General features: G+C 70.3%; 69 protein-coding genes, 2 tRNA genes and 3 pseudogenes. 21 read left to right on the top strand and 53 right to left on the bottom strand.

What is annotated here, in order from left to right; translation table 11 throughout:
- Nucleotides 1-122 precede the first annotated feature (122 nt).
- The 6 genes from ACWCP0_RS11495 to ACWCP0_RS11470 form a co-directional block, all read right to left on the bottom strand.
- Entirely contained in the window at nucleotides 123-458 is a 336-nt protein-coding gene (locus ACWCP0_RS11495) for a hypothetical protein (protein ID WP_451078614.1), read from the bottom strand.
- Between the two features lie 119 nt (nucleotides 459-577).
- Entirely contained in the window at nucleotides 578-7,909 is a 7,332-nt protein-coding gene (locus tag ACWCP0_RS11490) for a polymorphic toxin type 27 domain-containing protein (RefSeq protein WP_451078613.1), read from the bottom strand.
- 1,010 nt (nucleotides 7,910-8,919) lie between these two features.
- Entirely contained in the window at nucleotides 8,920-10,227 is a 1,308-nt protein-coding gene (locus ACWCP0_RS11485; RefSeq protein ID WP_451078612.1) for a hypothetical protein, read from the bottom strand.
- Nucleotides 10,217-10,774 carry a DUF6114 domain-containing protein gene (locus ACWCP0_RS11480; protein WP_451078611.1) on the bottom strand — a complete coding sequence of 186 codons (558 nt, stop codon included), beginning with the start codon at nucleotides 10,772-10,774 and terminating at the stop codon, nucleotides 10,217-10,219. Before ACWCP0_RS11480 ends, ACWCP0_RS11485 begins: the two co-directional genes overlap by 11 nt.
- A gap of 97 nt (nucleotides 10,775-10,871) precedes the next feature.
- Nucleotides 10,872-11,501 carry a DUF6230 family protein gene (locus tag ACWCP0_RS11475; protein ID WP_451078610.1) on the bottom strand — a complete coding sequence of 210 codons (630 nt, stop codon included), beginning with the start codon at nucleotides 11,499-11,501 and terminating at the stop codon, nucleotides 10,872-10,874.
- Between the two features lie 591 nt (nucleotides 11,502-12,092).
- Nucleotides 12,093-13,064 (bottom strand): tetratricopeptide repeat protein, encoded by a 972-nt coding sequence (locus ACWCP0_RS11470; RefSeq protein ID WP_451078609.1) that lies wholly within the window; start codon nucleotides 13,062-13,064, stop codon nucleotides 12,093-12,095.
- A 241-nt stretch (nucleotides 13,065-13,305) separates the two neighbouring features.
- Between ACWCP0_RS11470 and ACWCP0_RS11465 the strand changes: the two genes are divergently transcribed.
- On the top strand, nucleotides 13,306-13,935 hold the full coding sequence (locus tag ACWCP0_RS11465; protein WP_451078608.1) for a TetR/AcrR family transcriptional regulator: 630 nt from the start codon (nucleotides 13,306-13,308) through the stop codon (nucleotides 13,933-13,935).
- 230 nt (nucleotides 13,936-14,165) lie between these two features.
- On the opposite strand, the gene ACWCP0_RS11460 is transcribed toward ACWCP0_RS11465, so the two are convergent.
- The 7 genes and pseudogenes from ACWCP0_RS11460 to ACWCP0_RS11430 all read right to left on the bottom strand — a co-directional run bounded on the left by ACWCP0_RS11460 (nucleotide 14,166) and on the right by ACWCP0_RS11430 (nucleotide 18,723).
- Nucleotides 14,166-14,570 (bottom strand): hypothetical protein, encoded by a 405-nt coding sequence (locus ACWCP0_RS11460; RefSeq protein WP_451078607.1) that lies wholly within the window; start codon nucleotides 14,568-14,570, stop codon nucleotides 14,166-14,168.
- Nucleotides 14,571-14,629: 59 nt separating this feature from the next.
- Complete coding sequence (locus ACWCP0_RS11455) at nucleotides 14,630-16,330, bottom strand: acyl-CoA mutase large subunit family protein (protein WP_451078606.1); 1,701 nt, start codon at nucleotides 16,328-16,330, stop codon at nucleotides 14,630-14,632.
- A 73-nt stretch (nucleotides 16,331-16,403) separates the two neighbouring features.
- Nucleotides 16,404-16,736: a DUF3817 domain-containing protein gene (locus ACWCP0_RS11450; protein WP_451078605.1), complete on the bottom strand. Its 333-nt coding sequence runs from the start codon at nucleotides 16,734-16,736 to the stop codon at nucleotides 16,404-16,406.
- Nucleotides 16,737-16,822: 86 nt separating this feature from the next.
- The gene (locus ACWCP0_RS11445) at nucleotides 16,823-17,332 is read right to left on the bottom strand and encodes a MarR family winged helix-turn-helix transcriptional regulator (protein ID WP_451078604.1); all 510 of its coding nucleotides are present in this window, start codon (nucleotides 17,330-17,332) and stop codon (nucleotides 16,823-16,825) included.
- A gap of 83 nt (nucleotides 17,333-17,415) precedes the next feature.
- Nucleotides 17,416-18,013: pseudogene (locus ACWCP0_RS11440) on the bottom strand (TetR/AcrR family transcriptional regulator).
- Nucleotides 18,014-18,088: 75 nt separating this feature from the next.
- On the bottom strand, nucleotides 18,089-18,382 hold the full coding sequence (locus ACWCP0_RS11435; RefSeq protein ID WP_351223179.1) for an MTH1187 family thiamine-binding protein: 294 nt from the start codon (nucleotides 18,380-18,382) through the stop codon (nucleotides 18,089-18,091).
- Nucleotides 18,379-18,723, bottom strand: coding sequence for a DUF3817 domain-containing protein (locus ACWCP0_RS11430; protein WP_451078603.1), 345 nt, complete (start codon nucleotides 18,721-18,723; stop codon nucleotides 18,379-18,381). Before ACWCP0_RS11430 ends, ACWCP0_RS11435 begins: the two co-directional genes overlap by 4 nt.
- 180 nt (nucleotides 18,724-18,903) lie before the next feature.
- Between ACWCP0_RS11430 and ACWCP0_RS11425 the strand changes: the two genes are divergently transcribed.
- From ACWCP0_RS11425 to ACWCP0_RS11410, 4 genes are all read left to right on the top strand, one after another.
- A complete protein-coding gene (locus tag ACWCP0_RS11425; protein ID WP_451078760.1) occupies nucleotides 18,904-19,536 on the top strand; it encodes an AIM24 family protein in 633 nt (210 codons plus the stop codon).
- Between the two features lies 1 nt (nucleotide 19,537).
- Complete coding sequence (locus ACWCP0_RS11420) at nucleotides 19,538-20,188, top strand: AIM24 family protein (RefSeq protein ID WP_451078602.1); 651 nt, start codon at nucleotides 19,538-19,540, stop codon at nucleotides 20,186-20,188.
- Nucleotides 20,185-20,970 (top strand): AIM24 family protein, encoded by a 786-nt coding sequence (locus ACWCP0_RS11415; protein WP_451078601.1) that lies wholly within the window; start codon nucleotides 20,185-20,187, stop codon nucleotides 20,968-20,970. Before ACWCP0_RS11420 ends, ACWCP0_RS11415 begins: the two co-directional genes overlap by 4 nt.
- Nucleotides 20,971-21,106: 136 nt before the next feature.
- A complete protein-coding gene (locus ACWCP0_RS11410; protein ID WP_451078600.1) occupies nucleotides 21,107-21,583 on the top strand; it encodes a MarR family winged helix-turn-helix transcriptional regulator in 477 nt (158 codons plus the stop codon).
- 616 nt (nucleotides 21,584-22,199) lie between these two features.
- Here ACWCP0_RS11410 and meaB read toward each other — a convergent pair.
- Both meaB and ACWCP0_RS11400 read right to left on the bottom strand, forming a co-directional pair.
- A complete protein-coding gene (meaB, locus tag ACWCP0_RS11405) occupies nucleotides 22,200-23,156 on the bottom strand; it encodes a methylmalonyl Co-A mutase-associated GTPase MeaB (protein ID WP_451078599.1) in 957 nt (318 codons plus the stop codon).
- A gap of 26 nt (nucleotides 23,157-23,182) precedes the next feature.
- Entirely contained in the window at nucleotides 23,183-24,385 is a 1,203-nt protein-coding gene (locus ACWCP0_RS11400; RefSeq protein ID WP_451078598.1) for an acetyl-CoA C-acetyltransferase, read from the bottom strand.
- Between the two features lie 147 nt (nucleotides 24,386-24,532).
- Here ACWCP0_RS11400 and mce point away from each other — a divergent pair, with 147 nt between their 5' ends.
- From mce to ACWCP0_RS11365, 7 genes are all read left to right on the top strand, one after another.
- On the top strand, nucleotides 24,533-24,973 hold the full coding sequence (gene mce, locus ACWCP0_RS11395) for a methylmalonyl-CoA epimerase (RefSeq protein WP_351223165.1): 441 nt from the start codon (nucleotides 24,533-24,535) through the stop codon (nucleotides 24,971-24,973).
- Between the two features lie 165 nt (nucleotides 24,974-25,138).
- Entirely contained in the window at nucleotides 25,139-29,080 is a 3,942-nt protein-coding gene (gene scy / locus ACWCP0_RS11390) for a polarized growth protein Scy (RefSeq protein ID WP_451078597.1), read from the top strand.
- A gap of 114 nt (nucleotides 29,081-29,194) precedes the next feature.
- Nucleotides 29,195-30,133: a cellulose-binding protein gene (locus ACWCP0_RS11385; RefSeq protein ID WP_451078596.1), complete on the top strand. Its 939-nt coding sequence runs from the start codon at nucleotides 29,195-29,197 to the stop codon at nucleotides 30,131-30,133.
- A gap of 212 nt (nucleotides 30,134-30,345) precedes the next feature.
- Nucleotides 30,346-31,302, top strand: coding sequence for an ABC transporter ATP-binding protein (locus ACWCP0_RS11380; RefSeq protein ID WP_451078595.1), 957 nt, complete (start codon nucleotides 30,346-30,348; stop codon nucleotides 31,300-31,302).
- A 3-nt stretch (nucleotides 31,303-31,305) separates the two neighbouring features.
- Nucleotides 31,306-32,085, top strand: coding sequence for an ABC transporter permease (locus ACWCP0_RS11375; protein ID WP_451078594.1), 780 nt, complete (start codon nucleotides 31,306-31,308; stop codon nucleotides 32,083-32,085).
- A gap of 119 nt (nucleotides 32,086-32,204) precedes the next feature.
- The gene (locus ACWCP0_RS11370) at nucleotides 32,205-33,341 is read left to right on the top strand and encodes an ABC transporter ATP-binding protein (protein WP_451078593.1); all 1,137 of its coding nucleotides are present in this window, start codon (nucleotides 32,205-32,207) and stop codon (nucleotides 33,339-33,341) included.
- Complete coding sequence (locus tag ACWCP0_RS11365) at nucleotides 33,338-34,165, top strand: ABC transporter permease subunit (protein ID WP_451078592.1); 828 nt, start codon at nucleotides 33,338-33,340, stop codon at nucleotides 34,163-34,165. Before ACWCP0_RS11370 ends, ACWCP0_RS11365 begins: the two co-directional genes overlap by 4 nt.
- Nucleotides 34,166-34,211: 46 nt before the next feature.
- On the opposite strand, the gene ACWCP0_RS11360 is transcribed toward ACWCP0_RS11365, so the two are convergent.
- Complete coding sequence (locus ACWCP0_RS11360) at nucleotides 34,212-34,568, bottom strand: ATP/GTP-binding protein (RefSeq protein WP_451078591.1); 357 nt, start codon at nucleotides 34,566-34,568, stop codon at nucleotides 34,212-34,214.
- A gap of 217 nt (nucleotides 34,569-34,785) precedes the next feature.
- Here ACWCP0_RS11360 and ACWCP0_RS11355 point away from each other — a divergent pair, with 217 nt between their 5' ends.
- Nucleotides 34,786-35,817 (top strand): LLM class flavin-dependent oxidoreductase, encoded by a 1,032-nt coding sequence (locus ACWCP0_RS11355; RefSeq protein ID WP_451078590.1) that lies wholly within the window; start codon nucleotides 34,786-34,788, stop codon nucleotides 35,815-35,817.
- A 128-nt stretch (nucleotides 35,818-35,945) separates the two neighbouring features.
- Here the strand turns inward: ACWCP0_RS11355 and ACWCP0_RS11350 are convergent, their stop codons facing one another.
- On the bottom strand, nucleotides 35,946-36,338 hold the full coding sequence (locus tag ACWCP0_RS11350; RefSeq protein WP_351223147.1) for an SCO5389 family protein: 393 nt from the start codon (nucleotides 36,336-36,338) through the stop codon (nucleotides 35,946-35,948).
- Nucleotides 36,339-36,623: 285 nt separating this feature from the next.
- Here ACWCP0_RS11350 and nucS point away from each other — a divergent pair, with 285 nt between their 5' ends.
- A complete protein-coding gene (nucS, locus tag ACWCP0_RS11345) occupies nucleotides 36,624-37,286 on the top strand; it encodes an endonuclease NucS (protein ID WP_451078589.1) in 663 nt (220 codons plus the stop codon).
- A gap of 854 nt (nucleotides 37,287-38,140) precedes the next feature.
- Here nucS and ACWCP0_RS11340 read toward each other — a convergent pair.
- From ACWCP0_RS11340 to ACWCP0_RS11325, 4 genes are all read right to left on the bottom strand, one after another.
- Complete coding sequence (locus ACWCP0_RS11340) at nucleotides 38,141-40,639, bottom strand: ATP-binding protein (RefSeq protein WP_451078588.1); 2,499 nt, start codon at nucleotides 40,637-40,639, stop codon at nucleotides 38,141-38,143.
- A 223-nt stretch (nucleotides 40,640-40,862) separates the two neighbouring features.
- Nucleotides 40,863-41,186: an STAS domain-containing protein gene (locus tag ACWCP0_RS11335; RefSeq protein WP_041984301.1), complete on the bottom strand. Its 324-nt coding sequence runs from the start codon at nucleotides 41,184-41,186 to the stop codon at nucleotides 40,863-40,865.
- Between the two features lie 234 nt (nucleotides 41,187-41,420).
- A complete protein-coding gene (locus ACWCP0_RS11330; protein ID WP_451078587.1) occupies nucleotides 41,421-42,269 on the bottom strand; it encodes a 3-hydroxyacyl-CoA dehydrogenase family protein in 849 nt (282 codons plus the stop codon).
- A gap of 185 nt (nucleotides 42,270-42,454) precedes the next feature.
- Entirely contained in the window at nucleotides 42,455-43,093 is a 639-nt protein-coding gene (locus ACWCP0_RS11325; RefSeq protein ID WP_451078586.1) for a TetR/AcrR family transcriptional regulator, read from the bottom strand.
- A gap of 150 nt (nucleotides 43,094-43,243) precedes the next feature.
- Between ACWCP0_RS11325 and ACWCP0_RS11320 the strand changes: the two are divergent.
- Nucleotides 43,244-43,721, top strand: a pseudogene (locus ACWCP0_RS11320) (ABC transporter permease); the annotation flags it as partial.
- Between the two features lie 29 nt (nucleotides 43,722-43,750).
- Nucleotides 43,751-44,323: a cob(I)yrinic acid a,c-diamide adenosyltransferase gene (locus tag ACWCP0_RS11315; protein WP_451078585.1), complete on the top strand. Its 573-nt coding sequence runs from the start codon at nucleotides 43,751-43,753 to the stop codon at nucleotides 44,321-44,323.
- Nucleotides 44,324-44,413: 90 nt separating this feature from the next.
- On the opposite strand, the pseudogene ACWCP0_RS11310 reads toward ACWCP0_RS11315, so the two are convergent.
- Nucleotides 44,414-44,986, bottom strand: a pseudogene (locus ACWCP0_RS11310) (hypothetical protein); the annotation flags it as partial.
- Between the two features lie 150 nt (nucleotides 44,987-45,136).
- On the opposite strand from ACWCP0_RS11310, the gene ACWCP0_RS11305 reads away from it, so the two are divergent.
- The 3 genes from ACWCP0_RS11305 to ACWCP0_RS11295 all read left to right on the top strand — a co-directional run bounded on the left by ACWCP0_RS11305 (nucleotide 45,137) and on the right by ACWCP0_RS11295 (nucleotide 49,007).
- Nucleotides 45,137-46,351: a sensor histidine kinase gene (locus ACWCP0_RS11305; protein ID WP_451078584.1), complete on the top strand. Its 1,215-nt coding sequence runs from the start codon at nucleotides 45,137-45,139 to the stop codon at nucleotides 46,349-46,351.
- Nucleotides 46,348-47,004, top strand: coding sequence for a response regulator (locus ACWCP0_RS11300; RefSeq protein ID WP_451078583.1), 657 nt, complete (start codon nucleotides 46,348-46,350; stop codon nucleotides 47,002-47,004). Before ACWCP0_RS11305 ends, ACWCP0_RS11300 begins: the two co-directional genes overlap by 4 nt.
- Nucleotides 47,005-47,165: 161 nt before the next feature.
- Nucleotides 47,166-49,007, top strand: coding sequence for a glycosyl hydrolase family 18 protein (locus ACWCP0_RS11295; RefSeq protein ID WP_451078582.1), 1,842 nt, complete (start codon nucleotides 47,166-47,168; stop codon nucleotides 49,005-49,007).
- A gap of 31 nt (nucleotides 49,008-49,038) precedes the next feature.
- On the opposite strand, the gene ACWCP0_RS11290 is transcribed toward ACWCP0_RS11295, so the two are convergent.
- The 28 genes from ACWCP0_RS11290 to ACWCP0_RS11155 all read right to left on the bottom strand — a co-directional run bounded on the left by ACWCP0_RS11290 (nucleotide 49,039) and on the right by ACWCP0_RS11155 (nucleotide 79,069).
- Nucleotides 49,039-49,797, bottom strand: a complete 759-nt coding sequence (locus ACWCP0_RS11290) for a 4'-phosphopantetheinyl transferase family protein (RefSeq protein WP_451078581.1) — start codon at nucleotides 49,795-49,797, stop codon at nucleotides 49,039-49,041.
- A 15-nt stretch (nucleotides 49,798-49,812) separates the two neighbouring features.
- Complete coding sequence (locus ACWCP0_RS11285) at nucleotides 49,813-50,265, bottom strand: DUF2550 domain-containing protein (protein ID WP_451078580.1); 453 nt, start codon at nucleotides 50,263-50,265, stop codon at nucleotides 49,813-49,815.
- A 123-nt stretch (nucleotides 50,266-50,388) separates the two neighbouring features.
- Nucleotides 50,389-50,760 (bottom strand): F0F1 ATP synthase subunit epsilon, encoded by a 372-nt coding sequence (locus ACWCP0_RS11280; RefSeq protein ID WP_451078579.1) that lies wholly within the window; start codon nucleotides 50,758-50,760, stop codon nucleotides 50,389-50,391.
- 280 nt (nucleotides 50,761-51,040) lie between these two features.
- Nucleotides 51,041-52,483 carry a F0F1 ATP synthase subunit beta gene (gene atpD / locus ACWCP0_RS11275; RefSeq protein ID WP_451078578.1) on the bottom strand — a complete coding sequence of 481 codons (1,443 nt, stop codon included), beginning with the start codon at nucleotides 52,481-52,483 and terminating at the stop codon, nucleotides 51,041-51,043.
- Nucleotides 52,483-53,400: a F0F1 ATP synthase subunit gamma gene (locus ACWCP0_RS11270; protein WP_451078577.1), complete on the bottom strand. Its 918-nt coding sequence runs from the start codon at nucleotides 53,398-53,400 to the stop codon at nucleotides 52,483-52,485. The genes atpD and ACWCP0_RS11270 overlap by 1 nt, the downstream gene beginning before the upstream one ends.
- Nucleotides 53,401-53,420: 20 nt before the next feature.
- A complete protein-coding gene (gene atpA / locus ACWCP0_RS11265) occupies nucleotides 53,421-55,019 on the bottom strand; it encodes a F0F1 ATP synthase subunit alpha (RefSeq protein WP_451078576.1) in 1,599 nt (532 codons plus the stop codon).
- Nucleotides 55,020-55,149: 130 nt separating this feature from the next.
- The gene (locus tag ACWCP0_RS11260) at nucleotides 55,150-55,965 is read right to left on the bottom strand and encodes a F0F1 ATP synthase subunit delta (RefSeq protein WP_451078575.1); all 816 of its coding nucleotides are present in this window, start codon (nucleotides 55,963-55,965) and stop codon (nucleotides 55,150-55,152) included.
- On the bottom strand, nucleotides 55,962-56,510 hold the full coding sequence (locus tag ACWCP0_RS11255) for a F0F1 ATP synthase subunit B (protein ID WP_451078574.1): 549 nt from the start codon (nucleotides 56,508-56,510) through the stop codon (nucleotides 55,962-55,964). The genes ACWCP0_RS11260 and ACWCP0_RS11255 overlap by 4 nt, the downstream gene beginning before the upstream one ends.
- A gap of 40 nt (nucleotides 56,511-56,550) precedes the next feature.
- On the bottom strand, nucleotides 56,551-56,796 hold the full coding sequence (gene atpE, locus ACWCP0_RS11250) for an ATP synthase F0 subunit C (RefSeq protein ID WP_267244509.1): 246 nt from the start codon (nucleotides 56,794-56,796) through the stop codon (nucleotides 56,551-56,553).
- A gap of 73 nt (nucleotides 56,797-56,869) precedes the next feature.
- On the bottom strand, nucleotides 56,870-57,640 hold the full coding sequence (atpB, locus tag ACWCP0_RS11245; protein WP_451078759.1) for a F0F1 ATP synthase subunit A: 771 nt from the start codon (nucleotides 57,638-57,640) through the stop codon (nucleotides 56,870-56,872).
- A 274-nt stretch (nucleotides 57,641-57,914) separates the two neighbouring features.
- Nucleotides 57,915-58,352: a hypothetical protein gene (locus tag ACWCP0_RS11240; protein WP_451078573.1), complete on the bottom strand. Its 438-nt coding sequence runs from the start codon at nucleotides 58,350-58,352 to the stop codon at nucleotides 57,915-57,917.
- Between the two features lie 370 nt (nucleotides 58,353-58,722).
- The gene (locus ACWCP0_RS11235) at nucleotides 58,723-59,064 is read right to left on the bottom strand and encodes a hypothetical protein (protein WP_451078572.1); all 342 of its coding nucleotides are present in this window, start codon (nucleotides 59,062-59,064) and stop codon (nucleotides 58,723-58,725) included.
- 293 nt (nucleotides 59,065-59,357) lie between these two features.
- Nucleotides 59,358-60,689 carry an MraY family glycosyltransferase gene (locus tag ACWCP0_RS11230; RefSeq protein ID WP_451078571.1) on the bottom strand — a complete coding sequence of 444 codons (1,332 nt, stop codon included), beginning with the start codon at nucleotides 60,687-60,689 and terminating at the stop codon, nucleotides 59,358-59,360.
- A 112-nt stretch (nucleotides 60,690-60,801) separates the two neighbouring features.
- A complete protein-coding gene (locus tag ACWCP0_RS11225) occupies nucleotides 60,802-62,058 on the bottom strand; it encodes a serine hydroxymethyltransferase (protein ID WP_451078570.1) in 1,257 nt (418 codons plus the stop codon).
- Nucleotides 62,059-62,804: 746 nt separating this feature from the next.
- On the bottom strand, nucleotides 62,805-63,446 hold the full coding sequence (locus ACWCP0_RS11220) for an arsenate reductase/protein-tyrosine-phosphatase family protein (protein ID WP_451078569.1): 642 nt from the start codon (nucleotides 63,444-63,446) through the stop codon (nucleotides 62,805-62,807).
- The gene (locus tag ACWCP0_RS11215) at nucleotides 63,443-64,090 is read right to left on the bottom strand and encodes an L-threonylcarbamoyladenylate synthase (protein WP_451078568.1); all 648 of its coding nucleotides are present in this window, start codon (nucleotides 64,088-64,090) and stop codon (nucleotides 63,443-63,445) included. Before ACWCP0_RS11215 ends, ACWCP0_RS11220 begins: the two co-directional genes overlap by 4 nt.
- A gap of 43 nt (nucleotides 64,091-64,133) precedes the next feature.
- Complete coding sequence (prmC, locus tag ACWCP0_RS11210) at nucleotides 64,134-65,015, bottom strand: peptide chain release factor N(5)-glutamine methyltransferase (RefSeq protein ID WP_451078567.1); 882 nt, start codon at nucleotides 65,013-65,015, stop codon at nucleotides 64,134-64,136.
- Between the two features lie 57 nt (nucleotides 65,016-65,072).
- Nucleotides 65,073-66,149 (bottom strand): peptide chain release factor 1, encoded by a 1,077-nt coding sequence (gene prfA, locus ACWCP0_RS11205; RefSeq protein WP_351223100.1) that lies wholly within the window; start codon nucleotides 66,147-66,149, stop codon nucleotides 65,073-65,075.
- A 104-nt stretch (nucleotides 66,150-66,253) separates the two neighbouring features.
- Nucleotides 66,254-66,478 carry a 50S ribosomal protein L31 gene (gene rpmE, locus ACWCP0_RS11200; RefSeq protein WP_351223098.1) on the bottom strand — a complete coding sequence of 75 codons (225 nt, stop codon included), beginning with the start codon at nucleotides 66,476-66,478 and terminating at the stop codon, nucleotides 66,254-66,256.
- Between the two features lie 180 nt (nucleotides 66,479-66,658).
- The gene (locus tag ACWCP0_RS11195) at nucleotides 66,659-67,750 is read right to left on the bottom strand and encodes an LCP family protein (protein ID WP_451078566.1); all 1,092 of its coding nucleotides are present in this window, start codon (nucleotides 67,748-67,750) and stop codon (nucleotides 66,659-66,661) included.
- A 281-nt stretch (nucleotides 67,751-68,031) separates the two neighbouring features.
- Nucleotides 68,032-69,696: a trypsin-like serine protease gene (locus ACWCP0_RS11190; protein ID WP_451078565.1), complete on the bottom strand. Its 1,665-nt coding sequence runs from the start codon at nucleotides 69,694-69,696 to the stop codon at nucleotides 68,032-68,034.
- Between the two features lie 230 nt (nucleotides 69,697-69,926).
- Nucleotides 69,927-71,930: a transcription termination factor Rho gene (gene rho, locus ACWCP0_RS11185; protein WP_451078564.1), complete on the bottom strand. Its 2,004-nt coding sequence runs from the start codon at nucleotides 71,928-71,930 to the stop codon at nucleotides 69,927-69,929.
- 393 nt (nucleotides 71,931-72,323) lie between these two features.
- Nucleotides 72,324-73,241 carry a homoserine kinase gene (thrB, locus tag ACWCP0_RS11180; protein WP_451078563.1) on the bottom strand — a complete coding sequence of 306 codons (918 nt, stop codon included), beginning with the start codon at nucleotides 73,239-73,241 and terminating at the stop codon, nucleotides 72,324-72,326.
- 282 nt (nucleotides 73,242-73,523) lie between these two features.
- Nucleotides 73,524-74,591: a threonine synthase gene (gene thrC / locus ACWCP0_RS11175; RefSeq protein ID WP_451078562.1), complete on the bottom strand. Its 1,068-nt coding sequence runs from the start codon at nucleotides 74,589-74,591 to the stop codon at nucleotides 73,524-73,526.
- Between the two features lie 6 nt (nucleotides 74,592-74,597).
- Entirely contained in the window at nucleotides 74,598-75,890 is a 1,293-nt protein-coding gene (locus tag ACWCP0_RS11170) for a homoserine dehydrogenase (protein ID WP_451078561.1), read from the bottom strand.
- 112 nt (nucleotides 75,891-76,002) lie between these two features.
- A complete protein-coding gene (lysA, locus tag ACWCP0_RS11165; protein WP_451078560.1) occupies nucleotides 76,003-77,394 on the bottom strand; it encodes a diaminopimelate decarboxylase in 1,392 nt (463 codons plus the stop codon).
- Nucleotides 77,395-77,413: 19 nt separating this feature from the next.
- Nucleotides 77,414-78,403 (bottom strand): ArgS-related anticodon-binding protein NrtL, encoded by a 990-nt coding sequence (gene nrtL, locus ACWCP0_RS11160; RefSeq protein WP_451078559.1) that lies wholly within the window; start codon nucleotides 78,401-78,403, stop codon nucleotides 77,414-77,416.
- A 183-nt stretch (nucleotides 78,404-78,586) separates the two neighbouring features.
- Nucleotides 78,587-79,069 (bottom strand): response regulator, encoded by a 483-nt coding sequence (locus tag ACWCP0_RS11155; protein ID WP_451078558.1) that lies wholly within the window; start codon nucleotides 79,067-79,069, stop codon nucleotides 78,587-78,589.
- A 269-nt stretch (nucleotides 79,070-79,338) separates the two neighbouring features.
- Between ACWCP0_RS11155 and ACWCP0_RS11150 the strand changes: the two genes are divergently transcribed.
- A tRNA-Arg gene (locus ACWCP0_RS11150) sits at nucleotides 79,339-79,410 on the top strand.
- 297 nt (nucleotides 79,411-79,707) lie between these two features.
- On the opposite strand, the gene ACWCP0_RS11145 is transcribed toward ACWCP0_RS11150, so the two are convergent.
- From ACWCP0_RS11145 to ACWCP0_RS11135, 3 genes are all read right to left on the bottom strand, one after another.
- Nucleotides 79,708-79,807: transfer RNA gene (locus ACWCP0_RS11145), tRNA-OTHER, on the bottom strand.
- A gap of 19 nt (nucleotides 79,808-79,826) precedes the next feature.
- Entirely contained in the window at nucleotides 79,827-80,378 is a 552-nt protein-coding gene (locus ACWCP0_RS11140) for a hypothetical protein (protein WP_451078557.1), read from the bottom strand.
- Between the two features lie 760 nt (nucleotides 80,379-81,138).
- The gene (locus tag ACWCP0_RS11135) at nucleotides 81,139-81,519 is read right to left on the bottom strand and encodes a hypothetical protein (RefSeq protein ID WP_351223038.1); all 381 of its coding nucleotides are present in this window, start codon (nucleotides 81,517-81,519) and stop codon (nucleotides 81,139-81,141) included.
- Nucleotides 81,520-81,866: 347 nt separating this feature from the next.
- Between ACWCP0_RS11135 and ACWCP0_RS11130 the strand changes: the two genes are divergently transcribed.
- Entirely contained in the window at nucleotides 81,867-82,091 is a 225-nt protein-coding gene (locus ACWCP0_RS11130; protein WP_351223036.1) for a cold-shock protein, read from the top strand.
- Nucleotides 82,092-83,058: the final 967 nt, after the last annotated feature.

Here is an 83,058-nt window from a genome sequence, read left to right as displayed (position 1 = left end):
CACACTCCGCCGCCCGGGGGGCGGGCCTCGCGCCGTGGGGGGCCGGCCGCCCCCCCGCCCGACGCCCCCTCGGGGGGGCCCGCGGCCCGCGGCCCCGGGCCCCGCCCCCCTTCGTCACGCGCTCACGACGCGCGGATCGCCTGCGTGATCTCCGCTCCGGTCCGCGCGACGACGACGGACCACTCATCTCTCATGAACGGGGCCAGATGCGCCCGGTCCCCGTCCCGTTGGAGGATGACCGTCCCGCCCGGAAGGACGAGAACGGCATCCAGCCGTTGCAGCAGGGCGGAGACGAGGTCCATGACCCCCGCGCCTCCGAAACGGGTGAAGGTGATGTTGGTCGGGCTGCTGAGGTAGACGTCCGCCTCGCCCCCCTCCCCCATACTCAACTGCAGGGATTCCTGCTGGCCTTCATGCCCCACCGCGTACGGATCGAGGACGTCGTGCGCGACGCTCATGTCCAGCGGGACCGTCTCACCATTCTCGAACCGACACACAAAGATGTCGTAACTCACATGCCACTCCAGGCAAAGGAATGAGGTCGGCGCCCCGGCGAACCGGGGCGCCGACATTTCTGCTACGAGGTGGCCGGGGTGTGGATGACCTTGATCCGAGCGAGTTCAGGGATGTTCTTGAACACCTCCTGAGCCACCTGGAACACATCCTCCTCGGCTATGTGCCATTCAAGAGGGGTATTCGGTGCAGCCGCAACCTGATCCTTTGCCTGCTTCACGAAGTCCTCCTCTACGATCTTCGGCCTGAAGGACATGAGGTTCGAGTATCCAGGCCCCTTGGCCTCCAGCAGAGTACCGCCCTTGTAGCCGTCGAACTTCAGCTCTCCCCTGGGGTTCGGCGTGTTCCTGATCAGGTAGCCGAATCCATCGGGAACTCCCGTGATCTGGAACTCGTAGGCGACTGCGGCCGGCTTCTTACCACCTTCCTTGGAAATGTTCCAGACACCGGGCCCGCCCATCTCGACCCAACACTGCGGATTGCTAGTGGAACTGGCGGAGAAGGCTGCAAAGGCGAAGGTGTTGGGGACGACGCCGTCGACCTTCTCGCAGGCTTCCTGAAGCCGCTGGATCACCTTCGTACCGATGCCGGAGATGACGCCCTCGGCCAGGCCGAGGGACCGCAGCGCCAGCCACGCGTCGGTGAAGCCGATGCCCGTCTTGATGGCGGCGTCCATCGCCGTCACTGCGGCCTTCGCTGACTTGAACAGCGCGCCCGCGACGAACCAGCCCGCCGCCCACGCGCAGTCGCCCCAGCTGCCCGACGCCCCGCCCGGCGTGATCTTCTGGGCACACCCGATGAAGTCGCCGAGAAGGACGTCGATCGGGTCGATGCCCGAGTTGAACTCGGCCATCGTCAGGGTGTAGGTGAACCGCTCGGTCTTGGGGTCCGTCACCTCGGGGCCGAGGTAGACCGTGTCCTCCTTCGGGCACCCGCCCGTGGCGGCGAGCTCGGGCGCCAGACACATGTAGAGGTCGACGTGCGACTTGTACGTGATCGTGGCCGAGATCGTGCAGTCACCGAAGTGGATGATCGGGTTGCAGTTGTCCTTAACGACGTTCTGCGGTTCGCCGATGTACTCGATGTGGTCGAGGACGGCCCACACCCCGCCGAGCCCGGTGTTGATCCCCTCCGTGATCTGCTGGTTGTTGCCCTGCGTCTCCGTACGGTCCGCAGCGGCCTGGGCCTCCTCTGCCGCTTCCCTGGCACCGGCGGCGGCTTCCTCCGCCGCCGTCGCGTCGGACTCTGCCTGGGTGGCTGTGGCGCGGGCGCTGGCGGCGTCCTCCTCGGCCTGAGTGGCCGCTGCACGGGCCGAAGCGGCGTCCTTCTCCGCCTCGGTGGCCGCGTTGTCCGCCGCGATGGCGTCCTGTTCGGCGTCGCTCGCCGCCCACAACGCCGTCATAGCGTCCTCGCCGGCCGACTGGGCGTAGCCCGAGGCCCGGTCCGCCGACGCCTGGGCGAGCTTCGCGTCCGCCGCGGCCTGAGTGGCCGAGGCCTGGGCTCGCTGGTACGCCTTGGCGGCACGGGCCGCGTCGGACGCCGCAGCCGCGGCCGCCTGCGCCGCGAGCTTCATGTCCGCGGCGGCCTGTTCGGCCAGGGCCTTCGCCTCGGCGGAGAACCCTTCCGCCTGGTTCGCGGTGGCGGCTGCTGCCGCCGCCTGCTGCTGCGAGATCGTCAGGGACTGCTGACCCGTCAGAACCGCGAACGCGGCGGAGCTGTCGACCTCCTGGAACGGACCGCCGAGGGCGATCGCCTCGTTCGCGGGCTTGACCACCGCGGCAGCGGAGTCACGTGCCGCGAGCGACGCCTGCACGGCCGCATGTGCCTTGCCGGCGGTGGTCGCCGCCCAGGCAGCGGTTTGCTGTGCTTCGCTGCGGGCGGCGGCAGCCTCCGACTTGGCGGTCTTGGCCGCCGCGGACGCCTTCTCCGACTGCTCCTTGGCGCCCTTGGCGTCGGCCGCCGCCGCCTCCGAGGCGTCGATGGCCTCGGCCGCGGCCGCGTGGGCCGCGGCCGCGGAACCGGCCGCGGCCAGGTAGGAGGCCCAGGTGGCGTCGGCCGCCGCCTTGGCCCGGGCCGCGGAGCCCTGTGCCTTGGTGGCCGCCTCACGGGCGTTGGTGGCCGCGGCCGTGGCCGCGTTCGCCGCCGCGCGGGCGTTGGTGGCGGCCGTGGTCGCCGTGTTGGCGGCGGCACGGGCATCGTTCGCGGCGGCCCGGGCGGCCTCGGCCGCGTCCGTACCGTCCACGGCGGCGGCGTGCGCCTCCAGGGCCTGTGCCTTGGCCTCCAGCGAGTCCCGCCGCTGCTCGGCCTCCAGGGCCTTGTCGCGGGCAGCGACGGCGTCGCGCTCCGCCTGCTCGGCGTCGGCCCTCTTGGTCGAGGCCGTGGCTCCCGCCGCCTCGGCCGAGGCGCGGGCGTCGCTGGCGATCTGCCCCTGGGCGACCGCCTGGGCCTCGTAGGTCTTGGCCCTGTCCCGCTCGCTCTCCGCGGTGGCCCGGTAGGCCGCCGCGTTGGCGCGCTCCAACTCGGCGACGGCCCGGGACGCCTGCGCGTCGGCCGCGGCCTGACGGGCCTGTTCCTCCTCCTCCAGAGCGGTTTCCTTGGCCTTCTTGGCGGTCGCGGCGTTCGCCGCGGCCGAGGCCGCGTAGGCGTCGGCACTGTCCGCCGCGGCCTTCGCCTGGGCGGCGGCCTCCTGGGCGGCGATGCGGCGGAACTCGGTGTTCACCGCGTGCGCCTCGGTCTTCGCCAGGGCGAGCAGCGCCTCGGACGTTGAGACCGTGGCGTTCGCCGCGTTCAGGGCCGTCTCCGTCGCCTTCGCGGCGGCCGTGGCGGCCGCGCCCGAGGCACGGGCGACCTGCACCGACTGCTGCGCGTACATCAGGCCACGACCACGCGGCACCTCACCGGCGTCCGCGATCGTCCAGGCCTGCTGCTGGGCGGTCACCGCACGCTGGGACGCGGCGGCGGCCAGGGCGGCCTGCTCCTTCGCCTTGGTGACCAGCGCCTGGACCTTGCCGCGTGCGTTCGCCAGGTCCGTCTTCGCCTTGTCGAAGAGGGCCTGCTTCGGCTTGAGGATGTGGTCCGGGTCGGCTTCGAGCTTGTCGTGCCAGTACTTCTGCCAGCGCAGGACCTGGTCGGCGCGCCACGCCTGGCCGATGGCCTCGATCATGGTGGCGGTGGCGGTCCGGGTCGCGGCGGCGGCGTCGGCCTCCGCCTGCATGATGATCGCGCGCGGGGCGGCCTGTCCGGCGTACTCCGCCTCCCATTCGGCCGACGCCTGGGAGACGGCGGCGCTCAGGGCGTTGCGCGGGTCCACCGGGTCCTGGTGGTTGCAGGAGGCCCACGCCTGCTTGAGGTTCTCGACCTCGATACGGAAGTCCGCGGTCCCCTCGGCGATGGGCTGGTCGAGGAAACCTCCGTGCCGCAGGTAGGTGGCGATGTCGGCGGCGGTGGTAACGCCGGAGAAACGGGTGTTGGTCAGGCTGGAGTCCCGCAGCATGACGTCTGCCGCAAAGTCGTCCCAGCTGTCCTTGCCCCGGTTCTGCTCGGTGATCTCCCGGGCCTTGGCGATCGCCTCCGGGCTGGCGTTGGTGTGCGCGTCCCAGCCGATGCGGTCGGCCAGCTTCGCCTGCGAGGAGGAGGTGTAGGCGATGACGTCGGCGTCGAACTCCGGTGCGTGCAGCGTGATCTCGTCGCTGAACGAGCTCATCGCGTACGGGCGGTTCGCGTCCTCCAGGAGGGCCTTCTGCGCGGCGAAGGCGTCCAGGTAGGCGTAACCGGCCTCCCGGTCCTCGTCGCTGGCCTGCCCGAGCGGCATGAACCCGATCCAGCCGACGTCGCCGACGACGGCGTGCAGTTGGTCGTTGGTACCGGTCAGGCCCTCGATGGCCTTGGCCTTCGTCTTGGCGCCGCCCGCGTGCAGGGCGACTCCCGCGAGGCAGCGCTCCAGGCGCGGGGTGCTGCGGACGTCGCTGATGACGGCGGTCAGCTCGTTGAGCCGGCGCAGGGCGTTGTCGGCGTCGACGAAGATCTGCCGGATGCCGGTGGAGACCTGCTCGATCGCCTGGGCGAGCGCGGGCACGCGGCCCACGATCACGGCGGACGAGGGAATGTCGATCAGCGACCAGAGGCAGTCCTCGACGTCGTACCGGGCCAGGCATCCCTTGACCTCGGCGGCACCGAGCTGGTCGAAGAGGATCTGGCCGCCGTTGGCAGTGGCCCACTCGACGACGTTCACGGAGACGGCCGCGAGGCCGTTCCGGTAGTCGTCGACGCAGGTCTGGCCGCAGGCGTCGAGGAGTATCTGCTCCTCGCGCTGGCCGAGCGCAGGCCAGTTGGCGGCGCCGCCCTTGATGGGCGTGGTGCCCTCGGCGAGCGCGTCCTTGTGCTGGGTCTCGTTCCGCTCGCGCTGTTCCTGCTCGGCCTGTTTCGCGGCCTCTTCGGCGGCGGTGCTGTTCCCTTCCGCGTCGGACGCCTTCGACTCGGCGTCCTTGGCCTCCTGTTCGGTCTGGGCGGCCTTCTTCGCGGCTTCCTCGGCGGCCTCGGCGGCCCGGCCGGCCTTCTCGTTCGCCTCGGCGGCGTGCCGCTCGGCGTCGGTGGCCTCACGGTCGGCCTCGGCGGCGGCGCCGCTCGCCTCGTTCGCGATGAGACGGGCGCTGACGGCGTCGTTGCCGGCCTGCTGGGCGTGGCCGGAGGCGGCGTCGGCGGCGGACTTCGCACCCTTCTGGGCGTCGGCGGCGTCGGCCGCGGAAGCCTGGGCGCGGGTCACGGCTTCCACAGCGCGGACCGAGTCGGCGGCCGCGCGGGCGGCTGCCTCGGCGGCGATCTTCGCGTCGCCGGTGGCCTGCGCGGCCGTCTGCTGCGCGGACTCGGCGGCCTCGGCGGCCTCGGCGGCCTTGGCCTGGGCGGCGGCGGCCTGCTGTTCGGCGAGCGTCTTGGACGCCTGGCCGACGAGCACGGCGAACGCGGCCGAGCTGTCCCTCTCCTGGTACGGGCTGCCGACGGCGACGGCCTCGCCGGCGGCGGCGACGGCCTCGGCGGCGCTGTCGCGGGCGGCGAGCGCGGCCTGACCCGCGGCGTAGGCGCGGCCGACCACGGTCGCGGCCGACTTCACCGCCTCGGCTGCACTCGTCCCGGCGGCGGCGGCCTCCTGCTCGGCCTTCTTGGCGAGCTCGGTGGCATTCTCCGAGGCCGTGGCCGCGTTGTCCGCGCGGGTCGCGGCGTCCTGGGTGGCGTCCAGGGCGGCAGCGGCGGCGGCGTGCGCGGTGGAGGCCGCGCCGAGGGAGGAGTGGTACGCCGACCAGGCACTGTCGGCGTCGGCCTGGGCGCGCTCGGCGGCGCCCTCCGCCTTGGTGGCGGCGGTGCGCGCGGTCACGGCGGCGGTGGTGGCCTGGTCCGCGGCGGTCTGCGCGGCGGTGGCGACCGTGGCGGCCTGGTTCGCGGCTGTACGGGCGGCGGTGGCGGCAGCCCGGGTCTCAGCGGCGGTCGCGGTGCCCTCGGCGGCGGCGGCCGCGCTCTCCAGGGCGGCGGCGCGGGCCGCGGTGGCCTGCTTCGCCTGGAGGGCGGCGATCGCCTTCTCGCGCGCGGTCTGGGCGGCCTTGGCCTTCTCGTCGGCGAGCTTGCGCTTCGTCGTCGCGTCGGTGGTCGCGGTCCCGGCGGCCGTGTCGGCGTTCCGGGCGGCGGTCTGCTGGGTCGCGGCCCGCTCCTCGGCCTCCTGCGCCTTGGCGCGCTCGGCGGCGGCCGTGGCCCGGGAGGCGACGGCGGTGGCCTGCTCCACCTGGGCCTTGGCGCGCTCGCCGGCGGCGGTGGCGGCGGCGGTCTTGGCCTTGTCGCGCTTCTGCTCGGCCGTCGTACGGGCCGCCTTGGCGGCGGTCGCGCTCTCGGCGGCGGCCGTGGCGTTGGCCTCGGCGCTGTCGGCGGCGGCCTTCGCCTGGGCGGCGGCCTCCTCGGCGGCGACGCGGCGGAACTCGGTGTTGATCGCGTGCGACTCGGTCTGCGCCTTGGCGAGCAGCGCGTCGCTGTCGGCGATCGTGGCGTTGGCGGCGGCGAGCGCGGTCTCGGTCGCCTTCGCGGCGGCCGCGGCGGCGGCGCCGGAGGCGCGGGCGACCTGGACCGACTGCTGGGCGTACATCAAACCGCGGCCGCGCGGCACGTGGCTGGTGTCGGCGACGGCCCAGGCTTCCTGCTGCGCCGTAGCGGTCTTCTCGGCGGCGGTGGCGGCCGCGGTGGCGTGGGCCTTGGCCGAGGTGACCAGGGCCGCCACGTTACTGCGGGCGCGGGTGAGGTCCGCCGTAGCCTGGTCGTACATCGCCTGGTCGGGCTTGTCCAGGATGGTGTCGGGGTCCTGGGCTAGGGTGTCCTGCCAGTACTTGCGCCAGGTCAGGATCTGCTCGGCGAGCCACGCCTGTCCGATGGCCTCGACCATGTCGTCGGTGGCCTCGCGGGTCGCCGCGGCGGCGTCGGCCTCCGCCTGGATAATCTTGGCGCGCTGGGTTGCCTGTCCGGCGTACTCCTGCTCCCATTCGACCATCGCGGTCATCACCGGGTCGTTGAGCATGCGCCGCGGGTCGACCGGGTTCTGGGCGTCGCAGGACGCCCATGCCTGCTTGAGGTCCTCGACCTCGACGCGGTACTCGGCGGAGTCCTTGGCCGGCGTCTCGGTCGCGAAGCCTCCGCGCCGCAGGTAGGACGCGATGTCGCTGGAGGTCGTACCGCGCGAGTAGCGGGTGTTGCCGAGCTCGCTGTCGCGCAGCATGTCGTCGGCGGCGAAGTCGTGCCAGGTGTCCTTGCCGCGGTTCTCCTCGGCGATGGCCCTGGCACGGGCGATGGCCTCGGCGTTGGCGTTGCTGTGGCCGTCCCAACCGAGGCGGTAGGCGAGCTCGGTCTGGGTGACGAGGGTGAAGTGAGTGACGTCCTCGCCGAACTCCGGCGCGTGCCACTCCATGTCGTCGCTGGCCCAAGCCGATTCGACGTAGGGCTTATTGGCGGTGTCGAGGCCGGCGGTACGCGCCTTGGCCGCGTCGCCGTAGGCGCCGCCGGCCTCCTTGTCGGCGTCGGCGGCCAGACCGAGAGGGCCGAAGCCGATCCAGCCGATGTCCCCGACGATCTCGCGGAGCTGCTGCTCGGTGCCGGTCAGGCCCTCGATGGCCTTGGCCTTCATCTGGGCACCACCGAAGTGCAGCGCCACACCACTCAGACAGCGGTCGAGCCGCCGCGACTCACCGATGCTGTTGCGGCTGAACCCGCTGTCCTCATCGGGCACCGTCTCGGCCGCGGCCGGAGCCGCCTGGATCAGGCCCGTCAGTACGGCCGCGGCGGTGACGAGGGCCGTCCCGCTCGTGGCTCTGGCGAGTGTGTCTCGGATACGTCGTCGGCGTCTGCCGACGTCTCTGACCGATGGCATGTGTCTGCCCAACAATCTCTTTGACGTTCGGCAGCATCACTCATGGGCATGGCAGCAGGATCGGCTCGCCGTACAGGCCACGCCCCCTCGGCACGACATGCGCCAGCGCTCGCCCCCCACGAACTGGCGCCGCCGCTTACGCCGCGACAATCTCACGCCTGATCCGGCACGGGAAGATCAAAGAATCTTCACCAAGATCTCACAGGAGTACAGCACCGGACAAAGAGATCTCCTCCTTGACCATCTCTTTGCCGGGAGCATGGGAACCGTGCGCATGTTTCCGCACTATGAAGCGCCGCACTCACCGGCCGCAGGGCCTAGAAACCAGCGGGCTCGGTGTTCACCCCGTCTTAGGCGGCGTCGATGTCCACTCGACCGCTGGCCAGTTGATGTCTGCGCGGGCGAGCTCAGCAGCCAGAGGGCGCCGACCGCGTCACGGCCGACGATGTCGTCGCGGGCGGTGTCGCCCATGCCTCCGGGCGACACCAGCAGGCTATAGAAGCCCCAGCCGCCACCGACGATCTTGGCGTCGAGGCCGTGCCCAGCGGTGCAGTAGAGCGTCGTGCCCATCCGGAAACACAGGTCCGCACCGGCACCGCTGACCGACCTGCACCAGGGCGGATGTCGCCGAAGCCTCCGCCGAGCTTCACGGACGCTTTCAAGCCGCCCATGCCGTTCGACTCTTAATCGCAGAGACAGCTGTTGGACTTGCGGCCGAAGAGGGAGCCTTGCGGGCCGGAGGAAGTGGTGACCGTCGCGGCCGCCCGGCTCGCGGTGGCATCGCCGCACGCGGCCGGCTCGCCGACCCACGGCATTCGGCAGCGCGCAGCCGTCCCGCGGCGAGCGCGGCGGCCGCCAAACGCCCCCCGATGCCCGCGGCTCGGCCTACCGGCCGCAGCCCGAACACGTTACTACTGACGGGTGCGAACTGAGTCAGGGACAACGCAACTGTGGGCCGCACCCCCGTAGCGAGGGTGCGGCCCACAGTCTTTTCCGCGGCTCCCGGAAAATCAGCCGGCGTTGCCACCGGTGAAGTAGTTGTGCAGCCCCGGCACCGTCAGCGTGCCGCCGAACTGGCCGGCCTGCTTGATCTTCACGTCGGTGAAGATCGCGAAGGGGACGTCCAGCGGCGGCGGAGTCTGCGGGCTGAACGTGACCGGGATGAGGCCGAAGAGGTTGCCCTTCAGCTCCTCCGTGTACATGGTCACCGTGCCGTTGCGGATCGTGGACGTGGAGCCCTTCGCCGCCTCGACGTGCGCGGTGGTTCCGTTCGGGCCCACCACGAGTTGGTGCAGGTCCTTGATGTCCACCGAGGTCGCCGTGAACTTCAGCGCCTTCTTGATCTTGCCGCTGCCGGTCTTGACCTCGACGATGCCGTGGTACTTGAGACCGCTCAGCGTGAGCTTGGAGCTCTCCAGCCGCCAGGGGTCGTCCGGCAGCAGCGGGATGCCCGGCTCCAGGTCGGCGGCGGCGAGCGCCTCCGGGTCAGGGGTGGGACACGGGAAGCGCGGCTTGCCGTCGGCGCCCTCCGGGATGTCCTCGTCCTTGACCGGGTCCAGGCCCTTGACCTTGTCGTCGAGCTCCTCGACCTCGGCGCCGGCCTTTTCGGCCGCGTCCTTGATGGCGTCCTTGGTGCTGTCCACCGTGCCGGTGACCGGGTCCTTCGACGACTCCGCCGGCTTGGACGGGGTCTCCTCGGCCGGCTTCGACGGCTCCTCGGTGGGCTTCGCCGTGTCGCTCGGCGTCGGCGTGGCCGTCGCGGTGGCCGTCGGCTCCGCGTCCGGGCCGTCGAGCAGGTCCTTGATCGCGTCGCCGACACCTAGCGGGTCGAGCGGGTTCTTGGTCTCGCTGGGAGTGGGGTCCGCGGACGGTGCCGACTGACCGGCCGGCGTGGCCGCCGGCTCGGACGCCGAGGGGGACGCGCCCGGCTTCGGCTCGTCGCCGGCATCGCCCGACGGGCTCGCGGACGGCTCGTCGGAGGGCTTGTCCGACGGCTCGTCCGTGGAGTCGGACGCGTCGTCCGAGGGCTTCGACGACTCCGAGGCGGACGGCGACTCCTCCGTCTCCTGCGGCTCGTCCGAGCGGGTCACGCACGGTCCGGGGGCGAACGGGATGTCCTTCTCGTCGGCGAGCGCCAGCTTGGGCGTGAGTCCCATGCCGACGAAGACCGCCGTGGGCATCGCCGCGATGGCCATGGCCTTGCCCGCGGGTATCTGCAGCTTGGTGAGCAGCGACTTCCTCGGGGCCGCGTGACGCGGGCCCTTTCTCAGGCGGGGGTCGCCATCGGCCGCGATCAGTGATTCTTCGTCACCCCGCACTGTTGCTCCCGCCGTCGGTGTGGGTGGTCGTCTTCGTGATGCTCACCGTGTCCGAGAACTGCGGACCGGGTACGAGCGGAACGTCGGCATTGTCCGCCGCGGGGGCCGGGGCAGTCGGCTGCGCGGTGTCCTCGGTCGGGTCGGCGGGCTTCCCGGGCGCCCACGAGATGGAGAGCGCACCACCCATCAGGGAGAGCAGGAAGCCGATGAGGAAGCCTCCGATGTTGGAGACCGGCAGCGAGATCAGCGCCAGCAGAATCGCGGCGACACCGGCGAACACCCGCACAATGTGGTGGAACCACATCGTCAGCCCCAGCGTCACCAGCAGTACGCCGATGATCAGCGAACCCGCGCCCGCCGTCGTGGCCATGTTCAGCGTCATATGGCCGAGCTTGAGGCTGGCATACGGGAGGTAGGCAATCGGTACGCCGCCGAGCATCGTGAACAGGCCGGCCCAGAAGGGCCGCTGGCCCCGCCAGTCGCGGAAACGCCGCTTGATGACGCGGAGGTAGTGCTCGTCGTTCTGCCCCGGTGACTCGGCGCTCATGGAAAACAGCTCCCTGGAACCGGTGTTGCTGTGAAAAGGAGTGAGGGTCGGGCGGGCGGGGACACGGAAGCCGCTCCCCACCCGCCCGGGCGGGTGCTTAGTAGCACTCCTTGACGCCCTTGTGCAGCTTCATGCTGAGACCGCTCAGCTTGAAGGTGCCGGCGGTGGTCGCCCACGCCGTCTGCTTGACGTTCTTCAGGTGGGCTTCATCGGCCCGCTGGGCGAAGCCGTACTTGTTCGCCTGGGTGCCCGGCTGGATGCCCGGCTTGTTGTCCTCGTCACCCGCGGCGACGCCGATGTCGATGTTCTTGAACTCGGCGTCTGCCTGGAGCTCCGCGACGTCCAGGTAGAGGTTCGTCGCATCGACGGGCGTGCCCTTGCCACCGGCACGCAGCTCCAGGCTGACGCTGCCGAAGAACGGCACGTCGGGAGTGACGACCGACTGGCACATGTTGGTGATCGTCGCGTGGCTGAACGCCGACACCGCGACCGGGTGGGCGGTCTTGTTGCCCTTGAGGTCGGTGCCCGTCGCGAGGCTTCCGTACTGGAAAAAGTCCTCACCGTCCAGCGCGTCGGCCGTCACCTTGAAGCTCTGGCCCGAAACGCTGAAGGACGCCGCCAGCGCGCCCTGTGCCAGACCGACGCCTATCGCAGCCGTGGCGGCCACGGACGGCACCATGACGACCGCGAACCGCTTCCATCTGGTCCCACCACGAACCTGGGACATATCTGTTCCTCCTTCTCGGACGTACATCTCCGGTACGGACCGAGGAGGTCCGTCCTGGGATGGGAGAAGTGCTACGTCCTCGGGAAGGAGAGCGCCGTGAGAACAGGCGCGAGCCGCGTCCGCATCACCGGCGATCACCCCCGAGCGACAACCACTGGCCACGCCTTCGCGCAACCGCAATGGACAGGCCCTGCCAGGTCGGGCAGGAACCCCCCTGTCCTCGGCCGGCGCCTCTGCCGCCGGCCCACTCGGTGGGGACCCAGGACCGCGGACGCGGCTGGCTGCCGGGCTGGTGCGGTAATGGACCGAGCGTCGCCGATCGTGGTGCATTACGCGCCGGGACACAAGGGGGTTCGTTACTGGCTAGTAACGGACGGATAACCACGGCACGACGGGGTGACGTCACCCGACGACGCAGGGTGCCCCGAGCCAGGTCGAAAAGTCAGCAGATTGCCGCTGAAAAGCGGACAGAACAACGCAGTTGATTTACTCCAAGTAACAGCGGCCGCGTTTACCAAGTTTTGGTAAAGCACGGCCGCCGTTTGTCACTCTGTCGCCAAATCCGCCGCCTGCATCGGCGACGTGAACCCGTCAGAACAGCACGCGCGCCAGCGCCGTACGCGCAGCCGTCACCCGCGGGTCGTCCGGACCGATCACCTCGAAGAGCTCCAGCAGCCGCAGCCGGGCGGCGTTGCGGTCCTCGCCCACCGTGCGCCGCACGGTGTCGACGAGCCGGCCGAAGGCGTCCTCGACGTGCCCGCCGACCAGATCGAGGTCGGCGGCGGCGATCTGCGCCTGGATGTCGTCGGGCCTGTCGGCGGCCTCCTTGCGCACCGCCGACGGGTCCATGTCCTGCACCCGGGCGAGCAGTTCGGCCTGGGCGAGGCCGAGCTTGGCCTCCGTGTTGCCCGGGTCGTCGGAGAGCACGTTCCTGTACGCCTGGACGGCGCCGGCGAGGTCGCCCGCGTCCAGCGCCCGGACGGCCGCTTCGAGCAGCGCGTCGTACGGCCCCGCCGGGACGGGCGCCGGGCCCGCGTCCGCCTCCTCGGCGTCCGCGTCGACGGTGATGCCGGTGAGGCCGAAGCGCTCCTCGGAGACCTGGATCAGCTGGTCGAGGGTCTCCCGGATCTGCTGTTCCGGCGCCAGGCCCTGGAAGAGCGGCAGCGCCTGGCCGGCGACCACCGCGAAGACAGCCGGGATGCCCTGGATCCCGAACTGCTGCATCAGCATCTGGTTGGCTTCGACGTCGATCTTGGCGAGCACGAAACGGCCGTTGTATTCACGGGCGAGCCGCTCCAGCACGGGGCTCAGCTGCTTGCAGGGCTCGCACCACTCGGCCCAGAAGTCGATGACGACCGGCACTTCGGCCGAGCGCTGGAGGATGTCGCGCTCGAAGCCCGCATCGTCGACGTCGATCACCAGGCTGGAGGGGGGTACGGCACCGCCGCCGCCCTGGCGGGCGGCCTCGGCACGCGCCTGTTCCGCCTTGGCCTTGGCCTCGCCGGCCGCCTTCACCGCGGCGAGGTCGACGACGCCGCTCATGGACATGTTCCTAGGCTGCATGAGTACATCCTCCCCCCTCCGCGCGCACGAGTGAAAAACCCGACGGAAGAACGCCGACCGCGGGTGGTGCGTACTGCGATGCGTACTGTGCGCCGGGTCCCCACCTGGCGCCTGTGGTTGTCGCTCAGCTTCACGCTTTCGCTACGAGTCGTAGCGTAACTCGATTGCCACGGGGACGGGAAGGAACACCCCGTGAACTGCCCTCACAGCGCATCACCTACTGACCGGTATGGTCGCCGTCATGTGTAGCCGCACCCGTCCGAAATCGACCCGCACCGGCCGCCCCCGCAGCGCCGAGGCGGACGCCGCCATCCTTGACGCGACCAGGGCGGCCCTGGTCGAGCTGGGCTGGTCCAAGCTCACGATGGGCGACGTGGCGACCCGGGCCGGGGTGGCCAAAACCACGCTCTACCGGCGCTGGGCCGGCAAGAACGAACTCGTCGTGGACGCCGTCGCCGTCCTGTTCGACGAACTGGAGCTTCCCGACCGGGGCTCGCTCGCGGCGGACATCGAGGGTGTGGTGCTGCAGTTCGCGGAGCTGCTGCAGCGGCCCGAGGCCAGGACCGCGCTGATGGCGGTGGTCGCCGAGTCGACGCGCGACGAGCCGCTGCGCGAGCGGATCCGGGTCTCGATCGTGGACCGCCAGAAGCGGCTGGTCCTCGAGGGCCGGGCGCGGGCGCAGGCGCGCGGCGAACTGCCGACGGAGACCGACCCGGAGGCGGCCGCCGCCACCGCCGACCTGATCTTCGACGTGATCGCGGGCGCGGTGGTGCACCGGGCGCTGGTGAGCTGCGAACCCGTCGACGCGGACTGGGTCCGCCGCTTCACCGCGGTGCTGCTGGGAGGGCTGGGCGCGACGGTCGAGGGATGAGCCCGCACCCGGGTCGGCGGCGCAGGCGCGGCGGCCGACTCGCCCTTCGGACGGTCTCCGAGGCGCGGCGGTACCGCCGCGCGGCAGAGGTGCCGGCGTCCGGCACCGCCCGGTGGGCCCGAGCGGCCGTCCGCGAACGCAGGACGGGCTCGCTGCTCAAGCGCCGGACGCCTTCGAGGTCGAGCGGCGGACGGCCTGGAGGTCGAGCGACGGACGGCCTTGACATCGCCTCAGCGGGAGGCGGGTTGATCGGGCTTCGGCTTGCCCGGCCAGGTCACCTTGGGGAGCTTCTCCGCCTCCTCCGGCGGCAGCAGCCCGGCCCCGATGAGCGCGGCACGGGCCGCCATCCGTCCGGCCGTCTTGAAGCCGTACTCCGACGAGTCCACTTCGTGGTGGCGGCCGTCGGTGAGCCTCACGCGGGCGGCCACACCGTCGAGGCCCTCCCGCAGGCCGGCCCGGATCGCCGGAACGTACTCCGCCGCCAGCAGTTCCTCGGGCACCGTGTTCACGAACTCCGGCTCACCGCTCTCCCCGGGTGGCTCGAAGTCCGCGGTGAGGCGCGCGAAGGGCCCGCAGGCGCCGACGGACTGGATGCGGACGCGTACGTCACGCACGGGAACGGGAAGACCGGCCATCCCGCCACCGTAGGGCTGGGAGGCCGGTCCTTCCACCGGGTTTCGGGTGGGACGCCGGGTCAGAAGCCCGGCGGCTCCGTGTAGGTACCCCACTCGTCCCGCAGCACGCCGCAGATCTCACCGAGCGTCGCCTCGGCACGTACCGCGTCGAGCATCGGCTCGATCATGTTCGAACCGTCGCGGGCGGCTGTCAGCATCGCGTCCAGCGAGGCCCGTACGCGCGCGTCGTCGCGCCGCGACTTGCGCTCGCCGAGGATGCGGACCTGCTCCCACTCCACCTCGTGGCTGACGCGGAGGATCTCCAGGTCGCCGGTGACCGAGCCGTGGTGGACGTTGACACCGACGACCCGCTTGTCGCCCTTCTCCAGCGACTGCTGGTAGCGGAACGCCGACTCGGCGATCTCGCCGGTGAACCAGCCGTCCTCGATGCCGCGCAGAATGCCGGACGTCATCGGCCCGATGGGGTGCTGCCCGTCGGGGTGGGCGCGCAGCCCGCGCTCCTTGATCTGGTCGAAGATCTTCTCGGCGTCGGCCTCGATGCGGTCGGTGAGCTGCTCGATGTACCAGGAACCGCCCAACGGGTCGGCCACGTTGGCGACGCCGGTCTCCTCCATGAGCACCTGCTGCGTGCGCAGGGCGATCTCGGCGGCCTGCTCGGACGGCAGGGCGAGGGTCTCGTCCAGGGCGTTGGTGTGCAGCGAGTTGGTGCCGCCGAGCACGGCCGCGAGGGCCTCCACGGCGGTCCGTACGACGTTGTTGTACGGCTGCTGGGCCGTCAGCGAGACCCCGGCGGTCTGGGTGTGGAAGCGCAGCCACTGCGCCTTGTCGGTCTTCGCCCCGTACACGTCCTTCATCCAGCGCGCCCAGATGCGGCGGGCCGCACGGAACTTGGCGATCTCCTCGAAGAAGTCGACGTGCGCGTCGAAGAAGAAGGAGAGACCGGGTGCGAAGACGTCCACGTCCAGGCCCCGGCTCAGGCCGAGTTCGACGTATCCGAAGCCGTCCGCGAGCGTGTACGCCAGCTCCTGCGCGGCCGTCGCGCCCGCCTCGCGGATGTGGTAGCCGGAGACGGAGAGCGGCTTGTACGCGGGGATGGAGCGGGCGCAGTGCTCCATCAGGTCGCCGATCAGGCGCAGATGGGGCTCGGGCTGGAAGAGCCACTCCTTCTGCGCGATGTACTCCTTGAAGATGTCCGTCTGCAGCGTGCCGTTGAGCACACCCGGGTCGACGCCCTGCCGCTCGGCGGCGACGAGGTACATGCAGAAGACCGGGACGGCCGGTCCGCTGATGGTCATGGAGGTGGTGACGTCGCCGAGCGGGATGCCCTTGAAGAGGACGTCCATGTCGGCGGCGGAGTCGATGGCGACACCGCAGTGGCCGACCTCGCCGAGCGAGCGCGGTTCGTCGGAGTCGCGGCCCATCAGTGTGGGCATGTCGAAGGCGACGCTGAGCCCGCCGCCGCCGGCGGCCAGGATCATCTTGTACCGCTCGTTGGTCTGCTCGGCGTTGCCGAAGCCGGCGAACTGGCGGATGGTCCAGGTGCGGCCGCGGTAGCCCGTCGGGTACAGGCCGCGCGTGAACGGATACTCGCCGGGCCAGCCGATCCGCTCGAAGCCCTCGTAGGTGTCGCCGGGCCTGGGCCCGTAGACCGGCTCGACCGGATCACCGGAGAGCGTGGTGAAGTCGGCGTTCCGCTTCTTTGCGGTGTCGTACCGGGCCTGCCAGCGGCGGCGGCCCTCCTCGATGGCGTCAGCGTCCATACCCTCGAATTTACTAGGACGTCCAAGTAAATGTCGATGGCAAACCGCCGTACGTACCCGTACGGCGGTGGGTTCATGCCTTGGCGACCGCCGGAACCTGCCCGCTGACCAGCGGCTCGGCCTCGCGTGTGACCTTGCGCTCCACGAAGAAAGCCGCGAAGGGGATCGTCCCGGAGAGCAGCACCCACAGCAGCTTGCCGAACGACCACTTGGCCTTGGAGCCCAGGTCGAAGGCGAAGATCAGGTAGATGATGTAGAGGATGCCGTGGGCCTGGGAGACCGCGAAGGTGACGTCCTCGCCCATGTCGAAGCCGTACTTGAACACCATGCAGGTGCACAGCACGAGCAGCATCACGGCGGTGACATAGGCCATCACCCGGTAGCGGGTCAGCACGCTCTTCTTCATGCCGACGAGGTTAACCGTCCGGTTTGGGCGATCTTCCGGCGGGTCGGGGGACGTGGGTCACGTCAGCCCGGGCCGCGTCGCACCGGTCACTTCTCCTCGAAGTCGTGCGCGGCGATGCGCAGGGGCCGCAGCAGCGCGAAGATCTCCCCGCACTCCTCGGAGTCGTACGCCCCGAGCCCGAAGTCCATCTCCATCAGATCGCGGGTGGCCGCCTCGACGACCTCGCGGCCCTTCTCGGTGATCGACGCCAGGGTCCCGCGTCCGTCGTTCGGGTTGGGGCGCTTGGCGACCAGGCCGGACCTCACCAACCGGTCCACCGTGTTCGTCACGGACGTCGGATGCACCATCAGGCGCTCGCCGATCTTGGACATCGGCAGCTCACCGGCCTTGGAGAAGGTGAGCAGCACCAGCGCCTCGTACCGCGCGAAGGTCAGTCCGTACGGCTTGACGACGGCGTCGACCTCGGCGAGCAGGATCTGTTGCGCCCGCATGATCGAGGTGATCGCGGACATCGAGGGCACGGGGCCCCAACGCTGCCGCCAGAGCTCGTCGGCTCGGGCGATGGGGTCGAACGGAAGGCTGAGCGGCTTCGGCACGGCACCGACCTTACCGACTGGTCATATGCCGGTCAGCCCCGTCTCGAACTTCGGTCCGATGGGAGACGAGGACCCCGCGGAGGTCAGCGGCGGACCGTGCGCCGCAGCCGGTGCCGCACGGCTCGCTGCGCGACCGGTCCCAGCTCCTTCAGGGCGGCGGCCGGCACGGTGAGGTGCTCCAGGGCATCGAGGGCACGCCCTGCGCCGTCCGGATCCACGCCCTCGTAGAGTTCCAGGCCCACGAAGGAGGCGGCGACCGCGCGGGCGAGGCCCGCGGAGTCGGTGAGCTCGCCGAGCGGAGACCCGGCGAGGACCCCGGGTGAGCACCTTCTCGATCTCCTCGATCCAGAGATCGAGCCCGGCGGCGGTGGCGGGCGCGAGCCGGGGCCGGGTCTGGGCGCCCGCGAGCAGCTGTCCCAGGAACGCGACATGGCCGGCCGCACGCTCCTCCGCGTACATCTCGCGGCCGAACTCGAGCAGCTCCGCAAGGCCGGTGATCTTCCCGGGGCGGTCGCGGTGGCGGGCCACACGCTGCTCCGCGCCATGGCGGCAGGCGGCGGCCGGCAGCTCGTCGACAGAGCCGAAATGGTGGAAGACGAGCGCCTGGTCGACCCCGGCGGCGGCTATGGAGCGGGCCGACGTCTTGGCGATGCCCTGTTCGGCGAGCGTGCGCAGCGGCATTTCGAGCAGTCGCTCGATCAAGGATGACGAAAGAGCCCCCGGCCACACGGGCCAGGGGCTCTCCGGTGCTGCGGCTCAGGCGGACAGGTGGCGCTCCACCGTCTCGACCTTGCTGGTCAGCCCGTCCGTGACACCGGGCCTGATGTCCGCCTTCAGGACGAGGGAGACGCGCGGCGCGCGGGCCTCGACGGCGGCGACTGCGCGCTTGACGACGTCCATGACCTCGTCCCACTCGCCCTCGACGGAGGTGAACATGGCGTCCGTGCGGTTGGGCAGCCCGGACTCGCGGACGACGCGCACGGCGTCGGCGACGTACTCGCCGACGTCCTCGCCGACGCCCAGCGGGGTGACGGAGAAGGCGACGATCACGCGCTCACCGTGCCCTCGCGGCGCGCGCGGGCGGCGATGACCGCGTCCTCGGCGGCGCGCTTGAGCTTGCGCTCGGCGACGAAGCCGCCGAAGGGCAGCACGGACAGGACGAAGTAGAGCGCGGCCGTCCCGAACGTCCACTTCGTACGGTTCCAGGCGTCCAGCCAGAAGATCACGTACAGGACGAAGAGCACGCCGTGGATCGCGCCCATGACCGGGACGGCATTGAACTCCGTCGTGCGCTTGAGCACCGAGCAGACGAGCAGCACGAGGAACGACACGGCCTCCGGCGCGGAGACGAGTCGGAGGCGGTGGAGGGAGGAGGCGGTCTTGATGTCCACGAAAGGCACCTTCGGTGGAGGGGTCGGCGGTCTTGTGAACGCACGCACAAGCGCTGCCATTGTGGCACCGCGCTTCCCCTGGTCTTTACTCCGGGTGGCTTCGGGGTCGGGTCGGGGTCGTGATCGTTCCGAGGGGCCTGTCCCAAAACGTCCCCCGCCCAGTACCGTCACCCCGTGGCAATGTTCCGACTTCAAGGCAGCAAGGTGCTCGCCGTCGACATGACCGGGGACACCGTCAAGGCGAAGAACGGGTCGATGGTCGCGTACGACGGCCAGATGGCGTTCAAGAAACTGTCCGGCGGCGGTGAGGGCATCCGAGGCATGGTGACCCGCCGCCTCACCGGCGAGCAGATGACCATGATGGAGGTGAAGGGCCAGGGCACCTGCTACTTCGCCGACCGCGCGTCCGAGATCAACCTCGTCTCGCTGCACGGCGACAAGCTGTACGTCGAGTCGAGCAATCTCCTCTGCACGGACGGCGGGCTGCGCACCGGCACCAGCTTCACCGGCCTGCGCGGAGGCGCGACCGGCAACGGCCTGTTCACGACGACCCTCGAGGGCACGGGCCAGGCAGCGATCATGTCGGACGGGCCTGCCGTGGTGCTGCGCGTCACCCCCCAGTACCCGCTCTCGGTCGACCCCGGCGCGTACATCGCGCACCAGGGCAACGTCCAGCAGAGCTTCCAGTCCGGTGTGACCTTCCGCACGCTGCTCGGCGAGGGCGGCGGTGAGGCGTTCCAGATCCGGTTCGAGGGCGACGGGCTCGTGTACGTACAGCCGAGCGAGCGCAACACGATCGCAGGGGACGTGTGACATGCCCTTCCGTGAGATCAACTCGAAGGTGGTCGAGGCGACGGTCGTCCCCGGCCAGAAGATGTACAGCCAGCGCGGCGCGATGCTCGCGTACAAGGGCGAGGTGTCCTTCACCCCGAACATGGCGGGCGGCCAGGGCGGCCTGATGTCGATGATCGGCCGGCGCGTGGCCGACGAGGCGACCCCGCTGATGACGGTCGAGGGCAGCGGCACGGTGATGTTCGGCCACGGCGGCCACCACATCCAGGTGATCAATCTGACCGGCGACTCCCTCTACGTCGAGGCCGACCGGCTGCTCGCCTTCGACGGCACGCTGCAGCAGGGCACGATGTTCATGGGCTCGCAGGGCGGAGTCATGGGCATGGTGCGCGGCCAGGTCACCGGCCAGGGCCTGTTCACCACGACGCTGAAGGGGCACGGCGCGGTCGCGGTCATGGCGCACGGCGGGGTGATCGAGCTGCCGATCACTCCGAGCCGGCCGGTCCATGTCGACCCGCAGGCGTACGTCGCGCACCACGGCGACGTGCGGAACAAGCTCTCCACCGCGCTCGGCTGGCGCGACATGGTGGGGCGCGGCTCGGGCGAGGCGTTCCAGCTGGAGCTGAGCGGCAGTGGTGCGGTGTACGTCCAGGCGTCGGAGGAGAAGCTGTGAGCACGCCGGTGATTTTCGACCCGATGACCCTGCCGAGCGACGACAACGTCAACGCCTACACCTTCTGCGTGGAGCTCAAGGGCTCCCAGTGGTTCCTGCAGAAGGGCAAGATGATCGCCTACTACGGGCAGATCGAGTTCAACGGCATCGGGCACGGTCGCCTCGACCGGCTGATGCGTACGAGCTTCCACTCGCCGCTGCACGCGAGCGACTGGGTGGTGGCCGAGGGCAGCGGCAAGATGCTGCTCGCCGACCGGGCGTTCGACGTGAACTCGTACGACCTGGAGGACGGCAATCTGACGATCCGGTCCGGGAATCTGCTGGCCTACCAGCCGTCGCTGGCGCTGAAGCAGTCGATCGTGCCGGGCTTTCTGACGCTGATCGGCACGGGCAAGTTCGTGGCGGCGTCGAACGGTCCGGTGGTCTTCATGGAGCCGCCGATCCGGGTGGACCCGCAGGCGCTGGTCGGCTGGGCGGACTGCCCGTCGCCGTGCCACCACTACGACCACGGCTACATGAGCGGCGTCATGGGCGGCCTGCGACAGCTCGCGGGGATCGGCGGGGCGTCGGGCGAGGAGCACCAGTTCGAGTTCGTGGGCGCGGGGACGGTACTTCTCCAGTCCACGGAGACGCTCATGCCCGAGCAGGCGACGGGCACCGTCCCGCACGCGGACGGAGTGCCGGGCGGGGGCCACGGGGGCCACGCGACACCCGGTCAGCACGGGTCCTCCCCGCGCCTTCCCGGCCAGCTTGGGGACCTCCAGCGTCGCTTCGGGCTGTGAGCGGTAGTCTGCGGAGTGTGACGTCGAACGTCTGCGCCCTTGTGTGGGGGACCATGGAGACCGTGGACACAAGGACGCCGGGCGTCACACCCGATGACTTCGTCCGTCTTTCAACTTCTTAGGGTAGTATCCATATATGGAGACCGAGACGGCCACGCGCTGGCTGAGCGATACGGAGCAGTGCGCCTGGCGCACGTATCTGGATGTCAACAGGTTGTTGACGTACCAGATGGAGAAGGACCTGCAACCGTTCGGCCTGACCATGAACGACTACGAGATCCTCGTGAATCTCTCGGAGTCCGCGGACCGGCGCATGCGCATGAGTGACCTGGCCGCGGCCACACTCCAGTCGAAGAGCCGGCTCTCCCACCAGATCACCCGTATGGAGAACGCGGGCCTGGTCCGCAGGGAGAACTGCGAGTCCGACCGCCGTGGGTTGTACGCCGTCCTGACCGACCACGGCACGGAGACGATGCAGAAGGTCGCGCCGCACCACGTCGAGTCCGTGCGCCAGCACTTCATCGGCCTGCTGTCGCCGGAGGCGCTCGCGGATCTGAGCGAGGCCCTCAAGCCGGTGGCCGACCATTTGCGCGGGCGGCGCGGCAAGGTCTGACGGGGACCCTCCGGCGCCCCCGCGCCCCCGGTTCGGGGCATGGGGGCGCCCCCCTGCCGCCGGCTGGGCCGGGGTGTCCGTCCTCGAACGCCGGACGCGCTGGGTGTGACGGGGTCGCCCACGCCGGATCGGTTGCCGTCCCGGGGCCGCTCCGGGGCTCGTATCCGGGACGGCATGATGTACGGCGCGCACCCAGTACCCCACGGTCGCCGGTAGCGCCGCGCGCCACACATCACGCTTCGGTGTCCCGAACACGACCCCTGCGCGCCCCGGGCATGGTTACCGGTGGGGGCCGACCCCGGTGGGCGGCCACCTGGTTCGTACCCACCCACCGGGCCGCAGCCGGGAGCGAACCTGGGGCGGGCCGTGCAGGGTCGCCCCCGCAGAAACCGCTCCCCCGTACGGGCTCACGCCGTACCCACCGATTTCGAGGAGGCGAGTCCGGAGGGGCCCCGCACCACCACCCACCGGCAGCCGCCGCACCGAGCCCGTCCGGGGGTCCCCCCACGCCGCAGGGTGCAGGGGGAGCCTGAGGACGGACCACACCGGCCCACTCACGGGTACCGCCCACCTCGCCGGCGGGGTGCCCCTCCGGCGGGGCACCCCGCCGGAGGCGTCACGTGGTCGTGAGGCCCGCCACCAGTTCGTCCGCCGCCGCGTACGGGTCGAGTTCGCCCGCCACGATGCGGGCCGCCAGCGCGTCCAGGCGGCGGTCGCCGCGCAGGTCGCCGATGCGCTCGCGCAGGGCGGTGACCGCGATCGTCTCGACCTCGTGCGCGGCCCGCCGGGTGCGCCGCTCCGCGAGGACGCCGTGCTCCTCCATCCACGCCCGGTGCTTCTCCAGGGCCTCGACGACCTCGTCGATGCCCTCGCCCCGCGCCGCGACCGTCTTCACGATCGGCGGCCGCCAGTCACCCGGCGCACGGGACTCGCCCAGCCCGAGCATGTGGTTGAGCTCGCGCGCGGTCGCGTCGGCGCCGTCGCGGTCCGCCTTGTTGACGACGTACACGTCGCCGATCTCCAGGATGCCCGCCTTCGCGGCCTGGATGCCGTCGCCCATGCCGGGCGCGAGCAGCACCACCGACGTGTCGGCCTCGGAGGCGATCTCGACCTCCGACTGGCCCACGCCGACCGTCTCCACCAGCACCACGTCGCAGCCGGCCGCGTCCAGGACGCGGATGGCCTGGGGCGCGGCCCACGCGAGGCCGCCGAGATGGCCGCGGGTGGCCATCGACCGGATGTAGACGCCGGGGTCGGACGCGTGCTCCGACATCCGCACCCGGTCGCCCAGCAGCGCCCCGCCCGAGAAGGGCGAGGACGGGTCGACGGCCAGGACGCCGACCCGCTTCCCGGCCCGCCGGTACGCCGTCACCAGCGCGGACGTGGACGTCGACTTGCCGACACCCGGCGAACCGGTCAGCCCCACCACGTACGCGCCGCCGGTCAGCGGCGCGAGCGCCGCCATGACCTCACGGAGCTGCGGGGACGCCCCCTCGACGAGTGAGATCAGCCGGGCCACGGCCCGCGGCCGGCCCTCTCGCGCCTGGGCGACCAGCTGGGCGACGTCCACCATCGTGCGTGCTCCGTTCTCGACAGGACTTACTTGGCCGGTACGCGGACGATCAGCGCGTCACCCTGACCGCCGCCGCCGCACAGCGCCGCCGCGCCGATCCCGCCTCCGCGCCGCTTCAGCTCCAGCGCCAGGTGCAGGACGACCCGCGCGCCGGACATGCCGATGGGGTGCCCCAGGGCAATCGCACCACCATTGACGTTCACCTTTTCGGGGGATACCCCGAGGTCCTTCATTGACTGCACGGCAACCGCGGCGAACGCCTCGTTGATCTCGATGAGGTCGAGGTCGGAGACCTCCAGGCCCTCCTTCTTGAGGGCGTGCGCGATCGCGTTGGACGGCTGGGACTGGAGCGAGTTGTCCGGGCCCGCCACATTGCCGTGCGCGCCGATCTCTGCGATCCACTCGAGGCCGAGTTCCTCGGCCTTGGCCTTGCTCATCACGACGACCGCGGCAGCACCGTCTGAGATCTGCGACGACGTACCGGCCGTGATCGTGCCGTCCTTCGCGAAGGCCGGGCGCAGCTTGCCGAGCGACTCGACCGTCGTCTCGGCGCGGATGCCCTCGTCCTTGCTGAAGACGACCGGCTCGCCCTTGCGCTGCGGGATCTCGACCGGCGTGATCTCGGCCTCGAAGAGGCCGTTCTTCTGTGCGGCGGCGGCGCGCTGGTGCGACAGAGCGGCGATCTCGTCCTGCTCGGGCCGGGCGATGCCGAGGCGGGTGTTGTGCTTCTCGGTCGACTCGCCCATGGCGATGCCCTCGAAGGCGTCGGTGAGGCCGTCGTACGCCATCGCGTCGAGCATCTCGATCGCGCCGTACTTGAAGCCCTCACGGGACTTCGGCAGCAGGTGCGGCGCGTTCGTCATGGACTCCTGGCCGCCGGCGACGATCACGTCGAACTCACCCGCACGGATGAGCTGGTCCGCCAGGGCGATCGCGTCGAGGCCGGACAGACACACCTTGTTGACGGTCAGCGCGGGCACGCTCATGGGGATGCCGGCCTTGACCGCGGCCTGGCGGGCCGGGATCTGCCCCGCCCCGGCCTGGAGCACCTGGCCCATGATCACGTACTGCACCTGGTCACCGCCGATCCCGGCGCGGTCCAGCGCGGCCTTGATCGCGAAGCCGCCCAGGTCGGCCCCCGAGAAGGACTTCAGCGAGCCGAGCAGCCGCCCCATGGGGGTACGGGCACCGGCAACGATCACGGAGGTGGTGCTGTTCGTTCCAGACATGAGAGGGGATCCCCTTCCAGCACGGCGGCTGAGGAGTGAACGAGGGTTTACTTGAACTGTACTGAGCGGTTCGTGTCCGGGTCATCGGGCAGCCGGTGTGATGGCGCGCACGTTGCGTAACCATCGCCCGGGCGCTGCACTGGAGCCATGCTGACGCGAATCGACCACATCGGGATCGCCTGCTTCGACCTCGACACGACTGTCGAGTTCTACCGGGCCACGTACGGCTTCGAGGTGTTCCACACCGAGGTCAACGAGGAGCAGGGCGTCCGCGAGGCCATGCTCAAGATCAATGAGACCTCGGACGGCGGCGCCTCGTACCTCCAGCTCCTGGAGCCCACCCGCGAGGACTCCGCGGTCGGGAAGTGGCTGGCCAAGAACGGTGAGGGTGTGCACCACATCGCCTTCGGCACGGCCGACGTCGACGGCGACGCGCAGTCCGTCCGCGACAAGGGCGTACGGGTCCTCTACGACGAGCCGCGCATCGGTTCTATGGGCTCGCGGATCACGTTCCTGCACCCCAAGGACTGCCACGGTGTGCTCACGGAACTCGTCACGTCCGCCGACCCGTCCTCGGCGGAGCACTGACCTCCGGATTCCTGGCCCGGTAGAGTGGGCGGCTCCGGGCCGGGGCCGGAACGGGGTCGCGCCACGTCCTCGACTGTGATCTGACACCATTCCCCGGGGGGCCGTTCCCGGCGAACGGTGCTCGACTGTAGAGACTTGCGACCAGGGGACGGATGGGACCGCGCAGTGCGGGGCTACGAACGCCAGGAGAGCCACCGAGCTGACGACGACCACCTCTCGCGGTTCGAAGCCGAGATGGACCGGCTGAAGACCGAGCGGGAGAAGGCCGTCCAGCACGCCGAGGACCTCGGATACCAGGTCGAGGTGTTGCGCGCCAAGCTGCACGAGGCGCGCCGCGCTCTCGCGTCCCGTCCCGCGTACGACAGCGCCGACATCGGCTACCAGGCCGAGCAGATGCTGCGTAACGCCCAGATCCAGGCCGACCAGCTCCGCTCGGACGCCGAGCGGGAGTTGCGCGAGGCCCGGGCGCAGACGCAGCGCATCCTCCAGGAGCACGCCGAGCACCAGGCCCGCCTCCAGGCCGAGCTGCACGCCGAGGCCAACCAGCGCCGCCAGCGACTCGACCAGGAACTCGCCGAGCGCCGCCAGACCGTCGAGGCGCACGTCAACGAGAACGTGGCCTGGGCCGAGCAGCTGCGGGCCCGCACCGAGTCCCAGGCCCGCCGGCTCCTCGACGAGTCGCGCGCCGAGGCCGAGCAGGCGCTGGCCGCCGCACGCGCCGAGGCCACCCGCGTCGCCGAGGAGACCCGGGGGCGGCTCGGCTCCGAGGCCGAGTCGGCCCGCGGCGAAGCCGAAGCGATCCTGCTGCGCGCCCGCAAGGACGCCGAGCGGCTGCTGAACGCCGCGTCGACGCAGGCCCACGAGGCCACCACCCACGCCGAGCAGCTGCGCTCCACGACCAGCGCCGAGTCCGACCAGGCCCGCCAGCAGGCGTCGGAACTCAGCCGCGCCGCCGAGCAGCGGCTCCATGAGGCCGAGGAGAAGCTGCGCGAGGCCCGCGCGGAGGCCGAGAAGGTCGTCACCGAGGCCAAGGACGCCGCGCACAAGACGCTCACGGCCGCCGAGTCTGCCAACGAGCAGCGCACCCGCACCGCCAGGTCGGAGATCGCCCGGCTGGTCGGCGAGGCCACGAAGGAGTCGGAGTCCCTCAAGGCCGAGGCCGAGCAGGCGCTCGCGGACGCCCGCGCCGAGGCGGAGAAGGTCCTCGCGGAAGCCGCCGAGAAGGCCCGCACGATCGCCGCCGAGGACTCCGCGGCGCAGCTCGCGAAGGCCGCCCGCACCGCCGAGGAGGTCCTCAACAAGGCGTCCGAGGAGGCCAAGGCCACCACGCGCAAGGCCACCGAGGAGGCCGAGCGGATCCGCCACGAGGCCGAGACCGAGGCGGACCGGCTGCGCGCCCAGGCCCATGACACGGCCGAGGAGCTCAAGGGCGCTGCGAAGGACGACACCAAGGAGTACCGGGCCAAGACGGTCGAACTGCAGGAGGAGGCGCGCCGGCTGCGCGGCGAGGCCGAGCAGCTGCGCTCCGAGGCCGTCGCCGAGGGCGAGCGGATCCGCAGCGAGGCGCGCCGCGAGGCCGTCCAGCAGATCGAGGAGGCGGCCGGGACCGCCGAGGAGCTGCTGACCAAGGCGAAGGCCGACGCGGACGACGTCCGTTCAGGGGCCACCGCGGACAGCGAGCGGGTCCGTACGGAGGCGATCGAGCGGGCGACGACGCTGCGCCGGCAGGCCGAGGAGACGCTGGAGCGCACGCGCGCCGAGGCGGACCGGCTGCGCGCCGAGGCCGAGGAGCAGGCCGATCACACCCGTGCCGAGGCGGAGTCCGCGGCACGTGAGACGCGCGAGGAAGCGGCGCGCGCCGCCGTCGCCCGCCGCCGGGAGGCCGACGAGGAGCTGACCCGGCTGCACACGGAGGCGGAGACCCGGCTCGTCTCCGCCGAGCAGGCGCTGTCCGAGGCCCGCACGGAGAGCGAGCGGCTCCGGAGGGAGACCGCGGAGGAGACCGAGCGGCTGCGCAGCGAGGCCGCCGAGCGGATCCGTACGCTCCAGGCGCAGGCCGAGCAGGAGGCCCAGCGGCTGCGCGACGAGGCGGCCGCGGACTCTTCGGCCTCGCGCGCCGAGGGCGAAGCCGTCGCCGTACGGCTGGAGACCGAGGCCGCCGCCGAGGCGGAGCGGCTGAGGACCGAGGCGCAGGAGAGCGCGGACCGGGTCCGCGGCGAGGCCGCGGCCGCCGCCGAGCGCGTCGGCCAGGAGGCCACGGAGGCGCTGGCCGCCGCGCAGGAGGAGGCGAACCGGCGTCGCCGCGAGGCCGAGGAGATCCTCACCGCTGCTCGTACGGAGGCGGACCAGGAGCGCGAGCGGGCCCGCGAGCAGAGCGAGGAACTGCTGGCCTCCGCCCGCAAGCGGGTCGAGGAGGCGCAGGCCGAGGCGCAGCGCCTGGTCGAGGAGGCGGACCGGCGGGCCACCGAGATGGTGTCGGCCGCCGAGCAGACCGCCCAGCAGGTGCGCGACTCCGTGTCGGGGCTCCAGGAGCAGGCCGAGCAGGAGATCACCGGGCTGCGCAGCGCCGCCGAGCACGCCGCGGAGCGTACGCGGACCGAGGCGCAGGAGGAGGCGGACCGGGTCCGCGCCGACGCCTACGCGGAGCGGGAGCGCGCCACCGAGGACGCGAACCGGATCCGGGCCCGCGCCGACGAGGAGTCGGAGGCCGCCAAGTCGCTGGCCGAGCGGACCATGAACGAGGCCATCGAGGAGTCCGATCGGCTGCGTTCGGACACCGCGGAGTACGTCCAGCGGATGCGTACGGAGGCGTCGGACGCGGTCGCCTCCGCGGAGCAGGACGCGGCGCGGAGCCGTGCGGAGGCCCGCGAGGACGCCAACCGCATCCGCTCCGAAGCAGCGGCGCAGGCGGACCGGCTCACGACCGAGGCGGCGGAGCTGCTGTCGGAGACCGAGCAGGACGCGGCGCGGCTGCGCACCGAGGCCGAGCAGGTCAAGATGGACGGCGAGGCGGAGGCCGAGGGCCTGCGTGCGGCCGCCCGCTCGGACGCCGAGCAGATGCTGGACGAGGCCCGGCAGGCCGCCGACAAGCGCCGTGCCGACGCGGCCGAGCAGGCCGACCAGCTCATCGCGGAGGGGACCGCCGAGGCCGAGCGGATCCGTGCCGAGGCGGCCGAGACCGTCGGCTCCGCCCAGCAGGCCGCGGAGCGCATCCGGGCCGAGGCGGAGCGGGTGCGCGCCGATGCCGAGAGCGCGGCGGAGCAGATGCGCGCCGAGGCCCGGGACGAGGCGGACCGTACGCTCGACGCGGCCCGTGGGGACGCGGCGAAGCGGCGTGCGGACGCCGCCGAGCAGGCGGACCAGCTCATGGCCAAGGCCCAGGAGGAGGCGCTGCGTGCCACCACCGAGGCCGAGGAGCAGGCCGACACGATGGTGGGCGCAGCCCGCAAGGAGGCCGAGCGGCTGGTCGCCGAGGCGACCGTCGAGGGCAACTCCCTGGTGGAGAAGGCCCGCACGGACGCCGACGAACTGCTGGTGGGGGCGCGCAGCGACGCGACCGCCATCCGGGAGCGCGCGGAGGAGCTGCAGGCCCGTGTCGAGAGCGAGGTCGAGGAGCTGCACGAGCGGGCCCGTCGGGAGTCCGCCGAGCAGATGAAGGCCGCGGGCGAACGCTGCGACCAGCTGATCAAGGCCGCGAACGAGCAGCAGGCCGAGGCCGAGGCGAAGGCGAAGGAGCTCGTCTCCGACGCCAATTCCGAGGCCGGCAAGGTGCGGATCGCCGCGGTGAAGAAGGCCGAGGCGCTCCTCAAGGAGGCCGAGCAGAAGAAGGCCGAGCTGACCCGCGCCGCCGAGCAGGTGAAGGCGGAGGCGGACCGCGAGGCCGACCGCATGATCGCGGACGGCAAGCGGGAACTCGATGTGCTCGTGCGCAGGCGCGAGGACATCCAGGCGGAGATCTCCCGTGTCCAGGACGTGCTGGAGGCGTTGGAGTCGTTCGAGGCGCCGACCGGCAAGGGCGGAGCCGGGGGCGGCTCCGGCGCGGGCGGGGTCAAGGCGGGTGCGGCAGCGGGGGTTACACGTTCGAGTAGCAAGCCTTCCGAGGGCTAGCCACTCAAAAGGCTGGACATTCTCCATATCAAACGGGCATCCGCTCGATGACACGCCGCCTCGGCGCCTAGGATTCCCTCTAACACCTCACCGGTCTCATTCGACAGGAACCCCATGAGCGACACTTCCTCCCCCTTCGGCTTCGAGCTCGTGCGGCGTGGGTACGACCGCGGTCAGGTGGATGACCGCATTACCAAACTCGTCGCCGATCGTGACAGTGCTCTTGCACGGATCAACTCTCTGGAAAAGCGCATCGAGGAGCTCCATCTCGAGACGCAGAATGCCCAGGCCCAGGTCAACGACGCGGAGCCGTCGTACGCCGGACTCGGTGCACGCGTCGAGAAGATCCTCCGCCTCGCCGAGGAGGAGGCGAAGGACCTGCGCGAGGAGGCCCGTCGCGCCGCCGAGCAGCACCGCGAGCTCGCCGAGTCGGCGGCCCAACAGGTGCGCAACGATGCGGAGGCGTTCGCTTCCGAGCGCAAGCAGAAGGCCGAGGACGACGGCGTCCGGATCGTCGAGAAGGCCCAGAGCGAGGCGAACTCCCTGCGCGCCGACGCGCAGAAGGACGCCCAGTCGAAGCGCGAGGAGGCGGACGCGCTCTTCGAGGAGACCCGCGCGAAGGCCGCGCAGGCGGCGGCCGACTTCGAGACGAACCTGGCCAAGCGCCGCGAGCAGTCCGAGCGTGACCTGGCGTCGCGTCAGGCGAAGGCCGAGAAGCGCCTGGCGGAGATCGAGCACCGCGCGGAGCAGCTGCGCCTGGAGGCGGAGAAGCTGCGTACGGACGCGGAGCGCCGCGCGCGCCAGACGGTGGAGACCGCGCAGCGTCAGGCCGAGGACATCGTCGCGGACGCGAACGCGAAGGCGGACCGGATCCGCTCGGAATCCGAGCGCGAGCTGGCGGCGCTGACGAACCGTCGCGACTCGATCAACGCGCAGCTGACCAACGTCCGCGAGATGCTCGCGACGCTGACGGGTGCCGCGGTCGCCGCCGCGGGTACGCCCGCGGACGACGAGCCGATCTCGCGGGGCGTGCCGGCCCAGCAGACCCGCTAGTCGCCTTCCCGCGCAGGCGGTACGCGTCGCCCGTGCCCGGTGCCTTCACGGCGCCGGGCACGGGCGTTTGCGTTCGCGGGTGCCTGCGGCTGCCGTTGCCCGTGCGTGCCCGTCGTACGGACCTGTCGGCACAACCAGCGGTATCCGCCGTCATCAGCACCTGGTAACCAAAAGCGGTGGCGGCGGACACCCCCCGCCCGTAGCGTGAACGCATGATCGAGCTCGAGGGTCTCACCAAGCGCTTCGGCGCCAAGGTCGCGGTCGACCACCTCTCGTTCCAGGTGCGCCCCGGCGTCGTGACCGGCTTTCTCGGGCCCAACGGCGCGGGCAAGTCGACGACCATGCGGATGATGCTTGACCTGGACAATCCCACCAGCGGCACGGTCCGGATCGACGGCAAGCACTACCGGGACCTCGAGGAACCGCTCAAGTACATCGGCGCGCTGCTGGACGCCAAGGCGATGCACGGCGGGCGCAGTGCGTACAACAACCTGCTGTGCCTCGCGCAGGCGAACCGGATTCCGCAGCGGCGGGTCGCCGAGGTCCTCGATCTCGTCGGACTGACGCCGGTCGCGAAGAAGAAGTCCAAGAGTTTCTCGCTCGGCATGGGGCAGCGGCTGGGAATCGCTTCCGCGCTGCTCGGAGATCCTCAGGTGCTGCTCTTCGACGAGCCGGTCAACGGTCTCGACCCCGAGGGAATTCACTGGATCCGCAATCTGATGAAACTGCTCGCGTCCGAGGGGCGGACGATCTTCGTCTCCTCGCATCTGATGAGTGAAATGGCCCTCACCGCCGAGCACTTGATCGTGATCGGCCAGGGCAAGCTCCTCGCGGATACGTCGATGGCCGATTTCATCCACCAGAACTCCCGCAGTTATGTGCGGCTCCGCTCCCCGCAGCAGGAGCGGCTGCGCGATGTCCTCCACAAGGAGGGTCTGACCGCCGTCGAGTCGGGCAACGGCACGCTGGAGATCGACGGCGCCACCACCGAGCAGATCGGTGAGCTGGCCGCCGAGCACCGCGTCGTGCTGCATGAACTGAGCGCCCAGCGAGCCTCGCTGGAGGAGGCCTTCATGCAGATGACGGCGGGCGCGGTCGAATACCACGCGCACTCCACCGACACCGGAACGACCGCCCCGCAGTGGGCCCCGCGCAACAAGGGAGCCTGACCCATGGCATCGGTACCCGCCGTCCTCCAGTCCGAGTGGACCAAGATCCGTACGGTCTCCTCCACCACCTGGACCCTCGTGAGCGCGTTCGTCGTGACGGTCGCCCTGAGCGCGGGGCTCTGCGCACTGATGTCCGCGACCTTCGACGATCTGCCGGAACCGGAGCGGGCCACCTTCGACCCGACGCTGATCAGCTTCTCCGGCATGGTGCTGGGCCAGCTCGCGATGGTCGTCTTCGGCGTGCTCGTGGTCGGCACGGAGTACAGCTCCGGAATGATCCGTACGTCGCTGGCGGCCGTACCGCAGCGCGCCACGTTCCTCTTCAGCAAGATCGCGGTCGCCGGACTGCTGGCGCTGGTGGTGGGGATGGCGACGAGCTTCCTCTCCTTCTTCCTCGGACAGGCGCTGCTCGGCGATTACGGCACGACCATCGGCGAGGAGAACGTCCTGCGCGCCGTGATCGGCGCCGGGCTCTACATGGGCCTGATCGCCATCTTCTCGATGGGCGTCGCGGCGATGCTGCGCAGCTCGATGCTGTCGCTCGGCATCCTGATGCCGTTCTTCTTCCTGGTCTCCCAGATCCTGTCGGCCGTGCCCTACGCGAAGGACGTTGCCCGGTACTTCCCGGACCAGGCCGGCGCGAAGATCATGCAGGTGGTCCCGGACGCCATGAACAGCGACCCGGCGCCGTACGGCCCGTGGGGTGGCCTCGGCATCATGCTGATCTGGGTGGCTGTGGCGCTGCTCGGCGGTTACGCGGTCATCAAGAAGCGGGACGCATGACGCATTCGCACGTCTTGGCCGGAACCGTCAAGGGCTGGATATCCTCCTAACTCTTACGGGGGCGTGCGGTCCTGTTCGGTCCGTGCCCCGACGACCTGACCTGTCGATGGGGCTGGAGAATGATCGAGGCAGTCGGCCTGACGAAGCGCTACGGCGCCAAGACGGCCGTGGACAACCTTTCCTTCCATGTGCGGCCCGGTGCCGTCACCGGCTTCCTCGGACCCAACGGCTCCGGCAAGTCGACGACCATGCGTATGATCCTCGGCCTCGACCAGCCGACTTCCGGACATGTCACGGTCGGCGGTCACCCGTTCCGGCAGCTGCCGAACGCACCCCGGCAGGTGGGCGCGCTGCTGGACGCCAAGGCCGTGCACGGCGGGCGGAGCGCGCGGAACCACCTGCTGTCGCTCGCGCAGCTCTCCGGCATCCCGGCCCGCCGGGTGGACGAGGTGCTCGGTGTCGTGGGGCTGCAGGACGTCGCGAAGCGCCGTTCCAGCGGCTTCTCGCTGGGCATGGGGCAGCGGCTCGGCATCGCCGCCGCGCTGCTCGGTGACCCGAAGGTGCTGCTCTTCGACGAGCCGGTCAACGGTCTCGACCCCGAGGGCATCCTGTGGGTGCGCAATCTGATGAAGTCGCTGGCGGCCGAGGGCCGTACGGTCTTCGTGTCCTCGCATCTGATGAGCGAGATGGCGCTCACCGCGGACCATCTGATCGTGATCGGGCGGGGCCGGCTGCTCGCCGACATGAGCGTCAAGGATTTCATCGCGGCCAACTCGGCCGGCTTCGCCCGGGTGCGTACGCCGCAGCCCGAGCCCCAGCAGCGGGAGAAGCTCACGGCCGTCCTCACCGAGGCGGGCGGGCAGGTCATGCCGGAGCAGGACGGGGCACTGCGGGTGACCGGTCTCGCGCTGCCCCGGATCAGTGATCTGGCGCATGAGGCCGATGTCCGGCTCTGGGAGCTGTCGCCGCACCAGGCCTCGCTCGAGGAGGCGTACATGCGGATGACGCAGGGCGCCGTGGACTACCGCTCGACGGACGACCGGAAGTCCGGGCTGATGCAGGAGCCGCCGGTGGGGTACGCCCCGCCGCTGCAGCCTGTCGTCATCCCCGACGTGCCGCAGCAGGGCTGGTACGCCCCGCCACCGCCCGCGCAGCCCTACTCGGCCGGGCCCGTGGCGCCCACGGTCCGGTCCGCACCCGCAGCGCCCACACCCGCGCCCGCAGACGACCCGAACGAGCCCGAGGACGCCCGATGACCGCCCCCACCTCCTACGAGCAGCCGGACGCCGCCTACGCCTCGCCCATCCCGGTGCGCAGGGCCCACCTCGGTGACGCCCTCGCCTCCGAGTGGACCAAGATCCGTTCCGTGCGCTCCACGATGTGGACGCTCGGCGTCATGATCGTGCTCATGGTCGGTATCGGTTCGGCCATCGCCGCGATCGTCGCGGCCTCCGGTGTCGGCACACAGGGCGAGTCGGCTCTCACCCTCGGCTTCTTCGGTGTGCTCCTCGGATCGATCTGTGTCATCACCCTCGGCGTGCTGACGATCGCTTCCGAGTACGGCACGGGCATGATCCGTACGACGCTGACGGCGTGCCCGAGCCGCGCCAGGGTCCTGACCGCCAAGGCGATCGTCTTCTTCGTGCTGGTCTTCACGATCACCACGGTGACCGCCACGCTCGTCGCCGCCCTCCAGACGGCACTCGTGGACGCCTCTCCCGCGTCGGGCTCGGACTGGCTGCGCGCGACCGTCGGTGTCGGCCTGTTCCTCGCCCTGCTCGGGCTGCTGGCCCTCGCCGTCGGGGCGATGATCCGTCACTCGGCCGGCGCGATCACGATCATGATCGGGCTGATGCTGCTGCCGCTGGTGGCCGCCATGTTCATGTTCTCCGAGTCGCTGGCAGGGCTCCAGGAGGCCCTGCTGGAGTACTCGATCCCGAGCGAGATCATCGCCCTCTACGGCGAATCAGCGACGGGCACGAGCGGCCCTTCGGGCTGGGAGCCGCTGCTGATCATGCTCGGGGTGACGGCGGTCGCGATGGGCGGCGCGTACCTCACGCTCCACCAGCGCGATGTCTGAGCGACGTCCGGCGCTGTCCGAGCGGCGCCTGAGCGACTGATCCGGCTCAGTACCTGGGCGCGTTACGGGACCGCTGCACCCGCGAGGTGCGGCGGTCCTTCGCGCTCCAGCACGCCTTGTGCCAGTGGCGCCGGTCGTCGACGCCGCCGTGCTCCGGCCAGGCCACCACATGCGGCATACCGGACGCGATCTCCTGGTCGCAGCCCGGGCAGCGGTAGCGCTTGCCGACGGAGCTCGCCCCGGCGACATGGCGTACCGCCCAGTCCTCGCCCTGCCAGCTTTCGGTCCGCTGCACGCCTCCGTAGCGGTCGCCCGCCCCCAGAGCTTCGCCTGGGAGGGACCCCCCGCTCGCGCGGTCGGTCGGCTTCTCGCCGCCACGGGGGCGGTTGCGGCGCGGGGACACGTGACACCTCACGGGGCGGCGGACCGGACAGATTCCCCTCAAGCCTACGGGCCTCGGTCGTGGGTAGGCGTCCCGCACCGGGCGGTACTCCGGCACCCATAGGGGCCAGTTACCGGAAAATCGCAACAACTTCATGCGCGGCCGTGCCTTTGGCACGTGTCAGACGTTGTTGCCTGTGTGGGGGAGTGCCGCGTCGGCCGCAAGGAGGCAGAAGACGATGCGCGTTGGAGCTTTTGTACTGGCGGCCCAGTTCCCGGGCCAGGGCCAGGGGGAGGCGCTGCACCGGGCGGTGCGGTCCGCCGAGGCCGCGGAGGCGGCCGGCCTCGACTCGGTCTGGCTGGCCGAGCACCACTTCGTACCGTACGGGGTGTGCCCGTCGGCCGTGACCCTTGCCGCTCTTCTGCTCGGCCGCACCGAGCGGATCCGGGTGGGCACAGCGGTGAGCGTCCTGCCGACCGCCCATCCCGTGGCACTCGGCGAGCAGGCGGCGCTGCTGCACGTCACCTCCGGAGGGAGGTTCTCCCTCGGGGTGGGCCGTGGCGGGCCATGGGTCGATCTGGAGGTCTTCGGCTCCGGGCTCGAGGCGTACGAGAAGGGGTTCCCCGAATCGCTGGACCTGCTGCTGAGGTGGCTGCGCGAACCCCGGGTGTCGGCCGAGGGTGAACGATTCGGATTCCGTGAAGTCGCCGTCGTACCAAGGGCGGGCGAGCTGCTCGACGGAGGTGCCGAGGGCCCGGAGGTCATCGTGGCCTGCACCTCCCCCACGAGCGTCCGGCTCGCCGGCGAGCGTGGGCTGCCGATGCTCCTCGGTATGCACTGCGGCGACGAGGACAAGGCGGAGATGGTCGCGCTGTGGCGCAGGCACGCGCTCGACGCGGGCCACCCGCCGGACCTCGTCGCGGGTGCCGGGCATGTGTCGGCCGGTGTGGCCCAGATCGCCGACGGCCGCGCGGAGGCCGAGGAGACCCTGGTCAAGGCGATGCCGGGGTGGCTGAAGATGGGCCTCGACGCCCATGTCACGGTCGACGGACGCCTGCGCTCGATGCGCGACCCCGTGGCGTACACGGAGCTGCTGTGCGGGCTGCATCCGGTGGGCCCCCCGCGGCTGGCGGCCGACCGGCTCGCGGCGACCTCGGAGCGTACGGGCATCACGCGCTTCGCGCTGCTCGTCGAGGGCTCCGGCGATCTGGCCGCGACGGAGGAGAATGTCCGGCGGCTGGGCGCCGAGGTGCTGCCGCAGCTGTGCTGAGCGTGCGGGCCGCACGTCTCGTACGGCCCGCACTCCCCGCGCCGGCCCGTCGTTCCGGCGAACGCTGCCGCCCCGGCATCCGTGCTCACGTGGATGGTTCCGGTGATGCGGAGCGGCAGCAAAAGACATCAGCAGTCGCGCAGTTCGGGCGACTGATTGAGCAGCTGGGCCCGTACGGAGGTGAAGCGGGCGAGCCGCTCGTCCACCGAGGGGTCCAGCGGGAACACCGCGACGCGGTGGCAGTTCTGGAATGCGAGCCGTACACCGAAGTGCCGCTGCAGGGCCCCCCGGATGGCGTCACTCGCGAGCGCGCGCAACAGCTGACCACGTGCCTGCTCGTCCGGCGGCGGCGTCTGGTTGTCGGCGAAGTCCCCGCCGTCCACCTTCAGCTGAGCCACCAGAGAACTGATCATCTCCCATGCGTAGGGCAGGGAGGTCCGGACGCAGTCGACGAATTCAGCTTCGTCGACCTCGCCTCGCTCGGCCTGTTCCAACAGCGCCGGTGAGACGTCGAGCGACATGGGTTCTCCTCTCGCGACCCCGGGGAGCCGGGGTCTTACGGGCAGGGAAGGAGGACGGCGGCGCATGACTGAGCAGCGTCGATCACGACGACGCAGAGTGCACGGCCGACAACCTCCTGCTTCCACGTTAGGCGTGCTGTCTGGTCGGCACCAGGAGAATGGGAACACAACCGGCCAATAACGATTGCGGACAAGAGGGGCGACCCGAAGAGTCTCGGCCAAGGTCGGTCGCGTACGAAGGCGCGAATCGCGCGGACCCCGGTCCGTCGAGTAGCGTTGCGGACCATGCGTCTCGTCATCGCCCGCTGTTCCGTGGACTACGCGGGCCGGCTCACCGCCCACCTGCCCTCCGCCCCCCGGCTGATCCTCGTCAAGGCCGACGGCAGCGTTTCCATCCACGCCGACGACCGGGCGTACAAACCACTGAACTGGATGTCCCCTCCCTGCACGCTGAAGGAGGGGGACGACAACGTCTGGACCGTGGTGAACAAGGCGGGCGAGAAACTGATCATCACGATGGAGGAAGTCCTCCACGACTCGTCCCACGAACTGGGCGTCGACCCGGGTCTCATCAAGGACGGCGTGGAAGCGCACCTCCAGGAGCTCCTGGCGGACCGGATCGAGACACTCGGCAACGGCTACAGCCTGATCCGCCGCGAATACCCCACGGCGATCGGCCCGGTGGACATCCTGTGCCGCGACGCCGACGGTGCGACGGTGGCGGTCGAGATCAAGCGGCGCGGTGAGATCGACGGTGTCGAGCAGCTCACGCGCTACCTGGAGCTGCTGAACCGGGATCCTCATCTCGCCCCGGTCCGCGGTGTCTTCGCCGCGCAGGAGATCAAGCCTCAGGCCCGGGTGCTGGCGACGGACCGCGGCATCGGCTGCGTGGTCCTGGACTACGAGGCCCTCCGCGGCATCGAGGACGACAAGCTGCGCCTGTTCTGACGGGGTACCCCCGTCGGGCCCGGGGGCGCACTGCCGGACCCGGACCTCGGCGGGCCCTCCGTGACAGGCGGACCGGTGGTCCCGGGGAACCCATCACCCAGTGCGCCTGCGGCTTCCGGCGGGTTCAGCCGGGGGTGCATGCGCTGTCTGCGGGCCGGTGGGTGGCCCTGTCGCCTCCGAGGGTGCGTGCCCGTCCGGGGGCCGATGGGCGGTCTGTGCCCACCCTCTTCCACAGCCCTTCGGGCACGAGAGGTACCCCACCTCCCCAGAACTTCGCCCTGAGGGACTCCTGGAGGTACCTCCCGGACGAAGCTCCGGGGACGGCTGCCGACGAACCAGGGGTCCGGCCCGCGCGGGGCAATGCTCCCGCAGCCCTCACGGGGCTGGGAGCAGCCCTCGTGAACCACTCGTCCGCCCCGGTGGGTACGGGGCGGCGGAGCCCTCATGGCCCCCGCCCCGGCGAGGGCCGAGACCATCAGGCCGCGAACCGCTGCCCGCCCCGGGGGTTCCGGGGCAGAGCCCTCGCACAGCCTCCGGGGCGGCCACGGATGTCAGCCCGGTAGCCGCTCCCCACCCGAGGGGCGGGGCGGGGTCCCCGCTCATCCGCCCCCGGGCCCCCGGTTCGGGGGATGGGGCCGGGTAGCGGACAACCGCCCGTCAGGCCGGCGAGCCGCTCGTGGTCGTGCCGCCCGACGTCGTGCCGCCGCCCGCGCCGTCCGACGTGCCGCCCGTCGTCGTACCGCCGTCGGTGATCGTTCGCCGTCGCTGCCGCGGACGACGTGGTACCGCCTGTCATCGTGGGCTACGCGCTCGTGCCGACGGCCGGGGATGGCCTCCATGCCCCCTTCCTCAGGTCATATGACCGTCGGGGACGAAGAGCTGCTGCCGGAGTCGGACGGGCCCGTGGAGCCAGGAGCACTGCTGCTCAACGGCTCACTCGACGTCGGCGCCGGTCCGCTCGCCGATGTCGAACTCCCGGGCGAGGTCGACGTCGGCGGCGGGGAACTCGGGGGCGTGCTGGGCGGTGTCGAGGGTGGCGTGCTCGGGGGCGTTGTCGACAAGGTGGGACTCGGGCCGGTCGGCGACGGCGACGAACCGGGAGTCGACGGCCTGTCGGGCACAGTCGGGCGTCCGCCCGGCGTCGAGGAGCCGGCCGTCGGCCGACTGCCCGTGGCCGGATCGCCGGGCGGGTCGACCTCGCCGGACTCCGGCTGCTGCGAGCTGCCGGGCGTCCCAGGGCTGACCGGGGTCGCATCGCCGCCCGGGCGACGCGTGGAGTCCTCGGTGGGCTCGTCGGCGTTGAGGCCGTCCCCGCCGTCGTCCTCGTTCGCCGATTGCTCGTTCGTCACCCGGTCCGCGGGGTCTTCGGGGTTGGACGTCGCGCCCAGGGTCACCACCGTGCCCAGGACCGCGGCCAGCAGCGCTCCCGCGCCGGCGGCGACCATGTTGCGGCGTGCACCCGTCAGGATCGTGCGGCGGACGTTCGCGATCAGCGACGCCGGGGTGGTGTCGCGACGGGTGACGAGGGGCTCCTCCTGCGGGACCACCGCCGGGACGCCACCGGGCGGGGACGCCGACTCCTCGTGGCGCGCGGCCGGCACCTCCTCGCCCGCGGGTGAGTGCCCGCCGGCTGCGAGGCCTCCCGCGCGGTCGGAGACGAGCGCAAGGGCCCGCCGCCCGGCGACCGTTCCGCGCTTGTCGGCGAGCGCGCCGCGCAGCGCGATGGAGGCCTCCAGCTCCGCGCGCGCCCGGTCCAGATTCCCCGAACACAGCGCGAGTACGCCGAGCTCGTGGTGGAAGTACGCCTCCTCGGCGACCTCGCCCGCGACGCGGGCCACCTCCTGCCCGCTCCGCAGGACCCGCTCCCAGGCGGCCCAGTGCAGCCCCGCCGCGAACGCGGGCGCCGCGCTGCGTGCGAGCAGCACAGCGGCGCTCGGGTGCCCCGCCTCGCGCCCCGGCGTGATCGCGGCCAGCGAGGCGAGAACGGTATCCGCCTCGGCCGAGGCCCGCTGCGGCGAGACCGAGGGGTGGCCGGCCCACCAGGCGTAGTGCTGGGCGGCGGTGTGGGCGCGGTCGAGCGCGGCCTCGCCGTATCCTGCGGCCTCCAGCTGCGCGGCGACGCCCGCCGCGAGCCGGTAGCGGGAGCCGACGGGCGTGAGCAGCCCACAGCTCGTCAGCTCACCGAGCGCGGCATCGGCATGGGTGTCGCCGACGAGCGCCGGCAGATGGGCCTGGTGCGGCACTTCGCCACCGAGCGCGACGGCGAACCGGAGGGTCTCGCGCGCCGACTCGCTGAGCCGGGACGCGAGGAGCGCCGCAGGCGCCGCCCCCTCCCCCAGCGTCGGCAGCGGGGCGTCGTGGCTGTCGGCGAAGACGTTCTCGCCGTCCTCGTCCTCGTCCCTCTCCGTGTCCGGTACGCGCAGCGCGTCGCGCTGCCGCAGCAGCGCTCCCGCCTGCACGAAGCGCAGCGGCAGTCCCTCCGACTCGAACCAGAGGTCGCCGGCCCAGTTCGCCTCGTCGTCCGTGAGCGGCCGCTCCACGGCCCGCTCCAGCAGTTGGAGCGCGGCGCTGCGGCTCAGCCCCTTGAGGAACACCTCTTCGAGATGGGAGTCCGGCGACGGCGCGCTGGCATCGGGCGCCGCGGCGAGCAGGAAGGCGCATTCGGGCGTCGCGCCGAGCAGCTCGTCGAGCGCGCTGCCGCCGAATTCGAGGTCGTCGACCACGACGACGGCGCCGATCTCACGGACCAGTTCGAGCAGCCGGGCCCGGTCGGGTCGGTGCTGCGGCGCGCTGTGCACGGCGGCGAAGAGCTCGTACAGCAGCTCGGTGGGCGTGCGGTGGTAGCCGGAGAGGCGTACGACGCCGTCGGGTGCGAGGTTCGCACAGTCGGCGGAAACGATGTCAAGAAGGGTGGTACGGCCGGAACCTGCGGGCCCGGTCAGCCGGACCGAGCGGCCACGCCCGAGCAGCCGTACGAGCCGCTCACGCTCCTCGTCGCGCTCCAGGATCGGCAGCGGAGGTGCTGCGGGCCCTGGCGGCACCGGCGGCTGGGCGGCGCGCCGCAGCTCGTCGCGCTCCCTGGCGTTGTGCCGGGCGGGCGCGGTGGGCTGCTGTCCCGGCGGGCAGGGCTCTATCTCGCTGCCGTCGACGGGGTTGACGGTGAGCAGGAGGTCGCCGGAGACGAGACGGGCAGTGCGCGCGAGCGCGGGTGTCTTCTGGGCGAACTCGGGAGTCACCGCGTCGCGCGGCGGGCGCTGCGGGCCGGCGCCGGCGCGGTCGTGCTCCCGTTCGGCGTCGTCGAAGCGGTCGTTGTCGTGGCCGTTTTCTTCCGGCCCCCGGTTCATCGGGTCCATAGGTCAAAGCCCCCCAGATGGCGTCTCGTGCGGAAGCCCCTCCCGGCCGGTCTGCACGCTCCGCTGTCGCTTCTGGTCCGGTGCCCGCCGCAATGGGTACGTGAATCGGCAGGCGACCGCACCCTAGACCGTCGCCGAGTATCCAGGAACAGCCGGGGTGCCGGGCCGCCCAGGACGTCACAATCTCGTGAGGATTGTGCGTCCCTGGCGGAGTGTGGGCCGATCAGACCCGCGGCAGGGACTCTGCGGCGATTCCGCCCTCGATGGCCAGGATCCGGTGCAGTCGGGTGGCCACCAGAAGGCGCTGCATCTGCGGCGGCACGCCGCGCAGGACGAGTCGTCGGCCGCAGCGGCCCGCCCGTCGGTGGGCGCCCATGATGACGCCGAGTCCGGTGGCGTCCCAGGAGTCGAGGTCGGTCAGGTCGAGCACCAGGTCGCCGACTCCGTCGTCGACGGCCGAGTGCAGGACGGTGCGGGCGTCCGCCGCGCTGCGTACGTCGAGGCGGCCCCCGACGACCAGCTCGGCGTGGTCGCCCCTGATGTGCATATGCGCTCCCTGAGAGTGCTTTTGTCCGTCAGGTCTGTCTACAGCTTCCGTCTGCCGTCCGCTGTCCGCGTCAGCCGTCCGCCGTGTTCGTGCGGTCTCTTTGTGCAACAACTGACTGCCGTACGGGCGGAGAAGTTGCCGCCCGTAAGCGAACCGATACCGAATTCACCCTGTGGGGTGATGGTGCGCAGACCCGTGCGGTCGACACGGGTCCACGTGTGGTCAATGGCGCGGTCAGTGCTTGTAGAAGCCCTGCCCGCTCTTGCGCCCGATGTCACCGGCGTCAACCATCCGGCGCATCAGCTCCGGCGGGGCGAACTTCTCGTCCTGCGACTCGGTGTAGATGTTGCTGGTGGCGTGCAGCAGGATGTCGACGCCGGTCAGATCGGCGGTGGCCAGCGGGCCCATGGCGTGGCCGAAGCCGAGCTTGCAGGCGATGTCGATGTCCTCGGCGGTCGCGACGCCCGATTCGTACAGCTTGGCGGCCTCGACGACGAGCGCCGAGATGAGGCGCGTGGTGACGAAGCCGGCGACGTCGCGGTTGACGACGATGCAGGTCTTGCCGACGGACTCGGCGAACTCGCGGGTGAGGGCGAGGGTTTCGTCGCTGGTCTTGTAGCCGCGGACGAGCTCGCAGAGCTGCATCATCGGGACGGGCGAGAAGAAGTGGGCGCCGACGACACGCTCCGGACGCTCCGTCACGGCCGCGATCTTCGTGATCGGGATGGCGGAGGTGTTGGAGGCGAGAACCGCCTCGTCCCGTACGAGCTTGTCGAGCGCCCGGAAGATCTCGTGCTTGACCTCGAGCTTCTCGAAGACGGCCTCGACGACGATGTCCGCGTCGGCGACCGCGTCGAGGTCGGTGGTGGTGGTGATGCGCGCCAACGCCGCCTCGGCGTCGGCGGCTTCGAGCTTGCCCTTGGCGACGAACTTGTCGTACGACGCCTTGATCCCGTCGGTGCCGCGCGTCAGGGCCGCGTCGGTGACATCACGCAGGACGACGTCCCAGCCCGCCTGGGCGGAGACCTGCGCGATGCCGGACCCCATGAGTCCGGCCCCGATGACGGCGAGCTTCCCGGCCACTGCTGCACCCCTTAACACACGTTTACCTATCGGATCTCTGCCGGAGGTTAGCGTCCGTGAGCGGCCGTGTGGCGGTGAAGAGATGCGCGTCACGCCCGGCGATCACCCGACCACCGCCCCTCAACGAGGCTCTTCAGGCCGCAGCGCCCGTCTTCCATGACGGACATCACACCGCCTGCGGGCCGTCAGGTGAGCCGTACCGCGTAGCCGAGTACACGTTCGCTGAGCAGATCCTCCATCTCGTCGATGAGACCGAGGACCTCGCGGGAGACCTCTGCGGGCCGGCGGCCGGCCATCATCTCCCGGCCGATGGCGCCCATGACCGTCTCGTACACCCAGTCGATCTGTCCCGCCATCAGAAACGGCATCGGGTCGTCGGGGGCGGTCCCGGTCTCCTCGCGCAGGGCCTGCGCGAGCTTGGTGACCGTCTCCCGCTGGAAGGTCAGCACCCGGGACTGGAGGGACGGAGCGTTGTGGATGACACGGAGGAATCGGTCGCACCCGTCCATCAGTCCGACCGATGGCGAGACCGCCTCCACCTCGCTGCGCAACTCGCGCAGCACGGCCGCGGCCGCCGACTCGCCCGCGTCCCGCGCGCGAACCCAGCGTGCGAGCGGCTCGACGAGCCCGGGTTCGCGATCGAAGACGAGGTCCTCCTTGGCCGGGAAGTAGTTGTAGACGGTGTTGACGGAGACGTCCGCGGCCTGCGCGATCTCCGCGATCGTCACCGCGTCGAAGCCGCGCTCCATGAACAGGCCCGTGGCCACATCCGAGATGTGCTGCCTGGTCTGGCGTTTCTTCCGCTCCCTGAGTCCCTCGGCCATGCGTTCATCGTAGCCCTCGATGGAGATCCTTGATTTTTGATGTCGTTGCAACATTTCATTCGCTCTGTTTTTCTTGGAGCACGGCAGTCCTCACGACCTCCGGCCTGGCCCGGACGTTCACCACGAAGAGCGGACCCGTCGAAGCGGTCACTCCTGGGCCGGGTGCTGCGCGACGCCGCGGTCCTGCTCCTCCAGCCCGTGCTGCTGGTGCTGGCCGCGCTGGCGATGGGGCTGCGGGCGCCGGCTCGGCGGCATCCTCGTCGGCTTCGCCTTCCTCGCGGTAATAACGGTCGCTCTCGCGTCGCTGTCGTACGCGCTGGCGATGAAGGTCTCCACGCCGCACGAGTTCGGGCCGGTCGTCAATGCCGTGACCCTGCCGTCGATGCTGCTGTCCGCGCTGATGCTGCCTATGGCGCTGGCACCCGGCCGGCTGGACGCCCTGTCGCACGTCATGCCGTTCCGCTATCCGGCGGACGCGGTGCGGGACGCGGTGCGGGACGCGTACGTGGGTGCGTACGTGGGTGCGTACGCGGCGGGGTCCATGCTGTACGGCGTGCTCGTCGCGGTGGGCTTCGCGGCGCTCGGGGTGGCGGTCGGCACACGGGTCCTCCGGACCGCGGGCGCGTGATCGGGCGGCCGCGTAACTAGGCTGGCCGCATGGTCAATCTGACGCGCATCTACACGCGCACCGGCGACAAGGGCACGACGGCACTCGGCGACATGAGCCGCACGGCCAAGACCGATCTGCGCATCTCGGCGTACGCCGACGCCAACGAGGCCAACGCGGTCATCGGCACGGCCGTCGCCCTCGGGCAGCTGCCGGAGGAGGTCGTGAAGGTCCTCGTCCGGGTCCAGAACGACCTCTTCGACGTCGGCGCCGACCTGTCGACGCCGGTCGTGCCGGATCCGAAGTACCCGCCGCTGCGGGTGGAGCAGTCGTACATCGACAAGCTGGAGGCGGACTGCGACCGCTTCCTCGAGGACCTGGACAAGCTCCGCTCCTTCATCCTGCCCGGAGGTACGCCTGGTGCGGCTCTGCTGCACCAGGCGTGCACGGTGGTGAGGCGGGCGGAGCGCTCGACATGGGCGGCGCTGGAGGTGCACGGCGAGACGATGAACCCGCTGACGGCGACGTACCTCAACCGGCTATCCGATCTGCTGTTCATTCTGGCGAGGACGGCGAACAAGGAGGTCGGGGACGTCCTCTGGGTCCCCGGTGGGGAGCGCTGAGACGGTCCCGACCGCGCCCCTGCCGGGGGCCCGGGGGTCGCCCCCGGAAGGTGCGGCATCCTGGCGAGGACGGCGCACCAAGAGGTCGGGGACGTCCTCCGGGTTCCCGGCGGGGAGCGCCGACGGCTCCGGGGAGCCCTTCTTCGGCCAGATCGCGTAGCTGAGCGCGATCAGGCCGTGGATGCCCGCCGCCCGCCAGGCGACGTGCATCCAGCTCTCCAGCGGGCCGGTCCTGGACGCGTCGCCCACGTACCGGATCGCGATCAGGAGAAGCACGGAGGCGACGGCCGCGGCGACCACCGTCCCCAGCCACACCCTGCCCTCGTGCCGGGCGCGGGCCATGCCGTGGCGCGGTGGCTTCACCGGCGGCGGGCCGCCGCCGAAGCGGTGTGCGGCGTGGCCGTCGAGCCACTTGACGGTGCGATGGCCGTGGCCGACGGTGTAGCCGATGTAGAGCGCGGCGAGGCCGTGCTTCCAGCTCGGCTCGCCGCCGTTCTTGAGGTCGAGGGCGGTGACGACCAGCAGCAGGACCTCGAGCAGTGGCTCGCAGAGCAGCAGCGCGAGGCCCGCCCGCGGCATTTTCAGCAGATAGCGCACGGCCAGCCCGGCGGCCAGCAGCACCCAGAAGCCGATCTCACAGATCACGATCAGCGCGACGATCACGGCGACGCTCCCTTCCTTGCTTCCAGGCTCCCGGTCGCACCGCCGGGGATCGTCGTCATCAGTGACGAACCGTGACTGCATCGTTCGATGTAGTTCCGTATCGGTCGGTACGGGGAGGTCTCGCCCCGCCGCACCGTGTTGGATGAGGACGTGAGCCTTCCCCGACCCCACCGCGACGACGTCCTCATCGCAGCCGCCGGGCTCGCCGGCGGCCTGCTCCTGTGGTCGCTCGGGGTGCACACCAAGGACGACGGCCGCCCGCTCTCCGGGTCGTGGCTGACGCTGGTGCCGCTCGTCGTGATGGCCGCGATGGAACTGCTGCGGCGGACCAGGCCGCAGACGGCGCTGGTGGTGGGCACGGCCGCGATCGTGACGGACCAGCTGACGCCCGGCAGCATCGCGACGGTCCTGATGTTCACGGACGTCGTGTACGCCGCCGTCGTGTACGGGACGCCCGCCGCGGCCCGTCGTATCCCGTACACGACCGGGATGGTCACGGTCGCGGCGACGATCGGGTTCCTGGTGTGGATACGGCAGCCCGTCGCGCTGCTGCTCGGGGTGGTCGTCGGGCTGGTGTCGTTCGGCCCCGCCGCGACCGGCGCCCTCGTCCGCAACCACCGCGACGCCGCCGACGCGGCCCGGCTGCGGGCCGAACAGACCGCGCTGCTGGCCGAGATGGACCGCACGCAGGCGGTGACCGCCGAACGCGCCCGGATGGCCAGGGAACTGCACGACATGGTCGCGAACCATCTGTCGGCGATCGCGATCCACTCGACCGCCGCGCTCTCCCTCGACGAGCCGGCGACCACGCGGCAGGCGCTCACGGTCATCCGGGAGAACAGCGTGGCCGGCCTGTCCGAGATGCGCCGGCTGATCGGGCTGCTCCGCGACGGCAGCGGACACGACGAACCGGCCGCCGCGCCCACCCTCGCGGGCCTCGACGCGCTGATCGCGAAGGCCCGCACGAACGGCGAGGCCAGCGGGCTCCGCTTCGTACCGGACGACGCCCCGTACCGGGGCGAGGCGGCCGCCCTGCCCGCGCCGGTCGAGCTCGCGGCGTACCGGATCGTTCAGGAGTCGCTGACGAACGCGCTCAAGCACGCGGATCCCGGCGAGGTCACCGTGCGCCTCTCGGGGGCGGCCGGTGGTGCGCTGACAGTGACGGTGACCAGCCCGTTCGGCAGCCGCCCGGGGCCGCGCGCCCCCGGTTCCGGCGCCGGTCTGGTGGGTATGCGGGAGCGGGTGGCGCTGCTCGGTGGGGAGTTCGAAGCGGGTCCCGTGGAGGGGCCGCCGGGTGGACCGGCGAAGGTGTGGCGGGTGCGGGCGCTCCTGCCCACGGAGAGGGACAGGGAGCCGTCGGCATGAGCAGCGTGATCCGCGTCCTGGTCGCGGAGGACCAGAGCGCCGTACGGGCGGGGCTGGTCCTCATCCTGGGCAGCGCCCCCGACATCGAGGTGGCCGGCGAGGCCGCGGACGGCGAGGAGGCGGTACGCCTGGCCCGGCAGCTGCGCCCGGATCTGGTGCTGATGGACGTGCAGATGCCGCGTCTCGACGGGGTGTCGGCGACACGGCAGGTGGTCGGCGAAGGCCTCGCCGACGTCCTCGTACTGACGACGTTCGATCTCGACGAGTACGTCTTCGGGGCGCTGCGCGCCGGGGCCGCGGGCTTTCTGCTGAAGAACACGGATGCGAGGGATCTGATCGAGGCGGTACGGACGGTGGCGCGCGGTGAGGGAATGATCGCCCCGGCGGTGACGCGGCGGCTGATCGCGGAGTTCGCGGCGCCCACGCCCGTACGCTCCCCGGACGCGCCGGATCCCGCCGTGCTCGACGCGCTGACGCGGCGTGAGCGAGAGGTGCTGGCCTGTCTGGGGCAGGGGTTGTCGAACGCCGAGATCGCGGTGCGGCTGGAGATGGCGGAGGCGACCGTGAAGACGCATGTGAGCCGGCTGCTGGGGAAGCTCGCCCTGCGCAGCAGGGTCCAAGCAGCCGTGCTGGCGCAGGAGTTGGGGATCTGAGCCGGCCAAGCGCCCACCTCCGTTCAACTTTGGTCTGGACCTATTGACGATTGGTCCAGACCTTCCTAGTCTCACCGCACGGCATGCCGCGGTGAGCCCCGCGGAGTGCTGTGCACGGACCGACCCCCCGACTTGTCCGTCCGCAACTCGAGGAGCATCCCTTGAGCACGAGCACCCCCCGCACCAGAGGCGGATTCAGATCCAGAGCGACGGCGGGACTCACCGCCCTGCTGCTCCCCCTCGCCGCGATGGTCGGCCTCGCGACGCCCGCCGAGGCAGCCACCTCCGCCACCGCCACCTACGCCAAGGTCCAGGACTGGGGCACCGGCTTCGAGGGCAAGTGGACGGTGAAGAACACCGGCACCACCTCCCTCACCTCCTGGACCGTCGAGTGGGACTTCCCCTCCGGCACGTCCGTCACCTCCGCCTGGGACGCCGACGTCACCGGCTCCGGCACCCACTGGACCGCCAGGAACAAGAGCTGGAACGGCTCCCTCGCCCCCGGCGCCTCGGTGTCCTTCGGCTTCAACGGCGCGGGCCCCGGCGGCCCGTCCAACTGCAAGGTCAACGGCGGCTCCTGCGACGGCGGCACCATTCCCGGCGACAACCCGCCGTCCGCCCCCGGCACCCCGTCCGCGAGCAACATCACCGACACCTCGGTGACGCTGAGCTGGACCGCGGCCACCGACGACAACGGCATCAAGAACTACGACGTCCTGCGCGACGGTACGAAGGTCGCGACGGTCACCGGTCTCACCTACACCAACACGGGGCTGACCGCCGGCACGGACTACTCCTACACCGTCCAGGCCCGTGACACGGCCGACCAGACCGGCCCCGTCAGCGGCGCCCGCGCCGTGCACACCACCGGCGGCGGTGGCGGCGGAGGCGACAAGATCAAGCTGGGCTACTTCACCAACTGGGGCGTCTACGGGCGCAACTACCACGTGAAGAACCTGGTGACCTCCGGCTCCGCGTCGAAGATCACGCACATCAACTACGCCTTCGGCAACGTCCAGAACGGCCAGTGCACCATCGGTGACGCCTACGCCGACTACGACAAGGCCTATACGGCGGACCAATCCGTCGACGGCGTCGCGGACACCTGGGACCAGCCGCTGCGCGGCAACTTCAACCAGCTGCGCAAGCTCAAGGCCCGGTACCCGCACATCAAGGTGCTGTGGTCCTTCGGCGGGTGGACCTGGTCCGGCGGCTTCCCGCAGGCCGTCCAGAACCCGGCCGCCTTCGCCGACTCCTGCTACCGCCTGGTGGAGGACCCGCGCTGGGCCGACGTCTTCGACGGCATCGACCTCGACTGGGAGTACCCCAACGCCTGCGGTCTGTCCTGCGACACCAGCGGCCCCGCCGCGTTCAAGAACATGATGCAGGCCATGCGCGCCAGGTTCGGTGCGAACAACCTCGTCACGGCCGCCATCACGGCGGACGCCAGCAGCGGCGGCAAGATCGACAAGACCGACTACGCGGGGGCCGCTCAGTACACCGACTGGTACAACGTGATGACGTACGACTTCTTCGGCGCCTTCGACGCGGACGGACCGACCGCCCCGCACTCGCCGCTGACCTCGTACGCCGGCATCCCGCAGGCGGGCTTCAACTCCGCCGAGGCGATCGCCAAGCTCAAGGCACAGGGCGTCCCCTCCGGCGAGCTCCTGCTCGGCATCGGCTTCTACGGCCGCGGCTGGACGGGTGTGACCCAGTCGGCACCGGGCGGCACGGCGACCGGACCGGCGCCCGGCACGTACGAGCAGGGGATCGAGGACTACAAGGTCCTCAAGACCTCCTGCCCGGCGAACGGCACGGTCGCGGGTACGGCGTACGCGCACTGCGGCTCGAACTGGTGGAGCTACGACACCCCGTCGACGATCGGCGGAAAGATGAGCTGGGCGAAGAACCAGAGCCTGGGAGGCGCGTTCTTCTGGGAGTTCTCCGGTGACACGGCGAACGGCGAACTGGTCAGTGCCATCAACAGCGGCCTCGGATAGCGGTCACGCGTCGCGATTCCCGTCAGACCTGTCAGACCCGTACGTCCGTATCCGGGTGCCGTACCACCTCAACGCGGTCGCCGTCCCCCACGACGGCGACCGCCGCCCGGTAGTCGTCACCCTCGTCAAGATCCTCGAGCCGCACCGGAAGGTGCGGCTCGGGGCGTTCCCGCCAGTCGATCAACTGAGCGGGCGCGGCGGGGCCGGTCACCGTGAGTGTCGCCGGGTCGACCATCAGTCCCTCGCCGGTGGCCTTGAGCACGGCTTCCTTACGGGCCCAGTAGCGCGTGAAGGCCCCGGCCCGGTCCACCGACGGCAAGCGCTCCAGTGCGGCGCGCTCGGGCGCGGAGAGCACGTCGAGCGGCAGGTCCGCCTGCCTGGCGACCTCCTCGATGTCCACCCCGACCGGCCCGGCCGTCGTGAGCGCGACCATCACACGGCGACCCGAGTGCGACAGCGAAAGCTCCAGTGGAGTGCCCGGCAGGGTCGGCTTTCCGTGCGGCCTGCCCTGCGGCTCGGTGCAGTGCTTGCAGACGAGTACGAAGGTCACGTCGCGCGGATCGACGGACAGCTGCGCGGCGACAACCCTGCGGGCGAGGACATGGGCGGTCAGATACAGCCCTCGGTGCTCCTCGCGGCGGAACTGCGCACAGCGCTCACGCTCGCCCTCGTCGAGGACATCGAGCAGCTCGGGGACCCAGTGGGCCCGGGCGGCCCACACATGGCACTCCCCCGGCCCGACGACGGCGATGCCGGCGGTGCCGTCGCCGGTCACTCGGGCCCCGTCCAAGGAGACTCGCCCTTGTCAGGCGACATTGACTCGTTGGCCGGGAGGCGCCGCCTCCAGCCAGGCGAGGAAGCCGGTGAGCGCGTCCTCGCTCATGGCCAGTTCCAGGCGGGTGCCGCGGTGCAGACAGCCGAGGATGACCGAGTCGGAGAGGAGCGCGAGCTCCTCCTCGCCCTCCGGGAGGCGCCGCGCGAGCACCTCGATCGCGGCACGCTCCAGCTCGCGGCGGGGACGGATCGCGTACGAGAAGACACGGAACCACTCGATCCGGTCACCGCTGTAGCGGGAGACCCCGTACACCCAGCCCTTACCGGAGTGGTCCCGCTCCTCCGCCACGTTCCAGCGCAGGCTGCAGTCGAAGGTTCCGCCGGAGCGCTGGATCAGCCGTCGGCGCAGACCGAAGACGAAGAGCCCGATCACCACCAGTGCGACGATCAAACCGCTCACGAGCAGAGTGAGGACCATCTCCACCGACCTCCTCGCTTCGTCCCGTAGCGGAATACAACCTGCACCTGCATTGCCTCAGCCGCGACCCGGTCTGGAGAAGTCCAGCCCGAGCCGCGGCTGAGGATGATCCATCGGCGCAGTGCGCGCTCAGCGCACCGCCAGCGCACGCAGCCGGACATCGGCGCGCCGCTCGGCGGCGGCGTCGGACTCCGACTGTGCACGCTCCAGCGCACGCTCGGCGCGCTGCTGGTCGATCTCGTCCGCCAGCTCGGCGATCTCCGCCAGCAGCGACAGCTTGTCGTCCGAGAACGAGATGAAGCCGCCGTGCACAGCGGCCACGATCGTTCCCTCGCTCGTACGGATGGTCACCGGGCCCGACTCCAGCACACCGAGCAGCGGCTGGTGACCGGGCATGACGCCGATGTCGCCGGACGTGGTGCGCGCGACGACCAGGGTGGCCTTGCCGGACCAGACCTGGCGGTCGGCAGCGACCATCTCGACGTGCAGCTCAGCAGCCAAGGGTGGCTCCTCGGGTCACCACCCGGCGGTCATGCCGGGTGTTGGGTCATAAGTCTAATAGGGGTCCGCGCGCCGAAACGCACGGGCCCGCCCCGGGGTCTTGCGACCTGGGGGTCCCCCCGCCGGAGGCAGGGGGAGCGTCCCGGGGCTGCCCCCGGAAAATGCGGCACAGAGGTCCGCGCGCCGAAACACACGGGCCCGCCCCGGCGTTTTTCGGCCGCCGGGAGGGCGTGGAGAAGGGGGCGGGACGGAACCCGCCCCCTTCCACGAGTCACGGGACTCAGGAGACGCCGAGCTCCTTGGCCTTGGCCTTGAGGTCCTCGAGGCCACCGCACATGAAGAACGCCTGCTCGGGGAAGTGGTCGTACTCACCGTCGCAGATCGCGTTGAACGCGGCGATCGACTCCTCCAGCGGCACGTCCGAACCGTCCACGCCGGTGAACTGCTTCGCCGCGTGGGTGTTCTGGGACAGGAACCGCTCGACACGACGCGCGCGGTGGACAACGAGCTTGTCCTCCTCGCTCAGCTCGTCGATACCGAGAATCGCGATGATGTCCTGGAGGTCCTTGTACTTCTGCAGGATTCCCTTGACACGCGTGGCGGCGTCGTAGTGGTCCTGCGCGATGTAACGCGGGTCCAGGATGCGGGACGTGGAGTCCAGCGGGTCCACGGCCGGGTAGATGCCCTTCTCGGAGATCGGACGGGAGAGAACCGTCGTCGCGTCGAGGTGGGCGAACGTGGTGGCCGGGGCCGGGTCGGTCAGGTCGTCCGCGGGGACGTAGATCGCCTGCATCGAGGTGATCGAGTGACCGCGGGTCGAGGTGATGCGCTCCTGCAGGATGCCCATCTCGTCCGCGAGGTTCGGCTGGTAACCCACCGCGGAGGGCATACGGCCCAGCAGCGTGGAGACCTCGGAACCGGCCTGCGTGAAGCGGAAGATGTTGTCGATGAAGAACAGCACGTCCTGCTTCTGCACATCGCGGAAGTACTCCGCCATGGTCAGACCCGCCAGGGCCACCCGCAGACGCGTGCCCGGGGGCTCGTCCATCTGGCCGAAGACCAGCGCGGTCTTGTCCAGAACGCCGGACTCTTCCATTTCGGCGATGAGGTCGTTGCCCTCACGCGTGCGCTCACCGACGCCGGCGAACACGGAAACACCCTCGTGCAGCTTCGCCACACGCATGATCATTTCCTGGATGAGGACGGTCTTGCCGACACCGGCGCCACCGAACAGACCGATCTTTCCACCCTTGACGTACGGGGTGAGAAGGTCGACGACCTTCAGGCCGGTCTCGAACATCTCGGTCTTGGACTCGAGCTGGTCGAACGCCGGGGCCTTGCGGTGGATGGACCAGCGCTCGCCGACCTCGGACTCGGCCTCGGGCTCGTTCAGGATCTGGCCCAGCGTGTTGAACACGCGGCCCTTGGTGACATCGCCGACCGGCACCGTGATGCCGTTGCCGGTGTCCGTCACGACCGCCTGGCGGACCAGACCGTCGGTGGGCTGCATGGAAATGGTGCGCACGACACCCTCGCCGAGGTGCTGGGCAACCTCGAGCGTCAGCGTCTTCTTGGCACCTTCCTCGGCCGGGTCGGCAACCTCGACGTGCAGCGCGTTGTAGATCTCCGGAATCGCGTCGACGGGGAACTCCACGTCGACGACCGGGCCGATGACCCGGGCGACGCGGCCCGTGGCGGCGGCCGTCTCAACAGTGGTCGTCATTACTTGTCACTCCCCGCGGTCGCGTCGGCCAGGGCGCTCGCGCCACCGACGATCTCGCTGATTTCCTGGGTGATTTCGGCCTGGCGGGCCGCGTTGGCAAGTCGGGAGAGCGTGTTGATCAGCTCACCCGCGTTGTCGGTCGCCGACTTCATCGCGCGGCGCGTGGCGGCGTGCTTGGAAGCAGCCGACTGGAGCAGCGCGTTGTAGATACGGCTCTCGACGTAGCGCGGCAGCAGGGCGTCGAGGACGTCCTCCGCCGACGGCTCGAAGTCGTACAGCGGACGCAGCGTGTCCGTGGCGCCCGCCTCCTTCGCCACCTCGTCGAGGCTGAGGGGCAGCAGCCGGGCCTCGACCGCCGTCTGCGTCATCATCGAGACGAACTCGGTGTAGACGATGTGGAGTTCGTCCACGCCGCCTTCCGCCGTGTCCCGCTCGATCGCCTCGATGAGCGGAGCCGCGATCTTCTTGGCGTCCCCGTACTCGGGCTGGTCCGTGAAACCGGTCCACGTGTCGGTCAGCTTGCGCTCACGGAAGTTGTAGTGCGCGATGCCGCGGCGGCCGACGACGTACACGTCGACCTGGCGGCCCTCGCCCTCCAGCTTCGCCGTCAGCTGTTCCGCCGCCTTGATGGCGTTGGAGTTGAAGGCGCCGGCCAGACCGCGGTCGCTCGTGAGGAGCAGAACCGCGGCACGGGTCGGGTTCTCCGCCTCGGTGGTCAGCGGGTGCTTGTCATTGCCACCCGTCGCCACCGCCGTGACCGCGCGCGTGAGCTCGGTCGCGTACGGCGTGGACGCCCGCACCTTGCGCTGCGCCTTGACGACACGCGAGGCGGCGATCATCTCCATCGCCTTGGTGATCTTCTTCGTCGCGGTGACGGATTTGATGCGACGCTTGTAGACCCGGAGCTGCGCTCCCATGAGTCAGGTCCCTTCCGTCGTCACTTCGAGACGTTGACGGCAGCGGGAGCGTCCTCGCCGAGCAACTTGCCGTCAGAGGTCTCGAACTGCTTCTTGAACTCCGCGATGGCGTCACCGACGGCCTGCAGGGTGTCGTCGGACATCTTGCCACCCTCACGGATGGAGCTCAGGAGACCCGAGTTGTTCTGGCGGAGGTGCGCCAGCAGCTCGGACTCGAAGCGGCGGATGTCCTTGACCGGAACGTCGTCCATCTTGCCGGTGGTGCCGGCCCAGATGGAGACGACCTGGTCCTCCGTGGCCATCGGCTGGTACTGAGGCTGCTTGAGCAGCTCGACCATGCGCTGACCGCGCTCCAGCTGCGCCTTGGAGGCCGCGTCCAGGTCGGAACCGAAGGCGGCGAACGCCTCCAGCTCACGGAACTGGGCGAGGTCCACGCGCAGACGGCCGGAGATCTGCTTCATGGCCTTGTGCTGGGCGGAGCCACCGACACGGGAGACCGAGATACCGACGTTCAGGGCCGGACGCTGACCGGCGTTGAACAGGTCGGACTCCAGGAAGCACTGGCCGTCCGTGATGGAGATGACGTTGGTCGGGATGAACGCCGACACGTCGTTGGCCTTGGTCTCGACGATCGGCAGACCGGTCATCGAACCGGCGCCCATGTCGTCCGAGAGCTTCGCGCAGCGCTCCAGCAGACGGGAGTGCAGGTAGAAGACGTCACCCGGGTACGCCTCACGGCCCGGCGGGCGGCGCAGCAGCAGGGAGACGGCGCGGTAGGCGTCGGCCTGCTTCGACAGGTCGTCGAAGATGATGAGGACGTGCTTGCCGTCGTACATCCAGTGCTGGCCGATGGCCGAACCGGTGTACGGCGCCAGGTACTTGAAGCCGGCCGGGTCGGACGCCGGGGCGGCGACGATCGTCGTGTACTCGAGCGCTCCGGCCTCCTCCAGCGCGCCGCGCACGGACGCGATGGTGGAGCCCTTCTGGCCGATGGCGACGTAGATGCAGCGGACCTGCTTGTTCACGTCGCCCGAGCGCCAGTTGTCGCGCTGGTTGATGATCGTGTCGACGGCCAGGGCGGTCTTGCCGGTCTGGCGGTCGCCGATGATCAGCTGACGCTGGCCGCGGCCGACCGGCGTCATGGCGTCGACGGCCTTGTAGCCGGTCTCCATGGGCTCGTGGACCGACTTGCGCTGCATGACGCCGGGGGCCTGCAGCTCGAGGGCGCGGCGGCCCTCGGTCGCGATCTCGCCGAGGCCGTCGATCGGGTTGCCGAGCGGGTCGACAACGCGGCCGAGGTAGCCCTCGCCGACACCGACGGAGAGGACCTCGCCGGTGCGCTGCACCGACTGACCCTCCTCGATACCGCTGAACTCGCCGAGAACGATCGCGCCGATCTCGCGCTCCTCGAGGTTGAGGGCGAGACCGAGGGTGCCGTCCTCGAACTTCAGCAGCTCGTTCGCCATGGCCGAGGGCAGACCCTCGACCTTCGCGATGCCGTCGCCGGCCAGGCTGACCGTACCGACCTCCTCGCGCGAGGCCGCGTCCGGCTTGTACGACTGGACAAAGTTCTCCAGCGCGTCCCGGATCTCGTCCGGCCGGATCGTGAGCTCCGCCATCTGGGTTCCCTGCTCTCCTTGTTGGGCCCGAAGTTTCTTTGGGGGTCTGGGGGCGACCCCCAGGAATCTTCTGCAATCTCTGCACGGCCCAACACGGGCCGTTGGTCATGCGTCTTGTGTTGGTGGCCGGTCAGCCGGCCACTCGCCGAGCCGCCTCGTCGAGGCGCTCCGCGATGGTCCCGTTGATGACCTCGTCGCCGACGCGCACCGAGATCCCGCCGAGGACCTCCGGGTCCACGTCGAGGTTCAGGTGCATCTCGCGGCCGTACAGCTTCGCCAGTACGGCTCCGAGGCGCCGCTTCTGCTGGTCGGTCAACGGCACTGCCGAGGTGACGACGGCAACCATCCGGTTCCGGCGTTCCGCAGCGATCTTGGAGAGGGACTCGAGTCCCGCCTCCAGGCTACGTCCCCGAGGCGCGGTCACGAGACGGACCACGAGACGCTCGCTGATGGGGTTGGCCTTGCCGCCGAGCAGGCTGCGCAGCAGCTCGCCCTTGGCGGAGGCCGCCGCGGAGCGGTCCGACAGCGCGGCCCGCAGCTCGGTGCTGGAGGTGACGATCCGGCCGAACCGGAAGATCTCGTCCTCGACGTCGTCGAGCGCGCCGGCCTGCTGGGCGGCGGTGAGGTCGGCGGTGGCCGCCAGCTCCTCGACCGCGTCCACCAGGTCACGCGACTGCGACCAGCGGGAACGGACCATGCCGGAGACCAGGTCGACGGTCTCGCCGCCCACCTGACCGCTCAGCAGTCGCGCGGCCAGCTCGGCCTTGGCCGAACCACCCTGCGCCGGGTCGGTCAGGACCCGACGCAGCGACACCTCGCGGTCGAGCAGCGCGGTAACGGCGGCCAGCTCCTCGGCGAGCTTCGCCGCGTCGACCGACGTGTTGTCGGTCAGCGCGTCGAGACGCTCACGTGCGGCAGCCAGTGCCTCGCGGCTCGCTCCGTTCATCGGGCGGCCTCGGCCTTCTCCTCGAGCTCGGCGAGGAAGCGGTCGATGGTGCGGCTCTGGCGGGCGTGGTCCTCGAGGGACTCGCCGACCAGCTTGCCGGCCAGGTCGGTGGCGAGCGTGCCGACGTCCTGGCGCAGCGCCTGAGCGGCGGCCTTGCGGTCGGCCTCGATCTGGGCGTGGCCGGCGGCGATGATCTCCTCGCGCTGCCGCTGACCCTCCGCCTTCATCTCCTGGATGATGGCGGTGCCCTGCTCGGTCGCTTCCTGGCGCAGACGCGCGGCCTCGTGGCGGGCCTCGGCGAGCTGGGCCTTGTACTGCTCGAGGACACTCTGGGCCTCGATCTGGGCGGACTCGGCCTTCTCCATGCCGCCTTCGATGGCCTCGCGGCGCTCTTCCAGAACCTTGTTGATGTTCGGGAGGAGCTTCTTGGCGAGGAAGAAGAAGACGATGGCGAAGGCGATCGTGCCGACGAGCAGCTCGGGGCCCGGGGGAACGAGCGGGTTCTGCTCCTCCCCGGCCGCCAGCTGAACGAGGTTGGCGATCACATCAATGCCTTTCGTCGAATGGGCTCTTCGTCTTCAGCACTCAGGAGCCGTAGACGAACGGCATGACGATGCCGATGAGGGCGAGCGCCTCACAGAAGGCGAAGCCGAGGATCTGGTTGGCACGGATCAGACCGGCGGCCTCGGGCTGACGAGCCAGGGCCTCGGTGCCCTTACCGAAGACGATGCCGACACCGACGCCGGGGCCGATGGCCGCGAGACCGTAACCGATGGAGCCGAGGGCCTTGAGGTCACCGGTGACGGCGGCGAGTTCCAGAGTCGCGGACATGCCGTTACTTCCTTCTCTTTCGTGGACCGGTGGGGGTTGGCCACCGGGCGCATAGTGGGTTGCGGGAGGGTACTCAGTGGTGCTCGGCGAGAGCGCCCTGAATGTAGGAGCAGGCCAGCAGGACGAAGACGTACGCCTGAACAGCCTGGACGAAGAGCTCGAAGCCGATCATGCCCATCGTCATCACGAAGGAGACGCCGGCGGCCGGGATCAGCCAGCTGTTCAGCAGGTACCAGGAGGCGACCGTGAACATGACCAGCATCAGGTGGCCGGCGAACATGTTGGCGAAGAGTCGCACCGCGTGCGTGAACGGGCGGACGAGCAGGTTCGAGAAGAACTCGATGAACGACACCAGCCACTTGATGGGGCCGAGCGTGGAGTCGTAGCCGGTGATGTTCTTCCAGCCGCCGACGAAGCCGTGGCGCTTGAAGGTCAGCGATACCCAGAGCACGTAGACGATGAGCGCCAGGACCATCGGGTACGCGATGATCGACGCCACCGGGAACTGGGCCAGCGGGATCACGGACCAGATGTTCATGATCCAGACGAAGAAGAAGATCGAGACCATGAGCGGGACGTACTTCTCGCCCTCACGCTTTCCGATGGTCTCGTAGACGATGCCGCGGCGCACGAAGTCGTAGCCGGCCTCGCCGATCATCTGCAGCTTGCCCGGCACCACCTTCGCGTTGCCGAAGGCCGCCCAGAAGAAGCCGACGACAAGGAGCGAGGTGATCAGCGCGAGCAGCATCACCTTGTTGAACGCGAAGCCGCCGACGGTGAAGAGCGGCGCAAAGAGGAAGGAATGAAGGCCCGGTGCCGGAAAGCCACAGCCGTTCTCGGCCATGATGCGGCAGCTCCAGTCAAAGGCGAGCGTGGTCTGTTCAGCACTCACCGCGGGCTCCTTCGGCGTGACGCATGGGTTCGGCAACCTCGTTGTGTCGGCGCGGCGCGCAGCCGCGAGTCGGCACCGGACTGGTGTTTCGGATGTGGGGGCGGCGGTCAGGCATCGAGGCCTCGCGTTCGAGCAGGCGTCAGCTCAGATGCCCGCGCCCGCAGTGCCGCAGTTGGCACCGGACGATAGCAGGATCTCGAACGGGCATTTATCCCGGCCCTACCCCTCATGCCGTCGACCCCGTCTTCTCGGGCTTTTCGGCCTTCGAGGACTCGGGTTCGACGTAAAGGATCTTGGCCTTCATGTGGGCACGCGCCTGCGCGGCCACCCACACGATGGTCGCGCCGAGCAGGGTGAAGGCCAGAGCCTTCGGGTTGAACAGCGTCGTGTCCTTGAACACGGCCATGAACATGAACAGCAGCAGCAGCTGGGTGGTGTAGAGCATGAGACCCATGGCCTGGAACAGCTGCGGGAACTGCTTGGCGGTGCGCTGGAGCACCACCATCCCGATCCCCATGAAGAGGATGACCACCAGGGTGCCGACGACGGCGCCGATGGCTCCCTTACCGCCTGCGACGATGCCACTGATCACGGCGGCGACGGCGCCGGCGGCGGCAGTGGGCACGACGGCCTGGAGGAGAGTGCGGGCGTCGTTGGACAGCATGGCGGCAGCTCCGCTTACGTGGGTGGGGGCAGTGGTGTCGTCATGGACGAGCGTAGAGCCGGTTCGAGGTGTGTCCCGCGGCCGAAGAGACCGTCGCACTACGGTCTTTCGGCTCTGTCTCCGGCTCTCGTGAACGGTATCACAAACTATTTGAATAGGTCTTTACCCGGGAGTGTGCCAACTCTCACACATGAGAGTGACCCTGCGCGTGTGTGCAGCACGTACGCCCCGCTTAAGCGGTATAGGTCCCGCATCTTCCGGTATGCCAGTTCGCCCGGATAGGAGCAATGACGCGTGGGCCCCACCGCAAAGAGCGGTGGGGCCCACGCAGTACGGCTACGAGAGGCCCGCATCGAGCCCCTGAACCGATTCAGCAGCCGATGTTCTTGATGCCCGAGCCCTTGGTCCAGGCGATCCCGCCGTAGCGGAAGGACTGCTTCTTGTTCGCACCGATCGCGAACTCAGGGTCCCGGCTCGCGGCCACCGTGACGCTGAAGCACGCCTTGCGAGCACAGGTGTTCTTGACCTCGACCATGCGATTGAAGCGCTCGTTGTACCAGCGGACGACCGAGACGCAGCCGGCCGCCCGGGGCGAAACCTGCGTCATGTTCGACGCCCCGTCACGCGGAGCAGCGACCACCTGGGCGCCAAAAGCACCCAGGGAACCCACCAGTGCTGTCGCGGCGGTGGCAATTGCCATGGACTTGCGCATACTTCCCCCTGTTCATCGACATGGGGGAACGACAAAGGCTTGGTCAGAGCCCGTCCCCCCGGTTCGACGATCACGCTAGTGCAGCCCACCGCAGGGTCACCACCCGTATCTTCCTGGCGACGGGACTGTGATCGTCGGTCGACCGAAAACAGCGTTGGTTTTTGCTCGCGCGGTTGATCGCGATCAGGCAAAGAGCCCCGGGCAGGCAGGCTCGAAAGGGATTTCACCCTCGTCGAGCATTGACTCACGAGTAAGTGTGATGATCGCCACGGAGAGATTCCGGCCAGCCAGTGTCAGCTTTTGATCGACTCAGCGCTGCGACGGCCCGTGAAACGCGCACGCGCGCCGATCGCGGTCGCTCCGTTGATGCCGGCAGGCACCGGAATCCGCTCCTCCGGCATCTCGTCGGCCATGCCGTCGTCGTCGTGCGAAAGCACAGGCACCGGCTGCTGCGGAGGCTTGCGCCGGTAGCGCGGCGGCACGAAGGCCTCCGCCCAGCGCGGCGCGCGCGGGGTGAAGCGGGGCAGCAGCAGGAGGACCAGGCCGACGGCGCTCAGCACCACGATCGCGAAGACGATCCACATCGACGCGCTGTGCACCGAGTACAGGACGACGCCGAAGGCGATCAGCGCCGACCAGAAGTACATGATCAGCACGGCGCGGCTGTGCGAGTGCCCGATCTCCAGCAGCCGGTGGTGGAGGTGGCCGCGGTCGGCCGCGAACGGCGACTTGCCCTTCCAGGTACGGCGGACGATCGCCAGCACCAGGTCCGCGAACGGGATCGCGATGATCGTCAGCGGCAGCAGCAACGGGATGAAGACCGGCAGTGCCGCGTGCGTGGCCTCGCGGGTACCGCCCTCGAACAGCTTCAGCGCGTCCGGGTCGACCTGGCCCGTCACCGAGATCGCGGACGCGGCCAGCACCAGGCCGATCAGCATCGAGCCGGAGTCGCCCATGAAGATCCGGGCCGGGTGCATGTTGTGCGGGAGGAAGCCCAGGCACATGCCCATCAGGATCGCGGCGAACAGGGTCGCGGGGGCGGCCGCCTCGATCGTGTAGCCGAACCAGATGCGGTACGCGTACAGGAAGAAGGCCGCGGTGGCGATGCAGACCATGCCGGCGGCAAGTCCGTCCAGGCCGTCGACGAAGTTCACCGCGTTGATGGTGATGACGACCAGGGCGACGGTCAGGAGCGTGCCCTGCCACTGGGTGAGAGCGACCGTTCCGATGCCCGGGATCGGCAGCCACAGGATCGTCAGACCTTGCACCACCATCACGCCCGCGGCGATCATCTGCGCACCCAGCTTGATCAGCGCATCGATCTCGAACTTGTCGTCCAGGACCCCGACCAGCCAGATCAGCGCCGCCCCGGAGAGCAGGGCGCGCGGCTCGTTGGAGAGCTCGAAGACGCTGTTGAGGTTCGACAGATGGTCGGCGACGAGGAGCCCGGCGCACAGGCCGAAGAACATGGCGATGCCACCGAGCCGCGGTGTCGGTTCTCGGTGTACGTCACGCGCGCGGATCTCCGGCATCGCGCCGGTCGCGATGGCGAACTTGCGCACCGGACCGGTCAGCAGATAGGTCACCGCAGCCGTGACACAGAGCGTCAGCAGGTAATCACGCACGGGCTGCCCCACAGGAATCGCTGGCCATCTCAGCCCCACACCCTAGCTTTGTTGGCCATATGCATGAGGACATACGTACGGCGAAGACGGTTGCACGCGGTCCGATTTGCCCTTAATACGGGTGAAATCGCCCGGCCAGTTCCCGCACTTCTTCGCGCACGCGGCGGATGTCCTCGCCCTCCGCACGCAGCGCCGTGCCGAACAGCACAGCGATCCGGGCCATCTCCGCGTCGCCCATGCCCTGCGTGGTGACGGCCGCGGTCCCGAGCCGGATTCCGCGCCCGTCCCCGTACGGCAGGGCGCAGGTGTCCAGGACGAGCCCGGCGGCCGCGAGCCGGCCGCGTGCCGCGCGCCCGTCCACACCCAGTGGGGCGGGGTCCGCGGTGATGAGGTGGGTGTCGGTGCCGCCGGTGGTGATCGCGAAACCCTCCGCTGCCAGCCCCTCGGCGAGGACTCTGGCATTGGCGACGACCCGCTGGGCGTACGTCGTGAAGGCGGGGGTGGCAGCTTCGCCGAAGGCGACGGCCTTCGCGGCGATGGTGTGCATCTGGGCGCCGCCCTGGGTGAAGGGGAACACCGCCCGGTCGATGCGCTCGGCCAGATGGCTGCCGCACAGGATCATTCCGCCGCGGGGACCACGCAGCACCTTGTGGGTCGTCGCGCAGACGACGTCGGCGTACGGGACGGGGCTCGGCGCCGCTCCCCCGGCGATCAGGCCCATCGGATGCGCGGCGTCCGCGATGAGATACGCGCCCACCTCGTCGGCGATCTCGCGGAACGCGGCGTAGTCCATGTGCCGGGGATACGAGATCGAGCCGCAGACGATGGCTTTCGGCCGGTTCTCGCGGGCGAGCCTGCGGACCTGGTCGTAGTCGAGGAGACCGGTCTCCGCGTCCACGCCGTACGGGACGAACTGGAACCAGCGGCCCGAGAAGTTGGCCGGGGAACCGTGCGTGAGGTGCCCGCCGAAGGCGAGCCCCATCGCGAGCACGGTGTCGCCGGGCCGCAGCAGCGCCGCGTACGCCGCGAGCACGGCGGACGAGCCGGAGTGCGGCTGCACATTGGCGTGCTCCGCGCCGAAGAGCGCGGTCGCGCGCTCGACCGCGATGCGCTCGGCCGCGTCGACCAGCTCGCAGCCGCCGTGGTGGCGGGCGCCGGGGTAGCCCTCGGCGTACTTGTTGGCGAGCGGGGAGCCGAGGGCGGCGAGGACGGCGGGCGAGGTGAAGTTCTCGGCGGCGATGAGCTGGAGGCTGTCGGCCTGCCGGGTGATCTCGCCGAGGATCACCTCGGCGATCTCCGGATCCTGCCGGCGCAGAGCCTCGAGCTCCGGCGCGTGGGGGGCGGCTGACGCTGCAGTGCTGACCGGCATCGTGGGCTCCGGGCCTCGCGTGGGACTACGGCCCCTCCAATGTAGGCCTGGCACCGCCGCCGCGCCCGGCATGCGGCGCGGCCGTGTGCGGGTGATCCCGGAAGCACACGTGCGGGCGAGCCCTCGGTGGCTTCTCCGTCCCGCGCGGCCACGCGATGAAGCGCCGGGCCGCCGAACGGGACCGCTGCTCCGGCACCGCGGTGCGCCGCTCCTCAGGTGCCGCGTAACCGCCGTACGCGGCCGCGGCCACCACCTCGTCCGGCGTCCCCAGCCGCCCCAGGATGCGGCGCACCGCGGCCAGGCTGTCCGTGTCGGTGATCCCGGAAGCGCACGTGCGGGCGAGCCCTCGGAGCCCAGGGACGTGGCCGGCACCGTCCAGCGGGCCCGCGCACCCGTCCTCGAGGGCCGTACGGGCCTGATGCGACCGGGCACCGCCGGCTCGACCCGCACACCCGCCCTCGGCCCACCTGCCCGTCCCAGAAGGCCCAACGGGCCTGATGCGACCGGACACCGCCGGCTCGACCCGCACACCCGCCCTCGGCCCACCTGCCCGTCCCAGAAGGCCCAACGGGCCTGATGCGACCGGACACCGCCGGCTCGAACCGCGCGGCCGTCCTCGAAGGTCGAACGGGCTCGATGCGACCGGGCACCGCCCAGTCGGCCCGCGCGCCCTGTCCTCGAACGCCGGACGGGCTCCGCACGGAGGACCGCTGCCGAGGGAGGCAGAGCGCCGCGCAGCGAGCGGGTCAGCCGCGCGTCGGGACGCCCGTCAGGGCCGTGACCACGGGGTCCAGGGCCTGGTTGATCTCGTCGCCGATCGAGCGGAAGAAGGTGATCGGCGCCCCGTAGGGGTCGTAGACCTCGTCCGCCTCCGCGCTCGGCGCCAGCAGCCACCCGCGTAGAGCGGCGGCCGCACGCACCAGCGCCCGGGCTCGTTCGACGACGCCGTCGTCCAGGGGGTGCGGCAGCGTCGCCGGGTCTATCGCACGGACGAGGCGCGTGAACTCCTTCAGGGTGAAGGTGCGCAGGCCCGCCGAGTGGCCCATGGAGATGACCTGCGCACGGTGGTCGCGGGTCGCGGTCAGCACCAGGTCCGCACGGATGACGTGCTCATCGAGCAGCTCACGGCCCACGAAACCGCTCGGGTCGGCGCCGAAGTCGGTGAGGACCGTCGCCGCGTTGGCCTCCATCGGGGCGCCCTCGTGGCCCCAGGTCCCCGCGCTCTCCACGATCAGCCCACCGGTCAGAGCCTCGCCGAGGCGGTGGCTGAGGGCATGCCGGGTCAGCCGCTCGGTGATCGGCGAGCGGCAGACGTTGCCGGTGCTGACGTGGAGGATGCGGAAGGTGTTCTCCGTACCGCCTATGCCACGCCCCTCAGGGGCTGTCAATTGGCCACCTCGAGGTCGGGTACGACCTTCCGGAGCTCCTCCGCGTCCAGCGCGCCCGCGCGCAGCAGGACCGGGACCTTCCCGGTGACGTCGACGATCGAGGACGGCACGATGCCGGGCGTGGGACCGCCGTCGAGGTAGACGGAGACGGAGTCGCCGAGCATGTCCTGCGCGGCGTCGCAGTCCTCGGGCGCCGGGTGGCCGGTGAGGTTGGCGGACGACACGGCCATCGGGCCGACGTCCGTGAGCAGCTCGATGGCGACCGGGTGCAGCGGCATCCGGATCGCGACGGTGCCCCGGGTGTCACCGAGGTCCCACTGCAGCGACGGCTGGTGCCGGGCCACGAGCGTCAGCGCGCCCGGCCAGAAGGCGTCGACGAGCTCCCACGCCTGCTCCGAGAAGTCGGTGACCAGGCCGTGCAGCGTGTTCGGCGTGCCGATGAGGACCGGGGTGGGCATGTTGCGGCCGCGTCCCTTGGCCTCCAGCAGGTCGGCGACGGCCTCCGAGCTGAACGCGTCCGCACCGATGCCGTACACGGTGTCGGTGGGCAGCACGACGAGCTCGCCGCGGCGGACGGCCGATGCGGCTTCCCGCAGGCCGGTGGTGCGGTCCGTCGCGTCGTTGCAGTCGTATCGCCGAGCCATCAGTGGGCCTCCTCGTACCTGGACACGTGCACAGTGCGGTTGATCACGGCATGGCCTTGCGGGCGGTCGCGAAGCGCGGGCGGTTGTTCAGGTCGGGGTGGTCGGCCGCGTCCGCCCAGCCGGCCTCCTCGTTGAAGATCCACGGCACCTGGCCGCCCTGGGTGTCGGCATGCTCGACGACCACGAGACCGCCGGGCCGCAGCAGCCGGTGCGCGGTGCGCTCGATGCCGCGGATGGTGTCGAGGCCGTCCTCACCGGAGAAGAGGGCCATCTGCGGGTCGTGGTCACGCGCCTCGGGGGCCACGTACTCCCACTCGGTGAGCGGGATGTACGGCGGGTTGGAGATGACCAGGTCGACCTGGCCGTCGAACGCGGGGAGGGCGCTCAGGGCGTCGCCGTGGTGGACGGTGACCCTTGACCCCTCGGCGTTCTTGCGCGTCCAGCCGATCGCGTCCTCGGACAGCTCCACGGCGTGCACGCGCGAGCGCGGTACCTCCTGCGCGATGGCCAGGGCGATGGCGCCGGAGCCGGAGCACAGGTCGACGACGAGCGGCTCGACGACGTCCATGGCCCGCACCGCGTCTATGGCCCAGCCGACGACCGACTCGGTCTCGGGCCGGGGCACGAAGACACCGGGGCCGACCTGAAGCTCCAGATAGCGGAAGAAGGCACGTCCGGTGATGTGCTGCAGCGGCTCACGCGCCTCGCGGCGGGCGATGGCCTCCCAGTAGCGCGCGTCGAAGTCCGCGTCCTTGACCAGGTGCAGTTCGCCGCGCTTCACGCCGTGGACGAACGCGGCGAGCTCCTCCGCATCGAAGCGGGGCGAGGGCACGCCGGCGTCGGCCAGCCGCTGGGTGGCCTGGGCCACCTCGGCAAGCAGCAGGGATCGGGGGTACGGGGGGCGTCCCCCGGGGAGCGACGGCACGCTGGTCCTCCGGGCTGGGCGGTTCGTTCGGTGCACGGCTCTCGCCGCCGGTACGGCTCAGGCAGCGGCGAGCTTCGCCGCGGAGTCGGCGTCGACGCAGGCCTGGATCACGGCGTCCAGTTCCCCGTCGAGCACCTGGTCCAAGTTGTACGCCTTGAACCCGACGCGGTGGTCCGAGATCCGGTTCTCCGGGAAGTTGTACGTACGGATCTTCTCGGAGCGGTCGACCGTGCGGACCTGGCTGCGGCGGGCGTCCGCGGCTTCCTGCTCGGCCGCTTCCTGGGCCGCGGCGAGCAGCCTGGAGCGCAGGATACGCAAGGCCTGCTCCTTGTTCTGGAGCTGGCTCTTCTCGTTCTGGCAGGAGGCGACGACTCCGGTCGGCAGGTGCGTGATGCGCACCGCGGAATCGGTCGTGTTGACGGACTGGCCGCCGGGTCCGGACGAGCGGTAGACGTCGATGCGCAGATCGTTGGGGTTGATCTCGACGTCCACCTCCTCGGCCTCGGGCGTGACGAGCACACCGGCCGCGGAGGTGTGGATACGGCCCTGCGACTCGGTGGCCGGCACGCGCTGCACACGGTGCACGCCGCCCTCGTACTTGAGCCGCGCCCAGACACCCTGACCGGGCTCGGTCGCGCCGTTGCCGCCCTTGGTCTTCACGGCGACCTGGACGTCCTTGTAGCCGCCCAGCTCGGACTCGGTGGCGTCGATGATCTCGGTCTTCCAGCCGACGCGCTCCGCGTAGCGCAGGTACATCCGCAGCAGGTCGCCGGCGAACAGCGCCGACTCGTCGCCGCCCGCGCCGGCCTTGATCTCCAGGATGACGTCCTTGTCGTCGCTGGGGTCGCGCGGGACGAGCAGCAGCCGGAGCTTGTCGGTGAGCTCCTCGCGCTGCTTCTCCAGCTCCTTGACCTCGGCGGCGAAGTCGGGATCGTCGTGGGCGAGCTCCCGGGCCGTCTCGATGTCGTCCCCGGTCTGCTTCCAGGCGCGGTACGTGGTGACGATCGGGGTCAGCTCGGCGTACCGCTTGTTGAGCTTGCGCGCGTTCGCCTGGTCCGCGTGGACCGAAGGGTCGGCGAGCTTCTTCTCGAGATCGGCGTGCTCGCCGATCAGTTCCTCGACCGCCTCGAACATCGGGGGCTCCTGGTTTCTTGCATGAAGTGGCTGCTGGGAAGACGGCAAAGCGCCGGTCCCGGCCGCCCCGCACAGGGGCAGCCGAAGACCGGCGCAGTGGCTCGCTACTTCTTGGCGGAGCCGGCAGCCTTGCCGAAGCGGGCCTCGAAGCGGGCCACACGGCCACCGGTGTCGAGGATCTTCTGCTTGCCCGTGTAGAACGGGTGGCACTCGGAGCAGACCTCGGCGCGGATGGTGCCGGCCTGGATCGTGCTGCGGGTGGTGAACGACGCGCCACAGGTGCAGCTCACCTGGGTCTCGACGTACTCGGGGTGGATGTCGCGCTTCAAGGGTGTCTCCTAGTTTCGGGAGGGCACCGGGTCGCACACGCGGGATGCGCGTACGTGAACCGGGGCCGACGTACCAGTCTGCCAGGACCGGCCGTATCTCCCAAAACCGGGGTCGGTCCGCAGGTATTCCTGGGGCACGCCCGCGGCGGTACGCCCGAGGTACGCCCGAGGTGATCCCGGCTACTGCACGATGTCCTTGGCCAGGCCGTCCGCGGTGCCCTTGGTGGCGGACGCGGGGATCGGGAGGTCGTTCTTGAGGGCGGTCCACACCTGAGTGCCCTGCTTCTTCAGCGGCACGACCCGGTTGGGGTCGATCGTGTCGTAATCGACGGGCATCGTGATCATCGTGACGTCCTCGGCGCCCAGGCCCTTCAGTCCGTTCGCGAAGCCGACGAGTTCCTGGACCGAGTCGAGCTCGGAGTCGGTCGTGATCGCCCTGGTGGCGCTGTCGGCCAGGTCGTACAGCTTCTTCGGGCTGCTGAACACCCCGACGTCCCTGACCTGCTGGATCAGTGCCTTGATGAAGGCCTGCTGGAGCTGGATCCGGCCCAGGTCGCTGCCGTTGCCGACGGCCTTGCGGGTGCGGACGAGTCCGAGGGCCTGCTCGCCGTCGAGGGTGTGGGTGCCGGGCTCGAGGTCGAGGTGGCTCTTGGAGTCGTTGATCGCCTCGGTGGTGGTGATGTCGACGCCGCCGAGCTCGTCGATGATCTTCTTGAAGCCGGTGAAGTCGACCTCTATGTAGTGGTCCATGCGGATGCCGGAGATCTTCTCGACGGTCTTGACCGCGCAGGCGGGGCCACCGACCTCGTAGGCGGTGTTGAACATGGCGCGGCTCTCGCCGTCGATCGTCTTGCCGTCGCTGTCGGCGCACTGCGGCCGGTCTACGAGGGTGTCGCGGGGCACGGAGACGACCGAGGCCTTCTTGTGGCCCTCGTAGACGTGCACGATCATCGCGGTGTCGGAGCGGGCGCCGCCTTCGTCGGCCCCGTATTTGCCGTTGGCCCCGGAGCGCGAGTCGGAGCCGAGGACAAGGATGTCCATGGAGCCGTTGTCGACGTTGTCGGGGCGGTTCTTGCCGAGCTGGGCGTTGATGTCGACGCTCTGGATGTTGCCGTTGAGCTTGAAGTAGACGTAGCCGGCTCCGGACCCGCCGATGAGCACGAGGCCGGCCGCTGACCAGGCGGCGAGGGTCGCGGCACGGTGTCCCGCGGTGCGCTGCTTGCGGCGCCTGCCCGTGGCTCGTATTCGACTGCCCTTGGTCTGGTCGGCCATATCTCCTCGAGCCCTCGTAGGTTCTGTTGCCCCCCGGCCGTCGCGTTCAGGCACGGTTTGTCCACCCTGTCAAGCTTTGTTACGCCACTGGTGAGACGGCGGAGTGCGCAGAAGGGTTGCACAGGGTCCTGAGAAGCGGGTGAGAAAAGGGCCGTGCCCACCGTGGTGGACACGGTGGGCACGAACCCTGTTTCACCTGCTGTTTCGTCTCGGTCACCGCCCCGACCCAGCGGGCCGGGGGTGTGACCGGGATCTCTTGTCGCTCTCCTGCTGCGGCCGGCTCAGCCGAAGAGGTTGTAGCCGGAGAAGCCGGTGCCGGCCTGGACCGGCGCACGCAGCGTTCCCGTGGTGGTGCCGTTGCCCCGGTGGAGCTGGAGCGCGCCGTTGGAGGAGCGGGTCACCACGTCGGGCTTGCCGTCGCCGGAGACGTCACCGGGCGTGACGATGAGGTTGTACGTGCCCCACGACGAGGCCTGCAGGACCGGCGTCCCGAACGGGGCCGCGGCGTTGCCGGTGCCCGGGATCAGGTAGAGCGCGGTGCTGCTGCTGTTGCGGACGAACAGGTCGGTGAGGCTGTCGCCGTTGAAGTCACCGTGGCCGCGGACCGCGTTGTACTTCTGGTAGCCGGAGCCGATGACCTTGAGGGTGCCGACGCCGCCGGCGCCGTTGCCCGGCAGGACCACGAGCGCACCGGACGAGGAGACGCCGACCACGTCGGGGAGGGCGTCGCCGGTCACGTCACCAGGGGCGAGGATCGCGCGGTAGGTGCCGAACCCGGTGGCGATGCGGCCGGAGACGTAGGTCGACGAGGTGGGGCTGCGACGAACCCAGCGGAGCTCGCCGTTGGAGGTCTGGCGGACCACGAAGTCCTGGTAGCCGTCCCGGTTGAGGTCGGTCTGCGCCACGATGTTGTAGCCCGAGTACGTGCCCGAGAACGCGGTCTTGGTGGTGAAGCCGACGCCGTTGGACGCGAAGCTGTAGTCCGCACCGGCGGACGTACGGGCGAACAGGTCGGCGCGGCCGTCACGGGTGAGGTCCGCGTCGTCGATCCGCGGCTGGACCGCCGGCTTCAGGTTGGCGACGTGGGCGAACGCCTCGTAGGCACCGACCACGTTGCACAGCTGCTGGCCGTCCGCGGAGTTGATGCCCCAGGAGACGACGCCGACGACCTTGCCCTTGACCAGGACCGGACCGCCGGAGTCACCCGGGCAGGGCGTCTTGCCGGTGGCGTCGCTGCCCGTGCCGGCCTGGCCGGCGCAGAACATGGTGCCGTTGTCCTGGAAGAACGGGTTGAGGTTCTCCACGCACTCCTGGTTCGAGTGCAGCGGCAGCACGACCTGCTGGAGCGTCGACGCGAGCGTGGCGGTGTCGGCGTCCGACGAGGTCAGGCCCCAGCCGAGCGTGATGCTGTTGGTGCCCGCGTTGTACGACGCGAGGTCGCCGGGGCCGGCGAGCGGCAGCGGCTTGTACGGCAGCGGCTTGGAGAGCGTCAGGACGGCGATGTCGTTGCTGAACGTCTCGGTGCTGTAGCCGGGGTGGACCCACTGGCGGCTGACGTTGACAGCGGTGCCCTCGGAGTTCGTGGGGCCGCCGACGAGCTTCGAGGTGCCGGCCAGGATCAGGCCGTCACGCGCGAAGTTGAGCGGGCTGCCGAACTCGTCGGTGACACAGTGCGCGGCGGTGAGGACCTTGTTGGGGGCCACCAGCGTGCCACCGCAGTTGAAGTACAGGTAGCCGTCGTCGTAGAAGTCGTACAGCAGCTGCACCATGTACGGCGCGCTGCTGAACGAGGTGGTCGTGCCGCCGATGATGCGCGGCGACGGCGTCCCGGACTTCGACGGGGCGTCCGCGACCTTGTAGCCCTTCGGGGCCCGGAACCGGGGCTCGGTCTCGTCCGCCTGGGCGCTGAACGCGAAGGCGCCGGCGGCGAGGGAAAGTGCGGCCACACCGGCCGCTATGAGTCTGCGGACCCGGTGAACGGGTCTGCCATGGCGCGATGCGCGCACGCGTGTCTCCATGAGTATGGGTGAAACGACAAAGGAGGCCGCGTGGGGGAACGGCGGGTGAAGTGGAGGTGGCCGTTAGTGGGGAACGGCTGACCGATACTACAAACAGAGGGCCCGCTCCGTCACTCGCGTAACGGAACGGGCCCTCAATTGTGCAGAGTTGTCCAGAATCAGTCGTTGCCGTTGCCCGCCGTCGGCGTCGTCTTCTGGATCTGGAGCAGGAACTCGGCGTTCGACTTCGTCTGCTTCATCTTGTCGAGCAGCAGCTCGATCGCCTGCTGCTGGTCGAGCGCGTGCAGCACCCGGCGCAGCTTCCAGACGATGGAGAGCTCATCGGCACCGAGCAGGATCTCTTCCTTGCGAGTGCTGGACGCGTCGACGTCCACCGCCGGGAAGATGCGCTTGTCGGAGAGCTTCCGGTCGAGCTTGAGCTCCATGTTGCCGGTGCCCTTGAACTCCTCGAAGATCACCTCGTCCATGCGCGAGCCGGTCTCGACCAGCGCGGTGGCCAGGATGGTCAGCGAGCCGCCGTCCTCGATGTTGCGCGCGGCACCGAAGAAGCGCTTCGGCGGGTAGAGCGCGGTCGAGTCGACACCACCGGACAGGATGCGTCCGGAGGCCGGGGCCGCCAGGTTGTAGGCGCGGCCCAGACGGGTGATCGAGTCCAGCAGGACGACCACGTCGTGACCCAGCTCGACGAGACGCTTCGCGCGCTCGATGGCCAGCTCGGCGACCGTGGTGTGGTCCTCGGCGGGGCGGTCGAAGGTCGAGGAGATGACCTCGCCCTTCACCGACCGCTGCATGTCGGTGACCTCTTCCGGACGCTCGTCGACGAGGACGACCATCAGGTGGCACTCGGGGCTGTTGACCGTGATCGCGTTGGCGATCGCCTGCAGAATCATGGTCTTGCCGGTCTTCGGCGGGGCCACGATCAGGCCTCGCTGGCCCTTACCGATCGGCGACACGAGGTCGATGATGCGGGTGGTCAGCACACCCGGGTCGGTCTCCAGACGGAGCCGGTCCTGCGGGTAGAGCGGGGTCAGCTTGTTGAACTCCGGGCGGCCACGGCCGGATTCGGGCGCCATGCCGTTGACGGAGTCCAGGCGGACCAGCGCGTTGAACTTCTCGCGGCGCTCGCCCTCCTTGGGCTGGCGGACCGCGCCGGTGACGTGGTCACCCTTGCGCAGACCGCTCTTGCGGACCTGGGCCAGCGACACGTACACGTCGTTCGGACCGGGCAGGTAGCCGGAGGTCCGGATGAAGGCGTAGTTGTCGAGGATGTCCAGGATGCCCGCGACGGGGATCAGAACGTCGTCCTCCGAGACCTGCGGCTCGCCCGTCGCGAAGTCGTCGCGGCCACGCCGGCCACGGCGGTCGCGGTAGCGGCCACGGCGTCCGCGCCGACCGCTCTCGTCGTCGAAGTCGTCCTGCGGCCCGCCGCCCTGGCGCTGCTGCTGGCCGCCGCCCTGCTGGCGCTGGCCGCCCTGCTGGTCGTCGCCCTTGCCGCCGCGCCGGTCGCGGTCGCGGTCGCGCCGGCCGTCGCGCTGACGGTCGCCGCGCTCGCCGCGGTCACGCTGACGGTCGCCCCGGCGGCCCTCCGCCGTGTCCGTGGCGGCCTCGGCCCTGGCCTCCGGCTGTGCCTCGGTCCTGGCCTCGGCCCGGGCCTCGGTCTTGACGTCGCCCTTCGGCTCGGCCTCGGCGGCCTCGCCCTCGGGGCTGCCGGCGGGTGCGGTGGCACGGCGACGACGGCGTTCGCCGGCCGGGGCGTCCTCGCTGGCGGGCTGACCGGGGATGTCGATCTGCTGCTGGGCGACGGCCTTCTCGGCCTTCGGCTCGGCTGCCGCGGTGCTCTCCTCGCCCGCACGGGCCCTGGAGGTGGCACGCCGCTTCGGCTTGGCCTCGGCCTCGCCCGCATCGGCGCTCTTCGCCGGGGCTGAGCCTCCGGCCTGCGCCTCCTTGATGACCTCGATCAGCTGGCTCTTGCGCATGCGCGCGGTGCCCCTGATGCCGAGGCCGGACGCGACCTGCTGCAGCTCGGCCAGGACCATGCCCTCGAGGCCGGTGCCGGAGCGGCGGCGCCGTGAGGTGGTGCCAGTGGCAGCACCTGCGGCGGGCGCGGTGGTGTCGACGTTGGTGTCGGCAGTCACGCCCATCAGATCGGTGGTGTCGCTCACGAAGGGTCCTTCCCTGGAGCGGACGTCGGCCTTCTGGCTCGGCGACCGGTTGTGCTGTCCGACGGCGGTCTGTGATCTTGCGGATCGCGGACCGATGCCGGGGCGGTGGTCCCGCCGGGTACGGCGGAAGAGATGTACGTGCAAGGCCCGGCCCGAGTTCCCCCTGCTCGGCCCTCTCCTGGGAAAAGCGAGGGGGTGTCGTGCCGGTTCCGGAGCGTGCTCGAAACTGCTCAGGCAGGCTGCTCAGGCAGTTGGGGAGGCTCCCGGAAGAATGGGTGGTCCCGGATGGGGACACGAAGCACCGCACCACAAGAATGTGGGCTGCGTACTTGAGGTTAACACTACCGGCTCCAACAAACATTCCCCCTCTCCATCACCGGCAATCCCGTGTCGCTACGAAGCGAGCGGCAGGACACTCGCTCCCGCAGCGTCGAGGGCCAGCCGGTTCGCCGCCCAGCCCTCGCCCGCCAGTCGTGCGACCTTGTCGGCCGCACCGCCCTCGGTCAGCGCGAGCACCGTGGGGCCAGCGCCGGAGATGACTGCTGGGACGCCGTCCGCGCGCAGTCGGTTGACAAGTTCCACGCTCTGCGGCATCGCGGGAGTCCGGTACTCCTGGTGGAGTCGGTCCTCGGTGGCGGGCAGCAGCAGCTCGGGGCGCCTGGTCAGGGCCTCGACGAGCAGTGCGGCACGGCCCGCGTTGGCCGCGGCGTCGACGTGCGGGACCGTACGCGGCAGCAGGCCGCGCGCGGTCTCGGTGAGCACCGGCTTCGACGGCACGAAAACCACCGGAACGATGGAATCGGACGGATCCATCCTGATGGCGCGTGCCGCGCCGGCGTCGGTCCAGGCAAGAGTGAAGCCGCCGAGAAGACAGGCGGCGACATTGTCCGGGTGCCCCTCGATCTCGGTGGCGAGCTCCAGCAGTGCCGCGTCGTCGAGCCGGGCGTCGCCGCCTATGGTCACCGCGCGCGCGGCGACGATGCCGGCGCAGATGGCCGCGGACGAGGAGCCCAGGCCGCGGCCGTGCGGGATGCGGTTGGCGCAGACGACCTCGAGGCCGCGCGGCTGCCCGCCGAGGAGGTCGAAGGCCGTGCGCAGCGAGCGTACGAGCAGATGGCCCTCGTCGCGGGGCAGCGTCTCGGCACCCTCGCCGGCGATGTCGATGTGCAGACCGGAGTCCGCGACGCGGACGACGACGTCGTCGTACAGCCCCAGCGACAGGCCGAAGGCATCGAAGCCCGGCCCGAGATTGGCGCTGGTGGCGGGGACGCGCACCCGGACGGCGGCGGCGCGGAACGCAGGACCGGCCATCGCTCGACGACACTCCTTGGTTCTGATCGGCGGGATGACGAGGTTTTGACGAATGTACGAGGACCCGTGGGCCGCGAAACGGCAACTCCGCGGCATATGCGCGGGCGGGTCGGTACAGCCTATCGAAGGAAGGTTGAGCAGCGACATAGGGCGCATGGGAGGCGCACGATGCGTGTCGCAAGCCTCCCATGCTCCTTCTGTGCGCGGTGGGTCCTGTACGAGGTGGGTCGCAGTTCCGCATACGCGTACAGCGCGCACGCGGACAGGTGCGCGACCGGGGCCCTACGCGAGCCCGAGCCGCTCGGCGGCAGCCGCCGCGTCCACCGGCACCGTGACGGGCTGGGGCGCTCCGGCGACAGCCCAGTCCGGGTCCTTGAGGCCGTTCCCGGTGACCGTGCAGACGATCTTCTGCCCGCGGTCGACCTTGCCCTCCTCGGCGGCCTTCAGCAGACCGGCCACGGACGCGGCCGACGCCGGCTCCACGAAGACGCCCTCGCGCGTGGCCAGCAGCTTGTAGGCGCGCAGGATCTGACGGTCGGTCACCTCGTCGATGAAGCCGCCCGACTCGTCCCGGGCCGCCAGCGCGAACTCCCAGGACGCCGGGTTGCCGATCCGGATCGCGGTGGCGATGGTCGACGGGTCCTTGACGACCTCGCCGCGCACGATCGGCGCGGAGCCGGAGGCCTGGAAGCCCCACATGCGGGGGGTGTGCGCGGCCAGTTCGTCCGCCGCGTACTCCTTGTAACCCCTCCAGTACGCCGTGATGTTGCCGGCGTTGCCGACGGGCAGCACATGGATGTCGGGGGCGTCGCCGAGCGCGTCGACGATCTCGAAGGCCGCGGTCTTCTGGCCCTCGATACGGACCGGGTTGACCGAATTGACCAGCGCCACCGGGTAGTTCTCGGAGAGGCCACGGGCGAGCACCAGGCAGTCGTCGAAATTGCCGTCGACCTGGAGGATCTTCGCGCCGTGGACCAGCGCCTGGCCCAGCTTGCCCATCGCGATCTTGCCCTGCGGGATCAGCACGGCGGAGACCATTCCGGCGCGGCCGGCGTACGCGGCGGCGGAGGCGGAGGTGTTGCCGGTGGAGGCGCAGATGACGGCCTTCGCACCCTCCTCCTTGGCCGTGGTGATCGCCATGGTCATACCGCGGTCCTTGAAGGACCCGGTCGGGTTCGCACCCTCGACCTTGAGATACACCTCACAGCCGGTGGCCTCGGAGAGCGTCTGGGCGTGTACGAGCGGCGTGCCGCCCTCGCCGAGCGTGACGATCGGCGTCGTGTCCGTGACCGGGAGCCGGTCCCGGTACTCCTCGATGATGCCGCGCCACTGGTGAGTGCGAGTGCTCATGGGTGCTTACTCTCCTTCAACCCGCATGATGCTGGCGACACCACGCACGGTGTCGAGATTGCGCAGCGCCTCGACGGTCCCCGAGAGGGCGGCGTCGGGCGCGCGGTGGGTGACGACGACGAGCGATGCCTCGCCGTCCTTGCCCGTCTGGCGCACCGTGTCGATGGATACGCCGTGCTCGGCGAAGACCGTCGCGACCTGGGCGAGGACGCCCGGCTTGTCGGCCACGTCGAGGCTGATGTGGTACCGCGTCACGACGTCGCCCATGGGGCTCACGGGCAGCTGCGTGTACACGGACTCGCCGGGCCCGGTGGCCTCGGCGAGCTTGTTGCGGCAGACCGCGACCAGGTCGCCGAGGACCGCGGAGGCGGTCGGGGCGCCGCCGGCGCCGGGCCCGTAGAACATGAGCCGCCCGGCGGCCTCGGCCTCGACGAAGACCGCGTTGTACGCCTCGCGGACGGAGGCCAGCGGGTGGCTGAGCGGGATCATCGCGGGGTGGACACGAGCCGTCACGGACTTCCCGTCCGCCGCACGCTCGCAGATCGCCAGCAGCTTGATGGTGCAGCCCATCTGCTTGGCGGAGGCGAAGTCGGCGGCGGTGACCTCGGTCATGCCCTCGCGGTAGACGTCGTCGAGGCGTACGCGGGTGTGGAAGGAGATCCCGGCGAGGATCGCGGCCTTGGCCGCGGCGTCGAAGCCCTCGACGTCGGCGGTCGGGTCGGCCTCGGCGTATCCGAGGGCGGTTGCCTCGTCGAGCGCCTCGGAGTAGCCGGCGCCGGAGGTGTCCATCTTGTCGAGGATGAAGTTCGTGGTGCCGTTGACGATGCCCAGGACACGGTTGACCTTGTCGCCGGCGAGCGACTCGCGCAGCGGCCTGATCAGCGGGATCGCGCCGGCGACCGCGGCCTCGAAGTAGAGGTCCTGGCCGTGTTTCTCGGCGGCGGCGTACAGCGTGGCGCCGTCCTCGGCGAGCAGCGCCTTGTTGGCGGAGACGACGGAGGCGCCGTGCTCGAAGGCGCGGGTGATGAGGGAACGGGCGGGCTCGATGCCACCGATGACCTCCACCACGACGTCGATGTCGTCGCGCTCGACCAGGCCCGTGGCATCGGTCGTCACAAGGTCCCGGTCGATGCCCTCACGGACCTTGGAGGGACGGCGGACGGCGATCCCGGCGAGTTCCACCGGGGCGCCGATGCGCGCGGCCAGGTCGTCGGCGTGCGTCGTCATGATGCGCGCCACCTCTGAGCCGACCACTCCACAGCCCAGCAGCGCCACCTTCAGCGGTCGCGTACGCGTCATTCGACCTACGCCTTTCATCGAGCACAGCCGTTCCATCGGCAGAGTGCGAACCAGTCTCACTCACCGGACGGGGCTTCCTGTTCCCCGTCCGGATCCTGAGACATTTATTTCATTACCCGACATCGAGACGCAGAAGATCTTCCTCCGTCTCACGCCGGACGATCACGCGCGCCTCTCCGTCCCTGACCGCGACGACGGGCGGGCGGAGTGCGTGGTTGTAGTTGCTGGCCATGGAGCGGCAGTACGCGCCGGTCGCGGGCACCGCGATCAGGTCGCCTGGCGCCAGATCGGCGGGCAGAAACGCGTCCCGGACGACGATGTCGCCGCTCTCGCAGTGCTTGCCGACGACGCGGACGAGCATCGGCTCGGCGGTCGACGTACGCGAGACGAGCGCGACGCTGTAGTCGGCGTCGTACAGCGCCGTGCGGATGTTGTCGGACATGCCGCCGTCGACGCTGACGTACGTACGCAGTCCCTCGAGCCGCTTGATCGTGCCGACCTCGTACAGCGTGAACGCGGTCGGTCCGACGATGGCGCGGCCGGGCTCGACCGAGATGCGGGGCGTGCGCAGCCCGGCCGCCTCGCACTCGCGGGTGACGATCTCGCCGAGCGCCTTGGCGATCTCATGGGGTTCGCGCGGGTCGTCGTCCGAGGTGTACGCGATGCCGAGGCCGCCGCCGAGGTCGATCTCGGGCAGCTCGACGCCGTGCTCGTCCCGGACGGCCGCGAGCAGTTGGACGACGCGGCGGGCGGAGACCTCGAAGCCGGCCATGTCGAAGATCTGCGAGCCGATGTGGGAGTGGATGCCGATGAGTTCGAGCCCCTCGAGCTGGAGCGCCCGGCGCACGGCCTCCGCCGCCTCGCCGCCCGCGAGCGCGATCCCGAACTTCTGGTCCTCGTGGGCGGTGGCGATGAACTCGTGGGTGTGCGCCTCGACGCCGACGGTGACGCGGATCTGGACGCGCTGACGCTTGCCGAGGGACTGGGCGATGTGCGCGACGCGGACGATCTCCTGGAAGGAGTCGAGGACGATGCGCCCGACGCCTGCCTGCACGGCCCTCTCGATCTCGTCCGCGGACTTGTTGTTCCCGTGGAAGGCGATGCGCTCGGCGGGCATTCCGGCGCCGAGTGCGGTGGTGAGCTCACCGCCGGAGCAGACGTCCAGGTTGAGCCCCTCCTCCTTCAGCCAGCGCACGACGGCGCGGCTGAGGAAGGCCTTGCCGGCGTAGAACACGTCGGCGTCCTTGCCGAACGCGTCGGCCCAGGCGCGGCAGCGGGCGCGGAAGTCGGTCTCGTCGAGGAAGTAGGCAGGAGTGCCGAACTCCTCGGCGAGCCTTGCGACATCGATCCCGCCGACCGTGACGACGCCGTCGTCGTCGCGGCGGACGGTGCGCGCCCAGACCTTCTCGTCGAGGGCGTTGAGGTCGGTGGGCGGCGGGGTGTAGTGCCCCTCGGGCAGGACATCTCCGTGACGGGGCCCGGCCGGGTGCGCTGAACGGCTCATGCTGTCTCTCTCACATCCACTACAAGTATTCGGGTGCGCTGATGCCGAGCAGGGCCAGGCCGCCGGCCAGCACCGTCCCGGCGGCTTCGGCGAGTGCGAGCCGGGACCGGTGGGCGGCCGAGGGTTTCTCGTCGCCGCGGGGCAGCACGGTGTGCTGGAAGCCGAGGAGTGCGTCGGCGGTGGTCTCGAGGTGCCGCGCGAGCCGGTCGGGCGCGCGAAGGCGGGCCGCGGAGGCGAGGACCGCGGGGTGATCGCCTATGGCGGCGAGGAGAGCGGGGGCGTCGACGTCGTCCTCGTACCGGCCGGTCGTGCCGAGCCGGGTGGCGCCGCGGGTGAGGGCCCGGCTGCGGGAGTACGCGTAGCGCACCCGGAAGAGCGGGTTGCCCTCGCTCTGCACGAGAAGGTCGTCGTCGAGCTTCGGGTGATCGTGACCGGCGGCGCGGAGCAGCGCCCAGCGGGCGGCGTCGGGGCCGAGCCGCGCGAACAGCCCGTCTTCGTGGTCGTCGCGGACGGGAACGGCCGTGACCCGTTCCTCGCCGCCCGGCTCGATGCGGGCGTCGGCGCCCTGGGCGCGCAGCAGCCGTACGACCGTGTCGGTGACGACGTCGGCGCGGAGCTCGCCGACGGGCGCGAGGGAGAGGCGGGTCCCGGCAAGGCCGTCGCCGTAGCCGTACCGCGGTCCCTGCTCGCGTACGGCACGGACCGTCGCGCCGGCGGAACCCTGCGCCAGGGTGAAGTTCAGGAACCCGGGTCCGGTGATCTCGACCTGCGCGATGCCGGGGGCGCCGTCGATGCGCGCCCGCAGAATCTCGGCGACCTCACGGGGCTGCCGCCCGGCGGGCCCGGCCAGCCGGAGCGCGACATTGGTGGCGTAGTCCCCGCGCCCACCGGGCCGGGGCCGCTCGACCTTGACCCGGTCGGGCACCGCCCCGCGCACCCCCAGGGCACCCTCCTCGACCGCACGGCGCACGGCGCCCAGCACGGTATGGGAGAGCTCTGCGGGGGTCACGGGACAAGCGTATGGGAGGAAGGGGGTGTGATCGCGAACCGGTTTCGCCATCCGGGCAGCCCGCCCGTCACCCTCCCGGGCTCATCCCTGAGGGCCGACGGCTACAGGTCTGCGGGCCTGCGGGGGTCTGCGGGTCCAGTGGCCCACGGATCTACCGGCCTACGCAGCCACGGGCCGACGGATTCAGCCCCGGGTGCTCCCCGCCCGCCCGGCACCATGCCTGCCGTCGACTGACGGCGGGCCCTCCCGATGCGTCAACCGCCGCACGAGCCGCACCAGCTCGGCCGGCTCGAACGGCTTCGCGAGAAAGGCGTCCACCCCGGCGGCGAGCCCGGTCTCCACCTCGTACTGCGTACACGCGCTGATGATCGCCACCGGCACACTCCTGGTCCGCGGATCGGCCCGCAGCCGAGCGGCGGTCCGCAGCCCGTCGAGCCGCGGCATCACCACATCGAGCGTGATCACATCCGGCCCCACCTCGTGCACGACGTCCAGGCACTCGGCACCATCGGCCGCGGTCACGACCTCGAAGCCCTCCAGCTCGAGATTGACCCTGATCAGCTGCCGAATGACCCTGTTGTCATCAACAACGAGCACCCGGCCGGAAGCGCCTGACACAACTCGACAGTAGGTCCCGCAGCGGGGCCGCGTCCGGGTTTTCCCCACTTCCGACCCGTGCGGGGGACCCGGGAGGCGGCGGGGTGCCGGCGTGGGGGCGCGGGGCGGCGGGCGCGCGGGGCGCACATCGGGGCCGACGGCCCGGGGCGGTGGGCGCGTGAGGGCCCGCATGGGGCCTGCATGGGGCCTGCATGGGCTGCGGAACCCCCGCGGTGACCTGCGCGGAAACGGCACTCGTGACAGCCCGGAAATACCTGTTCACGGCCACCCCGCAGGAGCTGGTAGGGTTCTACCCGTCGCCGCCGAGAGCGGTGAACGCCCCCGTAGCTCAGGGGATAGAGCAACGGCCTCCGGAGCCGTGTGCGCAGGTTCGAATCCTGCCGGGGGCACTCGCCTGAGATCAGCAGAAATCAAGCTCTGACCTGGCCGGATGCCTACAGAAGAGGGCGGGAGTCAGTCTCACTGACTCCCGCCCTCTCTCGTTGTCTCTCATCGTCCGCGACACACCTCCGACACACCGTGCGGACCAAGCGTTCCCCAACGTCCTAACCTCGCGCTTTCACGAAGCGGTCTGTCCGGCACGTGATCAGGGACGTGGGAAGTGCCTCTGAACAGCGAGGATGGAGATTGCTGAGGTTCTGGTTCCCGTACGAGGCGGAGACACTTTCCAGGTGAAGCGGTGCACCTGCGGTGGGTGTGGGATTTGAACCCACGGTGACGTCGCCGCCACGACGGTTTTCAAGACCGTTCGTAGCTTGACTCGGCCATCAAGACTCCACCGACCGCGTGGACATGCAGCCACCAGCTACGCGGGAGGCGCGAAAGGGTTCCCGCCGGACGTAGAGCGACCGTCCCGCCGCGCCAACTGTGGCGAGACAGGAGACCAATCCGGTCCGCGGTGAGCCAGCCACCATTGTCCGATGGCGTGGAATTTCTCCTCGAATCTGCGATCCCAACAGAGGACTCCCGTAACGGGCGCCCGCAGGCGGGTGCGGCGACCAGAAGCCTCGTAGATCACGACGGTCCGCTGCCCCAGAGAAGACTCGGTGTGGACGCCTTGCACGTCGGACCACCGGATGGTCCGCCGGCGCAGATTGTGCACGACGGCCGCCGACGCCGTGAGGGTGATCCCATGGCGCGGAAACACGATCATCGCCAACAACGGCATGGCGATCCACACCCAAAACGGGTTGGCAGCCCCAGCACTGAACGCGTCGCCTCGAATCCAGTCCACGACCTCGACGACCTCGATGACGACACAGAAGACAGCAAGCGGCAGAAAGGGCAGCGCGCGCTGGAAGGGGGTCAGCCCATAGCGGATGCGCTCCGGCGGCAAGGCCTCGGCCTGTGCTCGCATCACCAATCCCCACCCCACTGCACCGTGCAGCCACCGCTGCGCATGATCGCCGATGCAGCATGTCGAAGCAGAGCCGCGCTGTCCAGATACCCCGCGCACCGTGCCCCCTGCGTGCCCGTTCAGTCGGAGACGAGCGGGGACCCTCGGGGAATGGCGGCGGCTCAGCAGCTCCCCCGCAGGTCGCGCATGCCCCAGGTCAGGCCGCATCCGCATACGGGGACTTCCAAACTGGTGCTCATGACGCGTAGTGCCGGCGCTTGACTGGCGCCTTGAGACTCCACCGACCTATTGCGGGACCCTGCCCAGACCCTCACGGCTGGCACCGCGTCTCCTTGTAGAGGCTGATTGCCCGACGTGTCATCACGATCGCAAGCCCGGCGTATCCGGCCATGAGAATCGAGCGACCCACAACGCCCCACCATCCGAATGTTGCGCTCGTCACTTCTTCCGCGATCCGGCCCAGGCTGACGAGAGTGCCTCCGCAGAGCGCTATGCCTACCAGTGCAGTGGTCCACCACCGCTTCGGCCAATTGAGCACGTGCCCCCTCCTTGGAATCACCACCGTCGCCCGGTGCCAGTTTGCCGCCCATCCGTGCCTGATCGCACGGGGGGGCGACGGTCGCCGTCGGGCACCGAGCAACAGCGCGGCCCCAAACCGGGCAGGACACCGGCCAAACCCGCTGCGCCGACCTCAGGAGCACGGCCCTCAAACGGTGTGATCGTCCTTGTGGAGGGCGGCCGGAGTGGCCTTGCCGGGTCGTCAGTCCGCCGTCGGCTCCGTGCCGATCAGGGAGAACGCGAGGATCGAGACTCGCGTGATCAGTCCCGCAAGCAGGATCGTGCCGAAGCCCTCGACCTCCAGCTCGGCGAACTTCCCGCCGAGCCAGGAGAGCAGCCACCAGATGAGCGAGTCCTGTACGAACCCGGCAAGGCCGAAGGCCAGCAGCGCCGGGGCCGGGACACGGGCGGACGGGCCGACGTAGACGAGCTGGGTGAGGAGCATGACCACGAGGGCGGCGACCATGAGTGAGAGCGGCACGTCCACATCTTCCGCACCCAGGGTGATGCCGGGCAGCAGGGCCCCGGCGATGCAAACGCCAGCGAGGGCACCGAGCTTGCGTCGTCTGCCTATGTCAGTCATGGGTGGACTCTCGCACGCGGGATGTGGGCCCGTGAAGATCCCGTAGACGCCGATGATCGGATCGAAACCGACGTCACCCGACTTGCAAGCGGGTCCCTGAACCACTCGGGCGCACGGCCGTGTTGTGCACGAGTACGACCGTGGGGCGGGCAAGCGGGACGTCGTGCTGTACAGCAGCGAAGTGCAGCAACTGTCCCCGTCCGATTGCGTTCCTCCAGGGCCGTGCAGCGACCGGTATGGCCGTCGCTGACCGGTCTGGCTAGAGCTACGGATCAGAAGATGGCCCGTCACGTGACGGCAGTCTGACGGCAACGGCCGACACAGATAGGCACCGTAAGGTTCCGCTTATGGTGACTGCGACTGTCCGCGAGTGGCGCGACGAGGAAGGCTGGGGCGTACTCGACTCCCCGGAGACTCCCGGCGGCTGCTGGGGCCACTACTCCAACATCCAGATGGCCGGGTTTCGCACGCTGACACCTGGCCAACAAGTCGACCTCACATGGGAAGCCCCGGGCTTCAAGCAGGACGGCTACGTCTACCGTGCGGTGAATATCGTGCCGAGGTCCGCCTGACATCCACGGGTGACATCAACGAAGACGTACAGCGACAGCCGGACATGGCTCGCCGTGGCTTCGGGCGCTGCACCACAGACGGCAACGGAGGCTCGTTGATCGAACTCCTAAAGCGGTGGTCAGCGGCTGTGCTGTACAGCAGCGGTGTACAGCAACCACAGAGCCCACAGCCGACCTTCAGCACCCCCGAGCAGCCGCCTGGCCGTCCCGCCCGTAGTTGCACCGAGGGGCGCAGCTCAGGTGAGCATGGTGCCGTAACTGCAGGGCATCTCGCTCGTCTCATGCCCGACCCTCACGAGCAGGTAGGTCCGCTTCTGGATCATGTGGCCGGATCGCTCCCTTGTGGGTGATTCGCGAGCGTGTCACACAGTTGAAAGCGGGTGACCAGGGGAGGGAGACGCTGCGTGCACGCGTTTGGTGACGGTCGGGTCGCACCCTCGGCATGGGCGGTGAAGCGGTCGGGCAGGCTCACTGCTGCGGTTCCAGTGCAGCTGGCTCGGGCTCACGCACAGGCACACGCCACACACCCGTGTGCGCAGGTTCGAATCCTGCCGGGGGCACCCTTGATGAGGTGCCCAAAGACCCCGCCACCAGCGAGAACGCTGAGGACGGGGTCTTCGCGTATGCGCAGCCGTATGCGGCCCTGAGCGACCCTGGGACGCCGTCCGTGGACTGTTCGTGCACAGGATCTTGGAGCGTTTACCCAGGTCAACCCATCTAAGCGCGCGTAACTGTCGGGGAGCCAAGGGCTGGTCCAGGTGTTGTCGAAGAGCATCACCGGGCCGGCACCGGACCGCCGCAACCCCCGGACCGGCCCCTGGCTCCCGGCCGGCTACCGGCAGAACCTCCGGAAAGCCGCTCAGGCAGCTCTCAGACGCCATCCGCTTATCGATTACGGGGCTGGCCTGGTCGAACAAGGTTCCTGATCGGGTGATCGCGTGAGGGCCGACGCATGGCAGCAGGGCCT

This window comes from Streptomyces sp. NPDC001970 (assembly GCF_053594115.1).
Note: the sequence above shows the minus strand (reverse complement) of the source record. Positions and strands in the feature narration are given on the sequence as shown.

Bases quoted from the DNA above. Each gene is read 5' to 3' on its own strand.
- mce (WP_351223165.1), top strand. From the start codon at position 24,533: ATGCTGACGCGAATCGACCACATCGGGATCGCCTGCTTCGACCTCGAC.
- ACWCP0_RS11460 (WP_451078607.1), bottom strand. From the start codon at position 14,570: ATGGCCGGTCTTCCCGTTCCCGTGCGTGACGTACGCGTCCGCATCCAG.
- ACWCP0_RS11480 (WP_451078611.1), bottom strand. From the start codon at position 10,774: ATGAGCGCCGAGTCACCGGGGCAGAACGACGAGCACTACCTCCGCGTC.
- thrC (WP_451078562.1), bottom strand. From the start codon at position 74,591: ATGAGCACTCGCACTCACCAGTGGCGCGGCATCATCGAGGAGTACCGG.
- ACWCP0_RS11325 (WP_451078586.1), bottom strand. From the start codon at position 43,093: ATGGCCGAGGGACTCAGGGAGCGGAAGAAACGCCAGACCAGGCAGCAC.
- meaB (WP_451078599.1), bottom strand. From the start codon at position 23,156: ATGGTGGACGTCGCCCAGCTGGTCGCCCAGGCGCGAGAGGGCCGGCCG.
- ACWCP0_RS11225 (WP_451078570.1), bottom strand. From the start codon at position 62,058: ATGCCGGTCAGCACTGCAGCGTCAGCCGCCCCCCACGCGCCGGAGCTC.
- ACWCP0_RS11355 (WP_451078590.1), top strand. From the start codon at position 34,786: ATGCGCGTTGGAGCTTTTGTACTGGCGGCCCAGTTCCCGGGCCAGGGC.
- ACWCP0_RS11495 (WP_451078614.1), bottom strand. From the start codon at position 458: ATGAGCGTCGCGCACGACGTCCTCGATCCGTACGCGGTGGGGCATGAA.
- ACWCP0_RS11425 (WP_451078760.1), top strand. From the start codon at position 18,904: ATGTTCCGACTTCAAGGCAGCAAGGTGCTCGCCGTCGACATGACCGGG.
- prfA (WP_351223100.1), bottom strand. From the start codon at position 66,149: ATGTTCGAGGCGGTCGAGGAACTGATCGGCGAGCACGCCGATCTCGAG.
- ACWCP0_RS11335 (WP_041984301.1), bottom strand. From the start codon at position 41,186: ATGCACATCAGGGGCGACCACGCCGAGCTGGTCGTCGGGGGCCGCCTC.
- ACWCP0_RS11130 (WP_351223036.1), top strand. From the start codon at position 81,867: ATGGTGACTGCGACTGTCCGCGAGTGGCGCGACGAGGAAGGCTGGGGC.
- ACWCP0_RS11490 (WP_451078613.1), bottom strand. From the start codon at position 7,909: ATGCCATCGGTCAGAGACGTCGGCAGACGCCGACGACGTATCCGAGAC.
- ACWCP0_RS11365 (WP_451078592.1), top strand. From the start codon at position 33,338: ATGACCGCCCCCACCTCCTACGAGCAGCCGGACGCCGCCTACGCCTCG.
- ACWCP0_RS11215 (WP_451078568.1), bottom strand. From the start codon at position 64,090: ATGGCTCGGCGATACGACTGCAACGACGCGACGGACCGCACCACCGGC.
- ACWCP0_RS11380 (WP_451078595.1), top strand. From the start codon at position 30,346: ATGATCGAGCTCGAGGGTCTCACCAAGCGCTTCGGCGCCAAGGTCGCG.
- ACWCP0_RS11260 (WP_451078575.1), bottom strand. From the start codon at position 55,965: ATGAACGGAGCGAGCCGCGAGGCACTGGCTGCCGCACGTGAGCGTCTC.
- ACWCP0_RS11400 (WP_451078598.1), bottom strand. From the start codon at position 24,385: ATGTCTGGAACGAACAGCACCACCTCCGTGATCGTTGCCGGTGCCCGT.
- ACWCP0_RS11475 (WP_451078610.1), bottom strand. From the start codon at position 11,501: ATGTCCCAGGTTCGTGGTGGGACCAGATGGAAGCGGTTCGCGGTCGTC.
- ACWCP0_RS11135 (WP_351223038.1), bottom strand. From the start codon at position 81,519: ATGACTGACATAGGCAGACGACGCAAGCTCGGTGCCCTCGCTGGCGTT.
- ACWCP0_RS11465 (WP_451078608.1), top strand. From the start codon at position 13,306: ATGTGTAGCCGCACCCGTCCGAAATCGACCCGCACCGGCCGCCCCCGC.
- ACWCP0_RS11450 (WP_451078605.1), bottom strand. From the start codon at position 16,736: ATGAAGAAGAGCGTGCTGACCCGCTACCGGGTGATGGCCTATGTCACC.
- atpB (WP_451078759.1), bottom strand. From the start codon at position 57,640: ATGGCCGAGAACGGCTGTGGCTTTCCGGCACCGGGCCTTCATTCCTTC.
- ACWCP0_RS11240 (WP_451078573.1), bottom strand. From the start codon at position 58,352: ATGCTGTCCAACGACGCCCGCACTCTCCTCCAGGCCGTCGTGCCCACT.
- ACWCP0_RS11315 (WP_451078585.1), top strand. From the start codon at position 43,751: ATGGTCAATCTGACGCGCATCTACACGCGCACCGGCGACAAGGGCACG.
- ACWCP0_RS11195 (WP_451078566.1), bottom strand. From the start codon at position 67,750: ATGGCCGACCAGACCAAGGGCAGTCGAATACGAGCCACGGGCAGGCGC.
- ACWCP0_RS11350 (WP_351223147.1), bottom strand. From the start codon at position 36,338: ATGTCGCTCGACGTCTCACCGGCGCTGTTGGAACAGGCCGAGCGAGGC.
- ACWCP0_RS11410 (WP_451078600.1), top strand. From the start codon at position 21,107: ATGGAGACCGAGACGGCCACGCGCTGGCTGAGCGATACGGAGCAGTGC.
- atpE (WP_267244509.1), bottom strand. From the start codon at position 56,796: ATGTCCGCGACTCTGGAACTCGCCGCCGTCACCGGTGACCTCAAGGCC.
- ACWCP0_RS11235 (WP_451078572.1), bottom strand. From the start codon at position 59,064: ATGCGCAAGTCCATGGCAATTGCCACCGCCGCGACAGCACTGGTGGGT.
- ACWCP0_RS11340 (WP_451078588.1), bottom strand. From the start codon at position 40,639: ATGGACCCGATGAACCGGGGGCCGGAAGAAAACGGCCACGACAACGAC.
- ACWCP0_RS11170 (WP_451078561.1), bottom strand. From the start codon at position 75,890: ATGACGCGTACGCGACCGCTGAAGGTGGCGCTGCTGGGCTGTGGAGTG.
- ACWCP0_RS11140 (WP_451078557.1), bottom strand. From the start codon at position 80,378: ATGCGAGCACAGGCCGAGGCCTTGCCGCCGGAGCGCATCCGCTATGGG.
- atpD (WP_451078578.1), bottom strand. From the start codon at position 52,483: ATGACGACCACTGTTGAGACGGCCGCCGCCACGGGCCGCGTCGCCCGG.
- ACWCP0_RS11385 (WP_451078596.1), top strand. From the start codon at position 29,195: ATGAGCGACACTTCCTCCCCCTTCGGCTTCGAGCTCGTGCGGCGTGGG.
- thrB (WP_451078563.1), bottom strand. From the start codon at position 73,241: ATGGCCGGTCCTGCGTTCCGCGCCGCCGCCGTCCGGGTGCGCGTCCCC.
- ACWCP0_RS11420 (WP_451078602.1), top strand. From the start codon at position 19,538: ATGCCCTTCCGTGAGATCAACTCGAAGGTGGTCGAGGCGACGGTCGTC.
- ACWCP0_RS11455 (WP_451078606.1), bottom strand. From the start codon at position 16,330: ATGGACGCTGACGCCATCGAGGAGGGCCGCCGCCGCTGGCAGGCCCGG.
- ACWCP0_RS11370 (WP_451078593.1), top strand. From the start codon at position 32,205: ATGATCGAGGCAGTCGGCCTGACGAAGCGCTACGGCGCCAAGACGGCC.
- lysA (WP_451078560.1), bottom strand. From the start codon at position 77,394: ATGAGCCGTTCAGCGCACCCGGCCGGGCCCCGTCACGGAGATGTCCTG.
- ACWCP0_RS11470 (WP_451078609.1), bottom strand. From the start codon at position 13,064: ATGCAGCCTAGGAACATGTCCATGAGCGGCGTCGTCGACCTCGCCGCG.
- ACWCP0_RS11375 (WP_451078594.1), top strand. From the start codon at position 31,306: ATGGCATCGGTACCCGCCGTCCTCCAGTCCGAGTGGACCAAGATCCGT.
- ACWCP0_RS11300 (WP_451078583.1), top strand. From the start codon at position 46,348: ATGAGCAGCGTGATCCGCGTCCTGGTCGCGGAGGACCAGAGCGCCGTA.
- nucS (WP_451078589.1), top strand. From the start codon at position 36,624: ATGCGTCTCGTCATCGCCCGCTGTTCCGTGGACTACGCGGGCCGGCTC.
- ACWCP0_RS11270 (WP_451078577.1), bottom strand. From the start codon at position 53,400: ATGGGAGCGCAGCTCCGGGTCTACAAGCGTCGCATCAAATCCGTCACC.
- atpA (WP_451078576.1), bottom strand. From the start codon at position 55,019: ATGGCGGAGCTCACGATCCGGCCGGACGAGATCCGGGACGCGCTGGAG.